This window comes from Brevundimonas sp. AVps4 (assembly GCF_058681525.1).
In genome coordinates this window covers 2,547,623-2,656,247 of sequence record NZ_CM178741.1, presented here as the reverse complement: position 1 = coordinate 2,656,247, position 108,625 = coordinate 2,547,623, and the positions used below count along the sequence as shown (strand labels likewise).

The following is a 108,625-nucleotide window of genomic DNA, read 5'->3' as shown; positions in this document are numbered from 1 at the left end:
CGTGGCGCACATAGACGGGGGCGCCGAACTTCTCGATGGCCCGCTCGACGATCTGGATCGCCCGGTCCACCCCGGCGCAGAAGCCCCGCGGCGTCGCCAGCCGCACGGCGATCGGGCGGCGTTCGGGCGCGGGGGAGGGGACGTGCATGTTCATGGCGGCCAACCTAATGGTTCGCGGCCCATATCGCCATGCGGGGCGAGCGAATCCGCACCTCCAGGCAGCGACGCATCGCCACGGTCGGCTGGTGTGCGACGAAAATTCATTCGGAACAAAGATTTAGACTAAGTTCACGACGCCTTGACCAACCGGCCGCTCACGATTAGTTTCCGCGCCGAATTCAGACCTGCCTCAACACATTGTTCGGGCGCTGAGCGCACAGGCCATGTCCCCAATGTCGGAATCGCGCGAAGAGGCGATCAAACGCCTCCAAGACAGCGCATCCGCGTTGGAGGACAAGACGGCTCAGAAGGCGTCGGAGCACCTCGCGGCTCAGGCGGTGACGAGCCAGGCCTACAAGATCGTCGCCGAACTGCTCGGCGGGGTCTTCCTGGGCTTGGGGCTAGGTTTTGGGGCGGACCGACTGTTCGGGACCAATCCCTGGGGTATCATCGGCGGAGTCCTTCTGGGCTTCGCCCTGTCGATTTACATGGCGCGCCGCACGGCCAACCGGCTGATGGCGCAGGCGAAGGCGAGCGGGATCGAACCGAAATCGGTCCCCTTCGACGACGAGGAAGACGAGGACCGATAGGCTGATGGCCGATCCGCTTCACCAGTTTAAGATCCAGCCGCTCGTCGATTTCGGCGCGGTGAACCTGCCTGTCTTCGGCCACACCCAGCTGGCGATCACCAATTCGCACGTCGCCATGACGGTCGCCTTCGTGGCCATCGTCCTGTTCCTGCAACTGGTCACCTCGAGCGCCAAGGTGGTGCCGGGACGGTTGCAGACGGCCGGCGAAAGCCTGTTCGACATGATCGACGGGGTGACCGATTCCATCATCGGTCACGAAGGCCGCAAATATTTCCCGTTCGTCTTCAGCCTGTTCCTTCTCGTGCTGGTGATGAACCTGTTGGGCATGTTCCTCAGCTTCACCGCGACTTCGCAGCTGGCCGTGACCGTCACCTTCGCCGCCTTGACCATCTTGCTGGTCATCGGCGTGGGCTTCCTCAAGAACGGCCTGGGCTTCTTCAAACTCTTCTGGCCGGCCAGCGCGCCTCTGGTGCTGCGCCCTGTCGTCGGCGCGATCGAGTTCCTGTCCTTCCTGCTGCGTCCCGTGACCCTGGCTCTTCGTCTGTTCGGCAACATGCTGGGCGGCCACGTCGCACTGAAGATCTTCGCCGGCTTCGTCGTGGCCCTGGGCGCCGGCGCCTTCGTCGGCGAGGGCCTGGGCCTCTGGGGCCTGCCGATCGCCGCCCTGTCGATGACCATGGTCGTCGCCCTGACCGCCCTCGAATTCCTCGTCGCCTTCCTTCAGGCGTTCGTGTTCGCCGTTCTGGCCAGCATCTATCTCAATGATGTGGTCAACCTGGGTGAAGGCCACTAAGGCCCGGCCCAGTTCGAGAACTCCCTTCTTCCAACCCACCTGACTGAAACAAGGATACTCACCATGGAAGCTGAAGCCGCCAAGTACATCGGCGCCGGCCTGGCCACCCTCGGCATGATCGGCTCGGCCATCGGCGTGGGCAACATCTTCGCCAACTTCCTGAACGGCGCCCTGCGCAATCCGTCGGCCGCCGCCTCGCAAGTCGGCAACCTGTTCGTGGGCGCGGCTCTGGCCGAAGCCCTGGGCATCCTGGCCTTCGTGCTGGGCATCCTGATCCTGAACTCCTGATCTATCCGGGGTTTAGGGCGGCGGCGGCTTCTCGCTGAGGCCGTCGCCGCCTTTCTGCTTTTCGGACGAACGGACACCATGGCCGCACCCAATTCTAACGACACGCACGCGACCACCGAGGCCGAAGGCCACGGCGGCGGCGGACTGCCCCAGTTCGAGACCCAGCACTGGGCCGGGCAGATGGGCTATCTGCTGGTCCTGTTCTTCCTGCTCTATTTCCTGATCGCCAAGGTCTTCGCGCCGCGCCTGCGCCGCGTGATGGATGAACGTCGCGAGACCATCTCCGGCGCCGTCGCCACCGCGCGTCAGGTCCAGGCCGAGGCCGCCGAACAGGCCGCCCAGGCCCAGGCCGATCTGGCCAAGGCCCGCGCCGACGCCCGCGCCACCGCCGCCGCCGCCAAGGCGCGCGTGACGGAAGAAGCCAACGCCCGCCAGGCTGCTGAAGAAGCCGTGGTCAATGCCCGCATCGCCGAAGCCGAGGCCGCCATCGCCAAGACCCGCGACGCCGCCATGGGCAATGTCTCGACCATCGCCTCCGACGCCGCCGGCGCCATGGTGGAGCGCCTGACCGGCCAGGCTGCGACCAAGGCCGAACTCGACCTCGCCAAGGGAGCCGTCTGATGAACCTGATCTTTGAACCGGGCATCTGGGACCTGTCGAATCCCGAGATCTGGGTCGGCGTCGGCCTGCTGATCTTCTTCGGTATTCTGATCGCCGTCGGCGTGCCCAAGATGGTCGCCGCCCAGCTGGACGCCAAGGGCGCCAAGATCCAGGCCGACCTGGACGAGGCCGCCCGTCTGCGCGCCGAGGCCGAAGCCCTGCTGGCCCAGATCCGCAAGGAGAAGGCCGAGGCCGAGGCCCAGGCCGCTGATATGATGGCCCAGGCGGAAGCCGACGCCCGTCGTCTGGAAGTCGAATCCAAGGCCAAGCTGGAAGAGACGCTGGAGCGTCGCCAGAAGATGGCCGAGGCCCGCATCGCCCAGGCCGAGGCCCAGGCGTCCGCCGAGGTCAAGGCCGCCGCCGCCGACCTGGCCGCCAAGGCCGCGGAACAGATCCTGGCCGCCCGCCTCGCCGGCGGCGCCAAGGATCCGCTGCTGGACGCCGCCATCGCCCAGATCGGCGACCGCCTGAACTGACGACCTCAAGTCTGACCGGGTCTCAACGCCCGTCCTTCGGCCGAAATCGCTCTGGCGGTTTCGGCCGAAGTCGTTTTGGGGCGGCCCCTCAGCGCCCGATGACGCCGCTGACCGTCAGAACCACAGCGATCATCACCAGGATGAAGACGATGACCCCGCCCATGATGCGGAAGGGCGGGCCGCTTTCACTGCGGCGGCTGAAGCCGTCCGGATCGCGGTCGGGTTCAGTCATCGGTCTGCATCGGCTGCGGGGGCGGCGTCGAGGTGGTGGAGCCGTTCAGGGGCGTGCCGTCGCCGCGCACGGCCGACTGGCCGCGCAGGGCCGGATTGTCGCCGGGCGCCACGGCGGGCGCGCTGGGCGGGACGGCGCCGCCGGGCGGCGGCACGACGGCCGGTTGGACCACGGCCGTCTCGCTGTCGCTGGCGGCCTGAGGATTTCGCCAGATCACCTCAGCGACGAGGTAATAGGCGATCAGGGCCAGGACCACGCCGCCGACCAGCAGAGGCTCCCAGCGGATGCGCCCTCGGCGCGTCGGATCTTCCTTGCGGTTCATCGCAGGGGAAGCCGTCGGCCCACCGTCCGGTTCGTCTGTGTAGGAAGCCGGACGCAGGGACGGCCTGGAGACCAGGCCGTCCGGCCCGCCGAGATCAGTGGGCCGTGGCGCCGCCGATCACATGGGGCGTCTGGCGCTTGTCGCGCGCGACCAGCCGGGCATAGACATTGCCCAGGACGATCCCGAACACGGCATGGGTGACCAGAAGCCAGGCGATGGTGCCGAAGCCCGAGCCGGCGTTGAAGGTACGGTAGTCGCCGACGATGAAGACGCCGGCCATCATCACCACCCAAGCGCCGACCGCAAAGACGATGCCCTTGGTCTCGGGCGTGTCGGTGGGCAGTCGCGGGCAGAGGTAGGCGAACAGGGGGCCCAGGATCAGCACCCCGGCCACCGCATGAAGAACCCAGCCCACGGCCAGGGCGTCGGGCATGCCGATCAGGGCGGCGATGACGCTCTGGAACGGGTCGAACCAGTTCAGGAACAGATTGGGTATTTCCAGCAGGGACACGGCGACCGTGGCGGCGAAACCGGCGATCAGACCTTTTTGTAAGCGTGACATCATGACCTTAGCGCCTCCCAACGCTTTTCTGGTTCTCTGATAACGCTGGGACAGAATACGCCTGACTCGGACGGTCGGCGTTCACGTTGCCGTGGTTAGCGAACGCAGCAACGCAAGCGCGAAATGATCGCTGATGCGCGCGCGGTCAGCGGAACAGTTTGCGGATGTAGCGGCGAAGGCCCTTGCGCAGACGGATCAGGCCGCGCCGACGCCGGGTCAGGATCACTTTTTCGGCGCGCAAGGCCTGTTGCCAGAAAACCGGCGCGAACTCCGGCTTTTTCCGCATCAGCCGCCGGAAGGGATAGACCCATTTGGGCCGGGCGTACTGGGCGCGGATGAACTGTCGCTTGGCCCAGAAGGAGCTCTTCAGGATCAGCATCAGGCCGACCGCGATCACCGGGACGCCGCCGGGGCCGGGCAGGGGGGCGATCAGAATGCCAAGCAGGACCACGAACAGCCCGCCCGCCATCAGGGCCCAACGCTTCAGCACCCGCAGCTTGCGGCTGCGAGGCGAGGCCGAGGACAGGACGAGAGCGGGTGCGGAGATCACGAGGGCGCCGGGAGGGAGGAGGACTGACTGAGGTGTGACAACGGTCGCCACGCCCACCCGATCCCAAGCCGGGAAGGGAAAGAGCGACCGTGGCGAGGTTGTCACATAACCCCTTAAGATCCGGTTCGATGGCCGATCCGTGGCTTTCCTATGAAGCTTTGGTCATGAAGCCGGATTGTCGCAGTCTGTGTCCCACAGGACGCGGCTGGGCCTTGGTCAGCCGTAGTGGACGCCGGTCAGGCGTTCGGACTCGGACCACAGGGCGCGGGCGGTTTCGACATCCAGCGCCTGGGGCTTGATGAGGGCGCGGCCGGGCGCACCCCGCATCTCCTGCCAGCCCTGAGGGCCGTAATAGGCGCCGGGTTCGGCCTGGGGCAGGGTCGCCGCCATCAGGATCGGCAAGGCGCCGTCGGCCGCCGAATGGCTGGCCACGCGCGCCAGAAGGCGGCTGACCAAGGCGAAAAGTCCGGGCGGGCTGCCGGCGTGGCCGTTGGCGATCAGATCCGTCCGGGCGAAACCGGGATGGGCGGCCACGCTGGTCAGGCCCCAATCTTCGCGATCGCTGCGGCGCTGAAGCTCCAGGGCGAACATCAACATCGCCAGTTTGGACTGCTGATAGATGGGCCAGGGCCGGTAACCGGAGCGATAGTTCAGATCGCTGAGCTGAATCCGACCGCCGCGATGGGCGACGCTGGACAACTGCACCACTCGCGCCTGAGCCGCCGTCAGCAGTGGCAGGAGCCGGCCGGTCAGGGCGAAGTGGGATAGATAGTTGGTTCCGAACTGCATCTCGAAACCATCGATGGTCGTTCGGCGACGGGGCACGGCCATGACGCCCGCATTGTTGATCAGAATGTCGACCGGCCGACCCGCCGCCAGGAGGGCCTCGGCGAAGGCGGCGACAGAGCTGAGGTCCGCCAGGTCCAGCCGTTCGAACCGCACGAGGGCCTCAGGGTGGCGACTGCGGATCAGCCTTTCCGCCTGATCGCCCTTGTCCGGATTGCGCGCGGCCAGAACGACCTCGGCGCCCTTTCCAGCCAGAACGAGCGCCGCCTCCAAGCCGATGCCGCCGGTCGCCCCGGTGATGATGACCAGCTTGCCGCTCTGGTCGGGAATATCGGCTGTCGTCCATTGGGTCATTGCGGCTATCCTGGGGTGAACTGAATTTCCGAAGGGCTCCGGCTTGCATATCTGCATCCGGTGCAAATATGCAAGAAGTGCAAGAAAAAGTTTTTCCTGACGAGCAGGGTCTGCGTGCGCGGAAGCGGCTGGAAACCCACGCCCGCATTCAGGCCGAAGGCCTGCGGCTGTTCATCGAAAAGGGATTTGACGGCGCCACCCTGGACGAGGTGGCGGCGGCGGCGGGCGTATCGCGCCGCACCCTGCTGAACTATTTCGGCTCCAAGGAAGAGATCGTCTTTTCCCTCAAGGCCCAGATCCCTGAGATGATCGCCCAGGCGGTGGCGGCCCGGCCGTGCGACGAACCGCTGCTCGATATGGTGGAGGGGGGGCTGGCCGATGTCGCCGCGCGCTTCCAGACGCCCGACATGCTGGACCTGACGCGGCTGATCCATCAGACGCCCGCCCTTCAGGCCGGTGATCACGCAAAGTATGAAGGGGTGGAGCGGCTGCTGGCCCAGACGCTGGCCGAGCGGAAGGGATTGGCCCCGGACGACGTCGCCTGTCGCGTCGCGGCGGCGATCGGCGTCAGCATCATGAAACTGGCCGGCGAGGCCTGGCTCGCCCATCCGGGCGAAGGGCCTGAACGGTTCGGCCGCGAAGCCTTCGCCGTCCTGAGACGCATGGCGGGCCAGCGTCCGCCGCCCTGATCCAGGACGGCGGACGCCAAGAGCGGCTTAGGCCGCCTGGTTCGAACCCGCAGGGGCGGTCCAGCGCAGCACCGGCGAGCGGGCGGCGCGGGTTTCGTCCAGACGACGCAGGGGGGCGTGGAAGGGGGCGCCCTTGAAGCGGTCGACGTCGCCGGCCTTGGCCGCCTGGGCCAGCAGGCGCATGGCCTCGATGAAGCGATCCAGCTCGGCCTTGGACTCGGTCTCGGTCGGCTCGATCAGCATGGCCCCGTGGACGACCAGGGGGAAATACATGGTCATCGGGTGGAAGCCCTCGTCGATCATCGCCTTGGCGAAGTCGAGCGTGGTGACGTCCGTGCCCTTCAGCCATTCGTCGTCGAACAGGGCCTCGTGCATGCAGGGGCCGTCGGGGAAGGCTGCGCTCATCAGGTCCGACAGGCGGGCCTTGATGTAGTTGGCGTTCAGCACCGCATCCTCGGCGACCTGACGCAGGCCGTCGGCGCCGTGGCTCATCATGTAGGACAGGGCGCGCACATACATGCCCATCTGCCCCTGGAAGGCGCACAGGCGGCCGAAGGCCTGGGCTGCGTCGCCTTCTTCCCGTTCGATCAGCGCGTAACCGCTATCGTCATGCACGACCCAGGGGGCGGGGGCGAAGGGCGCCAGGGCCTGTGACAGCACCACCGGACCCGCGCCCGGCCCGCCGCCGCCGTGCGGCGTCGAGAAGGTCTTGTGCAGGTTGATGTGCATGGCGTCCACGCCCAGATCGCCCGGACGCACCCGGCCGACGATGGCGTTGAAGTTGGCGCCGTCGCAGTAGAAATAGGCGCCCGCCTCGTGCGTCAGGCGGCTGATCTCCAGGATGTCGCGCTCGAACAGGCCGCAGGTGTTGGGGTTGGTCACCATGATGGCGGCGACGTCGTCGCCCAGCTTGGCGGCCAGGTCGGCGACGTCCACGCGGCCGTCCTCGGTCTGGGCCACCTCGACGACGGTGTAGCCGACGAAGGCGGCCGTCGCCGGATTGGTGCCGTGGGCGCTGGTGGGCACCAGCACCTTGCGGCGCTTCTCATGCTGGCCCGAGGCCTCGTGCGCGGCGCGGATGGCCATCAGGCCGCACAGTTCGCCGTGCGCTCCCGCTTTCGGAGATAGCGCGACGGCGGGCATGCCGGTCAGGGTCTTCAGCCAATGGGCCAGCGTATCCATCAGCTCCAGCGCGCCCTGAACCGTCGACATCGGCTGCAGGGGGTGGATGTCCGAAAAACCGGCCAGACGCGCCATCTTCTCGTTCAGGCGCGGGTTGTGCTTCATCGTGCACGAGCCCAGCGGATAGATGGCCAGGTCGATGGCGTGGTTCTTCTGCGACAGGCGCACATAGTGGCGCATGGCCTCGGGCTCCGACAGGCCGGGCAGGCCGATCGGATCCTTGCGGACCAGGTCGCCCAGGTCCGACGCATCGGTCTTCGGTTCGGGCAGGTCGACCCCGGTCTTGCCCCAGCCTTCGCCTTCGAAGATCAGCGGCTCGTTCTGCAACAGGCCGCGCCCGCCGGTCAGGGTGGCGGGCTTGGTCTGTACCTGGTTCGGGGCGGTCGGGCGGCCGACGGTGTTCATGGTGCTCATGGTCTTGTCTCCGCTCAGGCCGCCAGCACCTTGGCGAGGGCGGTCGCCAGGAGCTTGATGTCGGCGTCAAGGGTGGTTTCGGTCGCAGCGACCAGCAGGACGTCGTCCATGCCGGCGTCGGGGGCCAGGCGGCTGTAGGGCACGCCGGCCAGGACGTGATGGGCGGCCAACTGATCCACGACCTCGGCCGCGTTCTTGGGCAGGCGCACCGCGAACTCGTTGAAGAAGCGGTCGGTCAGGATTTCGACGCCCGGAACGGCGGCCAGGGCGTCGCGCGTGGCGAGGGCCTTCTCGTGGTTCAGCAGGGCCAGTTTGCGCAGGCCCGTCTCGCCCAGCAGGCTCATGTGGATGGTGAAGGCCAGGGTGCAGAGGCCGGAATTGGTGCAGATGTTCGACGTCGCCTTGTCGCGGCGGATGTGCTGTTCCCGCGTGGACAGGGTCAGGACGAAGCCGCGCTCGCCGTCGGCGTCCACGGTCTCGCCGGTCAGGCGGCCGGGCATCTGGCGGATCAGCTTCTCGCGCGTGGCGAACAGGCCGACATAGGGGCCGCCGAAGTTCAGTGCGTTGCCGATCGACTGGCCCTCGGCGGCGACGATGTCCGCGCCCATCTCGCCGGGCGACTTCAGCAGGCCCATAGACACGGCTTCCGTCACCACGACGATCAGCAGGGCGCCGGCTGCATGGGCGGCCTCGGCGATCTTCGTGACATCCGTTGCGGCGCCGAAGACGTTCGGGGTCTGAACCACGACGCAGGCGGTGTCGGGACCGATCTGGTCGATCACGGCGGCCTCGGCGTCGACGGCGGGAGCCAGGACTTGCGTCTCGACGCCGACGGCGTGGACCACGGTCTCGGTCGCCTTGACGTAGTGGGGGTGCACCCCGCCCGAGATCACCGCCTTGTTGCGGCGGGTCACGCGGGTCGCCATCAGCACGCCCTCGGCCATGGCGGTCGAACCGTCATAAAGCGAGGCGTTGGCCACCGGCATGCCGGTCAGGTTCGCGACCTGGGTCTGGAACTCGTACAGATACTGCAGAGTCCCCTGGGCGATTTCCGGTTGATAGGGGGTGTAGCTGGTCAGGAACTCCGACCGCTGGATGATATGATCCACCGTCGCCGGGACATGGTGCTTGTAGGCCCCTGCGCCGCAGAAGAAGGGGACGGCGCCGGCTGTGGCGTTCTTGGCGGCCATGGCGGACAGGGCGCGCTCGACCTCCAACTCGCCCGCCACCCGCGGCAGGTTCACCGGCCCGTCCAGCCGCGCCGCCTCGGGCACGTCCACGAACAGGTCGTCGATCGATTTGGCGCCGATGGCGGCGAGCATCGCCGTGCGGTCGTCGGGCGTCAGGGGGAGATAACGCATTGCCGGTTTCCTTCACCCGTCATCCTCGGGCTTGACCCGAGGATCGGATGTTGTGCGGCTCGTGCGTCTAAGGCTTCGCACGAGTGGTTGATCCTCCGGCCCTCGGGTCAAGCCCGAGGGTGACGGAGTTTGAGATTAGAGGGTGGCGAGGAAGGCGTCGTAGGCGGCCTGGTCCATCAGGGCGTCCAGCTCCGAGACGTCCGACACCTTGATCTTGGCGAACCAGCCGTCGCCTTCCGGAGCGGCGTTGACGGTTTCCGGGGCGGTCGACAGGGCGTCATTGGCCTCGACCACCTCGCCCGAGACGGGGGCGTAGACGTCGGAGGCGGCCTTGACGCTCTCCACCACGGCGAAGCTGGCGCCCTTGGCGACGGTCTTGCCGACTTCCGGCACTTCCACGAACACCACGTCGCCCAGGGCGTCGGCGGCGTGCTTGGAGATGCCCACGGTGGCGATGTCGCCGTCCAGGCTGACCCACTCGTGATCCTTGGTGAATTTCATGTCTCTTCTCCATCTCCCACCCCGTCATCCTCGGGCTTGACCCGAGGATCGGAGGCGGATCGTTCTCTGTGTTGATCCCGACGCAATGCGGCGGATAATCCGGCCCTCGGGTCAAGCCCGAGGGTGACGGGGTGAATGTTACGCCTTCGGCTTCCGGTAATAGCGTTGCGCCACGAAGGGCATGGCGACGACCTCGGCGGCGGCGGGCTTGCCGCGCACGATGACCTTCACCTCCGTGCCCAGTGCGGCGAAGGCTGGCGGCACGAAGCCCATGGCGATGTTCTTGCCCAGGGTGGGGGAGGGGCCGCCCGAGGTGACCTTGCCGATGATGTTCCCATCGGCGTCGGCGATCTCGGCGCCTTCGCGGGCCGGGGCGCCTTCCTTGACGATCAGGCCCACGCGGACGCGCGCGGGCGCATCGGCCAGTTCCTTCAAGATGCGGTCGGCGCCGTTGAAATCCGCCCGCTCCTTGCGCGACTTGGACAGGGCGAAGGTCAGAGCCCCTTCGACCGGCGAGGTCGTCGGGTCGATGTCGTGGCCGTGCAGCGGCAGGCCGGCCTCCAGGCGCAGGCTGTCGCGGGCGCCAAGGCCGATCGGCTTGACGCGGGCGTCTTCCAGCAGGGTGTTCCAGACGCGCTCGGCCTGGTCCGCCGGGACCGAAATCTCATAGCCGTCCTCGCCGGTATAGCCCGAACGCGAGACATAGCAGTCGACGCCGAACAGCATCAGCCGGGCGCATTCCATAAAGCCCATTTCCGCCAGGATCGGTTCGTGGGCGGCCATGACCTCGGCGGCCTCCGGCCCCTGGATGGCGATCAGGGCGCGGTCGTCCAGCACCGTCAGCTTGGCGTCGCCTTCGAGGTTCGCCTGCCAGAAGGCGAAGTCCTCGTCCTTGTTGCCGGCGTTGACGACGACGAACAGGCCGTCGTGATCCGGGCGGCCGGCCATCAGGTCGTCGATGATCCCGCCGTCCTTGTTCAGAAGCAGCGAATACTTCTGCTTGCCCGCCTTCAGGATTTCATAGTCGCCGGGCACGAACCGCTCGAACTGGGCGGTGGCGTCGGCGCCGGTGATCTTGCACTGGCCCATGTGCGACACGTCGAACAGGCCGGCGTGTTCGCGGGTCCAGCGGTGCTCGGCCAGGACGCCCTCATACTGGACCGGCATGTCATAGCCGCCGAAGCCCACCATCCGGGCCCCCAGGGCGCGGTGCGCGGCGTTCAGAGGCGTGGTCTTCAGGGCTTGGTCGGTCATGGTTCAGGCTTTCACGGTCGCGTTTGGTGGCGGAGCTCCGCCGTCGTCGCGCCCCCGCTGTCCTGAAGCCTGAGAGATTCCGGCGACCAAATCATGTCGCCTTGCTCCGTCGGCGCGCCCGTGAAGAGCGGCTTTCCAGCGTCCGTATGCTTCGCGGTCCGTTTGCCTGAGCGTTTCCGGGGCGGTTGCGCCTTCGGCGTCGACGCGCCGAGGCGCGCCGATCTCTCCCGCGAGAGCAATCGACCTAAGCCACCGACTCCGGTCCCAAGTCAAGCGCAGGCGTGTTTTGACGCCGCCTTGTCGCACTTCCTGACGTCCGGCGTCGGCTCGCCCTTGCTCTCCCTGCGTCCGCCCGCCAAGAACGGAGCGTCCCTCTCCGCCGCTCCGGACCGATCCCATGACCGCCGACCGCACCCGCCTCGACGCCCACATCGCCGCCCTTGAGGTTCCGGAAGGGCTGAAGACGGTCCTGACGGTCGCCGCCGCCACCTGCGCCGACATCAGCACTCTGGTCGCCGGCGGCGCCCTGGCCGGGGCCTTGGGCGCCTCGGGCCAGATCAATGTTCAGGACGAGGAGCAGAAGAAGCTCGACGTCATGACCAACGACATGCTGACCGACGCCCTCCTGGCCTGTCCCGCCGTCGCCGGCGTCGCCTCGGAGGAGATGGACGAGGTTCAGCCGGCGGCCAATTCCACCGGCCAATATCTGGTCCTGTTCGATCCGCTGGACGGCTCGTCCAACATCGACATCAACGCCATGGTGGGGACCATCGTCTCGGTGCTGAAGTCCGCGACGCCTTCGCCGACCGAGGCCGACTTCATGCAGCCGGGCCGCAATCAGGTCGCCGCCCTCTACGCCCTGTACGGCCCCCAGACCATGCTGGTCCTGACCACGGGCGCGGGGGTCAAGGGCTTCACCCTGTCGAACGACGGCGACTGGGTCCTGACCCACGACGACATCGCCATTTCGCCGGACACCAAGGAGTTCGCCATCAACATGTCGAACCTGCGCCACTGGGCCGAGCCGGTGCAGACCTATGTGGGCGATCTGCTGAAGGGCGACGAAGGCCCCCGGGGCAAGAATTTCAACATGCGCTGGGTCGCCGCCATGGTCGCCGACGTCCACCGCATCCTGATGCGCGGCGGCGTCTTCCTATACCCCTGGGACAAGCGCGAGCCGAATAAGCCCGGCAAGCTGCGCCTGATGTACGAGGGCAATCCGATGGCCTTCCTGGTCGAGCAGGCCGGAGGCAAGGCGACGACGGACGGGGTTCAATCCATCCTCGACGTCCAGCCCGAGCATCTGCACCAGCGCATCCCCGTCGCCCTGGGCTCGGCCAACGAGATCGACGCCTACGCAAGCGCATGATGAAGATCGGTCCGACTGACGCCCTTCTGGTCATCGACCCGCAGAACGACTTCTGCGAGGGCGGGTCTCTGGCGGTCGCGGGCGGGGCGGGGATCATGCCGCTGATCAACCGGCTGGCCGAACGGTTCGACTGGGTGGTCCTGACCCAGGACTGGCACACGCCGGACCAGATTTCGTTCGCCTCCAACCATCCCGGCGCGGCTCCCTTCACCGAGATCGAGGTCGCTTACGGCCGCCAGATGCTGTGGCCGGACCACTGTACCCAGGGCTCGCCCGGCGCCGACTTCCATCCCGACGCGGCGCCCACGGTGCAAAAGGCCCTGGCCGTGATCCGCAAGGGCTACAACCCGGCGGTCGATTCCTATTCCGGCTTCTTCGAGAACGACCATAGGACGCCGACGGGCCTGGCCGGCCTGCTGCGCGACCTGGGCGTGACCCGCGTCTTCCTGTGCGGGCTGGCCTTCGACTACTGCGTCCGCTTCACCGCCGAGGACGCGGTGCGCGAAGGCTTTGAGGCCGTGGTCATCTCCGACGCCAGCCGCGCCATCGCACCACAGACCGAGGCGACGGCGCGGGACAGTTTCCGGGCGATTGGGGTGGCGGAGGTGGGGGCGGCGGCCTTCCTCGGCTAAACCCCTTTTTCTTTCGTCATTCCGGGCGAAGCGCAGCGGAGACCCGGAACCCAGCGGCGCGCGAGAGCGCGAAACTGTCGCGGACGCGCTGTTCCAGCATAGTGCGGCGGACCCATTTCGCCTTCGGCGCCGCTGGGTTCCGGGTCTTCGGGCCAAGCAGGCCCTTCGCCCGGAATGACGAAAGGACGTCAGCCCGCCTTGGCGTAGGCCTCCACCTCCGCCAGATACGCCGCCTTCTCCGCCTCGCCCAGGAAAGACCCCTCGAAACTGTTTTTGGCCATCTGCGTCACCTGTTCGCGGGTCAGGCCCACCGCCGTCGCCAACCGGCTGTAGTTGTCGTTCACATAGCCCCCGAAATAGGACGGGTCGTCCGAGTTCAGGGTGACGTGCAGGCCCCGGCGCAGCATCTCCGGCACGGGGTGGTTCTTCAGATCGTCGACCACGCAGAGCTTCAGATTCGACAGGGGGCAGACGGTCAGGGTCATCTGCTCTCGGGCCAGCCGCTCCACCAGGGCCTCGTCCTCCATCGAGCGATTGCCGTGGTCCATCCGGTCGATGTGCAGCAGATCCAGGGCCTCGTGGACATAGGCCGGCGGGCCTTCCTCGCCCGCGTGGGCGCACAGTTTCAGACCCAGGTCGCGCGCGGCGGCGAAGACGCGCTGGAACTTGGACGGCGGATGTCCGACCTCCGACGAATCCAGCCCCACCCCGATGAAATGATGTAGATAGGGCTTGGCCGCCTCCAGGGTCGCGAACGCCTCGTCCTCCGTCAGATGCCGAAGGAAGCTGAGGATCAGACCCGAACTCACGCCCAGTTCCGCCTTGGCCCGGTCCATTCCCGCGATCAGCCCCTCCACCACCACGCCGAAGGGCACGCCCCGGTCGGTATGGGTCTGGGGATCGAAGAAGATCTCGGCGTGGCGCACGTTATCGGCGGCCGCCCGCTGGAAATAGGCGAAGGCCAGATCTTCGAAATCCTGGCGCGTCAGAAGGACCGCCGCCCCGGCGTAATAGATGTCCAGGAAGTCCTGCAGATTCGAGAAATCATAGGCCGCCCGTACCGCCTCGACGCTGTCATAGGGAATGGACACGCCATTGCGCTGCGCCAGTTCGAACATCAGCTCCGGCTCCAGCGAGCCCTCGATGTGAAGGTGCAACTCCGCCTTGGGCAGGCCGGCGATATAGGCGTCGAGGTCAGTCGGCATCGAGGACGGTCTTCCAGTTTGATAGATTGAGCACGCGGACAGATGTGCGCTCGAGCGTCGCTTTGGACATCAGTTTGGCGTCGGCGGTGATCAAAGGCAGGCTCAGGCGTTCAGCAAGGGCCAGATAGAAACAATCATAGACGGCATGGTCGAGCGCCCGACCGATATCGAACGCGCGCGAGGCCAATCCATAGGCGGGCGACAGGCTTATGTTCGCTTGCTCAATCGCCCCGAGGGCCAAGATCGCGTCATCGGCTTGGTATTCCTGACGTCGAACCTTCTTCCAGAACACATTGGCGCATTCCACGAGCAGAAGGTCCGGCGCAGCCAAAGGCTGAAAACGGAGGTCGAGCGATTCGTCCGCACCATCCTCCTTCACGAACCATTTGATCACGACGCTGGAGTCGATGATCGCCTTCATCTTTCGTCGCGGCTTTCCCGAACCAGAATTTCGGACGGCGTGTGGCTGAATCCGGCCGAACGCGCTCGCAGCTCATCCGACACCTGGATCCAGTCGGACCTGTCCGCCATCTCGACCGCCGCAGCCGCCGTCAGAATGGCTCGCACTTCCGCTTCGGCCGAACGGCCGTTGCGCGCGGCCCTCTGTTCCAGGGCGCGGACCGTTTCTTCATCAAGATTGCGGACATGGAGGTTCATGACGACGCGATCATATCATCTCGGCTAGGCGTTCGACACCACCAGCCGCAGATGTCCAGCCTTGGTCTTGCCGGCGTCGTTCGTCGGCGGCGGATCGGGGGGCGGGGGCAGGCTGGGGCGGGCGCTCCAGGCCTCGGGCCGTTCGATCCAGCCCTTGGCCGTCTTCAGCCGGTCGGGCAGCATGGACTGGGCCAGCAGATTGGGCCCGATCCCGACCAGTTCGTCGGTCCAGGCGGCGATCTGGCGGTTGTGGACCCGCCCGGGCGGGGCGACGCTGACGATCCGCTTTTCCGGATAGGCTTCGCGCACGTACCGCGCGGTGGCGGCGTGGTCGCCGTCGGTGGTCAGCAGATAGACGGAATCGACCCGGTTCGCCGCCACATCGTCCGCCACCGCCAGGGCCAGGTTGACGTCGCTCTGCTTCTCCGTGGACGCGCTCCAGACATTGCCGCAGGCGCGGCAGTGTTCGCCGTGGACGATGAAATGGCCCATCAGGCATCGCACCCTGCGGGCCCTCAGCGCCGCCTCATAGCGGAACAGGGCCTCCATCCGCGAGCGGGATTGGGGCTTGTGGGCGCTGACCCAGACCACGCCGGCGAGACGCTCCGTCGGATCGATCAGGCCCCGCCCCAGGGCCTGCAAGTCCAGCCACAGCCATTCGCGCCGCTTCTGGTTCAGCAGGGCGTGGAAAAGGTTGTAGCCGTCCACATAGAGGATCGCCCGGCGCTTCAGGAACGGCGGCGTCAGATCGCGGGGGCCGAACGGCCGCAGGGCGCCGTCCGCCACGCGGATGCGTCCCCTATGCTGACCCCAGCGACGCCCCTTAGACTGCTGACCGCCGGTCCCCATCCGTCGACCGCTCCCTGAACCCGGCGAAGGTTAATCAGAGCTGAAGAGCAGAGTCCGCGTCTTTCAGGTCACAGAACGGCGGTCACATCCGTTCGGGAGTCTCGATCCCCAGCAGGTTCAACGCCGTTTCCAGCTGCAGCAGCGCCGCCGCCGACAGGGCCAGGCGCGAAGCCCGTGTCGCCTCGTCCGGCGCGACCAGCACCGGGCAGGCGGCGTAGAATTTCGAGAAGGACTGGGCCACCCGATAGGCGTGCTCGGCTGCCAGATGCGGCATCCGCTTGTCATAGGCGTCCGACACGGCGGTCGAGAAGGCGTCCAGCGTCAGGGCCAGATCGCGCTCGGCCTGTTCGGCGATGACGATGGCGCCAGGCGCGGCGCCCTGTTCGGCGGCCTTCCTCAGCAGGGATTTGATCCGGACCGACTGATACAGCAGATAGGGGCCGGTCTTGCCCTCGAAGCTCATGAACCGGTCCAGGTCGAAGACGTAGCTGGTGGTGCGCGCGTTCGACAGGTCGGCGAACTTCAGGGCGGCGATGGCCACCTTGTGCGCGATGGCCTCGAACTCTTCCGGCGACAGGTCGTAGCCCAGCTTGGCCTCGTGCAGACGCTCGCGCGCCTTGTCCGTCGCCTGGTCGATCAGGTCGCGCAGCTTCAGCACCCCGCCCGCGCGGGTCTTGAACGGCTTGCCGTCGGCGCCGTTCATGGTGCCGAAGCCCAGATGCTCCAGCGACCCTTCGGCAGCGTAGCCGGCCAGATAGGCGGCGCGGAACACCTGTTCGAAATGCTCGGCCTGGCGTTCGTCGACGACGTACAGGGCCAGGTCCGGCGCCAGGGCCTTCTTGCGGTCCAGGATCGTCGCCAGGTCGGTCGTGCCGTACATGGCCGAGCCTTCCGAGCTGATCACCAGCAGGGGCGGGGGCGAGGGGGCCTCGATCACCGAGCCGTCGGCCAGCTTCTTCTTGCGGGTCTCGCCCGGCTTGGCGACATGGACCACCTGGGCGCCGTCGTCCTCGACCAGCAGGCCCTCAGCCTTGAGATGGGCGATCATCTCGTCCATCAGGGGATCGGCGTCGCTCTCGCCGTTCCACAGGTCGAAATCGACCGACAGGTCGCCGTATTCGCGCTTCAGGGCCTCACGGCTGACCGCCACGAAATGCGACCACAGGGCGCGATAGCCGGGCCGTCCGGCCTGCAACTCCGCCGTCGCCTTGCGGGCGCGGTCGCGGAAGGCCGGGTCTTCCTTGGCCTTGCCGGCGGCCTGCGGATACAGCCGGTCCAGATCGGCCAGGGTCACCGGGCTTTCGGCGGGGAAGGGGCCGTCGCCGTCGGCCATGAAGGCGTCGGCCAGACCCTCGTCGCCGCAGGCGGTGATCAGCAGCCCCATCTGGAAGCCCCAGTCGCCGAAATGGGCGTCGCCGGTCACATGATCACCGCGGAAACGGAAAAGCCGCTTCAGGCTCTCGCCGATGATGGCGCTGCGCAGATGGCCGACGTGCATCGGCTTGGCCACGTTCGGACCGCCGTAGTCGATCACCACCTTGCGCGGATCGGCCACGACGGCCGCGCCCGCGTGTTCGGCGTCGGCGGCGACTTCGGCGGCGCGTTCCGCCAGAACGGCGTCGGCGATCTTCAGATTGATGAAGCCCGGCCCCGCCACCTCGACCGAGGCGAAGCGGGCGTCGGCGCCCAGCCGCTCGGCGATCTTGCCGGCCAGTTCGCGCGGATTGGCCTTCAACGCCTTGGCGGCGGCCAGGGCGCCGTTCGACTGAAAGTCGGCCAGATCCGGCCGGTCGGACGGGGTGACGCGAGCGAGAGCCGGCTCCACGCCTTCGGCGGCGAAGGCGGCGGCGACCGCTTCGCTGAGGACGGTCTTCAGATCAGACATTACTGGCTCGGCGCAGAGGCTTGGGCGGCTCCGGCGTTGACGCGGAAGCGACTGCCGGACCGGTTGAACTCGGCCATTTCGGGCGTGACGTCGAACCCGATCAGAACTTCGAAATTGCCGCCGCTGGTGGTGGCCTCGGCGCGGGGAATGATGATGGTCCGCTGTTCGTGGACCGAGGCGGTGCGCGATCCGTCGAACTTCACCGGCAGGTCGAAATATTCCTTGGCCAGGACCGCGCTGTTCCGTTCCGTCACCGCGACCCAGTAACGATAGGTCTTCTGGTCCTCGGTCGCCTGGGCGCCGCGGCCCAGCTGGAACAGGATGTCCATGTCCAGTCGGATCGGATCGGCTTCGCGATATTCGCAATCGGCCGAGACGCCTTCGATCTCGCCGGTGTAGCCGACGTTGGCGATGGCGGCGCGACCGCCTTCCAGCTCCACATAGCGGGCGGCGTCGTACAGCACCTTGACGAAGGGGCAGGGGCCGGCGTTGGCGCGGCGGCGCAGGGGCGCGATCCGGGGCGCGCGGGTGGACGGCGCATTCTCCGACCCGTCCGCCTGCTGTCCGCTGGAACCGCGTTGACGCTGACGTTGCTGCGCCTCGGCGGCGACAGGCAGGACGGAGGCCGCGATGGAAACGGCGGCCAGGGCGGTGAGCAGGCGACGCATCAAATGATTTCCGACAGCGAAAGGACCAACGCCGCAGCCGGCGTCCGACAAGGGTTCGACCGGTTTACAGACCCGGCAGTTTGAAACCGCCGCTGCGACGCGGGGTGATGGTGATGGCCTCACGACCGCCCGTCAGGGCCTGAAGCCGGGCGGCCTCGGTCGAGGCGTCGATCGTCTGCTGGCCCTCGGCGGTCTGGCGGGTGGTGGCCGCCTGGGTCGAGGCGTCGTCCTTGCGCCAGAACATCACGCGGTTGGCGAAGCTTTCGTCCTTGTGGGCGATGTCGCCGAACTCGTCGTCGATCACATAGCGGGCCAGGGGGTCGGCCTGATCGGCGCCGGCCTGGGCCACCAGGACCTGTTCGCCGGGGGTGCGGGTGACGGCCTGACGCTGACCCAGCAGAATCTGACGGGCGGCGCTTTCGGGCGCCAGCTCCTGCGGGCGGGGCTGGCCGGGCGCAGGGGGACGCAGGCCGTATTCCGGCGGCACGCTGAGCGGCGCGGTGGAGACGGTCACGAACTCGTCCGGCACGACCTTGGTCAGGCCGATGCCTTGCTTGAGGCTGCCGCAGGCCGAGACGGCGAGGGCGGCTGAGGCGGCGAGGGTCAGGGCGGCGACGCTGCGGATACGCATGGGTTCAGGCTCGATCGGCTGATGCACGGAGCGCCTCTGCGGGCGCTGTTGGCATAGTGAAGACGGGGTGATTACGACTTTTCGGGGGCCGCGCCAACCTTGCAGCCGTTTTCAGGCCTTGGAGGCCCGGTCGGACAGGAAGCTGTCGATGATCAGAAGGACGACGCCGATGGTGATGGCGCTGTCGGCGACGTTGAACACCCAGGGAAAGACGCCTGTGCCCGACACGTCGATGAAGTCGACCACATAGCCGAACCGCACCCGGTCGATCACATTGCCCAGGGCGCCGCCGATCACCAGGCCGATGGCGGTGATCAGCAGACGACGATCGGCCCGCGTCGCCCACCAGGCCAGGGCGCCCGAGACCAGGACGGAGAAGATGGTCAGACCCCAGCGCGCTTCGCCCCCGCCGAACAGGCCGAAGCTGACGCCGGTGTTCTGGACGAAGGTGAATCGCAGGATCGGCGGGAACACCTCGGCGAAGACGTAGCCGACGGGGATTTGCTCGATCGAGGCCACGTCCGGAAGGCTCAGTATCCAGGCCTTGGTCAGCTGGTCCAAGACGATGATCAGAAGGGCGAAGCCATAGGCGGCGAAGGCGATGCGGGGGATCTTCATGCGGCGGCGGTTAGCAGGAAGCGGCTCAGGCGCGAAGCGGAAAAGCGGGAGCGCACGTCAGAAGAGGTCGCCCTGGTCCGGCGCCGGTGGCTTGGGCCGAGGCGTCGGTCGTGGGGTCGACTGAGGCTTCGACTGGGGCGTCGCAGAGGGCGGCGCCGGCGAAGGGGTCTGCGACGCGCCGTCGATGACGGCCTCGCGCGCGCCGTCGCCGAACACCAGTCTGACGGTCTGGCCCGACTCCAGCCCCGCCGCTGCGGTGATCCAGCCGCCGTCGGCGCGCTCGACCCGGGCGAAGCCGGGTTTGGGGCGGCTGGGATCAAGCGTCGCCAGGGCGCGGGACAGGGCGCTCAGCCGGGCTCGGTCGCCGTCCAGTCGGCGGGGGATGACGCCGTCCAGGCGCGCGGAGACCGCGTCCAGCCTGGCCTGGCGCTGGTCCAGGCGGCGGTGCAGCGGTTCGGGCGACAGGCGGCCGCCGATCTGCAACAGCCGTCGCTCGCCGCGCGCGACACCCGCCTGAAGCGCCGCCCCCAGCCGGTCCCCCGCGCCGCGCAGTCGATCCTGACCCCGCTCGATCCGGGTCCGCAGCAGCCCGGGGCTCAACTTTCCGCCGGTCACGGCCAGATGGCGTTCGTGAAGGGCGATGTTGCGTTGCAGGCCCGAACCCAGGCGGCTGGACACATGGTCCAGCCTCTGTTGCGCCAGGGCCGTCAGGTCCTCCGGCCGGGCGGGCAGTCCGCGCGCCACGGCGCGCAGCCGGGTCCGACGATCCTCGATCAGCCGCCCGCCCGCCAGAACCAGGCGTCGATCCAGGTCGGCGACGGCGTATCTCAGGTCGGCCAGCACCGGCGTGGCCATCTCGGCCGCCCCCGTGGGCGTCGGCGCGCGCCGATCCGAGACGAAGTCGATCAGGGTGGTGTCCGTCTCGTGTCCCACGGCCGAGATGATCGGAATGCGCGCCGCCGCCACCGTGCGGGCCAGCCCCTCGTCGTTGAAGCACCACAGGTCCTCCACCGACCCCCCGCCGCGCGCCACGATCAGCAGATCCGGCCGGGGGATGGGTCCGTCGGGCCTCATCGCATCAAAGCCGCGAATCGCGTTCGACACCTGGCCGCACGCCGCCTCGCCCTGGACGACCACGGGCCAGACGATCACCCTGCACGGCCAGCGTTCGGCGATTCGGTGCAGGACGTCGCGGATCACCGCCCCGGTCGGGCTGGTGATCACCCCTATGGTGCGGGGGAACGGGGGCAGGGGCGTCTTGCGCCCCGGCTCGAACAGGCCCTCATCGCGCAGGCGAACCTTCAGCCGCTCCAACTGGGCCAAGAGGGCGCCGGCCCCCGCCGCCTCCATGCTCTCGATCACGATCTGGTACGAGGACCGCGCCGGATAGGAGGTGATCTTGCCGGTGACGATGACCTCCAGCCCCGCCTCGGGCTGGACGCCCAGGCCGCGCACCGACCCCTTCCAAATCACGCCGTCGATGGCCGACTTGTCGTCCTTCAGCGTCAGATAGACATGGCCCGAGGCGTGGCGATTGACCTTGGACACCTCGCCCCTCAGCCGGACGTGGCCGAATCGCTCCTCCAGCGTCCGCTTCAGGGCAAAGGACAGTTCCGAGATCGACAGGGGCGGATTGTTGTCGCGCGGGGCGGCGGCCTCGGCTGGGCCTTCGAACACATAGGAGTCGTCGCTCATGACGCCACTCTAGCCCGAGGCGGATCGTTTTCGCACCCGTTTCCAAGGAAGAGGCGATATCGCGGACGCCCGCCGCTTGACCGCCTCGCGCGGTGCGGTCATTGCCCACCTTATGAACATTCTCCTCGTCGGATCGGGCGGGCGTGAACACGCCCTGGCCTGGAAGATCGCCCAGTCGCCGTTGGTCACCCGCCTTGTCGCCGCGCCCGGCAATCCCGGGATCGAGGCCGTGTGCGAGCTTCGTCCGGTCAAGGCCGACGACGCCGAGGGCCTGGCGGCCCTGGCGCGCGAGATCAAGGCGGACCTGGTGGTGGTCGGGCCGGAGGTCGCCCTGGCGGCCGGTCTGGCGGACCGGCTGGCCGCCGCCGGCATCCCCTGTTTCGGCCCCACCGCCAAGGCCGCGCAGCTGGAGACGTCCAAGGCCTTTTCCAAGGCCTTCCTGGAGCGTCATTCCATCCCCACCGCCGGCTACGGCGTCTATGAGACGGTTCAGGAGGCCAAGGCCGCGCTCGACGCCTTCCAGCCGCCCTATGTCATCAAGGCCGACGGCCTGGCCGCCGGCAAGGGCGTGGCCATCAGCCCGGATCGCGCCGACGCCGAGGCCGAGGTCGAGCGGATGCTGGGGGGCCGGTTCGGCGACGCCGGCGCCCGCGTCGTGATCGAGGAGTTCATGGACGGCGAGGAAGGCTCCCTTTTCGCCCTGTGCGACGGCAAACAGGCTGTCCTGTTCGGCGGCGCCCAGGACCACAAACGCGCCTTCGACGGCGACACCGGACCCAACACCGGCGGCATGGGCGCCTATTCACCGGCCCCGGTCTTCACCGCCGACCTGGTCCAGCAGGCTGACGAACGCATCGTTCAGCCCACCATCCGCAAGATGGCCGAGGAGGGCGCCCCCTATCGCGGTGTCCTCTACGCCGGGCTGATGGCCACGACCGACGGACCCAAGGTGGTCGAGTTCAACGCCCGCTTCGGCGACCCGGAATGCCAGGTGCTGATGATGCGCATGGCCGGGGACATCGTTCCCTATCTGCTCGCTTGCGCGCGGGGCGACGTCTCCGGCCTGCCGGCCCCGGCGTTCAAGCCCCAGACGGTCATCTGCGTGGTCATGGCGGCCAAGGGCTATCCCGACAGTCCGCTGGAAGGCTCGATCATCCGCGGCGCCGATCAGGACTTCGGTCCCCATGTCCAGGTCTTCCACGCCGGCACCAAGCGTCGCGACGACGGCCAGCTGTGCGCCGCCGGCGGCCGCGTCCTGAACGTCTGCGCCGAGGGCGACGACATCGCCCAGGCCCGCGAGCGCGCCTACGCCGCCATCCGCCAGATTGACTGGCCCGGCGGCTTCAACCGCTCCGACATCGGCTGGCGGGCGCTGGAGCGGGGCTGACCGTATCGGCGGGGTGTGGTAGGCTCGCGCCATGGCTGATCCCGCGTACCACGAAGATGACGACGAGCCGGGCGTCTTCGACATCGCCGACGACGCGGCGGACGAGGCGGCGACCCTGCGTGGTCTCGCCGACGCCGAGGCGGGACGGGTCGTGAGCCATGAAGCCGTAAAGCGGTGGCTTCTGTCTTGGGGAACGGACAATCCGCTCCCGCCGCCGAAATGCGGCGAGTAGTCTGGACCGAGCAAGCTCGGGAAGACCTGATCGCCATACAGTCCTATGTGCAAGGTTTCAGCCCGCCGGCGGCGATCCGCCTGGCGGTTCGCCTGATCGATCTGGCCGAAAGTCTGAGCGCCTTTCCGGATCGCGGCAGGCAAATACGCCATGGGCTTCGCGAGGCGGTCTCGATCCGCCCCTATGTGATCCGCTACGCCATCCTGCCCAGCGAGATTCGCATAATCACCATCCGCCACTCGGCCCGACGGCCCGAGGGATAAGCCTTACGCCCAGGCGAACAGCAGCCGGCCTTCGCCCATCCGCTCGCGCAGCTCCGGCAAGTCGGTATGGGCCACCGAGAAACAGCCGTAGCTGCGGCCCAGCTTGCCTTCGCGCGCCAGGAAGTCCGGGTCGGCGTAGTCGGCGCCGTGAACGATGATGGCGCGTTCGCGGGCCTTGTCATTGGTGTATTCCAGCCCGTCCAGCAGGACGTTCGGCCCCTGCTGCTTGCCCCAGCTGGCGCCGGCCGTGGCGTAGGCGCCGATCGAGGACATGTTGGAATCGGGCGTGTTGGAAAAGCGGCGCGCATAGCCGGAATGGTCGGGGTCGGAGCCCCGGCCGTGGCAGGTCCGCAGCACCTTGACCTCGCCTGCGATCAGATCGACCTCGTACAGCCGCTCGTCGCCCGAGAACTTCTTGAAATCGACCAGATACATCCGGTCACGCAGGGGGAGTTTGCGGTGGTGGATGTCCAGGGCCGCCATGGCCCGGTCCATCAGATCTTTCGGAACGGCGCCGCGAGGATCCAGCGGCGGCGGGGTCACGCTGACGGTCTGAACCGGGGGAACGACCACCGGGGCCGCGACGGGCTGGAGCGCCGCCGTCGTCACGGGGGCCGTGGCGCTGGCGCTGGCGCACCCCGCCAGCATGGCCGAGCCGCCCAGAATGAGTCCTCGTCTCGAAAGCCGCATGCGACGCCCTCGTTGCGGTTTGTCTTCGGAGGTGTTTGTTTCAAACCGTTACGACCGAGGCAACCTGAGCCTTGTGGGGCGATTTTGCGGCGAGGCGTCGCGGGAGGGCGATCAATGAAGCGTTTGATCCTGGCTTTGTCGGTGCTGCTGGCGTCCGCTTCGGCGGCGGCGGCTCAGCAAACCCCCGCAGGGGTTGGACTTTCCGGACCCCCTGTGGTCACCTTCGTCGAGGCGGGGCGGCTGCTGGCGGATCCGTCGAACGGCGTTGTGCAGCGCAGTAAAACTCTCGTGATCAGCGGGAACCAAGTCGTCGATATTCGCGACGGCTTCGTCGGCGATCCGGCGCAGGGCCGGGTCATCGACCTGCGGGACTCATTCGTTTTGCCGGGTCTGATCGACAGTCACGTCCACCTGACCGGCCAGCAAAACCCCAATTCGCGGCTGGAGGAGGTGACCCAGTCTGAGGCCGCCCAGGCCATGGTCGGCGCCCGCTATGCGCGCCGCACCCTGATGGCGGGCTTCACCACCGTCGCCGATCTCGGGGCCGACAACGAAGCGATCTTCGCCCTGCGCGAGGCGGTGAAGGCGGGCGACGTGCCGGGGCCGCGCATCATTGCGGCGGGTTCGGCCGTGTCGGTTCACGGCGGCCATGGCGACGCCAACGGCTTCCGCGCCGATGTCCTGCACCTGCTGTCGCCGGAAAGCGTCTGTTCGGGACCGGAAGACTGTATGCGCGCGGTCCGCACCCAGATCCGCGCCGGCGCCGACATCATCAAGATCACGGCCACCGGCGGGGTCCTGTCCAACACCGCCGCCGGTCTGAACCAGCAGTTCAGCGATCCCGAACTGACCGCCATCGTCGAAAGCGCCCACCGGATGGGCCGCCAGGTCACGGCTCACGCTCACGGCGTCGACGGCATCAACGCCTTCCTGCGCGCCGGCGGCGATTCCATCGAACACGGCACCTATCTGGACGACCAGTCGATCCGCCTGTTCAAGCAGAACGGCGCCTGGCTTGTGCCGACCCTGCTGGCGGGCGATTTCGTCGCGCGCGTCGCCTCCGGGCCAGACAATTTCTTCACTCCCGCCCAGACCGCCAAGGCGCTGGAGGCGGGGCCGAAGATGCTGGAGATGGCGCGCCGCGCCCACCAGGGCGGCGTCAAAATCGCCTTCGGCACCGACAGCGGCGTCTCCGCCCACGGCGACAACGCCAAGGAGTTCGCCCTCTTGGTCCGCGCCGGCCTGACTCCGCTGGAGGCCGTCCAGGCCGCCACCGTCGGCGCCGCCGAACATCTGCGCATCGCTGGCGAGGCCGGGCGGATCGCGCCGGGCATGCCGGCCGACATCGTCGCCGTCTCCGGCGATCCCCTGAGCGACGTCACCGAGCTGGAGCGGATGAGGTTCGTGATGAAGGGCGGCGTGGTCTACCGCGCCGACTGAACAGCCTGGGTCAGGAAGGCGGCGAAGCCGGCCTCATCCTCAAACCGGGCGACGACGGGCCAGGCGGTCACATGCGCGCGCTGATCGGGCGTCAGCCGCACCCAGTCCTTTTCTGTGGTGACAAGGCCGGCCCGAAAGACCGCCGCCCGATCTTTCAAGAACGCCATATCCTTGTCGCTGTAGGCCGCATGGTCGGGGAACGGGACGAAGTCGACCAGATCGCAGCCCGCCGCCTTCAGCGACCGCTCGACCTTCCACGGCTTGGCGATGCCGGCGAAGCCGACCTGTGGGCCGGTCGGGGGCGGACCCCGCGGCGTCAGTCTCGCGAGATAGATCGGCCGACCCTCGAAGACCGCCAGCAGTTCAGGATCGGCTGTTTCCAGATCGGTCGGCAGCATCACCACCACGGCGTCGGCGCGCGCCAGCCCCGCTTTCAACGGCTCGCGCATCGGGCCGGACGGAAAGACCGAGCCGTCCCCGAACGGCCATTCATCGCCGCGGGTCTCTCCATCCACGACGATCAGGCTGACGGTCTTCTTCAAGGCGGGGTTCTGGTGTCCGTCGTCCAGCACCAGGGCGTCGGCCCCGTCCGTAACGGCCGCCTCGGCGCCGGCGACCCGATCTCGTGAAATCCAGACCGGCGCGTCCCTGGTCAGCATCAGGGGTTCGTCGCCGACGTCCTCGGCCGTATGCAAGGCGGGATCGACGCGGACCGGCCCTTCCAGCCGCCCGCCATAGCCGCGCGACAGGCCCTGCGCCTCCACCCCCGCCGCGCGCAGCAGCCGCAGCGCCTCGCGCGCAACCGGCGTTTTGCCCGATCCGCCGACCGTCAGATTGCCGACCGAGATCACCGCACAGCCTGGGGCGTGGGGAACCGTCCGCGCGATGCGCCGCGCCGTGATCCCCGCCCAGATCCAGCCCAGCGGCTTTAACAGGGTGCGCGTCATCCGGGCGTGATCGCGGTCGCGCACATACCACCAGCGGGGCGTGTTCAGCTTCATCGCCGGGGCCTCTTCTGCGGCGTGAGCGGAGAGAGCCAGGACCACAGCCGCTCCAGATCCCCGCCCGCCTCGGCCGCCGCGCGGCGGGCGCGCTCACCCATGGCCTTGGCCGCCGCCGGATCGGCCAACAGGGGGCCGATCGCCTGGGGCAGGTCCCAGGGCGCCTGGACCGGGATCAGTCCGCCCGATTGGGCCAATGCCGCCGTCACGCTGGCCCAGTTGGAGGCGTCCGGTCCCGTCACGACGGGCCGGCCCAGCCGCGCGGGCTCCAGCGGATTGTGACCGCCGACCGCGGGCAGGCCCAGGGCGGGGGCGAAGGAGCCGCCCATCACCACCACATCGGCCAGACGCAGGAACAGGCCCATCTCGTTCAAGGTGTCGGCCAGATAGACGTCCGTGTCGCGCCCGATGGTCTCGCCCCGCGACCGCATGGCGAAGGCCGCGCCGTCCCGGTGCAGGGCCTCTGCGATCAAGGGGCCGCGCTCAGGGTGGCGCGGCAGCAGGATCAGGCAGACGCGCTCGCTCAGCTTGTCCAGGGCGCGGACGATGGCGATCTCTTCGCCCTCATGGGTGCTGGCGGCGACGATGACGGGCCGGTCGCCGATGGCGGCGCTCAGACGGCTGAAGGCGGCCGTATCATGGGGCAGGGGCTCGCCCGCCAGCTTCAGATTGACCAGGCCGTCGATACGGGCGCCCATCCGCTCCAGCCGCTCGGCGGAGGCGGCGTCCTGGGGCAGGACAAGGTCGAAGGCGCGCGTCACCGCCTGAGCCGAGGCCGGAAACCGGCGCCAGCCCTCGACCGTCTTGTCGGTGATGCGGGCGCTGACCAGGGCCAGCTTCACCCCGCGCCGGTGGGCCTCCAGCAGCAGATTGGGCCATAGTTCGCTCTCGACGAAGACCGCAAGCGCAGGCCGCCAGTGATCCAGGAAACGGCCGACCGCGCCCGGTCCGTCCACCGGCGCATATTGGTGGATCACCCCCTTCGGCAGCCGGTCCTCAAGAATCCGGGCGGACGTCACCGTGCCCGACGTCACCAGAACCGTCAGATCCGGCCGCGCCTTTACGCACCGTTCGACCAGGGGCAGCAGGGACAGGGTCTCGCCCACGCTGACGCCGTGCAGCCAGACCAGGTCGCCCTCGGGCCGTTCGATCCGGGTAAAGCCCATCCGTTCATCGACACGGGCGGGGTCCTCCTTGCCTCTTGCGGCGCGGGCGTCCAGCAGGCGCGGCGCCAGGGGCTCCAGGGCGCGGGTCAGCAGCCGATAGGCCAGCAGGGGCAGGGGCGTCACGGCTTCAAACCCGTGATCGCATCCGCCCGCGCCTCGACCGCATTCAGCCGCGCCGTCCAGTCGCGCGTCACCTGGGCCATGTCGGCGCCCTGGGGATAGTCGGCCCGATCCCAGACAATGGCGCCCTTGCCGAACGGCAGGGGCAGGACCGCTCGATCCCAGCTGTTCAGCCGGATCGCCGGATTGCAGGACAGGCCGATGAACAGGACAGGGGCGCCGGACAGTTTCGCCATCAGCGGCAGGCCCTCGGCCATGATGTTGACCGGGCCGCGCGGGCCGTCCGGGGTGATGGCCAGGCCCCCGACCTTGAGCTGCTTCAGACCGTCGCGCAGGGCCTGGGAGCCGCCCTTGGCCTTCTGCGCCTTGTCCTTATTGGCCGATGAGCCGCGCACGGCGGGAAAGCCCTGGCGCGCCACCGCCTTGGCGATGAACTCCCCGTCGGCCGACAGAGAGATCAGGGCCTTGGCCGGCTGGGCCCGGTCCAGCGGCCAGCAGGCGGGCGACAGGCCAATGCGCGAATGCCAGAAGACGCACAGAACCCCGCCGCCCTGCGCCCAGACAGCCTCGGCCGCCTGCTGGTTCTCATGGGTCCAGCGGATGGTGGCGAAACAGACCTGCATCCATCTGGCCAGGGTCCAGGCCAGGGCGGACTGGATGATCGGATTGCGCAGCGGCCTCACGCGACGGCCTCGACCGCCGGGGTTCCGTCCAGCGACTGTTGCCGGGCCAGGCGGGCGTAGAGTCCGCCACGGGCTGCCAGGGCGTCATGCGTCCCTTCCTCGACCACCCGCCCGGCCTCGATCACATAGATGCGGTCGGCGTTCCTGACGGTGGACAGGCGGTGGGCGATCATCAGGGTGGCGCGCCCCTCCATCAACCGCTCCAGCGCCGCCTGGACCAGGGCTTCGCTCTCGGTGTCCAGGGCGCTGGTCGCCTCGTCCAGCAACAGGACCGGCGCGTCCTTCAGGAAGGCGCGGGCGATGGCGATCCGCTGGCGCTGCCCTCCCGAAAGGCGCAGGCCCGCCTCGCCCGCACGGGTGGCGTAACCGTCCGGCAGGCTCGTGATGAAGTCATGGGCGGCGGCGGATCGCGCGGCGTCCTCGATCTGGGCTTGCGTCGCGCCCGGCCGGCCATAGGCGATGTTGGCGGCGATGGTGTCGTCGAACAGGAAGGGCTCCTGGGTCACCAGGGCGATGTGGTCGCGCAGGTCGCTGATCCGCACCTGACGGATATCCATCCCGTTCAGCCGAACCGCCCCGGCCGTGACGTCATAGAAGCGCGGCAACAGGCTGAGGATGGTGCTCTTGCCGCCGCCGGAGGGGCCGACCAGGGCGACCGTCTCGCCCGGAGCGACCCGCAGGGAGACGGCGTCCAGGGTCGGGGCGTCCGTCCCCGCATAGGCGAAGGACACCTGATCCAGCGCCACCTCGACCGGGCCGGACGGCAGGGCCTCGGCGTCGGCCGCCTCACGGATTTCCGGCTCGATGTCCAGGGCGGCGAACAGGCGACGCGCGGCGGTGAAGCCTTCGCTCATCACCGTGGCCAGGTTCGTGACCTGGCGCAGCGACTGGCCGGCCGCCAGCAACAGGCCGATGAAGGCGGCGAACCCGCCCACCGTCATCTCGCCCGACTGGGCCCGCCATCCGGCATAGGCCATGACGGCGGCGACGACGACATAGGCGACCAGGTCGCTGGACGGGCCGGCGAAGGCGCGGGCGTTGGCGCCCTTGATGACATGGCGCTGGCGACGGGCCACCACCTCGGCCACGCGATCCTGCTCGGCCGCCTCGCGGTTCTCGATCTTGATCAGGCGGACCCCGTCCAGATTCTCCATCAGGGCGGTGGACAGGTTCTCGGTCTCGGCCATGGCGCCGACGGCGGCCTTGCGCGTCCTTCGCCCGAACCGGCGCAGCACCAGGGCCACCAGGGGCACGCCCAGCAGGACCACCATGGTCAGCTGCCAGTCGATGACGCCCATATAGATCAGCACCGCGATCAGGGTCAGCAGGTTCTGGGTGTAGTTGACCACGCCCGAGGTGAAGGCCTCGCGCACCAGATTGGCGTCGAACAGGACCGAGGAGACGAAGCCGCCCGAATGCTGGCTGCGCAGCCGGGCCAGATCGGCGCGGATCATGGCGCCGAACAGACGGATCTGGATGTCGCCCACGATCGTGTGGCCCAGTCGATTGACCAGGGCCGCCTGCCCCAGGGCCGCCAGGGTCCGCACCACCGCCACCGTCAGAATGGCGGTGGGAATGACGATCAGGGCCTCGTCCGCCGGGAAGCGGAAACGGCCGAACAGGACGATCGGCTGGTCGCCGGCCAGGAACAGGCCGTTCACCGCCGGCTCCAGCAGCTTCAGCAGGGCCGCAGTCAGCAGACCTGTCGTGGCCGCGCACAGGATCGACAGGATCAAAGATCCCTTGCGGCTGCTCAGATAGTCTCGCCAGATCCGCGCCAGCAGGGCGCTCAGGGGCATGGAGGGGGCGGGCTCGCTCATCGGCCTTCGGTCGTCCGAGCCGCCCCTCAAGTCAAGGCTTGTCAGGCGAGGGTGGAAGAGGCCGCCCCTCTTCGTCGGCCCGGATCAGGGTTTCGCCCGGCGCGTCGTCGATCCTCGTCGCCGGGGGGACGGTGGGATTGGAGGCGTAGCGTCGCCCGTCGAACGGCACGGCGGCCTCATAGCCCTGGATGATCCCGCCGCCCGCCACCTGCACGCCCAGAGCGCGCCGGCCGTGATCCTCGCGTTCCAGAAGACGAATGGGCGCGCGGGCCACGCTGATCTCGCCGACCGAGCGATAGGCGGACCCGTCGCGGTCCAGAACCAGCAGGCGGCATCCGCCCGATCCGCACCAGGCCGGTCCAGTCAGATAGACCAAAGCCGTCTTGCCGTCGGGGGTGAGGGCGGCGGTGTAGCGGGTCGTGTCCGCCGCCTCGCCGACGCGCTGTTGCAGATAGGCGATCAGGGACGGGTCTTCAGGCGGCGTGCTCTGGGCGAGGGCGCCGCCGCCCGGCAAGGCGACGGCGATGACGGCGGCGAAGATCTTCATGGCGGCCTTTCGGGGTGACGGGCTTGGACGTCTGAACGCCTGAACGCCCAGGTGGTTGAAGATCAACCGCTCCCTTTCTAAGTAGGGCGGGCAGGTTCGCCTGCAGTGTTCTCAGGGCGGGGTGCGATTCCCCACCGGCGGTAAGGCGGCGACGCCAAGCCCGCGAGCGCTCCCCCGGCTTGGGGAGGTCAGCAGATCCGGTGCGATTCCGGGGCCGACGGTATAGTCCGGATGAAAGAGAACGGGACCCAACGCCTCGTGGCGTTCGTCGCTCGCGCCTGAGCGGCGGGCGCGGCGCGTCGTCGCCCGTAACCCTGGAAAACTGGTTACGGAAAGGACGACCAATTGAACCAGATTTCCTCACCCTCCGTCCGCGTCCCCGCCTGGGGCGCCTTGTTGATGCTGTCGGCCAGTCTCGTCTTCGCAGGCGGCAACATCCTGCAATCCGTCTTGCCGCAGCGGTTCGGCATGAGCTCTGCGGGCATGGCCTTCTGGCAGTATCTGATCGCCTCGGTCCTGATGCTGCCGATCGTTCTGCGGATCGGGCTGGGCAGGCTGAAGACGCGCCGGCCCCTGGCCCATCTGATCCGCGCCTTCGCCTCGGCCCTGGGGGTGCACGTCTTCGTCTACGGCTTCGCCTCGGGCGTGCCGATCTGGCAGATGGTGACCCTGCTGGCGACCGGCCCCCTGTTCGTCATCATCGGCTCGACCCTGTTTCTGGGGGAGCGGGTATCGGGCCCCCGGATCGTCGCGGCCATGGTCGGCTTCATCGGCGCGGTGATCGTTTCCGGCGTAGGAGCCGAGGGGCTGGGATGGGCCGCCCTGACCCCGGTCCTGGCCGCCGCCCTATGGGCCGTCACCGATGTGATGACCCGCTGGCTGGCGAGGGAGGAGACGCCGGAGACCCTGACCCTGTCCCTGCTGGTCCTGATCACGCCCAACCATCTGGCTCTGTTGCTCCTGGCGAACGCCTTCGCCTTCGCCCTGCCGACCGGGGTGGCGACGGGCCTGCCCTTCGCCCTGCCCGAGGGGGCGGGCCTGCTGCTGTTGCTGGCCCTGGGCGGCCTGACGGCGGCGGCGCAATATCTGCTGGCCTTCGCCTATCGGCTGGCCGACGCCGCCTATCTGCAGCCCTTCGCCGATCTGAAGGCGCCGCTGGCCGGGCTGGTCGGTTGGCTTCTGCTGGGACAGACGCCGTCGCCCTGGTTCTGGCCGGGCGCCGCCCTGATCGTCGGAGCCTCGATCTTCATCTTCTGGATCGAGGGTCGGGCGCCGCAAGACGGGGCGGCGACGGCCCCGGTTGCAAGCGGAGGATGACGCGGCGGCCCCGGATCGCTATCTGGCGACCATGGCGCGCTTTGACCTTTCGACCGCAATGGGCCGTTTCCGGGCCCATTGGCATTATTTCTGGGCGGATCACGCCTTTCTGCGCCTGGTCTTCTCCAACGCCCACTGGCTGGGGCCGGACCTTGTCCGCACCAACCAGCCGTCGCCGCGCCAACTGGCCTATTGGAAGTCCAAGGGCGTCAGGACCGTCATCAATCTGCGGGGCGAGCGGGACGAGGGCTATTACTGGCTGGAGAAGGAGGCCTGCCGGCGGCTGGGCCTGACCTTGATCGACGCCCCGCTGGACTCGCGCGACCCGCCGCAGAGAGATCGCATTCACCGGGCGCGCGACCTGTTCAAGACCATCGACTATCCGGTCCTGATCCACTGCAAGTCCGGCGCGGATCGGGCGGGCATGATGGCGGTCTTCTATCGCCACTTCCATCTGGGCGAGCCCATATCGGTCGCCATGAAGCAGTTGTCGAAGAAATATCTTCACTCGCGCGAAGGGCTGACCGGCGTCCTGGACTATACGCTGGAGAAGTACGTGAACGAGGTCGAGCCGCAGGGCGTCAGCTTCATCGACTGGGTCGACAGTCCCGACTACGACCCCAAGGCCATCCGCGCGGAGTTCAAGGCCGGGTGGTGGGGCACGCTGCTGACCGAAAAGCTGCTGAGGCGGGAGTAGGGGCCGATACTGTCAGCCCCAGGGGCCGGTCTTCGGTCTTTCGTCGTCCTCGCCGGCCTGGCGCGCCCTGGCGGCCAGTTCGGCGTCCCGTCGCGCCTTGCGTTCGGCCTCCCACCGCTTGAACCAGCGCGCATAGCCGATGTGGCCTCGCAGCGAAAAGCTGAACAGGGCCAGGACAGCCAGCAGGCTGACCAGCTGAAAAATCTGTTGGGGTTCCAGGTTGATCACGGTCGTTCAGCGTCCGTGTCAGGGAACGGGTTCCCGCTCCCTGACGTCGCACTCAGGCCGCGTCGCCGCGCGGGTCGATCAGCTTGTGGGCGTGCAGGATGAAATAGCGCATGTGGGCGTTGTCCACGGTCGCCTGGGCGCGCGCCTTCCAGGCCTGTTTGGCTTCGTCATAGCTGCCGTAGGCGCCGACGAACTCGACCTGCGACAGGTCGCGGAAGACGGGCTCCTTCGGGTGGCGCAGTTCGCCGCCGATGACCAGGTGCAGCAGTTGCGTGGGGACGGAGGATTGGTCGACCATCGGATGTCCTTGAAAGGCTCGGGTGGGGCTTTGGCCGGGGCATAGGCCGAGAACGCCTAAGGATCAATGTATGACGGGGTTTTCAGACCCTGCCTTACGTCGAAAGCGGCATGTTTTTACAGCCGCGCTCCCGTTTGCCCGTCATCGCAGCTTGGGGCATTATGCGGTCATGAGCAGTGATCCGGAAAATCTGACGCTGGTGTTCCTGCGGCGGATCGACGCCAAGATCGATACGCTGGCGCTTGATCTGCGTGAGTTGAAGGAACGGGTCTCCGGCGTCGAAATCGGGCTGACGTCCGTGCGGCGCGACATCGCCGGGTTGGCGGAGACTGACGCTCGCCTCCAGGTGTCTCTGGACCGAATGCGGGACGATGTGGGCCGTATTCAGCGTCGGCTCGACCTGCATGAAGAGCCGGCTGCCTAGGTTTCAGGTCGACAGCGGCACGTTTTTACAGCGCCGTATGATCAGCGGGTGCAGGGCCGGGGCGGCGCAGACCAGGCTGGCCTGACGCGGGTCGGGCCGGTTGAACCGCCAGGGGCGGCCGTGGTGGTCGGTGACGCGCGCCCCCGCCTCTTCGGCGATCAGACAGCCCGCGGCGACGTCCCAATCCCATTTCGGCGTCAGGGCCAGGGCCGCGTCGAAGGCGCCGGCGGCGACCAGGGCCATCCGATAGGCCAGGGCGTTGCGCTTTGAGAACCGCAGGGGCGGCCAGGGCTCGTCCCAGTGCGGCCCCTCGATCATCCGCGCGTCGCCCAGCACCGAGGCGTCGTCCAGCGTGTCCACATCCGAGGCCCGCACCAGGGCGCCGTTGCGCCAGGCTCCGCCGTTCCGAACCGCCGCATAGGTTTCCTGAACCTCCGGCGCATGGATGACGGCGGCGACGACCTGGCCGTCCTCGACCACGGCGATGGGGGTGCACCACCAGGGTTGGCGCTTCATATAGGCCACCGTGCCGTCCACCGGATCCACCACGAAAATCCGGCATTTGGACAGGCGCTCGGACGAATCCGCCGTCTCCTCCGACAGCCAGCCATAGTCGGGGCGGGCGGCCAGCAGACGGTCCTTCAGCATGGCGTCCACCGCCAGGTCGCCGCTGGTCACGGGCGAACCGCCGACCTTCGCCTCAACCTTCAGCCCCGCCTCACGTTCGGCGAGCGCCAAGGCGCCGGCGTCGAGCGCGGCCTGGCGGATCAGTTCGAGGTCGGCGTCCAGGTCCGTCATTTTCCGGCTATGGCCACCGCGTCGAACATCAGGCTCGGCACGTTGAAACTGCCTCGGAACTCCAGGTCCGAGCCCCGAACCAGCCGCAGATAAAGGTCGGGCAGCTTGCCCGCCACGGTCACCTCATTGACCGGATACGCGATCGCGCCGTTCTCGAACCAGAAGCCCGACACCCCGGCGGACCAGTCGCCGGTGTTTCCGTTCAGCGACGGCCCGAACATGGAGGTGACCAGAAGTCCGGTCCCTGCATCGGCCATCAGTCCCGCCAGATCCCGCTCGCCCGGCTCCATGTGCAGGTTGTGGGTCGAAACCCCCGCTGATCCCGCCAGGCCGCGCGAGGCGTGGCCGGTGGACTCCAGCCCCAACTGCCGGGCCGAGGCGCTGTTCAGCAGCCAGGTGGTCAGCACCCCGTCGTCGAACAGGGCGCGCCGTTCGACCGCGACGCCCTCATCGTCGAACGGGGTCGATCCCAGGCCGCGCGGCCGGAACGGATCGTCGATCAGGGTCACGCCTTGGGCGAACACCCTCTGGCCCATCCGGTCCTTCAGGAAGGAGGTGCCGCGCGCGATGGACGGCCCCGAAACGGCGCCGACCGCCGGCGAGACGATTTGGCCGGCCATGCGATTGTCGAAGATCACCGGGGCGGTGGTCGAGGCGATCTTGCGCGCCCCGGTTCGGGCTGCGGCGCGTTGGCCCGCCGTCCGCCCGATGATCTCGGCGCCCGGCAGGTCCGACAGATGCCGGGTCGAGCGGCTCTCGCCGCCGCGCTCCATCGCTCCGTCCTTCTCGGCGATCACTCCGACGCCCAGGGAGAAGGCCGAGCCCTGATAGTCCCCGTCGAATCCATGCGAGGTCACCAGTCGCCAGCGGCTGGACGACCAGGACGCATGCCCGCCCTCGGATCGGGCCACGCCCTTCACGGCAAGGGCCGCCGCCTCTGCCTCGGCGGCGGCCTGCTCCAGCGCTTCCGCACTGCGTTCGCTGGGATCGAACAGGCCCAGTTCGGCGAAGGGCGCCCGCGCCAGCCGATCCTGCGGCGCCAGACCGGCGTGGGGGTCTTCCGGCGCCAGCCGCGCCATGGCGACCGCGCGTTCGACCAAACGTGTGCGAGTCGCCGGCGACAGGTCCGAGGCGGAAACCGAGGCCTGCCGCTGTCCGACGAAGACCCGCAGGCCCAGATCGCGCGACTCTTCGCGTTCGACGTCCTCCAGCCTTCCGTTACGCACGCCGACCGACAGGGCGCTTCGGTCGGCGCTGACCGCCTCGGCGGCGTCCGCGCCGGCTTTCAGCGCGGCCTGGACGATGTCATGCAAAAGATCGGTGGAGGCGGAGGCGTCGCGGGCTTCAGTCATGCCCCGATATGGCGGACCCTTTGCTGCGTCGCAACCTCGCGCCTCAGACCACGGCGAAGGCGATCAATCCGACCGCCGCCGTCAGCAGGGCGACCCAGGTCAGCAGCATGCCGATCACCCGACCCAGCGACGGCCCCGTCTGGAACAGAAGGCCCAGGGCATGGGCCGACCGCCCCACGAACAGGGTCGCCCCCACGCCATGCACCATCCAGGCGGGCGCTCCCACGGCGGCCAGAAGCAGCATGGCGATCATGCCGGGCGCGGCGTATTCGGCGCAATTGCCGAAGGCGCGGGTGGCGGCCGCTAGGTCCGCGATACCGCCGTCCCCCAGCGACACCATATGTTTGCGGCGGCCGCTGACCACAATGCCCGACAGAACCAGGAGCAGCAGGATCAGCAGGCCGCTCCACAGGGCGGCGGCCTGGACGGCGTACATCATGGGGGTGGTCATGGATCAGTCCTCGCGCCCGACGGGATAGAGCAGATAGCGGTCGTCATAGAAGGGCGTCCGCTCATAGAACCAGGCCAGCCGCGCCTGCGGATCAGCCGCGAACGCCGGTTCGGCCGCCAGCTTGGCCTCGAACTCGGCCTTCAGCGCCGGATCGGCCGCCATCATCTTCTCGGCCAGGGGCGCGATGGCGTAGGCCTCGATATATTCGACCCGGCTCATGACTTCGGGGAACAGGCCCCAGGCGAAGAAGCTCTCGCTGGACTGGGGCTCCAGCAGCAGGACGACGACGTCGCCCAGCGGCTGATCGGTCGGCACACGAACCGAGCCGGTCGGGAAGGTCCAGTCGCGGCGCTCGACCTCGACCGTCTTCACCGAGGCCTGGACGTGGCCCTCGTTGGCCCGCGTCGCCAGCTTGGGCTCGACCAGGCGCAGCATCGACAGGTTCACCGTGCGCGGCGCCGCCAGCGTCTCCATCTCGACGCCGTGGATTTTCAGCCGCTCGATGATGTCGGTGCGATAGCTGGGCACCCAATAGGCGGTCGGGCGGTTCAGGGTCAGCGTCGGCTTGGACCCGTAGAAGGGCATCTGCCACAGCTCGGGATCGGGCCGGCCCAGCCAGCGCACCTCGTCGCGACCCGAGGCGGGGCTGTGATACATCTCGTACAGCATCCCCTTGAACGAACGGGTGGAGGAGGGGGTCTCTTCCGCCTCAAAGTTCGCCAGGATCTGCGCCGGTCGCAGGGCCCGGTCCTGATCGGTCGCCGCCTTCAGCGCCGCGCCCTGATCGGCCAGCAGCCGCATCGCCTCCTCGATGAAGACATAGGTCCCCAGCACCCGCTGCTCATGCGGTTTCAGACTGTGGTTCTCGATCAGAATGGTCGGCACATGGGCGGCCGCGCCCCAGCCGTTGGAGTAGCGTTCGCCCAGGCCGCCGTCCGACAGCCCCTTCTTCGGTTCGTCGTCGTCGATGCCGAACACCAGTTCGCCGGGGATATGGCCCTCGCGCTCCAGGGCCGCGTTCATCGCCGGCTTGAACACCGTATCCAGCCAGGCCGAGCTGTTGGGCGAGCGGCTGAAGGTCCCGTCCTCGCCGTTGAAGCCGTAGGTGACGTCGTACTGATAATCCATGCCGTCGGTGACGTGGACGTCGACATAGAGGTCGGGCCGGTACTTCAGGATCAGGCCCCGCACCGCCCGCATCTCGGCCTGGTCCAGTTTCAGATAGTCGCGGTTCAGGTTCTGGTTGGTCGCCGTATTGCGCCAGCCCTGGATGCGCGGCCCGCGCTGGTTCGGGCGGGAATAGGCGCTGGCGCGCTCATGCCCGTCCACGCTCAGGATCGGGATCAGGATCAGATTGACCCGGTCCAGCAGGGCGTCCTTGCCGTAGAAGGCGATGTCGCGCAGCAGCATCATGCCCGCGTCCTTGCCGTCGATCTCGCCGGGGTGGATGCCCGCCTGGATCATCAGCACCGGCTTGGCCGGATCGAAGGCCGCGCCGTCCTTCGAGGCGATCACCGCATAGATGGGGCGCCCCTCGGGCGAGACGCCGAACTGTTCTATGCGGATCAGGTCGCTGGCGGCGTCCAGTCGGTCGAACCAGGCGCGGGTGTCGACATAGTTCGGTGAAAAGTCATGGCCCCGATCGGCCTCGAACGGCGTCACCCAGGGATCGCTCGCGTCGCGCAGCAGGTCCTTCGACGCGCCGTTCCAGGCCGGAACGGGCGGCAGGAAGGGCTGGTCCCAGGGCGCGATATTGGAAAGAACGGGCGGACGGCCCGGCGACTGGGACATGGCGGGACTCGAGACTAGGGCCGCGACGGCGGCGAACAGAAGCGCGTGACGCATGGATGAAGTCCTCGACCGATCCGGTCCTTATGGCAAGCCCGCGGGCTCAGCCGGCGACGGCGGCGGGCGGGGATGGGGCGGGGGCGGCGAGCGTCGCCGGCAGGCAGGCCAGGATCAAATAGATGGCGACGTGCAGGCCCAGCAGGATGGCGAAGGTCCGCCTGCTGCGCGTCAGGGCCGCCGGGACGACCAGCACCAGATACAGCGGATAGGCGATCGCATAGTTGATCAGCAGCAGGGTCGCCCCCGGCTTGCCGAGTATTTGAGAGATCGAGACCGCCACCATCAGCGTATTGGCCACGGTGGTCAGGATGAGCACGATCTTCTTGTTGCCCCAGAAATGGTCGTCCAAGTCCATGCCGTCGACGATCTGGTGCGGGAAGACCAGGGAGGCTGCGATGAAATAGACCATGGCGATCGCCAGGCCGATCACCAGCATGCCGTAGCTGAACGGGGCGTCGCGGAAGGTGTGCCAGGCGGCGTCCCAGAAGGTGGCGATGTCCAGGCCGACGAACAGGGCCAACAGGGGCGTCAGCCAGCCGATGCGCAGGGTCTTGCGATGCTGGATCGCCGCAGCCAGGCCCGTGGCGATCACCGCCACCGACAAGCCGAGCGCCAAGCCATAGAAACTGAAATAGAATTCGAACGCGCTCACCTGTCCCCCGATCTGACGCCAAGGCCAGATATGGAGTTATCGCGCTTGTCTTGGCAAGCGCGCCTCGGCGGCCGATCCGGATCGACGGACTATTCCTTCGCCACCAGGGACCAGCCGCCCTTTTCAACCAGGGGCGCCGCGGCCCGGCTGATGTTCAGGCCGTAATAGGCCAAGAGCGCGATCAGCGCCGCCTTCACGATCCAGGGGCGGCGCGCCAGGGCGGCGATCAGGGTCAGACCGGTGAACAGGCTCACTCCAAACCAGAAGAACCAGCTCTTGGCCACCAGATGCAGTTCGCCCTGGGCGGCCGCGACGCCGACGATCAGGCTGGCGACAATGACGTTGGCGCTCAGCAGCAGAAGAAGGATGGTGCGCTTGTTGCGCCAGAAATGGGCGTCCAGATTTTCGACCTGATCCTCGTCACGCGGAAAGACCAGGGTGGCAGAGATGTAGAACAGGCCTGCGATCACCAGGCCCAGCATCAGAAGGGCCAGATTGAACGGGGCGGGGCGGAAGATGATCCAGGCCTGGAACCAGAAGGTGGTCACATCCAATGCGGCGAACACCACCAGCAGCGGCGTCAACAGGCCGAAGCGCGGCCTTGGATTACGGTTCAGCGTCCGCGCGAACCCGCCCAGCAGTTCCGCCACCGACAGGCCCAGGATCAGCCCATAGAAGCTGAAGAAAAATTCGAACGCGCTCACATCGCCCCCTCGGCGTGAATCAAGGCTTCCGCCCTATTTCCAGATCGACCTCTTGTCGCCGGGCAAGCCGAGCGTGTCCCAGATAGCGTCGATCCTTTCGACCACCGCCTGGTCCATCCGGATCTCCTCGCCCCATTCGCGCTTGGTCTCGGGCGGCCATTTGTCCGTCGCGTCCAGGCCGATCTTGGAGCCCAGGCCGCTCTCGGGGCTGGCGAAATCCAGATAGTCGATCGGGGTGTTCTCGATCACGGTGATGTCGCGCGCCGGGTCCATCTTGGTCGAGATGGCCCACATGACGTCCTTCCAGTCGCGGGCGTCGATGTCGTGGTCCACGACGATGACCCATTTGGTGTACATGAACTGGCGCAGATAGCTCCAGACGCCCAGCATCACTCGCTTGGCGTGGCCCGGATAGGCCTTCTTCATCGACACCACCGCGATCCGGTAGCTGCACCCCTCGGGCGGCAGCCAGAAGTCGACGATCTCGGGGAACTGCTGGCGCAGCAGGGGGATGAAGACCTCGTTCAGCGCCTCGCCCAACACGCTGGGCTCGTCCGGCGGCCGTCCGGTGAAGGTGGTCAGATAGATGGGGTCACGCCGCATGGTGACGGCGCTGACCTGGAAGACCGGGAACTTCTCGACCGAGTTGTAATAGCCGGTATGGTCGCCATAGGGGCCTTCGTCCTCGAACGCGTCCAGCAGGACGTGGCCCTCCAGCACGATTTCGGCCTGGGCCGGGACCATCAACGGCACGGTCTTGCAAGGTACCAGCTCGGCCTTGGCGCCGCGCATCAGGCCCGCGAACTGATATTCCGACAGGGTGTCCGGCACCGGCGTCACCGCCGCCAGGATGGTCCCCGGATCGGCGCCCAGGACGACGGCGCAGGGCAGGGGCTCCTTGGGCCGCGCCTTCTTGTGCCGGGCGTAGTGCTGGGCCCCGCCGCGATGGGCCAGCCAGCGCATGATCGCCCGGTCCTTGCCCAGGACCTGCATCCGATAGATGCCCAGGTTGAAGTCGTCCTCGCGATCCTCGCTGGGCCCCTTGGTCACGACCAGACCCCAGGTGATCAGGGGCGCCGGCTCGCCGGGCCAGCATGTCTGGACGGGCAGGGCGGCCAGATCGATCTGGTCGCCCTTCAGCACCACCTCCTGCACCGGCGCCTTCTTCACCGTCTTGGGCCGCATCGACATGACGGTCTGCGCCAGGGGCAGCATCTCCATGGCGTCGCTTAAGCCCCGCGGCGGCGTCGGATTTCTCAGGAAGGCCAGCAGTTCCCCGACCTCGCGCAGCTCGCCCGCCGTCGTGCGGTTCTTGCCCTCCAGCGTCACCCCCATGGCGACCCGTTTCACCGTGCCGAACAGATTGGCCAGGCAGGGGACGGGGCTGATGGTCCCGTCCGGCATGACCGGCTTTTCGAACAGCACCGCCGGGCCGCCGTTGCGCAGCAGCCGGGTCTGGATCTCGGTCATCTCCAGCACGGTGGAGACGGGTTCGGACACCCGCACCAGCTCGCCGTCGGCTTCCAGCTGGTCGATGAAGTCACGCAGAGATTTATAGGCCATGGCTCCGCCTAAAGCGCCGGGGCCGAACTGTCACGCCTCGTTCGGCTTAAGACCCGGTCCATCCCGACCAGCGCCGATCCGACCAGCAGGAAAAAGACCAGCAGCCCGCCGAAAGTCGCCAGCACCCGGCCCAGCCCCAGGGCGTCAACATTGACGAACCCATAGGGCCACCAGTGGGTGGCGAGCCCGTGACCCAGGGTCCATGCGCCGAAGATCAGCGGAAATCCGAGGGCCTTCACCGGGTCGATCCACCGCAACGCGCCCCTCGGCGTGAACCACAGCCAGTCCAGCAGGAAGGCGGCCGGCATGACGTAGTGCAGCACCAGATTGACGGCCAAGGTCAGCCCCTCCGGCCGCCAGTAGGGGGCGATCATGAAATGATACACCAGCCCGACGATCAGAATGTAGGTCGTCACGGCGGCGCGAAAGGTCGGCGACGCCGTCCAGCGGGCCAGGGGCCATGTCGGTTTCAGCAAAGGTCCGGTCAGGGCCAGGGCGACCAGTATATTGGTCAGAATCGTGAAGAAGCTGAAGTACTGGACGGTCCGCGTCGCCACCGCCCAGCCGTCCGCCGGCCCCGCCATCAGCAGATACTGCAACGCCAGCGCCGCCCAGCCGATGACGGCGAAGGCGGCGCGCCACAGACGCGGCCGATCTCTTTCCCGCAACATGCGCGCCTCCTCTGATCAGGCGGCGGACTTGTCCCAGTCGTAGGCGGGGTCCAGCCAGTCGCCCAGCCGTTCGCCCCGGTCCAGGGCGTCCATCCGCTGCATCTCCTCGCCCGACAGTTCAAAGTCGAAGATGTCGAAATTCTCGCGCGCCCGGCTTTCCTTCGTCGTGCGCGGAATGGCGATGATCCGGTTCTGGATCAGCCAGCGCAGGGTGGCCTGGCCATTGGTCTTGCCATGGGCCTGGGCGATCTCGGAAATCGTGGCGTCGTCTGCGATCTTGCCTTGGGCCAGGGGCGACCAGGCCGTGATCGACGACCCCAGCTCGGCCGCCGTCGCGACCAGGGCGTCAACGCCCAGATAGGGATGGTGTTCGACCTGATTGGTGATCAGCCGCGCCTTGGACAGGGCCTGGGCCTGCCGGAATTCCTTGGACGGGAAGTTGGACAGGCCGATGTTGCGCGTCAGTCCCCGGTCCTTGGCTTGGTTCAGCGCGCCAAGGGTCTCTTCGAAGGTCGGCGTCGGCTTGGGCCAATGCAGCAGCAGCAGGTCCGGCGTGGTCCCCAGGCTCTCGGCCGATTCCTCGGCCTGTTTCAGCAGGGCGTCATGGGTGAAATGCTCGACCCAGATCTTGGTGGTCAGGAAGATGTCCTCACGCGGCACGCCCGAATCCCGGATGCCTTCGCCCACCGCCTTCTCGTTCTTGTAGATCCAGGCCGTGTCGATGTGGCGATAACCGATCCGCAGGGCCTCGGCGACCATCCGGCGCGCGTCCGCCGGCTCCAGCTGCCAGGTGCCGAAGCCGAGCAGGGGAATCTCGACGCCGTCGACGCTGAGGGTGGGCTGATCGCCATAGGTCATGGGGGGAACACCTTCTCACTGGGGGAGCCGAACAGTTAGGCGCCGGGTCCAGCCTTCGAAACCCCTGCGTCGAACCAATCCAGAATTTCCTGCCACAGCGGCTCCAGTCCCTTGCGGAAGGCGCCCTCGTGGCCGATCCGTCGGGCGCCGTAGTCTTGGGAGCGTCGCACCACGATCTGGGACGAGGCGTTGGGATAGGCCTTCAGCAGGGCCGCGCCTGTGCCCGGTGTGGCGATGGGGTCGTCGGGAAAGATCCAGGACCGGATCGGCGCCCGAACCTTGTCGAACCCCTGGGGCTCAAGAGCGCCGGACCTCAGCTCGTCCAGGAAATAGGCGGGCTTCAGGCACCACCGCCTCCACGTCTCGAACACCCCGCGCGGCAGGTCGGTCCCCCGCCACAGCCGGCCCGCGCGGATATAGCCGTGGCGGCGCAGCTGGTGCGGCCCGAAACCGAACCAGAAGAACAGCTCCATCGGATTATAGGTTCGGTGGTGTCCGCCCCACCATCCGGTCCCGACCGAGACGAAGGCGTGGCGGGCGATCTCGCTCTGGTTGGGCATGAAGCCGACGAAATGACCCCCGACGCTGTGTCCGATATGGAAGATCGGCAGGCCCGGCGCCGCCTTCTTCAGAGCCTTCAGCGCCGCCGGCATGTCCAGCCGACCCCAGTCCGGATAGTCCATCTCCATGGCCGCCAGATCCTCGGGCCGCGACCCGCCGATGCCGCGATAGTCATAGGTCAGAACCACGCCGCCCCGTTCGGCCATCCACCGCGCGAACCGGGCGTAAAAGCCGCGCGGAAATCCCGTTCCGGCCGAGACCAGCACCGCCATTCTCGGCCTGTCGCCCCGAAACAGGGTCGCTTCCAGCGGCCAGCCGTCCTCGGCCTTGATCGACCGGTCTTCGACCGTCAGCCCCATGTCGTTTCCGTCCGTTGCTATTTTCAACGGACCCTGACTGATTTCCCCGACGTCAGGTCAAGCCGCGTCATGGGCCTTCACCAAGCGCTTCGGCGCGACCTTGCGCCACCGTTTCCACAGCGCCGCCTTCAGCCAGACGGGATCGACATGGGCGATGCGGGCCAACACGATCGGATAGTCGCGGTAGTGGTCCGTGAAATGAAAGGCGTCGGGGTCCATCTCGATCAGCAAATCCCGCTCGTCCAGATTATCCAGGTGCACCACGATACTGTCGTCCAGCTTCGGACGCAGCCAGGTGAAGAACTTCCCCGCCACCTTGAACGACGGTTCCCCATAGGAGACGCCGTCCTCGACGCCGGGAAAGGACAGCAGCAGAGCACGCACCTCTTCGTGGGTCATTTCCGAACGCCAATCTCAATAGGCCCAACCTCAATAGGCCAGGGCGATCCCGTCCTTGCGCATTTCGGTCGCCGCGCCATAGGTCCAGCGCCCGCCCGGGTTCATCTGCTTCATCACGTTCTGATAGCCGCCGAAGCCGCCGTCCGGCTCGCCCAAGGTCCAGCCCATGGCCCGCAGCTGCGCCTTGGTCGCCTCGGGCACGCCGCTCTCAAGGTGCAACACTCCGGTTCCTTCCTGCGGCTGGCCGGTCGGTTCCGACGAGCCATAGTGCTGCCAGCGCGGCGCATCACCCGCCGCCTGGGGCTCCAGCCCATAGTCGACCATGTTGATGATGATCTGGGCTTGGCCCTGAGGCTGCATGGCGCCGCCCATGACGCCGAACGCCATCCAGGGCTCTCCGTCCTTGACCGCGAAACCGGGAATGATGGTCTGGAACGGCCGCTTGCCCGGCGCATAGATGTTGGGGTGGCCGTCGGTCAGGGCGAACAGTTCGCCCCGGTCCTGGAACATGAAGCCCAGCGGTTCGGAGCCGTTGTCGGGCGCCAGGCCCGAACCCATGCCGCGATAGTTGGACTGAATCCAGCTGACCATCATCCCGTCAGCGTCGGCGACGCTGAAATAGGTGGTGTCGCCGTGGTGCGGGGCGTCGCCCGGCATGACGCGGTCCATGACCCGATCGGGCCGGATCAGCTTGGCCCGCTCGGCCGCATAGGCCTTGGAGTTCAGCCATTCGACCGGCGTCTTGGAGAATCGGTCGTCGGCGAACCAGCGCGCCCGGTCCTCGAACGCCAGCCGCTTGGCCTCGGCCTGGACGTGCAGAGAGGCGGCGGACTGGAAGCCCATGGATTTCAGGTCGAACTGTTCGCAGATGTTCAGGATCTGGTTGGTCGACAGGCCCTGGGTGTTCGGCCCCAGGCCGAAGACGTCCACCCCGCGATAGTTGGTCTGGATCGGCTCGACCCATTCGGTGTGGTGGGCCGCCATGTCGGCGCGGGTCATCCAGCCGCCGATCCGCTTGAAATAGGCCTCGATCTGGTCGGCGATGGGGCCGTCATAGAAGGCGTCGCGTCCGCCCTCGGCGATCATCCGCAGCGTCTTGCCCAGGAAGGGATTGGCGAAGACCTCGCCCACCTTGGGCGTCGCCCCGCCGGCGGCCCAGATGCGCTTCCTGTTGTCGTTTTCCTCGAGCGGGATCCGGCCCCGGTCGAAGGCGGCCATGTTGCGTTCCAGGTAATAGGCGATGACCTGGGGCACGGGCGCGCCTTGTTCGCACAGTTCGGCGACCGGCAGCAGCACCTCCTTCCACGGCAGTTTCCCATACCGCTGGTGCGCGCTCCACCAGGCGTCCACCGTGCCCGGCACGTTCACCGTCACCGCGCCGTAGCGGGGCAGATAGCCGTCGATGGCCCTGGACCGCGCGGTCTCCAGACTCAGGCCCTGCGGGCTGGGGCCGGACCCGTTCAGCCCGATCACCTTCTTCTGCTTCGGGTCCCACAGCATGCAATAGGCGTCGCCGCCGATGCCGTTGGCCACCGGCTCCAGAAAGCCCAGGGCCGCGTTGATGGCGATGGCGGCGTCTATGGCCGATCCGCCGCGTCTCAGGGTGTCGATCCCGATCAGGCTGGCGGTCGGATGGGCCGTCGCCGCGGCCCCGTTCATGCCCCAGACGGTCGAGCGGCCCGTGAACCTGGGGCCCGTAATTCGATCTCCGATGCCCACTCCCGCGTAGGGATCAGACGGACGGGCGGAGGAGGGCGTTACGGCCGCCGCCTGTCTCGCCTGGGCCCCGGTCGCGGCCAGGGCGCCGGCGGCCAGGGTTCCTGCGGGCAGGGCGGATAGGAAGGTGCGACGGCGCATGGGCGGACTCCTCGAACAGCCGGGGCTTATCAAGTCTGCCTCTGGCGCGTCCGACAAGCTTCACCGCAAAGAAAAAGGCCGCGCCCCTTTCGGAACGCGGCCCTGATCCTGGATAGACCCAGGTCCTATTCGATGTCTTCGTTCAGCAGGCCGACCTTGAAGAAGCCGTTCTCCTGCATCTTGTTCATGACTTCCATGAACTGCGAATATTTCACTTCCGGCTGGGCGCGGACGAAGACGCGCTCTTCCTGGCAGGCGCCGCCGCCCAGGGCGGTGCAGACGTCAGCCGCCAGGTTGTCGATCGAGGTCTGCTTGTCGGAGATGAACAGCTGACCGTTCTCCTGGATGGTGATGTACACCGGTTCCTTCTCGGGCTTGTCCGGTGACGGCGGCTGTGCGGGCGGCAGGTCCAGACGGATCGAGACGGTCGCCATCGGCGCGGCGACCATGAAGATGATCATCAGCACCAGCAGAATGTCGATGAACGGCGTGATGTTGATATCCGCCGTCTGTTCGATGGTGTGCTTGTCCCCGCCGGAACCACCGATCTTCGCAGCCATGCACCGTCTCCGTTACTCGCCGGCCGTCATATGCGCCGACATTCCCTATGGATCGCCCGAAAGCTTGATCGGTTCTTGGCGTTCCGATCGCCGCTTGTAAAGCGCTTCTAAACGATCGCGCCTTCCTGCACGTCAATTATATGCGACAGCCATATGCACAGGGCCGCCGGCTCAGCCCTTCGCCAGCTTCAGGAAACGCTCGGCCAGGGCGGGATCGGACTTGAAGGCGCCGGTGAAGCGGGTGGTGACGGTCGAGACGTGCCGGTGATGGACCCCGCGGGTGGTCATGCACTGATGGGCGGCGTCGATCATGACCGCGACGCCCTTCGGCTGAAGCTGCGATTCGATGGCTTCGATGATGTCGTTGGTCAGGGTTTCCTGATTCTGCAGCCGCCGGGCGAAGATCTCGACCACCCGCGCCAGCTTGGAGATTCCCACCACCTTCTCGCCGGGCAGATAGGCGACATAGGCCTTGCCCAGGAAGGGGGCCAGATGGTGCTCGCAATGGCTCTCCACCTCGATCTCGCGCAGGATGACCATGTCGTCATAGCCGGTCACGTCCTCGAACGTGCGGCTCAGCTCCTTGGCCGCGTCGGCCTCATAGCCGTCGAACCACTCTCCGTAGGCGTCGACCACCCGCTTGGGCGTGTCGATCAGGCCCGGCCGGTCGGGATTGTCGCCGGCCCAGGCGATCAGGGTCCGCACCGCCTCCAGCGCCTGTTCGCGGCTGGGGCGCTGCACAGCCGCATCGCTGACGAGGACGGGTTTGGCGGGGGTGACGCTCATGGACTGCATTTCCGGCCGGCGCGGGCGAGGGCGCCCGGTTGTATCTCAGGCCGCTATATGGGACGGACCCTCCGTCCTGCAAGAAAACCTGCCGAAGACCGCTCCATGCCGCTGCACATCCACGACACCCTGCACCGTGAAAAGCGCCTGTTCGAACCGCGCGATCCGAACCGGGTGACCCTCTATGTCTGCGGCCCGACGGTCTATGACTACGCCCATATCGGCAATGCGCGCCCGCCGGTGGTGTTCGACGTCCTGGCAAGGCTGCTGCGAAGGCAGTACGGGGCGGACAAGGTGCTCTACGCCCGCAACGTCACCGACGTGGACGACAAGATCAACCAGAAGGCCGCCCGTGAAGGCGTGCCGATCGGCGAGGTCACGGCCCGTTACGAGGCCGCCTATCTGGCTGACATGGCCCTGCTGAACGTTTCGCCGCCCGACCTGGCCCCCCATGTCACCGACTATATCCCGGCCATCGTCGATCAGATTCAGGCCATCATCGACGCCGGCTGCGCCTATGCGGCGGAAGGGCATGTCCTGTTCGACGTCTCGGCCTATCCGTCCTACGGCGCCCTGTCGGGCCGGAACCTGGACGACATGATCGCCGGCGCCCGGGTCGAGGTCGCGCCCTATAAGAAGAATCCGCACGACTTCGTCCTGTGGAAACCGTCCAAGCCGGACGAGCCGGCCTGGCCCTCCCCCTGGGGCGAGGGGCGCCCCGGCTGGCACATCGAATGCTCGGCCATGATCGAACAGACCCTGGGCCTGCCCATCGACATCCACGGCGGCGGCGTCGACCTGGCCTTCCCCCACCACGAGAACGAGATCGCCCAAGGCGTCTGCGCCCACGGCTGCGCCCACGCCGAGAACGCCCACGACCACTACGCCCGCTACTGGATGCACAACGGCTTCCTGACCGTGGACGCCGAGAAGATGTCCAAGTCGATCGGCAACGTCCTCTTGCTGCACGACCTGGTCCAGTCCATGCCGGGCGAGGTCGTCCGCTGGGCCCTTCTGTCAGCCCACTATCGCCAGCCGCTGGACTGGAACCAGGGACTGTTGGAACAGAGCCGCAAGAATCTGGACCGACTCTACGGCGTCCTGCGCGACGCCGACGCAGCCCTGGCCGACTTCGATCCGGCCACGCTGGACGAGGCCGAGCTGGAGCTGGCCGAGAACGCGCTCGATCCAGTGCTGGACGCGCTGGAGGACGATCTGAACACGCCGGGCGCCATAGCTCAGCTCTTCGGGCTGGCGAACGCCTTGCGCGATCTGCTCAATGACGGCGAGGCCGACATCAATGACGTCGCCATGGCTCGCTGGAGCCTGAAAGAAGCCGCCGGCCTGCTCGGCGTGCTGTCGCTGACGCCGGACGCCTGGTTCGAGGGCGGCGATCCCGCCCTGAAGGCCGAGGTCGAGGCCCTGCTCGAACAACGCGCCGCCGCCCGCGCCGCCAAGGACTGGCCTGAGGCCGACCGCATCCGCGACCGCCTGAACGCCCTCAACGTCGTCGTCATGGACGGCCCCGACGGCGCCACCTGGCGCGTGAAGGGCTGACGGTCAGGCTGCGGCCAACTGCCGGATCAGCGCCGTCTCGAACCCCTTGGCGTCCGGTCCCGGCAGGGCGGTCTTCAACGCGCCGCTCTCGAACAGGGCCATCACCTTCGGATGGACGTAGGAGGTCCGGCACACCGTCGGCGTATTGCCCAGGAGGCCCGCCACCGCCTTGACGCAGACGGTGATCTTGCGTTTCGCGTCGGTGGGCGAGGTCGGGGGCTCCATCTCGCGCAGGGCCCGCGCCGCCGAGACCGTGCCCGCCCAGGTGCGGAAGTCCTTGGCCGAGAACTGCTCACCCATGGCCGCGCGGATATAGGCGTTCACATCGTCCGAGGTGACGGGGCACAGATGGCCCTCGGCGTCGCGGTATTTGAACAACTGGCGCCCCGGCAGCTCCTCCAGGGTCCGGACCACCCGCGCCAGCCGCCGGTCGCGGACGCTGACGCGGTGGTCCTTGCCGCTCTTGCCGCGGAACTCGAACGTCAGGGCGGCGCCGTCGACCTCCAGATGCCGCTTGTTCAGGGTGGTCAGCCCATAGCTGCGGTTCTGACGGGCGTAGGTCGCATTCCCGACCCGGATCAGGGTGATCTCCAGCAGACGGACGGCGGTCGCCAGCACCTTGGCCTTCACCGGTCCCCTCAGGCCCAGATCATGCTCCACCTGGGCGCGCAGCCGGGGCAGGGCGCGTGAGAAGGCCGGCAGCTTGTCGAACTTGTTCTCCGACCGGGCCGTGCTCCAATCGTTGTGATAGCGGTACTGTTTGCGACCCTTCAGGTCCCGGCCCGTGGCCTGGATATGGCCGTTGGCCTTGGGGCAGATCCAGACGTCGGTCCAGGCGGGCGGAATGGCCAGGGCGCGGATCCGGTCCAGAACCTTGGGGTCCTTGACCGGCCGCCCCTCGGCGTCGCGATAGGACCAGCCCTTGCCGGCGCGGCGGCGGGTCAGGCCGGGGTTGTCGTCGCTGCACCAGCTCAGCCCCTGCGGAACCTCGACCACCGGGTCGAAGCCATGCGATCCGTCCGCCATCCCGGCGTTTCCTTTTCAGCGGTCTTTCAGCGGCTTGCCTCAGACCTGCGACGAACGCGGCGCCGCCTTGGCGAGTTCCCCTTGACCCTGCGCGCCCGGCGCGACACGAGGCGGCATGAACTATCGCCACAGCTTCCACGCTGGAAACTTCGCCGACCTGGTCAAACACGCCCTGGTGCTGTGGCTGGTGAAGGCCCGCGCGGCGGCGGGCCCGCTGACGGTGCTCGACACCCACGCCGGCGCCGGCCTCTATGACCTGTCCGGAGACGCCGCCCGGTCGAAGGAGGCCGAGGCCGGGGTCGCGCGCCTGATGACCGGCCCGGATCGTCCGCCGCTGATGCAGGCCCTGGCGGATCGGGTGGCGGCGCTGAATCCCGACGGCGGCGCCCGCTTCTATCCTGGCTCGCCGGTGCTGATCGCCGACGCCCTCGGGGCGGGCGGAACCTATGTCGGCTATGAGCTGAACCCGCCCGTCCGCGCCCTGCTGGATCAAGCCCTGGCGGAGCGCCCCAACGCCGAGGCGCGCGAGGGCGACGGCTACGCCCTGGCCACGGCCGAGGCGGCGCGGGCCAAGGCGCCCCTGATCCTGATCGACCCGCCGTTCGAGAAGCCCGACGACTATATCCGCTCGGCCGAAACCGCCCTGGCGGTGATTCGCCGCGATCCCGCAGCGACCATCGCCGTCTGGACCCCGCTGAAGGATCTGGAGACCTTCGACGCCTTCACCCGGCGGCTGGAAGGCCGGGCCGGCCCGACCCTGGTCGCCGAGGCCCGCCTGCGGCCCCTGACCAATCCGATGAAGATGAACGGCTGCGCCCTCGTGATCGTCAATCCGCCGCCGGGCGCCGAGGACGCGGCCCGCCAGGTGTGCGGCTGGGTGGCCGATTGTCTGGGCGATCCGGGCGGCCGGGCTGAAATCTGGTCCTTCTGATCGGCGCGCGGCCCGTCTATGGTCGGGTCATGACCCGTATCGCCATTCTGGAAACCGGCCATCCGCCCGAGGCCCTGAAGGACAGTTTCGACGACTATCCGGCCCGGTTCCGCGCCCTCCTGGGCGAAAACGTCCCGACCACCCGGTTCGACGTCCAATCCGGGCATCTGCCGTCCGACCCGTCCGCCTTTCAGGGGGTGATCGTCACCGGCTCGGCCGCCGGCGTCTATGACGACCTGCCGTGGATTCCCCAGTTGGTCGACTGGCTGCGCGCGGCCCGGGGCCGGACCCGGATCGTCGGCATCTGCTTCGGCCACCAGGTCCTGGCCCACGCCTTCGGCGGCGAGGTCGTGAAATCCGACAAGGGCTGGGGCGTCGGCCTGCACCGTTACGACGTCCTCAGCGACGAGCCCTGGATGCACCCCCGCGCCCGCACCATCGCCATTCCGGTCTCGCACCAGGATCAGGTCGTGGCCGTTTCGCCCGACGCCCGCGTCATCGCCTCCAGCGGCTTCACCCCCTACGCCGGCCTGGCCTGGGGGGAGGACGCCATTTCCTTCCAGTGCCACCCGGAGTTTCAGCCCGACTACGCCGCCGCCCTGGTGGAGAGCCGGCGCGGTTCGCGCATCCCCGAACCCCTGGCCGACGCCGCCCTCGAAAGCCTGAAACGCCCCAACGACCGCGCCGTTCTCACCGCCTGGATCCGCGCCTTCCTGCTGCTGACCCCGCCGCCGGTGGAGGACCAGGGCAGCGGGATCTGATCATTCCTTCGTCATCCTCCGGCGAGCGCAGCGAGACCGGGGGACCCAGCGGCGCGCGTGAGCGCGAACCTGTCGCGGACACTGGCTTCAAACAAGGAGCGGCGGATGGATTTCGCCTGCCGGCGCCGCTGGGTCCCCCGGTCTGCGCCGCGAAGGCGCGGCTTGCCGGAGGATGACGAAGGTAAGGGCGCTAAACTCCCAACACCGCAATCAACCCCAGGCTCAGCCCCACCAGCGCCGCCAGCGATAGCACAACGGCCGCCGCCACTCGCCCGCCGGCCCGCGCCACGGCCCGGATGTTGGTCTGCAGCCCCAGGGCCGCCATGGCCGCCACGGTCAGCAGGTCGGACGCCGCCGCCATCGGCTCAAGCACCGCCTGCGGGATCAGGTCCAGGTTCCGCAGCGCGATCATCGCCAGGAAACCGACGATGAACCACGGCAGCAGCCGGTGCAGACCCGGCCCCGTCTTGCCCGCCGCCCGGTCCCGGAAGATCAGCGACAGCACCAGGATCACCGGCCCCAGCATCAGCACCCGCGCCAGCTTGACCACCGTCCCCGTCTGGGTCGCGACCGCGCCGAACGGGGCGGCCGCCGCCAGCACCTGGGGCACGGCGTAGACGGTCAGCCCGGCCAGGGCGCCGTACTGCAGGCCGCTCATGGACATCAGCCCGCCCAGCAGCGGCAGGGTCAGAACCACAACCACCCCCAGCACGGCGGTAAAGGCGATGGAGGCGGCCACCTCTTCGCCGTCGGCGTCGATCACCGGGGCCACGGCGGCGATGGCCGAGTTGCCGCAGATGGCGTTGCCGCACGCCACCAGCAGGGCCATGCGCGGCGTCAGTCCCAGCAGACGGCCGATCCCGAACCCGACCAGGATGGCGGCGGCCACCAGGGCGAAGACCCCCGCCACAAACCCCAGGCCCAGCGAGGACAGGGTCGCCGCGCTGACCGAGGCGCCCAGCAGGACCACGGCGACCTCCAGCAGAATTTTGGCGCTGAAATCGATCCCGACCCTGAACCGCTCATCCGGCGTCCAGGCCGCCCGCACCCCGGCTCCCAGCAGAATGGCCAGGACCAGCGGCTCCAGCCAGACCTTGCCGACCGCCTCGCGTTCCAGGCCGCCCAGGCCCACCGCCGCCAGGGCGACCACCAGGCTCATCATCAGGCCGGGCCAGACCGAACGGGCAAACGCGCCCAGCCGCGCCGCCAGGCCGACGGGGCGGGGCAGGGGCGGGGTCGCGACGGCGGCAGAGGCGGCGGACTTCATGGTTCCGCTTGATGCGCGCCCGCTCGACCTCGGTCCAACGGATTGTTATGGTCGGTTCAATCCGAATTGGAGATTGATCGTGACTTTGGAGCGCCTGCGCATCTTCGTCGCCGTGGCCGAGCGTCAGCATGTGACGGCGGCGGCGCGGGCGCTGAACCTGACCCAGTCGGCCGTCTCCAACGCCATCGCGGCGCTCGAGGCCGAGCACGACGTCCATCTGTTCGATCGGGTGGGACGGGGCGTGGTTCTGAACCAGACCGGCCAGGCCTTCCTGCCTGAGGCCAAGGCCGTGCTGGCCCGCGCGGCGGCGGCCGAGGCGGCGCTGGCGGACCTCAGCGCCCTGCGGCGCGGCCGCCTGACCGTCTTCGCCAGCCAGACCATCGCCTCCTACTGGCTGCCCCGTCGTCTGGTGGCCTTCCACGCCACCCATCCGGGCATCGAGCTGGACGTCCAGATCGGCAATACGCGCCAGGCCGCCGCCGCCGTCCTGGGAGGCGAGGCCGAGATCGGCCTGGTCGAGGGCGCGGTCGACGAATCCGCGCTGGAACAGACCCGGATCGGCTCGGACCGGCTGGCCGTCGTGGTGGCGCCGGACCACCCCTGGGCGGGCCTGCGCCGTCTGTCGGCTCAGGATCTGACCACATCCCCCTGGGTTCTGCGCGAAGCGGGCTCGGGCACCCGTTCGACCCTGGAGGAGGCGGTGCGTCAGGCCGGGATCGATCCCGCAGACCTGCCCGTCGCCATGACCCTGCCGTCGAACGAAGCGGTTCTCGCCGCCGCCGAGGCCGGGGCCGGCGCCACCGCCCTGTCCGAAAGCGTCGCCTATGCCTCCGTCGCCGCCGGCCGCCTGGTGACCGCCGCCTTTTCGCTGCCGGAACGCCCCTTCCGCCTGCTGCGCCACGCCGAACGCTACCGCAGCCGCGCCGGCGACGCGTTTGTGGCGGCGATGGGGTAGGGCGCGCGGCGGCTTACAGCCCGAACCGGGGAAACACGAACCGCTCCAGCAGCAGCGAGGCCGCGAAGTAGAAGCCGATCACCACGAACAGGGTCAGCGGGATCTGCTGCTGCTTCGCCAGGACCAGATAGATCCCGTACAGCACCGCAAACAGGATCGAGGTGGCCAGGGGGCGCAGCAGGATCTTCGCAAGAGGGGATTTCACGGCCATTTCACCACCGGGGGCATGGAGCTGAGGATCGAATCGACGTTGCCGCCGGTCTTGAGGCCGAACATGGTGCCACGGTCGTACAACAGGTTGAACTCCACATAGCGCCCGCGCCGCACCAGCTGCTGCTCGCGCTCCTGGGCCGTCCAGGCCTCGGTCATCCGGCCCGCGACGATCTTCGGATAGACGTCCAGGAAGGCCAGGCCCACGTCGCGGGTGAAGGCGAAGTCCCGGTCATGGTCGCCGCTGTCGTGGTGGTCATAGAAGATGCCGCCCGTGCCGCGCGGCTCCTGCCGGTGCGGCAGGAAGAAATACTCGTCGCACCACGCCTTGTACTTGGCGTGCCAGTCGGGGTCATGGGCGTCGCAGGCCGCCTTCATCGCGGCGTGGAAGGCCAGGGTGTCGGGGTGGTCCTGGCGCCGGTCCGCCTCCAGCACCGGCGTCAGATCGCCCCCGCCGCCGAACCAGCTCTGGGTCGTGGCGATGAAGCGGGTGTTCATATGCACCGCCGGAACCCTGGGGCTGACCGGATGGCAGATCAGGCTGATCCCGGTGGCGAAGAACCGGGGGTCTTCCGCCGCCCCCGGAACCGTCTTGGCGTAGTCTGCAGGGAATGTTCCGTGCACGGTCGAAACATGGACCCCGACCTTCTCGAACAGCCGTCCGTGCATCATCCCCATCACGCCTCCGCCGCCCTCCTTGCGCGCCCAGGGGGTCCGCACGAACCGTCCCGGCTCCCCCGGAAACAGATCGTCGGGCGCCGCATCCTCCAGCGCCTCGAAGGCAGAATGGATGCGGTCGCGCAGATGCTCGAACCAGGCGCGGGTCTCGACCTTCTTCAGGTCGAGCGGATCGGAAAAGGCGGCGTCGCTCATGCCGTCTCTTAGACCTTCCCCCGCTCGCGGGGGAAGTGTCAGGTCGTGGCGCGTAGCGACACGCCTGACGATGGGGGAAGTCTTCTTACGGGGCGAGACTTCCCTCTCCGTCGCTGGATCGGCTTTGCCGATCGACGCGACACCTCTCCCGCAAGCGGGAGAGGGTTCTTTTCTCGAGGTCGGTCTGTCAGTGTGCGTCGCAACAAGGGAGTCGCATCATGATCCGTCGTCTTCTGGCCGGCGTCGCCGTCGCCGCCATCGCCACCGTCGCCCACGCTCATTCGGCCAATGAGGCCAGGGTGATGGAGATCCTGAAGACCACACCCCTGATCGACGGCCACAACGACCTGCCCTGGGCCCTGCGCCAGCAGTACGGCAATGACGTCTATGCCGTTGATCTGACGACCAATCTCGAAGCGACGACACGGCTCCACACCGACATCGCCCGCCTGCGCGCCGGCGGCGTCGGCGGCCAGTTCTGGTCCGTCTACGTCCCCGCCAGCCTGACCCCGCTGGAGGCGGTCGAGGAGACCTTCGAGCAGATCGACACGGCCAAGCGGATCATCGCCGCCCACCCCGACGTCTTCGGTCTGGCGACCACGGCGGACCAGGTGGACGCCGTCTTCGCCTCGGGTCGGATCGCCAGCCTGATCGGCATGGAGGGCGGCTATTCTATCGACGACTCCCTGGCCTTGCTACGCGAATTCTATCGCGCCGGCGCCCGCTACATGACCCTGACCCATTCCAAGACCACGACCTGGGCCGACAGCGCGACCGACGCCCCCAAATGGGGCGGCCTCAGCCCCTTCGGCGAGGATGTGGTGCGCGAGATGAACCGCCTGGGCATGATGGTGGACCTCAGCCACGTGTCCGAGGACACCATGCTGGACGCCATGCGGGTGTCCGACGCCCCGGTCATCTTCTCCCACTCTTCGGCCCGGGCGATCACGGCCCATCCCCGCAATGTGCCTGACCGGGTGCTGCGGATGATGCCTGAGGACGGCGGGATCGTGATGATCAACCTGGCCCCCGGCTTCGTCTCCGAACGGGTCCGCGCCTGGAGCGCCGACCGCGCGGGCGAGGAGGCGCGGCTGAAGACCCTTAACCCTGGCGATCCCACCGCCGTCGAGGCCGGCCTGACCGCCTGGACCGCCGCCCATCCGACGCCCCAGGCGACCCTGGCCGACGTCGTCGCCCATATCCAGCATGTGCGTCAGGTCGCGGGGATCGACCACGTCGGCCTGGGCGCCGACTTCGACGGCATCGGCAGCCTGCCCGAGGGCATGACCGGCGTAGACGCCTATCCCCGCATCCTGGCCGCCCTGATGGACGCCGGCTGGACCGAGGCCGACATCCGCAAGATCGCCGGCGAGAACCTGCTGCGCGTCATGCGCGCCGTCGAGGCGACCGCCGCCGCCAAGGCGAATGAAAGACCGTCCCTGGCGAAGCCGAGCGAGGGCTAGGTCGTCAGCCCCAGGCTTCGACCGCGCCGCGACGCCGGATCGGCGTCGGCGAGGACAACTGGGTGCGCGGCTCGGCCTCGGCGCGCCCGAACAGCCAGCCCTGGCCGTATTCGACCCCCAGGCTCTTCAACTGATCGGCGACCGGGTCCGTCTCGATCATCTCGGCGATGGTCTCCAGCTTCATCGACCGGCACAGTTCGACGAAGCCTCGGATCAAACCCTCGGTCAGGGGATCGCTTAGGCCGCGCACCAGATCCCCGTCGATCTTGACCGCATCCACAGGCAGTTTGCGGACATAGTCATAGGAGGTGGCGCCGGCGCCGAAGTCGTCGATGCAGACCTTGATGCCGGTCTCGCGCAGGGCGGTCAGCCGCCGGTTCGCGGCCTCCAGATCCGCCAGGGCCGAGGTTTCGGTCACTTCCACGATCAGACGTTTGCGCTCCTCGGGCGAGCCGGAGGTCATCTTCAGCAGGTTCTCGACATAGGTGTCGTCGCCAAGCGACGCGCCGGAGACATTGATCGCCATCTTAAGCAGGCCGGCGCCGGGCGCCCGCATCCGCTTCAGCACCTTTTCGGCGACGGCCAGGTCGAAGGCTTCGATCATTTTCAGTTCTTCGGCCATGCGGATGGCTTCGGCCGGGCCGTTGGCGGTGTTGAACCGCGCCAGGGCCTCGAAATGGTGGACCGCCCGCGAATCCAGCCGGACGATCGGTTGGTAGTGGACCTGGAAGTCTCGCGACTTCACCACGCCGCGGAAGGCTTCGGCGTCGCGGAAAGTCCGCTTCAGGGACTCTGCGAAGGCGATCTGAGGATTAGCCAGGCCGCCGTCCTTCAGACATCCCTCGATCGCGAAACGCATGGCGCGCAGCACGCACAGGCTGTCCGCTCCCTGGGGCACGGGTGCGGTGAAGCATTCGGCGGCCAGTTCGGCGCCTTCCGCCCGTCCGGCCTCGACTACTTCCGCAGCCAGATCGCGTTTGTCGGTTCCCGGCCGCAACAGGGCGAACCGCTCCGGCGTGATCTGGGCGGCGGCGGACCCGTGAACGGCGGCCGACTGAAGCGTGGCCTCGATCCGGCGTTGAACCCGGTCCGCCAGCGCCTCCGGCAGCTGTTCCAGGCCATGAACGTCCAGGAAGCCGAACGCAAGATCGCGCGAGTTGTCGATGATGCGGGGCGCGTCGATCAGGAACCGTTCGGCGTCGATCAGCGGCGGAACGTCCAACTCGCCCAGCGGGATGGCCGGACCCTCATAGGCGATGGCGCAGGATATGGCGGGCGCCAGCTGGGGCAGGACGAAGGCGCGGATCGAAGCGCGTCGCACTCGGTCGGCGCCGGCGGTTAGAAGGATCTGCAGGGGCGCGCTGCGGGCGCCCGTCTTGCTGTTCATCAGCGTCTGAAAGACATGATCGCCCTGATGAAGCAGTTCGGTCAGGGGTTTGCCGGTCCACAAGGCGCCGACGTCCTGTCCCGCAGCGGGGCCCGCGCCCAGGGCGAAGCCGACGCGCCCTTGGGCGTCGATTTCCACCAGGGCGTCGGCGGACGCAAAGGCAAGTCCCAAAAGGCGCGTGGTGATCGGCATGGGGCGACTATGACCCCCGTCGCTTAAAAAACCGGCAACACGGCGGGAACGAGGTCCGCAGAAATCAAAAAATGTCGCTCACGCCTTGCGGTTGAACGCTACCGCGCGTCCGTCGCCCATGGCCGCCCGCCCATCGGCGGCATAGACGGCGGCCGGCGTTCGGGCGGCTGCGACCTCATGGACGATGGCCCGCACCAGGCCTTCGGAAATACGGCGGGCGGCCTCAACAGCGCCGGCGTGACGGGCCAGGACGGCGTCGAAGGCGCGGGTGGCCTCGATCAGAGCGGACCGATCAGCCGAAGGCGCGTCGGCCAGAAGGGCGGGGTTGGCCTTCACATGGGCGGAGTCGCGGCGATAGAGGTTGGCCATCTCCTGGGTTTCGGCCAATCCCTTGGCGACCTCCTGGGGGCGCCCCTCTTGGAAGGCGCGCGTCTCGGCCGCCAAACGCTCGGTCAGGCGCCGCGTCAGATCCAGCAGTTGGCGCACGCGCGCCCCGGCCAGTTCAGCGTCGCTCATGGCCGCGCCTCCTGCATCTTCAGCATTTCGTTCATCACCGGCCCGGCTAGGCCGATCCCGCCGGCGGCTACGGTCTTCTTGGCCATTTCGTCCAGCAGAAAACTGCGCCAGGTCGCCTCGCCCTGACCGCCGCCGAACAGGCCGTCGGTCGACAGGCCTTCGAACATCGGTTTCAGCATCTGAGACAGGAAGCTGGCCTCGAAGGCTTCCGCCGTGGCCTTGATCTTCTCACGGCTCGCGCCGGCTGCGGCCGTCGCAGCGGCGGGTAGGGGGAGGATCAGTTCGGCGGGGGCGGACAGGTCCGTCATGTCACATCACCTCGATCTCGGCCTGCAAGGCGCCGGACGCCTTGATCGCCTGCAGGATGCTGATCATGTCCCGCGGGCTGACGCCCAGGGCGTTCAAACCGTTCACCAGGGTGGACAGGCTGGTTCCGCCGCCCACCAGCCGCATCTGGGTGCCCAGATCTTCTTCGACATTGACCTGGGTGCTGGGCACGACCGCCGTCTGTCCCTGGCTGAAGGGGGCGGGCTGGCTGACAAAGGGCTGTTCATCGACCGAGATGGTCAGATTGCCCTGGGCGATGGCCACCCGCGAGATCCGCACCGCATCGCCCATGACGATGACGCCGTTCACCTCGTCGATGATGACCTTGGCGGGTGAATCGACGGTGACGGGCAGGTTTTCCACGCGGCTGATGAAGCCGGCCATGCCCATCTGTCCGGGAGCCCGCAGGGCCACGACCGTTCCGTTCTCGGCCAGGGCGGTTCCGGGGAAGGCGGCGTTGACGGCGGCGGCGACGCGCTGGGCGGTGGTGAAATCCGGATTACGCAGATTCAGCCGGACCTCGTTCATATTGGCCATTTCGAAGCCTGTCTCGCGCTCGACAGAGGCGCCCGAGGCGATCCGGCCGGCCGTGGGCACCCCCCGCGTCACCGAAGAACCTGATCCTCCGGAGGCCGAGACGGCGCCCGTCTGAACGGACCCTTGCGCCACCGCATAGACCTGACCGTCCGCGCCCTGAAGGCTGGTCACGACCAGAGATCCGCCCAGCAGGCTCTTGGCGTCGCACATGGAGGAGACGTTGACGTCAATGCGCGAACCCGGCGTGGCGAAGGCCGGCAGTTCGGCCGTGACCATGACTGCGGCCATATTCTTGGTGTTGGCGTTTGCGCCGCGGATATTGACCCCGAGCCGCTCGGTCATGCCTTCCAGCGACTGCCGGGTGAAGGGACAGTTGCGCAGCGAATCGCCGGTGCCGTTCAAACCCATGACCATGCCGTAGCCGACCAGTTGGTTGCCGCGAACGCCTTCAACGGCGGCGATGTCCTTGATCCGCGACTGGGCTGCGGCCGCGGACGCGCTGACGCCCAGGGCCAGGACGGCCAAGGGCGTGACGAGGCGGGCGAGCAGATTCTGCATGGGTCGGACGTCTCTGAGGCTTCTTCTGATACCTTATGCCAGGATCGTGCCGTGATCTAAGCTGTTGAAAATATGGTGGTGTGGCGGCTTGCGGGTGGATGGTGAGGGCAGATTCTGCCCAGCTGTTAACCAAACGGTCACTCCGTTCCTCAAGGATGGGATCATGAGCCGGAGCATGCGCGGATGAAGGTCACAGGGACCACGGGCCCCCAAGCCCCGACCAGCGGCAAGTCCGCTCGCTCGGCCAGCGGCTTTTCGCTCGGTCAAGCCGGCGGGGCGTCGGCGCCCACCGCCGCTTCAGCCGCCGCCGCACCGACGAGCGTCGCCGACGTCTCGGCCCTGATGGCTCTCCAAGGCGTGGAGGGGCCGCTGGAAAAACGTCGGCGCGCCATCAAGCGGGGCGCAGGGCTTTTGGACCGGCTCGACGAGATGAAACTGGCTCTGTTGTCCGGCGAGGGCGATCCCGCCTTGTTGGAACGGCTGGCCCGCAATCTGCGCGAAGAGCGCCCCGATGGCGGGGATGCGGGGTTGAACGCCGTGCTGGATCAGATCGACCTGCGCGCCGCTGTGGAACTGGCCAAGGCCGAACTGCGTCGCGGCGAGGCTTGATCGTAAAAGCTTCGGCTTTTCAAGATCGAGGACGGGGCCTTAGCTGGGTTCCTATTTCATCAAGGCGCTCACGGAATCATGATCACGGAATCGCGAACGCCGTTGCCGCGACTCGTCGGGCTGACTATACGGCCCCTACGCCACAGGGGGGCGTGATTAGAGAGCGTGAGTGGGATGAGCGCCTTGGCGTCCGTTGTGTCCGACGAAACCGGTCCTTACCGCCCGTCGGACGACGAGCCGTTCATGAATGAGCGGCAACTGGCTTACTTCAAAAAGAAGCTGCTGGACTGGAAGGAAGAAATCCTTCGCGAGTCCAAAGGGACGGTCGTCAACCTGAAGGCGGAGACGGAAAACCATCCCGATCTGGTCGATCGCGCCTCTTCGGAGTCGGATCGCGCCCTGGAACTGCGGACCCGCGATCGGCAGCGCAAGCTGATCTCCAAGATCGACGACGCCCTGCGGCGGATCGAGGACGGCTCCTACGGCTATTGCGAAGACACCGGCGAACCCATTGGCTTGGGGCGTCTGGAGGCCCGCCCCACCGCGACCCTGTCGGTCGAGGCGCAGGAGCGCCACGAACGCCGCGAGCGGGTTCACCGGGACGACTGAAGTTCGAGGGACCCAAGCCTTGACTTCGCGGGGTTGCGGCGCGACCTAGCCGCCTCGCTTTTGAGGTCTAGGTCTTCATGTCCGTCAAGGTTCGTTTCGCCCCGTCGCCGACGGGTAAGCTGCACGTCGGCAATGTCCGCACCGCCCTGGTGAACTGGCTGTTCGCGAAGGGGCAGGGCGGATCCTTCGTGCTGCGGATCGACGACACCGACCTGGCGCGCTCCACGCCGGAGTTCGAGCAGGGGATCGAGGACGATCTGACCTGGCTGGGGCTGACCTGGGACGAGCGCTATAACCAATCCAAGCGCTTCGACCGCTATGAGGAGGCCGCCGCCAGGCTCAAGGCGTCGGGCCGGCTCTATCCCGCCTATGAGACGGCCGACGAACTCGACCGCCGTCGCAAGGTGCAGCTGTCGCGCGGCCTGCCGCCCATCTACGACCGCGCCGCGCTGGACCTTACGGACGCACAGAAGGCGGCCTATGAGGCCGAGGGGCGTCGTCCTCACTGGCGGTTCAAGCTGGAGGGCAAGCGGGTCGCCTGGGAAGACCTGGCGCGCGGCCACGCCGAGGTCGATACCTCCTCCATGTCCGACCCGGTTCTGATCCGCGAGGACGGCCTGTTCCTCTACACCCTGCCGTCTGTGGTGGACGACATCGACATGGCGATCACCCACGTCATTCGCGGCGAAGACCACGTCACCAACACCGGCGCACAGATCGAGATCTTCGAAGCCCTGGGGGCGACGGTTCCCGGCTTCGCCCACATGCCCCTGCTGGTCGGCGCCGACGGCGCCGCCCTGTCGAAACGGTTGGGCTCCCTGTCGATCAGCGACATGCGCGACCAGGGTTACGAGCCGATCGCCATCACCAGCCATCTGGGCCGGATCGGCACCTCCGACCCCTTGGAGGTCGCCGCATCGGTTCAGGCCCTGGGCGAGAGCTTCGCCTTTACCAAGATGGGCCGGTCGCCGGCGCGGTATGACACGGCCGATCTGGACCGGCTGAACGCCCAGGCGCTGCACATCATGGACTATGCTTCGGCTCAACCCCGGCTGCAGGCTCTGGACGCGGATCTAGGCGAGACCTTCTGGTCCGTGGTGCGGGGCAATCTGAACAAGTTCGCCGATGTGGTCGAAATGGCGAAGGTCGTGCGGGGGCCGATCCAGCCCGTCATCGAGGACGCCGCCTTCATCGAGGCCGCCGCCGGCCTGTTGCCCGAGGTCATTGATGAGACGGCCTGGTCCGCTTGGACGAACGCCGTCAAGGCCGAGACGGGCGCCAAGGGCAAGGCCCTGTTCATGCCCTTGCGGCTGGCGCTGACGGGCCAGGCCCATGGGCCGGATATGGCGGCCCTGGCGCCGCTGATCGGTCGCGAGACCATCCAGCGGCGCCTGAAAGGCGAGGCGGCCTAAGCCGCCTCACGCCTGGATCAGGCGTTGCAGGCGGCCAGTTCTTCGGCGCTGAGCGTCTTGCCCTTGTAGGAGAAGGCCGTCACCGGGCCGAACTTCTGCACCACGCGGCGGCAGGCGCGCGTCGCCGGCTGTTCCGTGCCGCCCGAGGCGGTGCAGGCCGAGCCGTCGCAGGACCAGCGCGCGCCGTCGATGATGGTCGGGCGGGCGGGGGCCTTGGCCGCATCCGCCAGGACCAGGCTGGTGGGGGCGGGCGTCTGGGCGACGGCGGGGGCGGCGGCGAAAACGGCGGCGGCGATCAGCAGGACGCGCATGAAAACTCTCCGAATTGAAGAACGGCGTCGTGCCGTCGGGCGTCAATGTCAGTTTTCGATAAAAACTGTCAAGATGCGCGGCGTCGATTGTGATCGGCGATCACCTATCGGCGATCATAGATACGCGCCCCGTCCATGGGATCCGTCTGAATCTGCTCCAGCGCAGCCTCCACCGTGTCCGCCACCGTCCAGGCGTTCAGGAAATCGGCCGGCGTCATTCCCTCGTCGACGCTGTGACGCATCAGATCGAAAAAGCCGTTCCAGAAGCCGTTTAGGTTCAGGAAGACAACGGGCTTCTGATGGAGATCCAGCCGCTTCCAGGACAGCAGTTCGACCACCTCTTCCAGGGTTCCGATGCCGCCCGGAGCGACCACGAAGGCGTCGGACTGGTCGTACATCAGTTGTTTGCGCTCATGCATGGAAGTCACGACGACCGTCTCGACCTCGTCGAACAGGCGCTCCCGGCTGCGAAGGAAGGCCGGCATGATGCCCAGCACGCGTCCGCCCGCCTCATGGGCCCCGCGCGCAGAGGCGCCCATCAGGCCCACGCCGCCACCGCCATAGACCAGACGCCACCCCGCCTCGGCCGTCGCCCTGCCGAAGTCTCGCGCGGCCTGGATATAGGCGGGATCGGCCCGATCGGACGAACCGCAGAACAGGCAGACGGAGGGGCCTTCGAAAGGCTGGATCGAAACAGGGGGCAGGGACATGAGGCCTCGAAATGAACGGATGCGCCGTCGGCCATGGCCAAACGGGCGGCGATCGAGCTAACAGACTCTCGGCCGCTGGGCGCCAGCCATATCGTGTCGGAACCAAGGATGAAACGCTGGATCGTCGCCAAGGCGGCCCTATCGACGGCTCTGGTCCTTGTGGCGCCGACCTTGAGCGCCTGTTCGGAAAAGAAGGACGCCGCCGTCGCGTCCGAGCCGGGCGCCCCGGTGGAATCGCCCTGGACGCAGCCGCCGACGGTTGACGCCGCTCGGCGCGAGGGGGGACAGGTGGTGGTTCGAGGCGCGGCGGCGCCCGACGCCCGAGTCGTGCTTCGCGCGGGGGACGGAGCGGCCGTGGCGGTCAGCGCAGACGCCGCCGGCCGGTTCGAACTGCGGGCGCCCTTGACCTCAGGCGACATGCGGTTGAGGCCGGAGGTGCAGATCGGAGAGGACGCCGCGCCCTCGCCCGAGACCTTGGTGCTTCTGCAAGGCGGCGCGGGGCCGATCATCCTGATCGCGGCCGGAGAACCCACGACCCGGCTGGACGGCCGGGGTCGGTTGGATGCGGTGGATTCCGACGGCGCGGTCCTGATCGTCTCCGGTCGCGCGAACGGACCGCCGCCGGAGGTGACGATCAACGGAAGGCGGGTGCCGGTCCTGAGCCGCACCGGCGGCAGTTGGCGTGCGACGGCCCCCGACGGGGGTGCAGCGTCGATCGTCGTGGACGGCGAACGGTTCGACTATCCCGGCGTCGGTTCTCAGGCGGACTTTCAGTCGCAACGGGCCGGCGACGGATGGCGGCTGACCTGGCCGACCGGACCGAGCGGTCGTCAGACCACATGGCTGCCGGATCGCGGCGGTTAGGACTTCGTTAACCGAAGCGGCGGACAGATGAATCTGTCCCGTTCTGGGACACACCATCACCGAACTTCCATTCAAAGCCCGGCGCCTGCGTCGGGCTCTTTTTTCAGATGGCCAGGTTGTCGATAAGCCGCGTCTTGCCCAGCCAGGCGGCGGCGAGAATGCGGGCGGGGGCGTCGACCACGCCGTCGCGAAAGACCGACAGGTCTTCGGCCCGCCGGACCGCCACATAGTCGATGCGCTCAAAGCCGGCCTTCAGCACGGCGGCATAGGCGTCTCGTTCGACGCCGGGCAGGGGACGCCCCGACGCGGCATCGGCCGCTGCCGCCGCCAGGATGCGGTTGAGCCGGCGGGCCACGGCCAATTCGTCTTGCGACAAATAGGCGTTTCGCGACGACAGGGCCAAGCCGGCCTCGTCCCTCTGGGTCGGAACGGCGACGATGTCGATCGGCAGATCCAGGTCGCGGACGAAGCGCCGGATCACCATCAGCTGCTGATAGTCCTTCTCGCCGAACACGGCCAAGTCCGGCTGAACCTGGTTGAACAGCTTGGTCACCACCAGGGCGACCCCGCCGAACATCTGAGGCCTGAAATCGCCTTCCAGGCCCATCGCCGGACCCGTCACGGCGATGCTGGTGGCGAAGCCTTCGGGGTACATGTCCTCTGGCGCGGGCGCGAACATCAGAGGGCAGCCGACGCCGGACAACAGCCGCGCATCCTCCGCCTGCTGGCGTGGATAGCGGGCCAGATCCTCGGTCGGGGCGAACTGGGTCGGATTGACGAAGTTGGAGACCACCACTCGATCGGCGCGCTGAACGGCTTCGCGCACCAGGGCCAGATGGCCGTCATGCAGGGCGCCCATGGTCGGAACCAGGCCCACCGTCAGGCCTTGTCTCTTCCAGTCGCGTACCGCGGCGCGCAGTTCCGCGACGGAACGAACGACGAGGAGCGAAGCGGGCTGGGTCATGGTGAACCGGTTAACCTTGTGCCTTAAGCGTGTCGATGCACCAGACCTCAAGCCCTGGCGACTAGGGTGGTGCTTATGACGCCGGCAGCAGCGACCCGTCCAGTTCTGATCGCCCTCACCCTCGGGCTTGCCGGGTGCGGGGCCGTCGAGGGCGACCGTCATTCCTTCCAGTCCGCCGCCGATCGGATCGCTGCGATCGAGATTCCGATGGACCCGGACGCCCCCAGGCCCGCAGCTGCGCAAAAAACTCGCGCCGAAACTCAGGGTTTGCGGCCTGCAAAATTCTCGCCCGTGAAAATCGCCCTGATGACGCCCTATGAGATGTGGGACGCCCGCGACGCCATGGCGGGGCGGCTGGGCGCGGACGAAAGGCGGACGGAACCCGAGCCTGACCGGGAGCCCGGTCTAAGGGGTGCGGTGACGCGGATGGTCCAACCGGCCGTCCAGCCCGCCATGCGTGCCGCCGCTCCTGCGCTTGTCGAGGCGGTCGATCGTGCCGACAGGCCGGTTCTGCGCCCCGCCGTCATCCGGTCGGAGCCGCGGCCGACCTCGTCGGCGGAGGGTCGACTGATCCAGCTGGGCGCCTTTTCCAGCGAAGCTGCGGCGCGGGCCGCCTGGGCGCGGCTGAGAACCCAGGCGGATCTGTCCGACTTTTCGCCGCGATTCGAGGACGTCGAGGTCGCCGGTCGTCGTCTGACCCGGCTGCGGGTTGGGCCTATTCCAACCGAGACCGCCAGCGCCCTGTGCGCGGCCGCCCAGGTGGCCGATCCCTGGTGCCGTCGCGCCGGCTGACCGGCGGGCGTCCCTTCCACCAGAGCAAAGTCCACAGATGGCCGTTAACGCCGCGTTGACGTTTGGCCTCTGTGCGCCGAGTCTAAGGCGTCCGAAGGCCGCGCTGCACTGAGTCGCGTCGGCCGCCACAGAGGGTTTCCTCCATGACGCAGCCACACGTGATCGTCCTCGGCAATGAGAAGGGCGGGGCGGGCAAGTCCACCCTGGCGATCCACATCGTCACCGGCCTGCTGCATGCGGGGCGGACGGTGGCGATCATCGATCTGGATCTGCGCCAGCGCTCCATGCAGCGCTTCTTCACCAACCGTCAGGCTTGGCTGGCCGCGAACGGCCAAACGCTGCCCCAGCCGTTCATGCCCGACATGGGCGACGGCAAGGCCTTGGCCAAGGGCGGGACAGATGAGCAGATCGCGGCCTTCGAAAAGGCCTTCGCCGAGGCTGCGGCCGCAGGCGTGGACGCCATATTGATCGACACCCCCGGCGGCGACACGGCGGTGTCCAGCGCCGCCCATGCGCGCGCCGATCAGATCGTGACCCCCATGAACGACAGTTTTGTCGACTTCGACCTGCTGGGCGAGGTGGACCCAGTCTCGCTGGAGCTGCTGAAGCCCTCCATCTATTCCGAAAGCGTCTGGGAGGCCCGCAAGGTCCGGGCGATCACCCAGGGCCGGCAAGCGACCATCGACTGGCTGGTCGTGACGAACCGTCTCGCCGTCGCCGAGGCGCGCAACCGCAAGCGACTGGAAGAGCGGATGAACAAGCTGGCCAAGCGGGTCGGCTTCCGCGTCGGGCCGGGCTTGCGTGATCGGGTCATCTATCGCGAGCTGTTCCCCTTCGGCCTGACGGTTGCAGACCTGTCCAATGAGGTGCGGCCGGTGGCGGTGTCCCTGGCCCATGTCGCGGCCCGCCAGGAGCTGCGCAATCTGATGAAGGCCATGGGTCTGGAACAGGCCCTGGCGCCGCTGGACGTGGCGGCCTGAAAGGCCGGATGACCGCGTGGCTCTGATTGGACTGGCCCTGGCGGCCGTCGCCGTCTGGGCCCTGGTGCGACTGGGACGACAGACGGAAAGACGTGGTCGGGCCCATTGGCGGGTGACGGCGACCCTGCTCGCGTCTGCGCTTCTGGCCGGCGGGGCTTTGGCGGCCTTCAGGGGCGCTTGGCTGTGGGGCGCAGGCCTCGCGGCGGCGGGCCTCTATCTGGTCTGGTCGTCGCGGATGCGGACGCCCGTACGTTCCGAGCCGATCACCGAGGCCGAGGCGCGCGCAGTGCTCGGCGTCCCTCCGGACGCGGACGAGGCGCAGATTCGCGCGGCTTGGAAACACGCCATGAGCCGCGTCCATCCCGACCAAGGCGGCACGGCCGGGTTGGCGATCCGAGTCAATGCGGCGCGGGACCGCCTCCTGAAGAAGAAAAGAGGCGCTTGAGACGCGCGATCAGCTGACCAGGCGAAGCGGCGGCGGCGCGTCCAGCAAGGCCTCCAGGCCTTCCCGCCAACTGGGATAGGCCGGTCGCCAGTCCAGTTCGGCCTTGGCCAGGGCGTTCGAGACCCGCTTGGAATCGAGATAGAAGCGGCGCATCGCCTCGCTGACGCTGTCATCGGTCCAATCGACTTCCGGCGGACGGGGCAGGCCCATCCGGTCGGCCGCCCATTCCACCACCATGTTGGCGGGCGAGGGCTCATCGTCGGTCAGATTATAGGCGGCGCCGGGCCTGGGCCGGTCCATGGAGGCGAACAAGGCCGACACCACGTCATCGACATGGATGCGGTTGAACACCTGGCCCGGCTTCCGAACGAGTCTCGCCGTGCCGTCTCTCAGCCGATCGATGACGCTGCGACCGGGGCCGTAAAAACCGGGCAGACGGAAAATCTGGACTGTCAGCCCCATGCCCTGCGCCCCGTCCAGCCAGTCGCGTTCGGCCCGCACTCGACGGGCGCCCTCCAGGCTGGCGGCGTTCAGCGGCCCGTCCTCGAACACCCAGCCGCCGGCTCGGTCGCCATAGACGCTGGTTGAGGAGACATAGCCGATCCAATCGGGCCAGGCCTGGGACGCGACGGGGGCCAAGGCGCGCAGGCCCGGACAGCCGTGGGCGTCCGGCGCCGCTGTGATCAGCACGGCCGTCGCCGACTCCAGCGCGGTCCTGAGGGCGTCGGCGTCCGCAGGGTCGATGGCCGAAACACCCTCAGCCGCGAGGGACCGTCGGCGTTCAGGATCGCGAGAGGTGGCTGTCGCCTGGCCGCCCCGCTTCAAGGCTTCGCGCGCTGCGGCCCGCCCCAGATAGCCGCCGCCGAAGACCAGCAGGGAGGGGGCGGTGACGGGGCGGTTCATCGGCAGGCTCAGGCGGTCAGAATGTTGGGCGAACCGGGCGAACTCGCGCACGGCCGCGCTTGGCTTTCCAGCGCCTTGGCGCGGCGTTGGTTCCAGGCCGAGACGCAAGGAATGCGGCTCAGATCGGCCCGCTCGGCGTAGCGCCGGGCGATCTCGGTGACGTCCTGCATCAGACCTTCAGCCAAGGTGATCGGCTTCAGCCCCAGTTCCCGGAACTGGTCGTTGGCGACGACCAGATCGTTTTCGTCGGCCTCTTGGCGGGGGTTGGGCACATTGTGGACTTCGGCGCCGGTCATGTCGGCGACCATCCGGGCCAGGTCGCGCACACGCCGACTCTCGGTCATCTGGTTCAGGATCTTGACCCGATCGCCGCGCTTGGGCGGATTGTTCAGCGCCAGTTCGACGCAGCGCACCGTGTCCTGAATATGGATGAAGGCCCGGGTCTGGCCGCCCGATCCGTGCACCGTCAGCGGATAGCCGACCGCCGCCTGCATCAGGAACCGGTTCAGCACCGTGCCGTAGTCGCCGTCGTAGTCGAAACGGTTGATCAGACGTTCGTCCAGCCTGGTCTCGGCCGTTTGGGCGCCCCAGACGATGCCCTGATGCAGGTCTGTGATCCGCAGGCCGTCGTTGCGGGCGTAGAACTGGAACAGCAGGGCGTCCTGAGTCTTGGTCATGTGATAGATGCTGCCGGGGTTCGGCGGGAACAGAATCTCCTGCTCGGCCGGGCCGTTGTCGGTCTCGACCGTCACCTTCAGATAGCCCTCGGGGATGCGCAGGCCCGCGGTGCCGTAGCCATAGACCCCCATGGTGCCCAGGTGGGCTAGATGCACGTCCAGCCCGCTTTCGACGATGGCGGCCAGCAGGTGGTTGGTCGCATTGATGTTGTTGTCGACCGTGTACAGCTTGTGCCGCGCCGACTTCATCGAATAGGGGGCGGCGCGCTGTTCGGCGAAATGGACCACGCTGTCGGGCGTCAGGTCGCGGATCAGGGCCACCAGACGGTCGAACTCCTTGCCTACGGTCATGTTGACGAAGCCGATGTCGCGGCCTGAGACCTCTTTCCAGGCCTTGATCCGCTCGCCCATGGTGCGGATCGGCGTCAGCGACTGGACCTCCAGCTCATTGTCGATATTCCGCCGACTGAGATTGTCGACGATGGTCACGTCCCAGCCCTGGGCCGAGAGATGCAGGGCCGTCGGCCAGCCGCAGAAGCCGTCGCCGCCTAGAACCAGAACCCGCATGGAAGAATGCCTCATCGTCGCCTTAAAGAACCTGCCTAGCCCACCCGACGCTCGTCGGCAAAGCGGAGCCGTGGCCCAAGGTGCGACGCTTTGTCGAAAACCCCTTGGAAAGGGACGGCGCACACGCTAAGTCTCTCTCGTCTCCCACTCAAACGCAGCTTTACGGGTTTTCGCCCGGCTGTTCGCGGCTTGAGCCGGCCATGACGGTCGGTCCCCACAGGGCCGGCGCACCATGCGGGCGACAAGGCATTCCGACAGATCGACAATCGGGGATCGGCCCCGAGCGAAACGGAACCACGAAACGGACGGACCCGGCCCGACGGCTTGGCTCCATCCCTGCACACGGTAGCGCGAATGAGAGATTTCAAGGGCATGAAGCGTCAGCGCGGACGCAATCGGAACAAGGCGGGCGCCAATAACGCCAACAACGCCAATCCGAATCGTTCGTGGGATTCGCAAGGCCCCGAAAACATCAAGGTCCGCGGCAACGCCCAGACCGTGTATGAGCGCTATCAGCAGCTGGCCCGCGACGCGGCGTCCAGCGGCGACCGGGTGTTGGCCGAGAACTACCAACAGCACGCCGAACACTATTACCGGGTTCTGCGCGCGCTTCAGCCCCAACGCTCCTTCTCCGACATCGCCGCGCGCGAACTGTCGAACCAGGGCTTTGACATCGATTTCGAAGACGAATCCGGCGCCCAGGCCGCAGCCTTCATGGCGGCGCAGCAGGCGGCGGATCGCCAGGCTCAGGAAGCGGCGGAGCGCGCGGAGCAGTCCCAAAACCGCGACCAGAACCGGGATCAAAACCGGGAGCGCGACTACAATCGCGACCGCGACCGCGACCGCGACCAGAACCGCGACCGCGACGGCCAGTCATCGCGTGACGACGGCGAGATGCGCGCTGAGGGCGAAGGCGGCGGTCGCCGCGAAACCCGCCGTGAGCGCTGGGAGCGGCGTCGCGAGGAGCGTCAGCGCCGATTCGACACCCAGGGCGAAGGCCAGTCGGGCGAAGGCCGCCCGATCGAAGCGGTCGCCGATGACGCCGCCGCCGCGACCCAGACCGAGTCGGTGGCTCCGGTCTCGGATCAGAGCGACGTCCCTCAGACGGACGAGCGGCCGGCGCGCCGGTCGCGCCGTCCCGCCGTTGCAGCCGAAACGGGCGATGATGAGACTCCGACGGCTCTGCCCGGCTTTCTGACCCGCTCGTCCGCCCCCGCTCCGACGGTCGAGGAGGGCGAGCCGGCCCCGCGCCGCCGCGCGCCCCGCCGCAAGGCCGAGGCTGCGGCCGAGAGCGAAGGCTGATCCCCCGCCAAGCCGTGATCTGCGGCTGCGGTCTTGACGCGGGCCGCCGACCAAGGGCCTAAAAGACCGACTTCGCCGCAAGGTCCCCTCGGACGCCTTTTCACAGGGAAGCGTTGATGCGCCAGATACGTCCGCCTTGTCCCTCGCTTAGACGCCTGGCCTCAGGGGCCGGGCCGAAGGGCGGTCTGGCTCTGGCGGGCCTTCTCGCTCTGGCGGCCTGCGCCTCCACCCCGCCGCCGCCTCCGCCCCCGCCGCCGCCCTCTTCCGTAACGGGCGGGGTTCTGATGGACTGGCGCGGCGTCATCACCTCGACCGATCGGGATCGCTATCAGCGTCGTGACGCCGCCTGGGATCTGGCCCTGCAACAGGCGCGACGCCAGCGCGGTTCGGGCGATTTGAACAGTCTGGGCGATCTGATCGACCCGTCCGCCGCACGCCCCGGCGTGACCCCGCCGACCGGCGACTACCGCTGCCGCACCGTGAAACTGGGCTCCCAGGGCGGCGAGGACGGACTGGGCTATGTGGTTTACGGCTGGTTCGCCTGTCGCATCGAACAGACGCCGCGCGGTCTGAAGTTCACCAAATTGACCGGCTCCCAGAGGCCTTCGGGCCTCCTGTTCCCCGAGAACGACCGGCACATGCTGTTGCTGGGGTCCATGGCCCTGGCCCAGGAACCGGCCGCCAACTCCTATGGCCGCAACAGTGATCGCGATCTGGTCGCCGTTCTGGAACGGATCGGCGAGGCGCGCTGGCGTCTGGTGCTGCCGTGGCCGCAGTATGAGTCGAACCTGGACCTGATCGAACTGGTTCCGGCCAAGACCGACTGAACCGCGCGGCGGCTTGACCGTTCGTCTCCTGAACCGATGGAGACGCCGATCATGCGCCGCACCCCGACCTTCTTTGCGCCCTTGCTTCTCGGCTTGGCGGTGTCCGCCTGCGGTGAGAACAGTCCGGGCAGCCGCGCCGAAACCTCGCCGGCCGTCAGCGCGCCCGCCAAAGGCGTCCCCCCGCGCGTCGCGCCGCCCGCGACAGCCGCCGCCGCAGCCGCACCTTCCGCAGCTCAAGGCGGGCTTCAAGGCGGAAGCGACGATTGGCGTCAGGTCGCCTCGGCGGCCGACGCCAGCCTGCTCGGTCGGTTGGACCAGGCCTGGCGTATGGCCCGCGCCGAGGCCGAGGCCGCCGGCTTCGCCTCTGAGGTCGAGGCCCTGGGGCCATTGGTCGACCCCAACGCCGCCTTGCCGGACCGCCTCCAACCGCCGCCTGGAACCTATCGGTGCCGCACGATCAAGCTGGGGCGGCGGGGGGACGGAGGCGGTCTGGCCTATGTCGACTATCCCTGGTTCGCCTGTTCGGTGGAGACGACCCCCGGCGGGGATCTGGTTCTGACCAAGACGACGGGGTCGCAGCGGACTCAGGGCCTTCTCTATCCCGACACGGATCGTCGCCTCGTCTATATCGGCGCCCAGGCCCTCAGCGACGCCGAGACCGGCTTTCCCGCCTATGGCGATCGTCCGGAACGCGATCAGGTGGGCGTTCTGGAGCGAATCGGCCAGAGCCGCTGGCGGCTTGTCCTCCCTTGGCCGAAGCAGGAAGCCAAGCTGGAGCTGCTGGAAATCAGGACCTGAAGTCCGCAGGCGGGGCTTCAGGTCTCTGGGGTCAACGATTACCGGTCGAGCGCGAAATAGCGGCCCGCATGCCCTCGGCGTGGAGTGCGCCCGAGGGGGCGATCTTGGTGTTTGGAGTTTCGCTCGGTCCTTGATCCGCCGTGCGGTCCTCGGGGCCGGTCCAAGTCGGGTTCTCAGCCTTGCGCCGGACTGCGTCGCGAAGATTGTCGGTCGCCCTCTTGGTCTCTCCGTCGCCCTCGCTCCGACGGGCGTCGATCGCTTCGGCGACGCGCGCGATCGCCTCCGTCAGCAGCGCCTTCTTCTCTCGCGCGCCGGTGTCGGCCCCGGCGGTTCCGCCTCGCGCTTGAGCCGAACGGGCGCGGGTGCGGATTTGGCGCTGCGCCTTGTCTCGGCGCGCCCGCAGCCGACCGATCAATTCCCGCAGTTCTGCCGGCGACCGCTCGTCCAGGGCCTGGCTTTGCCGGACCATGTCCGCTTCTTCGCGGTCTAGCGCGCGGGGCGTTTCTGAATTCGACATGGCTGTCCTCCTTTGGGTTGATGGAAGGACAGCGTTTGCTGGTTCTAGGCGTTCCGCCCTTGCGCGCCTAGGTCACAGGCCGAACGTTCAAATCCGCGTCAGTCTCAAATCCTGGTAATCGTAGGAGAAGTCGATGTCCGGCGAGACGCCCTTCATCGTCGCCGTGGCGGGCTTGGCGGTCTGGATGTCGAAAGTCACAAAGGCGTCTTCCTCCCGCTTGTCCGGGAAGCGGGTGCGGAAGGTCTCGCCGTCATAGGGCTCTAACCAGCCTTGCAGGGCCGGGGTGTGGGTGAAGGTCAGCCACAAGCCCGGCTTGCGGTCGCGCCCCCGCCCTCGGGTCTTGGGCGCGATGACGATGTCGCCATACCAGGGATCCCGCCAAGTTCCGGCATAGGCGTCCAGAGGCATGGAGGGCGGCGCGCCCGCCGCCTGTTTGGCGTCGATCTCGGCGGCGGCCGCGACGGACTTGGCGTTGCCCTCGGCCTCCAGTCGCTTGGAATCGGCGATCCAGTCCTTGTCGATCTTGCCCATGCAGATGTCGGCGATGCCTGAGCGAAGAGCCCGCAGCAGGAAGCTCTCTTCCGCGTTGGAGAAGATGCTGAACCCAACCTTGCGGCCGGGGATCAGAACGGTCGCGGAAATGCCGCCGGGCGAACCGCCGCCGTGGCTGATCAGTCGCTCGCCGCGATAGTCCTGAACCTGCAGGCCCATGGCGTAGGTCGAGGCGATGGAGCGGTTAGGCAATTCCGCCGTCGGGCCGGGCGAGCTGCCGACGATGATGTTGGGGCGATACATTTCCCTGGCGGACTCTTCGGAGAACAGGCGCGTCCCGTCGGGCAGCCGCCCGTCGTTCAGCCGCACCGCGATCCATTTGGCCCAGTCGGCCGGGGTGGTGCAGATCCCGCCGGCTGCGGCGGCCGAGTCCCAGTTCCAGACCTCCACGATCGAATCCGCGATCGGCGTCATGGCGCCCTGATAGCGCAGCGGCGGCCCGACCCGGCCGTGGGGCAGGGCGGACTTGGCCGGGTCGGCCAGGCGCGCCAGGGGCACGGTCTCGCTCATGCCGACGCGGTCCAGAATCCGCGTCTGGATGAAGTCTTCCCAGGTGTGGCCCGAGACGGCCTCGATCACCGCCCCCGCGACCACGAACATCAGATTGCAATAGTGGTAGCGAGCGCGGAATCCGTCCTCGATCGGCACGAAGGCGGCCTGAGCCAAGACCTCGGCGCGGGTCCGGTCGCTGTTGGGCCAGAACAGCAGATCGCCGGCGCCCAGGCCGAAACCGGCGCGGTGGCTCAAGGTATCGCGAACCGTGATGTGGTCGGCGATGTACGGATCGACCAGCCGGAAATCGGGCAGATAGGTCTTGATCGGCGCGTCCCATTTGACCTTGCCCTCATCGACCAGAATGGCCAGGGCGGCGGCGGTGACGTTCTTGGTGTTGGAGGCGATGGCGAACAGGGTGTGTTCATCGGCGACGGCCGGCTTGCCCTGAACCTTCACCCCATAGCCGCGGGTCAGCACGGCGGCGCCGTCCTTGACCACGGCGATTCCCAATGCGGGCTGGTCGGGCCAGGCGGCCATCGCCTTTTTCACATAGGCGTCGATCGCCTCGGCCAGGGCCGCATCGTCGTTGGCGGCGTTCCAGGCCAGGGCCGGGCGGGCCGCGAGGCTCAGCGGGAGGGCGCCGGCCAGGGCGCGACGACGGGTCAGGTTCAGGGGCAAGGCGCAGGCTCCAACTCTCGATGCGGCGACACGCTAACGCGCCGCTTCGCGCGCGTCACCCATCGCTTTCGGAGCAAGCATGACGAAGGTGTAATGGACCTGTCCAAGATGTAACTTTGCATTGCAAAGCAGGCTCGATACGCAACGATTATCGATAAGCGTCGGAAGCCGTCCGCCGCACCTTCAGGATCATCGGGGATGACGTCGTCCAAACTCGTTTTGCTGCTCGGCGCGGCCTGGGCCGTGCTGCCCGCCGCCGCCCTGGCCCAGGCGCAAACGCCGCAGCCGTCGCAGACGCCCGCGCCGGCTCAGCAGAGACCGACCCAGACGCCGGCTGGGCAGACGCCGGCCGGGCAGACGCCGCCCGCCTCCGGCCAGCCGGCCTCCGACCAGCCCGCCTCGGTCGGCGACGTCACCGTGACGGCGCGCGCCGACGACGTCCGCACCTCGATCGATTCCGTCAGCTACAGCCTGGCCAATGATCTGCAGGCGACCTCCGGCAGCCTGGCCGACGCCCTGCGCAACGTGCCCTCGGTCGATGTGGACTCGGAGGGCAATGTCTCCCTGCGCGGCGACGCCAATGTCACCATACTGGTCGACGGTCGCCCGTCCGGCATTCTGACCGGCCCCGGTCGCGGGCAGGCGCTGATCCAACTGCCCGCCAGCCAATATGCGCGGATCGAGGTGATGACCAATCCCTCGGCCGCCTACAGCCCCGAGGGGTCGGGCGGAGTCATCAATCTGATCACCAAGCCGACGGCGCCCAAGCCGGGCACGCAATCCACCGGCTCGGTGCGGGCGAACGTCGGCGACAACGGTCGCTGGAACGCCGGCCTCAGCGGATCCTGGCAGAAGGACCGGCTGACCCTGTCGGGCGACCTCAGTTACCGCTCCGATCCGACGGAGCTGAGCTTCAGCCGGACACGGGAGCAACTGGACCCGACGACCGGCGCCGTGGTCGCGACAACCACCGTCGATCAGCCGATCGAGTCCGAGCAGAACGGCGCCTTCGGCCGCTTCACCGCCGAATACAAGCTGGACGACAAGACCCAGATCACCGGCGAACTGCGCGGCGTCGCCTTCGACGGCACGGGCTCGGCCTCCAGCCTGTTCGAAACGCGCAACGCGGGCGGGGCGGTGACGAACGCCTATCGGCGCGAGGGATCGTCGGACTTTGACTTCGCCAACTGGGGCGCCACGGCCCGGGTGCTGCGCCGCTTCGACGGCGACGGCCATGAATGGTCCAACGAACTGCGCTACGATTCCAACAGCAATGAAAACACCAGCCAGGCCCTGACCACCTTCCTGACGCCGGCGGCGGCGGCCCTGTACGAGCGCACTCGGACTGACGTCGATCAGGTCACCTGGGGCTTCACCAGCGCCTATACCCGCCCGATGTCGGACGGCGGCAAGCTGCGCCTGGGCTATGAGCTGAACCTTCAGCGGCCCGAGCAGGACGCCGGCTTTCTGCGTGGCCCGTCCGAGGCCGCCCTGACGCCCGTCCCGGCCCTGAACAACCGGTTCGAGGCCGAGCAGACGGTGCACGCCCTCTACACCACCTACGAACGTCCTCTGGGCGAAAAGCTGTCGGCTCAGCTGGGCCTGCGCCTGGAGCAGGCGGACATCGAGATCAAGGACCTGACCGGCGGCGCCTCGGCGTCCCAGGACTATTTCCGCGCCTATCCGACGGCCCATCTGCAATATCAGCTGTCGGCCGAACAGACCCTGCGCGCCAGCTATTCGCGCCGCATCCAGCGGCCCCAGCCCAGCCAGCTGAATCCCTTCGTCGCCTATCAGGACCCGTTGAACGTCCGTTCCGGCAATCCGGACCTGGAGCCGCAGGAGACCGACAGCTTCGAGGCCATGTGGCAGATGCGCAAGGGCCAGAGCTTCTATCAGGCGACGGCCTATCTGCGGAACACTGACAAGGCCTTCACCGATGTGGCGACCGACATCGGCGGCGGCGTCTTCCTGACCCGACCCGAAAACCTGGGCTCGCGCCAGGATGTGGGCGTCGAGGCGACGGCGAACGGGCGCCTGCTGTCGACCCTGCGCTACAGCGCCGGAGTCAATGTCTTCCGTCAGGAGATCGACTCGGGCGCCGTGGTCGGCGGCGGAGACCGCGAGGCGACCCTGGCCAGCGGACGCCTGAGCCTGAACTGGCAGCCGACGGCCAAGGACTTCGTCCAACTGTCCAGCTTCTGGCAGGGCGACAGTCTTCTGGCCCAGGGGCGGCGCGAGGCCGGCGGCATGGTCAATCTGGGCTATCGTCGCAAGCTGAACGAGCAGCTGTCGTTCAACTTCACCGCGCGCGACCTGTTCAACAGCTTCAACACCACGACCGTCTATGAGACGCCGCAGTTCCGCGAACGCTCGGAGCAGGACATCAAGCTGCGGGCCTTCTACGTCGGCCTGACCTGGAACTTCGGCGGGCCGCGCCGCCAGCCGGAACAGTTCGACTTCTCGACCGGCCCGACCGGCGGCTGAGACATGACGGCGAAGCGCGGGCGGGGTGAAATCTCCCGCCCGCCACCCCTTGTGTGCCCGACGGGTCACACCATCTGGATTTCACAGACCCGTGTCGTCGCTTCCTGAAAGGGCGGCGCGGGCGAAATCCGCCTGATGAGGGGACACCTATGAATCTCGATCTCTATTCCGACCGCGCCAAACAGGCCGTCCAGTCGGCCCAGTCGCTGGCCCTGGCCCGCCGTCACCAGCAGTTCGCCCCCGAACACCTGCTCAAGGTCCTGCTTGAGGAGCGCGACGGTCTGGCCAGAAACCTGATCACCGCCGCCGGCGGCGACGCCCGCCGCGCCGAGGCCGATGTCGAAACCGCGCTGAAGAAGCGCGCCCAGGTCACCGGCGGCTCGGGCCAGCTGTATCTGGACGGCGACACCGCCCGCGTCTTCGCCGCCGCCGAAGAGTCCTCAAAATCCGCCGGCGACGCCTTCGTCACCACCGAACGCCTGCTGGCGGCCCTGGCCAAGGAGGGCGGAACCGCCGCCGAGGTGCTGAAATCCGCCGGTGTGACCGCCGACAAGCTGGAGGCCGCCATCGCTGACGTCCGCAAGGGCAAGACCGCCGACAGCGCCGCCGCCGAAGACGGCTACGACGCCCTGAAACGCTACGCCCGCGACCTGACCCTGGCCGCCCGCGACGGCAAGATCGACCCCGTCATCGGCCGCGACGAAGAGATCCGCCGCACCATCCAGGTCCTGGCCAGGCGCACCAAGAACAACCCCGTCCTGATCGGCGAGCCCGGCGTCGGCAAGACCGCCATCGTCGAGGGCCTGGCCCTGCGCATCGTCAACGGCGACGTGCCCGAATCCTTGCGCGACAAGACCGTCATGGCGCTGGACATGGGCTCCCTGATCGCCGGCGCCAAATACCGCGGCGAGTTCGAGGAGCGGCTGAAGGCCGTGCTTTCCGAGGTTTCGGCGGCCGAGGGCGGCATCGTCCTGTTCATCGACGAGATGCACACCCTGGTCGGCGCCGGCAAAGGCGACGGCGCCATGGACGCCTCCAATCTGCTGAAGCCGGCGCTTGCGCGCGGCGAACTGCACTGCGTCGGCGCCACCACCCTGGATGAATACAGGAAGCACGTCGAAAAGGACGCCGCCCTGGCCCGCCGCTTCCAGCCGGTCTTCGTCTCCGAACCGACGGTGGAGGACACGGTGTCGATCCTCCGTGGACTGAAGGAGAAGTACGAGGTCCACCACGGGGTCCGCATCTCCGACAGCGCCATCGTCGCCGCCGCCACCCTGTCGAACCGCTACATCACCGACCGCTTCCTGCCTGACAAGGCCATCGACCTGATCGACGAGGCCGCCAGCCGCGTGCGCATGGCCGTGGACTCCAAGCCCGAGGCCCTGGACGAGATCGACCGCCGCCTGGTCCAGCTGAAGATCGAGCGGGAGGCCCTGAAGAAGGAGACCGACCAGGCCTCTCAACACCGGCTGGAGAAGCTGGAGGACGAGATCGCCGATCTGGAAGGTCAGTCCGACGACCTGACCGCCCAGTGGAAGGCCGAGAAGGAAAAGGTCGGCCAGGGCGCCCAGTTGCGTGAAACCCTGGACCGCCTGCGTCTGGAGCTGACCAACGCCCAGCGCGCCGGCGACCTGGGGAGAGCGTCCGAGATCGCCTACGGCCAGATCCCCCAGATCGAGAAACAGCTGGCCGAGGCCGAGGCGAACGAGGCCGACAAATCCGGCCCCCTGACGCCCGAGGTGGTCGACGCCGAACAGATCGCCGCCGTCGTCAGCCGCTGGACCGGCGTGCCCGTCGACAAGATGCTGGAGGGCGAGCGCGAAAAACTGCTGAAGATGGAGGAGGCCCTGTCCGCCCGCGTGGTGGGCCAGGACGAGGCTTTGGCCGCCGTCTCCGACGCCGTGCGCCGCGCCCGGGCCGGGCTGAACGACCCCAACCGGCCGCTGGGCAGTTTCCTCTTCCTGGGCCCGACCGGCGTGGGCAAGACCGAACTGACCAAGGCCCTGGCCGACTTCCTGTTCGACGACGAGGCCGCCATCACCCGGCTGGACATGTCCGAATATATGGAGAAGCACAGCGTCAGCCGCCTGATCGGCGCCCCTCCCGGCTATGTCGGCTATGACGAGGGCGGCGCCCTGACCGAGGCTGTCCGTCGCCGCCCCTATCAGGTCGTTCTGTTCGACGAGGTCGAAAAGGCCCACCCCGACGTCTTCAACGTGCTGCTGCAAGTGCTGGACGACGGCCGCCTGACCGACGGCCAGGGGCGGACCATCGACTTCCGCAACACCCTGATCATCATGACCTCCAACCTGGGCAGCCAGTATCTGGCCGATCAGGGCGAGGGCGAGGATGTGGAGGCCGTCCGCCCCTTCGTCATGGAGGCCGTCCGCGCCCACTTCCGGCCCGAGTTCCTGAACCGGATCGACGAGATCATCCTGTTCCACCGCCTGGGCCGCGACCAGATGGGCGGGATCGTGCGGATCCAGCTGTCACGGTTCGAAAAGCTGCTGGCCGACCGCCGCATGACGCTGGACCTGGACGACGCCGCCCTGGCCTGGCTGGCCGACCGCGGCTACGACCCGGCCTATGGGGCGCGGCCGCTGAAACGGGTGATCCAGAAGGAGCTGGTGGACCCGATTGCGCGCAAACTGCTGGCCGGCGAGATCGAGGACGGCGGGGTGATTGCCGTCACCGCCGGCGAGGGCGGGTTGGAGATCGGGAAGGCGCGGGTGCATTAGCACCCGGCTATGCACCAGCTTTGGCGCGGGTTCGCTTGACCTGACGTGACCCCCGTTTCTCATCCAGCCATAACGAGAGTCCTTTGGTGATCTGAACTGGGGTTGGTGGGGTTGGCAAGAGGCCGGTCAGCGCAGCTTTCAACCAGCGCAGCGGACCGGCCGATCTGTCCGGTGAGCGCATCTGCATAAGCCTGCGGCGTCAGCCACCCGAGCTTCGAGTGCGGACGCCGCTCGTTGTAATCGCGCCGCCAGGCCTCCAGCACGGCGCGGGCGTGCGGCAGGGATCGGAACAGCGTCTCGTTCAGCAGCTCGTCACGCAGGCGGCCGTTGAAGCTCTCGTTGAAGCCGTTCTGCTGAGGCTTGCCCGGCGCGATGTAGTGCCAGCCCACACCGGCGTCGTCGGCCCAGGCCAGGATGGCGTTGGACGTATATTCCGTGCCGTTGTCGCTGATGATCGTCTCGGGTCGCCCGCGTCGCAGGATGATGGCGTCCAACTCGCGCGCCACCCGTCGCCCTGACAGCGAGGTATCGGCGACGAGCCCGAGGCACTCGCGGGTGCAGTTGTCGATCACCGTCAGTATGCGGAAGCGCCGCCCGTCGGTCATCTGATCGGACACGAAGTCCAGCGACCAGCGCTGGTTCGCGACCAGAGGGATCTCCAGCGGCCGCCTTGTGCCCATGGCGCGTTTTCGCCCGCCACGCCGGCGCACCGTCAGCTTCTCCTCGCGGTAGATCCGCTGGACCCGCTTCTTGTTGACCGCATGGCCCTCGCGCCGGAGCATCACGTGCAGACGTCGATAGCCGAACCGCCGACGCTCCTGGGCCAGGGCCTTCAGCCGATCCCGCAGGGCGCCATCGTCCGGTCGCGTCGCCTGATAGCGCACGCTCGTCCGATCCACACCCAGCACCCGACAAGCCCGCCGCTCGCTCATCGCGTAGGCCGACTGCAGGTGCGCCGCCGCCGCTCGATGAGCTGCGGGCGTCACCACTTTTTTCCCAGCAAATCCTTCAGCGCGACGTTGTCCAGCATCGAGTCCGCCAGCATCCGCTTCAGCTTGGCGTTCTCGTCTTCCAGAGCCTTCAGACGCCGGGCCTCCGACACGTCCATACCGCCATACTTGGCCTTCCACTTGTAGAAGGTCGGCGAGCTCAGCCCGTGCTTCCTGCACAGATCCGCCACCGGGACGCCGGCCTCCTGCTCACGCAGGATCCCGATGATCTGCTCTTCCGTGAACCTTGATCGCTTCATTCTGTCCGTCCTTTCGAGGGGCGGACTCTAGCTATTCCTGGAGGAGTTTCAGGGGGTCACGTCAGCATCTCTGCCCAAATGTTTTCTCTCCGAGTGACATCAAGGATTTGCTCTGCATCTTGGATTTGGTGGAGTGCGTTATACACAGCAGTAAATGCATCGTAGTTGGTGCAATCTAAACGCCAATTCGGACCTTCCTTTCGGGGGAGTTGGCGAACCGAAATTCGGTGATTGACCAAATCCTCGAGAATCCATTTGTATGCGAAGTAGCGATCACCAATTTTTGCGGCCGCAGCATCTGCAGGAGCCCGGATAAACTTCCTCGCAATGTCTGGCTCTCCACCTTGTAAGAGATCCACGGCCCAGATCATTTGGAGAAACGCTTCCTCATCCGATCGCTGGAGGAGTTGCTTTAACCGACCCTTTGACCGCTCCAGTCGGAAGCGGGTCATTTTCGCTACAATTTCTTCTTTCGGCTTTTGATCCAAGGCTCGTTCCCGCTTCGCAGAAAACGCCGAGAAAAAGCTAAGTCTGGGAACTAAGCAAGAACATTCGCTGTGCTCTTCCACATACCACAAGGCCACGGCATCTTCTTAGCCACCGGCTTCTTCCCAGTCTGGGCCGCGAAGGCGCGGCTCGCCGTAGGATGACGAAAGGAGGGTCGGCGCGCAGGCTGGTGATGCGGCTTAGAACCCCTCTCTCACGCCGCTGCGCTTCGCGCTGCGTCCCCATTTCATGGGGAGGAGACAGGCAAGGGCCGTCGCACCGTCTCCTCCCCGCCTGCGGGGAGGGGGACCGCCGCGCCGCTTACGCGGGGGTGGAGGGGTTCTGGACGCCGCACGAGGCGGACGCCCCCACGCCCGGCATAGGCGAAAGACCCTCTCCCGCTTGCGGGGGAGACCATCCCCGGCGTCCGCGTAGCGGACCAGGGTCGGAGGGGGAAGTGTCGCCAAAAAGGAAGACTTCCCCCATCGTCAGCCGTCTCGCTGCGCTCGACGAGCTGACACTTCCCCCGCAGGCGGGGGAAGGTCCGTGTCGCCCACGGGGCGCCTCAGGCGTAGTTGAAGCTGATCGAAATCCGGTCGGACTTGGCCTGGTTGGTCGGCACCTCGTGGCGCAGCCAGCTTTCCCACATCAGCACCGTCCCGGCCTGGGGCCGCAGATAGACGAAGGGGCGTTCGGCCTCGGGGGCGTCGTCGGTGAGGCCGGGGCGGGCCATCATGAAGGGCAGGCGGGGGTCTTCCAGCTTCAGCGCGGAGGCGCCGTCGGGCACGTCGATATAGACGGTGCCGGACAGATAGGCGTGGGGGTGGATATGGCTGGTGTGGCCGCCGCCGGGCTTCAATATATTGACCCACAGATTGTCCAGACGCGGCTTGCGGGCCAGGTCGAAGTTCAGGGCCTGGGCATAGGCCAGGGCGTGGCGGTCCAGATGGCGCTTCAGCTCTGCGAACTCGGGGAAGCGCTGGGGCAGGTCGTTCAGAGAGGCGTAGGAGGTGTAGCCGCGATAGGCGTTGTCGCGGCACCAGCGGCGGCCGGCGGCGTCTTCTTCGGCCATCATCCGGACCACCTCGATCAGCTGGGCGTTGAAGGCCGGCCAGCCGCTTCCCTCGGCGAGGGAGGCTTCATAGACCTGGGTGACGAAGAGGGGGCGCAGGGACATGGGGCCGGGATAGCCGGTCTGGCGCGGGGCGCAAGGCCTCGCCGTCGCAGCCGGGGAGAACCGCTGGGCAGGGGCGCACGATCCGGCTAAGACCGGGGCATGTTCAAGTCCGTCCTTGTCGCCAATCGCGGCGAAATCGCCTGTCGCGTCTTCCGCACCGCCCAGCGGATGGGGATTCGCACCATCGCCGTCTATTCGGAGGCCGACGCCCAGGCCCTGCATGTGCGGGCGGCGGACGAGGCGGTGCTGATCGGGCCGGCGCCGGCGCGTGAGAGCTATCTGGACGGGGCCAAGGTGCTGGCGGCGGCCAAGGCGACGGGGGCCGAGGCCATCCACCCCGGCTATGGCTTCCTGAGCGAAAACGCCGACTTCGCCGAGGCGGTGGCGGCGGCGGGGCTGATCTGGATCGGGCCGGACCCGGCTTCGATCCGGGCCATGGGGCTGAAGGACGCGGCCAAGGAACTGATGATCCAGGCCGGGGTGCCGGTGACGCCCGGCTATCAGGGCGCAGACCAGTCGCAAGAGACCCTGACGGCCGAGGCGGCGCGGATCGGCTATCCGGTGCTGATCAAGGCCGTGGCGGGCGGCGGCGGCAAGGGGATGAAACGGGTCGATGACCCGGCCGATTTCGCCGCCGGCCTGGCCAGCGCCCGGCGCGAGGCGGCGGCCGCCTTCGGCGACGACCGGGTGCTGATCGAACGCTACATCACCCGCCCGCGCCATATCGAGGTGCAGGTGTTCGGGGATCGGCACGGCGAGGTCGTGCATCTGTATGAGCGGGACTGCTCCCTGCAACGCCGCCACCAGAAGGTGATCGAAGAGGCGCCGGCTCCGGGCATGAGCGAGGCCGTGCGCGCCGCTGTAACGGACGCGGCGATCAAGGCGGCCAAGGCGGTCAACTATGTCGGGGCCGGGACGATCGAATTCATCGCCGACGCCTCGGACGGGCTGAAGGCGGACGGCGTCTGGTTCATGGAGATGAACACCCGGCTTCAGGTCGAACATCCGGTGACCGAGAGCGTGACCGGCGTCGACCTGGTCGAATGGCAGTTCCGGGTGGCGGCGGGCGAGCCCCTGCCGCTGAAGCAGGATCAGATCCGCCTGAACGGCTGGGCCATGGAGGCCCGCCTCTATGCCGAAGATCCGGCGACCGGCTTCCTGCCGTCGATTGGGCGGCTGGACCATTTCGTCATGCCCGAAGGAATTCGGGTCGACACCGGCGTGGAACAGGGCGGCGAGGTCAGCCAGTTCTACGACCCGATGATCGCCAAGCTGATCGTGCATGAGGACACCCGCGAGGCGGCGGCGGCGCGGCTGGCCGAGGCGGCGGGCGAGGTCGAGGTCTGGCCGGTCAAGACCAATGCGGGCTTTCTGAAACGTTGCCTGGACCATCCGCGCTTTGTGGCGGGGGATGTGGATACCGGGTTCATCGCGGCGGAGGAGGGGGCGTTGTCCCACCCGATGGTCTCCAAAGCTGTCATCAATGACGCCAGCGATTTGCTGTGGAGATCCAGATCTGTGAACCCGGCCGATACCTGGGACACTGAGTATGGCGCGGTCGGCTTTCGCCTCAATGCGTTGCCGGTGACGGAGCACGCTTTCTTCATCAACGGGACGGCGCATCAGGGAGGCTATCTGTGTGGCCAGCCTTTAGTCCGTTACGGCCCCGAAATTGATGGCGGCTTCGTCGTCTTCTATCAGGGTGACGCCTATGAGGTGTCGCGTCGCGCGCCGCGAACCGGGTCGGCAGGCGCCGTTTCCGACGGCTCCCTTCGCGCCCCCATGCCCGGCAAGGTCGTCGCCGCCCCGGTCAAGGCGGGCGACGCTGTAACCAAGGGTCAGCCGGTCGTGGTGCTGGAGGCGATGAAGATGGAGCACGCCCTGACGGCGCCCTTCGACGGGGTTGTCGAAAGCGTCGCGGCCGTCGGGGATCAGGTGGGGGAGGCGGCGGTTCTGGCGGTGGTCAAGGCGCCGGACTGATCGCGGATCAAAACCCGATCCCGCCCAGGGGGCGGGTCAGGATGGACTCATCCATCTTGGCCATCAGGCCGTAAACGGCTCGCCAGGCGCCGCTGGCGCGCAGGTCCCGGCTCCAGGACTGGTGGGTGGGCTGATCGACCCAGACCTCCGTCACCCACAGGGTTTCCGCGTCGGCCAGGTCGTGGGCGACGATGTAGGAATGGCATCCGTGTTTCTTCACGGCCGGATCGGTCAGCAGAAGCGCCAGTTCGTCGCGGCGGCCGGGATGCGCCGTCAGGCGCGTAATCAATCCGTACATGGTCGTTCCGTTGCGCCGTGAATGAGAAGAAGGCACGGACCGCACCCTAAGGTCCGACCGTAAAGAGAAACTGGCGAAGGCCCTTAAGGGAGATTACGTGGTCGCCATGCCGCTTCACATGATCAAGCTGGGCGTCGGGGTGCCCGACGTCGAATGGCTGGAACGCCGCGCCGCCAAGGGCGGACCTCTGGTGGTTCACACCCGAATGACGCCCAAACGCGCTTCGGAAATCGAGGACGGCGGGTCGCTGTACTGGGTGGTGAAGGGCGTGATCGTCTGTCGCCAGCCGGTTCTGGACATCACGACCCTGGGCGAGGGCAAGCAGAGCCGGTGCGAGATCATGCTGGAGCCTCGGGTGATCCGCACGGCGCCCCTGGCGCGGCGGCCCTTCCAGGGCTGGCGCTATTTCGAGCCCAAGGACGTCCCGCCTGATCTGGATACGCTGGACGCCGGCGAGGCGCCGGAGGAGCTGGTCCGTCAACTGCGTGAACTGGGCGCCTGGTAGCCAAGACCCCAGAGTTTTTGGGAGTTGACCCCGACGATCCCGCATGGCCTGTGCCGCGTCCGATGATCGCGCTCAGCTCCCAGACCCGCACCGCCTTCCACGACCTGCTGAACCTGGCCTGGCCGGTGATCCTGGCGCGGATCGGCATCATGACCATGGGTCTGACCGACGCCATTGTCGTCGGCAATTTCTCAAGCCGCGAACTGGCCTTCCACTCTCTGGCCTGGGCGCCGACGTCCATCGTGGTGACGACGGCGGTCGGTCTGATGCTGGGCGTTCAGGTGATGACCGCGCGGATGCTGGGCGAGGGACGGCGGCACTCGGTCGGCTCGGTGCTGCGCCGGGGCATGACCTATTCGTTGCAGATCGGCGTGGTCTCCATGATCGCCCTGATCGTGGTCGGACCCTGGGGACTCGGCAAGATGGGCCTGGAAGACGGTCTGGCCGAGGGGGCGAGCCCCGCCCTGATCGTCTTCGCCCTGTCCATGCCCTTTTATCTGATCTCGGTGACGGGCCAATTCTTCCTGGAAGCCCTGGGGCGGCCCAAGCCCGGCATGGTCGCCATGTGGGTCGCCAATGGGGTCAATCTGACGCTGAACCTGCTGTTGGTGCCGGATCTTTTGAGGATCGGCTTCAACGGCGCCTTCGCCTCGGCCTGGGCGACCTTCGGGGCGCGGGCGGCCCTGGCGCTCTTTCTGGTGGTTTATATTCTGCGCCTGCCCGAGGCGCGCGCCCTGGGTGTATTCGACAAGCCCGAACGCGATCCCCAGGCCGCGCGGGAACAGGTCAAGGTCGGCCTGGGCGCCGGCGCCTCCTATTTTATCGAGGTCGGAGCCTTTTCCGGTTTCACCTTCTTCGCCGGCCAGATCGGCGCGGCCGAGACGGCGGCCTGGGCCGTGGTGCTGAACGTCTCGGCCATCGTCTTCATGCTGCCCATGGGGCTGTCCTCGGCGACGGCGGTGCTGGTGGGCCGCAGCTATGGCGCCGGCGATGGCCGAGGGGTGTTGCGGGCCGGTCTGGTCGGCCTGGGCGTCGTCACGGCCCTGACCTTCGTCGTCGCCCTGGCGGTCTGGCCCAGCGCCCATCTGATCGTCGGCGCCTATAACCGCGACCCGGCGCTCTTGGCCATCGCCGCCCCGGCGCTGGTGCTGGCGACCCTGTTCTTCGTGGCGGACGGCATCCAGGTGGTGGCCGCCCAGGCGAACCGCGCGGCGGGCGACGTCTGGTGGCCGACTATCCTGCATTTCACCGCCTATGGGGCTGTCATGATGCCGCTGGGCTGGGTCCTCGCGCACCAAATGGGCGTGAACGGCTTGGTGTGGGCGGTGGTCATCGCCAGCCTTGCCTCCTCGACCCTGTTGACGGGGCGATTCATCCGTATTGCGCGCCGTCTGCCGCAAGGCGTTTGAGGAAACCGCGCCGCCGCTCTATATCCCTGCGCTTCCCCGAACTCCTGGACGATCATGGCCCGCATCCTCATCACCTCGGCGCTGCCCTACATCAACGGCATCAAGCACCTGGGGAATCTGGCGGGCTCGATGTTGCCGGCCGACGTCTGGGCGCGGTTCAAGCGGGCCCAGGGCCATCAGGTCCTCTATATCTGCGCCACTGACGAGCACGGCACCCCGGCTGAACTCGCCGCCGCCGCCGCCGGTCAGGACGTGCGGACCTATTGCGACGAGCAGCACGAGATCCAGAAGGCCGCCGGCCAGGCCTTCGGCCTCAGCTACGACTGGTTCGGCCGGTCCTCGAACCCGCAGAACCATCGCCTGACCCAGCATTTCGCCGAGGCGCTGGAGAAGAACGGCCTGATCGAGGAGCGGGTGGATCGGATGATCTATTCGATCGACGACGCCCGTTTCCTGCCCGACCGCTATGTCGAGGGGACCTGCCCCCACTGCGGCCATGTCGGCGCGCGCGGCGATCAGTGCGACAACTGCGGACGGCTGCTGGACCCGACCGACTTGATCGACCCCTATTCGTCAGTGTCGGGCTCCCGGAATCTGGAGGTACGTGACACCCGCCACCTGTATCTGCTTCAGACCCGGATCGAGCCCCAGATCCGCGCCTGGGTCGACGGCAAGACCGGCTGGCAGACCCTGGCCAAGTCCATCGCCTACAAGCATCTGGACGAGGGGCTGATCGATCGGGGCATCACCCGCGACCTGGTCTGGGGCGTGCCGGTGACCAAGGACGGCTTTCCCCGCCCGGGCATGGAGGACAAGGTCTTCTACGTCTGGTTCGACGCCCCCATCGAATATATAGCCGCGACCGAGGAGTGGGCCGAGGCTACGGGCCGGACCTGGCGCGACTGGTGGCGTCTGGACGAGGGGGCGGACGACGTCCGCTACGTCCAGTTCATGGGCAAGGACAATGTCGCCTTTCACACGGTCAGTTTCCCCGCGACCATCATCGGCTCGGGCGAGCCGTGGAAGACGGTGGACCAGCTGAAGGCCTTCAACTGGCTGAACTGGTATGGCGGCAAGTTCTCGACCAGCCAGAAGCGCGGCGTCTTCATGGACCAGGCGCTGGAGCTGCTGCCGGCCGACTACTGGCGATGGCGCCTGACGGCCTATGGGCCGGAGCACGCGGATTCGGCCTTCACCTGGGAGGATTTCCAGGCCTCGACCAACAAGGACCTGGCCGATGTGCTAGGGAATTTCGTCAATCGGATCGTCAAGTTCGCCGAGTCCAAGTTCGACGGCGTGGTGCCCGAGGGCGGCGAGGCGGGACCGGTCGAGATTAAGCTGGAGGCCGACATCCGGGCCACCGTGGCCGAGGCGACCGAACAGTTCGAGGCGATGGAGTTCCGCAAGGCCGCCGTCGCCGTCCGCGCCGCCTGGGTGCTGGGCAACGAATATCTGCAGGTCGCGGCCCCCTGGACGGCCCTGAAGACCGATCGCGACCGGGCGGCGGTGGGCGTGCGCACCGGCCTGAACCTGGTGGCCCTGTTCGCCCGGTTGGCGGCACCGATTCTGCCCTTCTCGGCTGAGAAGATCGCCGCCTCGGTCGGTTCGACCGATCTCAGCTGGCCCGCAGCGGACGAGGACTTGCTGAACCGTCTGCCGGTCAGCGGCAAGGTCGAGGCTCAGGGCGTGCTGTTCGCCAAGATCGAAGACGCCCAGGTGGCGGAATGGTCCGAACGCTTCGGCGGGGCGGAGTAGGGCGACCGCCTCAGTCCGCCTGCAGGCTGCCGCAGAAATGGGCGTGCAGCACGTCCATGACCTGAACCGCCGCCGGATGGACGATGAAATAGGTCAGGGTGCGGTGGTCGCGGCGAACGTCGATCACCCCCTCGTCCTTCAGCTTGGCCAGATGCTGGGACATGGATGTAGGGGCCATGCCGGTCTCGGCGATCAGGGTGGAGACGTTGCGCTCTCCCTGGGCCAGGGCGCACAGGATCAGCAGCCGGTGCGGACTGGCCAGCCCCTTCAGAAACGCCGCCGCCTGATCCGCTCGGGCCGGAAGGCCGTCGAAGACAGCGGTCATCGGTAGGTCTTTACATTTCATATTTCGATCATATCATAAATATCGAAATTGAAAAGGAGGCCGTTATGGCCAAGGACTATACGGCGCTGACGCGCGATATCTCGGCCTATATCGGTGAACTGCGCCGGGCGCAGCCGGGGCCGATGCAGGCCTTTTCGGAACTGGCCAAGACGGCGACCGCCGACGGCGCCCTGGACAAGAAGACCAAAGAGCTGATCGCCCTGGCGATCGGCGTGTCCCAGCGGTGCGACGGCTGTATCGGCTTTCATGCCAAGGCGCTGAAGGATTTGGGCGCGACGCGCGACGAGATCGCCGAAGTCATGGCCATGACGGTCTATATGGGCGGCGGCCCGGCCCTGATGTACGCCGCCGACGCCCTGCGCGCCTTCGACCAGTTCACCGAAGCGGCGAACTAGGGCCAATCGACATTGGGCCTGCCGCCGTCCTGCCGGGCGGCGCGCAGCCGCCGACCCAGGAGAGGCGCCTCGGGCGTTGAAGACTCTACTCCATTGAGTTTCGGTCTTCCTTCCCGCGTCAGCGGAAGGGAAAACGTCCGGCGGCGGAACGCCGATTGAGGGTGGGTTCATCACAACGGAGCACGACGAGTTCACGGCGAACACGGCGCGTTCCGACGGCGTCGTGACCGCTGTGAATCCGCCGTGCTCGCTGTGATGAACCCGGTCGCCGCATCAAGGCCTCTGACGCGGGAAGAGCGGCCTGACCGCAGTAAGCTGAATGTCGATTGAACCTAGTCCTCGACGATCGGCAGACCGGCGGCGGCCCAGGCCTGGATCCCGCCGGTCAGGTTGAACAGCGGCTGGCCCTCCGGCCCGGTCGGACCCACATAGGCGCAGACCTGATGGCTGCGACCGCCCTTCAGGCACATGACCACGATCTTGCGGTCGGCCGGCAGGTCCAGCGCCTGCCAGGCGGCGGGCATGGCGCTGAGCGGGGCCAGGACGGCGCCGTCGATGCGGGCGGCGGCGAACTCGTCCGCTTCGCGCACGTCGATCAGCACGGCTTCGCCCGACTGAAGCCAGGCCGCCGCCTCTTCGACGGTGACGGTCGCGACCGTCATGCGGCGGGAACGGGCTTGGGCTCAGCCGGCGCGGTCACCGCGCTGTCTTCGGCGCGCTTCTGGCCCAGATGTTTGGCGGCTTCCTTCGGGCTGATCTCGATGAAGGCCGGGGCCGAGGCGTTGAACTGCTCCATATTGCCGGTGCGGACCACCACCTGACGCGCGCCGTCCCAGATCATATGCAGGGCGACGTACAGAACCACGACCAGACCGACATAGCCGATCCAGCGGAAGCGGTGCAGCAGACGGGCGATATAGGTCGCCGCCACACCCATCAGGGCGATGGATAGGATCAGGCCGAAGACCATGATCCAAGGGTGTTCGTGGGCGGCGCCGGCGACGGCCAGCACATTGTCCAGCGACATGGTGATGTCGGCGATCATGATCTGGAGCAGGGCGGCGCCGAAGGACTTGCGCTTGACGCCCAGCTCTTCGGGCGAGGGGCCGGTGCCGTGCTCGATGCTAAGGGCGAGCTCCAGCTCCTTTTCCGCCTCGGCCTGATCGTGGGTGCGCTGCTCCTGCAGTTCTCGCCACATCTTCCAACAGACCCAAAGCAGCAGAAGACCGCCCGCCAGCAGCAGCCCGACCAGGGCCAGCAGCTGCACGGTGATCAGGGCGAAGCCGATGCGCATGACCACGGCGGCGGCCAGGCCGATCAGAATGGCCTTCTTGCGCTGTTCCTGGGGCAGGGCGGCGGCGGCCAGGCCGACGGCGACGGCGTTGTCGCCGGCCAGGACCAGATCCATCAGCAGAACCTGGCCCAGCGCGGTCGCTTGGCTGGCGAGTTCGGGAGAAGAGAGGAATTCCATGGCGGCTCCTTAACCTCGCCCGCGCCGTCTGTCAGCCGCGTTGCGCGCGCGCAGCCTCATAAAGCGCCACGGCCGCCGCATTGGAGACGTTCAGGCTCTCGAATCCGCCCGGCATGGGGATCTTGGCCAGGACGTCGCAATGTTCGGCCACCAGACGACGGATGCCGTCGCCTTCGGAACCCATGACCAGGACCGTCGGCTGGGCGTCCAGCGCCTCTTCCAGCGTCTGGTCGGCCGAACCGTCCAGGCCGACCGCGCGCCAGCCCAGATCCGCCAGTCTTTCCAGGGCGCGCGACAGATTGGTCACTCGCGCATGGGGCAGGCGTTCGGTGGCGCCGACCGCCGCCTTGGCCAGGGCGCCGGCCAGGGCGGGCGCATGGCGATCCTGAACGACGATCCCCCGAGCCCCAAAAGCCAGGGCGGAGCGGAAGACGGCGCCGACGTTCTGCGGATCGGTCAACTGGTCCAGCATGACGATGACCCCCTGGGCCGGATCGGCCAGATCGTCCAGCGACACTCCTTCCAGCGGCTGGACCTTGAAGGCCAGGCCCTGATGGACGGCGCCGGGCGGCAGCATGCGGGTCAGGATCTGGCCCTCGACCACTTCGATCTTGTGGCCGTGCGCCAATCGGCCCTCCTCGATTTCGGCGGCGCGCTCGGGCGTGGCCAGCAACCGGCCCATGCCGCGCCGCGCCGGATTCGCCAGGGCGGCGAGGACGGGGTGACGGCCCCACAGAAAATTATCGGCGTCCGCCTTGCCGCGATCGGGCGAACGCGGGGTTCGGCTCGCATCATCTCGGCCGGAAAAGCCTTTTGCGACAGGCTTTTGGCCCCTTTCCCGCGGGCCGGAAGATGGGTTTGCTGGGATTGGCTTTTTACCGCTTCTACGGTCGTTGCGTTCTGATTTCGACGACACTATAAGACGCCCTCCGATTTGGAGCCCCAAGGGCTTTCGGGTCTGGGCGCCCCCTCTATCGCAGAGGAGGCGACATGCCGAAGGCTTTTGTTTCGTCCCGCTTGATTATGGGCGGAACGAGGGGTCCGGCGGTTCGACAAGGCGCGTTGGGGGAATGTCCCGAGCGGCAAAGGGGGGGGACTGTAAATCCCCTGCGTAAGCTTCGAAGGTTCGAGTCCTTCTTCCCCCACCACGCGCCTTCGAACACGACGGATCAGGACGACGGAGAGGAATCGGCTGCGGCGTTCCCCGGAACTTCCGCAGTCTCCGCGCGGGTATAGCACAATGGTAGTGCAGCAGCCTTCCAAGCTGAGGATGTCGGTTCGATCCCGTCTACCCGCTCCAGGTTTTTAGATCAGCATCGCGCCCCTCAACCCGGGCCATCAGGAGTTTGGCCATGGCCAAGGAAAAGTTCGAACGCACGAAGCCGCACTGCAACATCGGCACGATTGGTCACGTTGACCACGGCAAGACGACGCTGACGGCGGCGATCACGATGACGCTGGCGAAGGCCGGCGGCGCCAAGGCGATGAACTACGCCGACATCGACGCCGCGCCGGAAGAGAAGGCGCGCGGCATCACGATCAACACGGCGCACGTGGAATATGAGACGGCGAACCGTCACTATGCGCACGTCGACTGCCCCGGCCACGCCGACTATGTGAAGAACATGATCACCGGCGCGGCGCAGATGGACGGCGCGATCCTGGTGGTTTCGGCCGCGGACGGCCCGATGCCGCAGACGCGCGAGCACATCCTGCTGGCCCGTCAGGTCGGCGTGCCGGCCCTGGTGGTCTTCATGAACAAGGTCGATCTGGTCGACGACGAAGAGCTGCTGGAGCTGGTCGAGATGGAGGTGCGCGAGCTCTTGAGCTCGTACCAGTTCCCGGGCGACGAGATCCCGATCACCAAGGGTTCGGCCAAGGCCGCGACCGACGGCGTGAACCCGGAGATCGGCGAGCAGCGCATCCTGGCCCTGATGGAAACCGTCGACAGCTACATCCCGCAGCCGGAACGTCCGGTGGACCTGCCGTTCCTGATGCCGGTGGAAGACGTCTTCTCGATCTCGGGCCGCGGCACCGTGGTGACCGGCCGCGTCGAAAAGGGCGTGATCAAGGTCGGTGAAGAAGTCGAGATCGTCGGCATCCGTCCGGTCCAGAAGACGACCTGCACGGGCGTCGAAATGTTCCGCAAGCTGCTGGACCAGGGCCAGGCGGGCGACAACGTCGGCGTTCTGCTGCGCGGCACCAAGCGTGAAGACGTCGAGCGCGGTCAGGTTCTGTGCAAGCCGGGTTCGATCACCCCGCACACCAAGTTCGTGGCCGAGGCCTACATCCTGACCAAGGAAGAGGGCGGCCGTCACACCCCGTTCTTCACCAACTATCGTCCGCAGTTCTACTTCCGCACGACCGACGTGACCGGCATCGTGAAGCTGAAGGAAGGCGTCGAGATGATCATGCCCGGCGACAACGCCGAGCTGAACGTCGAACTGATCACCCCGATCGCCATGGACCAGGGCCTGCGCTTCGCCATCCGTGAAGGCGGCCGCACCGTCGGCGCCGGCGTCGTGGCCAAGATCGTCGAGTAATCGACGGTCCAAACGACCCGAAGACCTCAGCGGCCCCCGGAGAAATCCGGGGGCCGTTTGCTTTGGGGGCGTCGGGGGTTAGCGTGAGTTCAGGCTGAAGACGGACGGCACGTCACAGCGCCAGGTCTTCAATCGCAAGGTGATGGCGGCGGCTTCTATTTGGGAGATCACGCCCAGGCCGAAGGCGGCCCACAGCAGGGCGGTGGGTTGACCCGTCACGAAAAGTTGGGCGAACAGGGCCCAGAGCGCGAGGCAGAATACCTTGGACATCCAGTGATGGGGCGAGGCTTCGCGTCTGAACTTCGCGATGCTCAAGGCGTGATTGGCGGTTTCAAGGGCGACCAGCGCCAGGGCGGGGGGGAGCAAGGTCGCCACCAGCGCAGGGTGCATCAGAAGCAGGGCGATCGCAGCGCCAAGCCAGAAGACGACATCGGCGCGGCTGTCCCAATGTCTCAAGTTCGGCGTGACGCAATCGAGACGGCGCGCGATCACGCCGTCTAAGATATCGGACAGGACGGCGAGCGAGAGCAGGACTGCGGCCGTAATGGCTGCCGACGGGCCGATAAGCGCCAGGCCAAGCAGGGCTGGGGCCGCCACCAGCCGAAAGATCACCAGAGCCCAGGGCAGCCGCCGCATTGTGCTTGGCCTTATCGCTTCGCCGCCTCGATCATGCGGGCGATTTCGGCCGGGTCGATGCTGGCGGCGGCCTTGCCGTTGACGAAGAAGGTCGGGGTGCCTTGAAGCTTCAGGGCGGCGGCCGTGGTGTGGATGTCGGCGATGTGGCGGGTGGTGTCAGGTGTGGCCAAGGTCGCCTTGGCGCGGGCCAGATCGACGCCGTGTTCGACCAGGATGCGGTCGATGGCCTCTGGCGTCAGGGCTCGCTCGGTCATCAGGGCGTCGTAGACCTCGAGATACTTGCCCTGCTGATGGGAGGCCAGGGCGGCGCGGGCGGCGTATTGCGAGGTGATGTCCTCGCCCCGATCCAGGATGGGCCAGTCCTTGAAGACGAAACGGACGTCCGGGTGGGCCGCCATCAGGGCGCGGTACTGGGGCGCCACCGCCTTGCAGCCGGGGCAGCGGAAGTCGAAGAATTCGATCACCGTCACCTTGGCGTCGGCGGGACCGAAGGCGGGGTCGCGGCGGTCGGGGGCCAACAGGGCGGCGTTGGCGGCGGCGGCCTGGTTGGTTTCATCGACCCGGGCCTGTCCCTCCTTGGCCTGCAAGGCGAGGCTGGCTTCCTGCAGGACTTCGGGATGTTCCAGGAGATAGGCGCGGACGTCGCTGGACCCGCCTCCGAGATAGGGCGCGGCGGCCAGGCCCAGGGCGACCACCGACACCCCCAGGGCGACATAGCCGGCGACCGCCCCGTTCATCCGGCGGGCCGGGGCGGGCGGAGCGGCGGGTGTCTCGGGCGCGGGGGCGTCGTGGGTCATGAGGTCTCGCAACAGGCGGAGAGGGGGATCAGTTCAGGGTGGCGGGGCGACGGCCGGCTTCGCGGCGATCGAGGTCCAAAAGATCATCGGGCGTCGCGCCGGACGCCAGGACGATATCGACCGCCCGGCGCCATTCGATGGAGTTCGGGTCCAGCATGCTGCGGGCGCGCAGGGCGAACTGGGTGGCCTGCTGTTCCTGGCCGGCGGCGAAATAGTATTCCGCGGTCGCCAGCCGGGCCTCGCCCTCCTTGCCCTGGGCGGCGTAGGCCTGTCCCAGCAAACGCCAGGCCATGGTGTTCTCGCGCTCGGCGACCGTGGCGTGTTTGAGCTGGTCGATGGCCTCGTCGAGGTTCTTGGGGTCCTCTGTGCCGATCAGGGCGTGGGCCAGGTTGATCCGCAGCAGGGGGGCGTCAGGCTTCAGCCGCACCGCCTCGCGGTGGGCGGTTACGGCCTCGGTCGGGCGGCCCTCTTCGAAATAGATCTGGCCCTTCAGTTCCGCGAAATAGGGGTTCTGAGGGTCTTCGGCGATCAGGGCGTCCACGGCCGTCAGCGCCTTGTCGGTCTGGCCGTCCCGATACCAGGCGATGGCGCGGGCGTAGCGGCCGGGCAGGCTGACATCGGAAGACGGATAGGCCCGCAGGGTGGTGTTCGGCGGGTCCATGAAGGCGTGGATCTTGGCCAGGATCAGGGCGTGCTGCGCCATCCGCTCGGGGCTGTCGCGATGCGCGTAGTGGGGCTGGTCCTGGACGAAACGGCGCACCGATTCGATCCGCTGCGACGACAGGGGGTGGCTGCGGAAATAGGGATAGCGGCGGGCGTCGGAGAAGACCTCCTGGGCGCGGAAATTTTCGAAGAAGGACACCAGGCCGGCGCCGGATTCACCGGCGCCTTCCAGGGCGCGCGCGCCGGTCAGATCGGCCTCGCCCTCCTGGCTCTGCATATACTGGAGCGCGCTGATCGTGCCGAAATACTGGCTGGAGCCCAGGAGGGCGACGCCGGCGTCCGGCGCGCCCGCAGCGATGGCCAGGGCGCCCAGGGCCATGGTCATGAACATGGGCTGTTTGGCGGCGTTCTGGGCCCCGTCGCGCAGGGTGTGGCGGTTCTTGATATGGCCCGCCTCGTGCGCCATCACGCCCAACAGCTCATTGGGGTTCTTGGTCCGCAGGATCAGGCCGGTGTTCACGCCCATGATCCGCCCGCGCGTGGCGAAGGCGTTCAGCTCATTGTCATTGACCAGAAGAACCTCGACGTCGGACGGGTTCAGACCCATGGAGACGAAGACCGGATCGACCCATTCGCGGATGATCCCCTCGATCTCGGTGTCGCGGATCAGGCTCTGGGCCGAGGCCTGACCGGCGGCGACGAGGGCTGCAAAGCCCACCGCCGCCGCGGTCAGAAGGCGGGATGCGGATCGGGGAAGCCACGTCATGGCGTACTCCAAAAACGACCGGCCCCCGCCTGCATCCTGACAGCTTAATCGTGACCGATCAGCGGCGCCACCACCCGCGCTTGGGCTTTTCAGGCGGGGCGACGATTTGATTGGGGTCTTCGGCGATGATGGCTTCGATATCGACCTCGGGCTTGGGCGCCTCGAAGGTTTCCAACTCCGCCGTCGCGGCCGTCAGCACCGGCTGGTCGGCCTCGACCGCCGTCGGCGTCGCTTCCGGCTGGACCGGTTCAGGCTCAGGCGTGACGGCGGCGGCTGGCGTTTCGCTTTCGACTTCGACCTCGACCTCCGCCTCGGCCGGCGTCGCGACGGCTGGGGCGGCGGCGGTCTTGCGGCGCACGCGACGGCGCTGCGGCTCGGGCTGCACGGCGGATTGCGGTTCGGCTTGCGCCTCCGGCTGAGCCTCGGCGGCGACGGTCTCGGTCAGGACCGCCGCCTCCGGGGTCTCGTCGGCGGTTTCGGCGACGGCGGCGTCCGCCTTGAGGTCCTGGGCGTCGCCGCCTCGGCCCCGACCGCGTCTGCGACGGCGCCGCGAACGTCCGCCCTCTTCGCCGCCGCTTGCCGCAGCGACGACGTTCAGACCTTCAACCTCGGCCTCGGCCGCCGCGGGGCGATCGCCGCGCTCAGCACGGTCGGAGCGGGGCTCTGGCCGTCCCGGATTCAGCGGATCGAACCAGACATAGGGATTGTCCAGCGACGGCGTGCGGCCGCGCACCCAGCTGTAGACGTCGCGCTCGCCGTCCTCGCGCACCCGGCGCCCGCCGCGGCGGCCACGGCGACGGCGGCGACCGTTCTCATCGTCCTCATCGTCCGAGGCGTCGGCGACATCCATCGTATCGGCGGTGTCCGTTTCCCCGCCTTCCTCGTCGCGACGCCCGCCGCGACGACGGCGACGGTTCCGTCCGCGACCGCCCCCGTCGTGACGTTCGGCCCGCTCGCGCGGCTCGTCGTCGTCGCTGTCCTCGCGGTCCAGGGCGTCCAGATCATCGTCCTCGTCGTCGGTGATGATCTCTTCGTCGTCGTCCTCATCCTCGTCTTCATAGAGGGAGGCGTCGAAATCGTCGTCGAGGTTGGGCAGTTCGACCTCGGGCGCGACGAAGTCCTCGTTCGTCTCGGTGCGCTCGATATTGTGTTCGCCCTGGCCCAGGCTGTCGTCGATCTGGACGATGACGTTCAGCCCGCGCCGCTCCAGCAGCGACTGCAGATAGGCGCGCTTGTGGTTCAGGATGTACAGGCCGACGGCGGTGCAGACCTTCAGGATCACCACGCCCGCGCCGTTCTTGCCGGCCTCGATATCGACGGCGCGCAGGGTCATCAAGGCGGCGGATTCGGCTGAGCGGATGCGGCCGGTGCCCTGGCAGTGCGGGCACGCCTCGGTTGCGCCCTCGATCACGCCCAGGCGACGACGCTGGCGGCTGATCTCCATCAGGCCGAAGGGCGAGATGCGGCCCATCTGGATACGGGCGCGGTCGGTCGACAGGGCCTCCTTCAGCACCCGCTCGACCGTGCGGTTGTTCTTGCCTTCATCCATGTCGATGAAGTCGATGACGACCAGGCCGGCGAGGTCGCGCAGGCGCAGCTGGCGGGCGGCTTCTTCCGCCGCTTCCAGGTTGGTCTTGAACGCCGTCTGTTCGACGTTGCGTTCCTTGGTGGCGCGGCCCGAGTTGACGTCGATAGCCACCAGGGCTTCGGTCTGGTTGATGACCAGATAGCCGCCCGACTTCAGCGGCACGACCGGCTGGTGGATTTGGGTCAGCAGTTCTTCGATGCCGTTGGCCGCGAACAGGGGGCGCGAGCCGCGGTACAGGTGAACCTTCTTGGCCTGAGCGGGCATCAGCACGCGCATGAAGTCGCGCGCTTCCTTGAAGCCCTCGACGCCCTCGACCTGAATGCCGTCGAAGTCCTTGTCGAACATGTCGCGCACGGCGCGCCGGACGAGGTTCTCTTCTTCGTAGATCAGAGAGGGGGCGTGGGAGGCGAGGGTTGTCTCGCGGATCGTCTCCCACAGACGCAGCAGATATTGATAGTCGCGCTTGATCTCGGCCTTGGTGCGCTTGGCGCCGGCGGTGCGGATGATCAGGCCCATGCCCTTGGGCACGTCGAGGGCCGCGACGGCGCTCTTCAGCCGGCGACGGTCCGAGGTGTTGGTGATCTTGCGGCTGATGCCGCCGCCCTTGCCGGTGTTGGGCATCAGGACGCAGTAGCGGCCGGCCAGCGACAGCCAGGTGGTCAGGGCTGCGCCCTTGGCGCCGCGCTCGTCCTTGACGACCTGCACCAGCAGGATCTGGCGACGCTTGATGACGTCCTGGATCTTGTAGCGGCGCATCAGCCGGCGCTTCAGCCGCTCTTCGTCGGCCAGGGCGGCCTCCGGATCGACGTCGTCGCCGGTGGATTCCCGATCCAGATCGTCCTCGTCCTCGTCGTCATGCGCCTCGGCCATGATGGCTTCGCGGTCGGCGACGGGGATCTGGTAGTAGTCCGGGTGGATTTCGTTGAAGGCCAGAAAGCCGTGACGGTTGCCGCCGTATTCGACAAAGGCGGCCTGTAGGCTGGGCTCTACGCGAGTGACCTTGGCAAGATAGATGTTGCCGCGAAGCTGGCGCTTCGCGCGGGATTCGAAATCGAATTCCTCAATCTGGCGTCCGTCTACGATCGCGACCCGGGTTTCTTCCGGGTGGGCCGCGTCGATCAGCATGGTCTTTGACATGGAAAGTCTCTCTCTGGCGCGCACAGGCCGACCGTCCCGGAACACCGGGCAGGGTCATGGCGGCTCGCCGAATGGGGGTAGGGGCCGGCGCGTGCGACTTCCCTTCGCCGAGGAGGGCGAAAGAGGCTTGGTCAAGCCGTAGGGGAAGGCAGGCGGAAAGGCCCATGGAGGTCGTCGGTCCTGAACCGGGCGCGCCAAACCTGGGGGGGAAGGCCGCGACCCTGGTCCGCTCTTCGAACCATCGGCGACGCCGGGGCGGTTCTCGGATTGGTGAAAGTCAGCGCCGCGAGGAGGGCGCGCCCCCATTCGCAAGGGCGAAAGGGCGCGATCGTTTCGCGGACGGACCACAGCATAGTCACGCTGCATGCGAATTAAAAGGTGTTCGGCCTTAACCCCCTGAATACGAGCCTCTGGCATGATGGATCCGAAGTCGCAGTAGGAGTGGTTTGCAGGCGTCATGGGTGGTCGCGCTGTCACAGGGATGAGCCGTTGGGGCGCGAAGGAATGGGCGATGACCGCCCTGGCCTTCGTGGTCATCTGCGCCTGCGTCCTGTTTGCGACGCGCGGTTTCGCCTGGGGCGCCCAGGGCGACGTGCTGGCCGTGCGGTTCGGCGCCGACCGGGATCGGACCCGTGTGGTCATTGATCTGGACAAGTCCACACAGGGGCGCGTGGTCAATGCGGGAGACGGCGGACGGATCACCCTGGCTCTGGCCGGAGTGGCGCCGGGACGCGGCCTGAACGGCGGCGGATCGGGCCTTGTCCGCGCCTATCAGGTGACGGCGGTCGGCGGCGCCTCTCGCGTCGAGTTGGAGCTGGCGCGCGACAGCCAGATCGAGCGACGCTTTCTTCTGCCGCCTGGCGACGGGGTGGCCCACTATCGCTATGTGGTCGATCTAAAGGCGAACGGCGGCGCCGTCGGCCCCGCTGCGCCGCGTGTCTCGCCGACCCCGGCTCCCCGACGCGCCGAAAAACCGCTGGTGGTCATCGACGCGGGCCACGGCGGCCGCGATCCGGGCGCAAGCGGCGCGAAGGTGAGTGAGAGTGAGGTGACTCTTGCCGCAGCCCTGGCCCTGAAGGCCGAGCTGGAGCGCACGGGCCGGTATCGCGTCCTGCTGACACGCGAAACCGACACCTATGTCGATCTGTATCGCCGTGTCGCCATTGCGCGTCGCGCTGACGCGGACCTGTTCATCTCGCTGCACGCGGATGCTGGGACGGACCCGGCCGTGCGGGGCGCCAGCGTCTACACCCTGTCCGAACAGGGCGCCGGGCGGGCGGTGCGCGAGTTCACGCGGAGCGACAACTGGCATCGCGAGCTGCATCTGCCCGGCCGTGACCCTTCGGTGGACCGCATCCTGCTGGACATGACCCAGCGTGCGACCCAGAACCGATCGGCCCAGTTCGCCCGTGTGCTGCTGACGCATCTGGAGGCCTCGGACCATCCGCTGCTGCGCCGCAGCCATCGCGATGCGGGCCTGGCCGTGCTTCTGGCGCCGGATGTGCCGGCGGTTCTGCTGGAGATGGGCTTCATCACCAATCCCGAGGACGAACGGCTGTTGACCGATGAACGGGCGCGTCGCCGCCTGATGAGGTCGGTCGCCGACGGCATCGACCGCTATTTTCGCGAGCCCGCCGCGGCCCTGATGACCGCCTCCAACGACGGACCCGCCGGTCAGCCCTGACCGGTCGGCAACCAAGCCGGGGCTTGGCGGTTGTCGGATCATGAAGAGAGCAATCGTCACAGGAGGCGCCGGCCTGATCGGCGCCGGCATATGTCAGGCCCTGGCCAGCGAAGGCTGGCAGGTCGTCTCGTTCGACAAGAAGGCCGCCGCGCCGGGCACGCGGCAGATCCTGTGTGACGTCAGCGACGAAGCCTCGGTCGCCGCCGCCTTCGAGGATCTGGGGTGGTCCGAGCTCGATCTTCTGGTCAACAACGCCGGCATCGCTGATCCCGCGAATGGTCCGTTGGCGGAATTGTCGCTGGAGGCATGGCGCCGCACCCTGGACAGTCACCTGACCGGCGCCTTTCTGATGAGCCGTGCGGTCATTCCCCGCCTGAAGGAAGGGGCAAGCGTCGTCAACATGGCTTCGACCCGCGCCTTCATGTCCGAGCCCGAGACGGAAGCCTACGCCGCGGCCAAGGGGGCCCTTGTCGCCCTGACCCACGCCATGGCGATCAGCCTGGGGCCAAAGGTGCGGGTCAATGCGATCGCGCCGGGGTGGATCGCTGATCCTGACGATGTGACCGCTGCCGACCATGAGCAGCATCCGGTCGGTCGGGTGGGGCGGGCGAAGGACGTCGCCCAGGCCGTGCTCTATCTAGCGGCGGCCGAGTTCGTCACAGGACAGGTGCTGACCCTGGACGGCGGGATGACGCGAAAGATGATCTACGCCGACTAGGGGCGAGCTGTCCTAGGCCAGGCCCGCTTTCTTCAGCGTCTTCCAGGCCTTGATCACCCGCTGTAGCTTGGCCTCGGCGCCGCGGTCCCCGCCGTTGGTGTCGGGATGAAAGCGCTTCAGCATCTCGTGGTAGCGGGCCTTGACCGCCGCCTTGTCCGCGCCGGGCTCCAGGTCCAGATCGGCCAAGGCGCCGCGCTCCAGCTTGCCGACGCGCCGATCCTCGGTCGGCGACTGGGGCGCCTGATCGCCGCGACGGCCGAAAAGGCCGAAACTGTCGCGCCATGAGCCGGCGCCTGTGGTGTTCGACGTACCCATCTTCGCCGAGAAGGCGGCGGCTTCGCGCGTGAATCGACCCGCCTTCATCTCCCAGGTCGGGCGTCCGCCCGTCATGGCCTCGTTTTCCTGAGCCGCGCGAATCTCGCCTTCGGTCATGCCGGCGTAGAAGTTCCAGCCCTTGTTGTACTCACCCGCATGGGCCTGGCAGAACTCATAAAAGTCGTTCAATCGTTCGCGCGACTTGGGCGCCTTGGCGGTTGCGGCGCGGCGGCAGTCCGGCCACTGGCACGGCTTTTCGCCGGGCTTGAGATGCAAAACATCCGCCTGGGCCGCTTCCTCCTCGGCCTTTGGCGGCTTCACGCGAATGTCGGTGAATCGCGGCTTGTATTGAAAGGAGGCGGACATCACACGAAGTGTAGTTCGGATTTGGACCTCTTCAAGGAAACGATCATGTCAGACGGGCCCGTGGCGACGATTATCCGTGAAAAACTGACCGCTGCGTTGTCGCCGCAACGTCTTGAGATCGAGGACGACAGCTGGCGGCACGCCGGCCACCATCACGAGGGCGGCATGGACGCCCAGCCGGGTGGGGAGAGTCATTTCAACCTTGTGATCGTGTCGTCCGCCTTCGAGGGCGTTTCGCGAGTGCTGCGCCAGCGCCGGATCAACGACCTGCTGCGCGCCGAACTGGCCGGGCCTGTACACGCCCTGTCCATAAAGGCCCTGACGCCGGCGGAGGCCGTTCACAGCGTCTGATTGCGGCGGAGACCAGCGTTCACTCCGTCTTAGAACCTTCGTACTAGCGTCGCGCCTTACAAAGAACGTGGGGGCGGGTTCATATGGTTGAATCGGACGGTGTTGCTAAGACATTTCCCGGTGATCGGCGCGCGGGCGACCCGGCCCAGGCCCTGACGGCCATCCTGCAAACCCAGTATCTGCGCTATGTCATCATCGCCTCCTGGGCCCTGGCGCTGTTGGGCACCGCCCCTTGGTGGCAAGCTCTGATCTGGTTCGTGATGACCCTGGGGGCCGGCACGATCCGGGGCGTGGTTGAGCACAAGCTGCGTGATCGGGTGGAGGCAGGCTGGGGCATGGTCTTCCCAGCGGTCGCGACCGTCACCACCGCCGCCTGGGCCGTCGCCCCCCTGATGGCCTGGTACTCCGGCGCGGTTTTCGGCCAGGCTTTGGCGGTCGGCTTCATCATTTGCGGCTATGTGCTGGTCTTCGCCCAGCTTCGTAATTCGCCGCTGCACGCGATCATCGTCTCGTCGCCCTATGGGGCGGCGGCGGCGATCATGTTGCTGAGCTGCTGGGGCGAGCCTCAGTTCTGGTCGATGATTGCGGTGCTGCCGTGCGTGGTCGCCGTGCTGTTCGTGCTGGTGACCATGACCATGTTGCGCGAGAGCCGGATCGAGGCCTTCCAAGCCCACCAGGCCCATCTCATCGAAGAGCTGGAGGCCGCCCGTGACAAGGCGGATGCGGCGAACCAAGCCAAGTCCAACTTCCTCGGCGTCATTTCGCACGAGCTGCGAACGCCGATGAACGGCGTCCTCGGCGCGGCGCAGCTGCTCAGCGCAACCCGGCTGGAGGCCGCCCAGCGCGAATATCTGTCGATCATCCGCAACTCCGGCGACAACCTTCTGTCGCTGCTGAACGACATTCTCGACATGACCAAGATCGAGGCCGGCAAGATGACCTTCGAGGTCGTCGATGTTGTGGTGGAGGACCTTCACCGTCGGATCACCGGACCCTTCGAGGCCCAGGCCGAGGCCAAGGGTCTGACGTTCGCGTCTGAACTGGAAGGCGAGATTCCGGCGGTCGTGCGCGGCGATCCGCTGCGCGTCTGCCAAGTCGTGCAGAACCTGTTGTCCAACGCCGTGAAATTCACCGACGGCGGCGAAATTCTCTATCGCGTGCGCGGCACGCGCATCTCCGATCGGCGCGTCGGCTTTGAATTCTCGGTGACGGACAGCGGATCGGGCATATCCGAAGCGGATCTGGCCCGGCTGTTCCAGCCCTTCACCCAGGTGGACGCCTCATCCACGCGGCGCTTCGGCGGAACGGGCCTGGGTCTGACCATCGCACGCCGGATGGCCAACATCATGGGCGGCGACATCACGGTGGACTCCGAGGTGGGGCGCGGATCGTGCTTCACCCTGACCGTAGAGGCCGAGGTCGTGGAATGGCTTCGCCCTGTCGCGACCGGCGCCGTAGAGGCCGAGGTCGAGGAAGGGGTTGCGCTGAGGGTGCTGGTGGTCGAGGACCACCCCGTCAACCGCATGATCCTGGAAGCCTGGATGAGCACGGCCTCCCACGCCGCCGTCACGGCGGAGAATGGACAGTTGGCCGTAGAGGCGGCGTCCGAACAGCCGTTCGATCTGATCATAATGGACGTCAACATGCCGGTCATGGATGGGCTGACGGCGACTCGGCGCATTCGGGACGGAGACGGGCCGAACGCCGACACGCCGATCGTCGTGCTGTCGGCCTCAGCCCGCAGCGAGGATCACGAAGCCGGGCTGGAGGCCGGCGCGGACGCCTATCTGACCAAGCCGATCGACTTCGCCGCCCTGGCGGAGATGATGGGCCGTGCCGCCGGCGGGCGCGCAGCCCTGAGCGCCGCCGAGGATTCGCCTAGCCAGTCGGCCGCAGCCTGACGCGACTGATTTAAGGGGGCGCGCAAGGCGCGGCGGCGGGAAACCTCCGTCACCTTCTTCGTTCTTGGCTGACGGCGCCGCTCGCCGCGGCCAGACTGGATCATCATGCGCGCCTTCGCCGAACTTCTGGATCGCCTGTCTTTGACGGCGTCGCGCAACGCCAAACTGGTGCTGGTCCGGGACTATCTGAAGGCGACCCCCGATCCGGATCGGGGCTGGGCCTTGGCGGCCCTGACGGGGGATCTGACCTTCGACGCCGCCAAGCCGGCCATGATCCGAAAGGCGGTCGAAGGGCGGGTCGATGCGACCCTGTTCGGCTGGTCCTACGACTATGTCGGCGACCTGGCCGAGACCGTCGCCCTGATCTGGCCCGGTCAATCGGATCATCGCCCCAACCGCGAACCCGAACTGGGCGAGGTGGTGGACGCGCTGCGCGCTGCGGGCCGCACCGAGGTTCGAGCCTTGCTGGAAACCTGGTTGGACGCTCTGGAGCCGAAGGGGCGATGGGCCTTGCTGAAGCTGATGACGGGCGGACTGCGGGTCGGTCTGTCGGCGCGCCTGGCCAAGACGGCGGCGGCCATGATGCGCCCCGCCGAAGCGGTTGCGCCTCCTAAGGCGGAAGGCGGGGAGGCGCGTGCGGTCCTGGAGCCGGTGGATGTATCGGCGGTGGAGGAGGTCTGGCATGCTGTGGACCCGCCTTACGCTGATCTGTTCGCCTGGCTGGAAGGTCGCGCCGAACGGCCGAGCCCCGATGCGCCTGGACGGTTCAGGCCGGTCATGCTGGCCGTGGCCGTCGATGAGACGGGCGATCTGCCGCGGCTCGATCCAGCCGACTACGCCGCCGAATGGAAGTGGGACGGCATCCGCGTTCAGGCGGTGGTCGAGGGCGGTGTGCGCAAACTGTGGTCGCGCACCGGCGACGAGATTTCAGCCGCTTTTCCTGACGTGATGGAGACCCTAGCCTTCGCGGGCGCCTTGGACGGCGAACTGGTGGTCTGGCGGGACGGGGCCGTGGCGCCCTTCGGCGATCTGCAGCAAAGGCTGAACCGCAAGACGGTCGACGCCAAGGCCATGGCCGCCTTTCCCGCCGCCGTCATCGCCTATGATCTGCTGGCCGATGAGACCGGCGATTTACGGGCGCTGCCCCTCAGAGACCGCCGCGCCCGGCTGGAGGCGCTGGTCGGCGCCCATCCCGAGGCGCGCCTGCATCTCTCGCCTCTGGTCGACTACGCAGACTGGACGGAGTTGGCGCGGCTGCGGGCCGATCCGCCGGTCGGGGCGGCGGCCGAGGGCTTGATGCTGAAACGGTGGGACAGTCCCTATGTGGCCGGCCGACCAAAGGGGCCGTGGTTCAAGTGGAAACGTGATCCCCACGTCATCGACGCCGTTCTGATGTACGCCCAGCGCGGTCACGGCAAACGGTCGAGCTTCTACTCAGACTACACCTTCGGCGTCTGGACCGAGGCCGGTGCGCTGACCCCCGTCGGCAAGGCCTATTTCGGCTTTACCGACGAAGAGCTGAAGCAGTTGGACAAGTTCGTGCGGGACCATACGGTCGAGCGGTTCGGACCGGTGCGGTCGGTTCGGGCAGAACGGGATTTCGGCCTGGTGCTGGAGATCGCATTCGAGGGCCTTCAACGATCGTCGCGGCACAAGTCCGGCGTCGCCATGCGCTTTCCCCGCATCAGCCGAATCCGCTGGGACAAGCCGGCGCGCGAAGCCGACACCCTGGACGGGGTGATGGATCTTCTGGACGCCCTGGAAAGCGGCGGCGGACGGGTGGCTCGGAGTTGACGACCCGCGCCGGTTGCGGCGTCAGTCCGGGCGCACGACCATGCAGGTGACGCGACGTTCCGACAGAGCCTCGCACGCCGCCTTGGCGGCGTCCTCGGTCAGTCCGGTGAAGCGCGACCGGTACCATTCGCCCGCCGTCTGAACATTGCGTTCGGCGTTGGCGAATTGGGTGCGGAAGCGGCGATTGACCTCCGTCAGCCAGTCGGAAGCGACCTTTTCATCCTTGAAGGCGCCGACCTGAACAGCCCACCGGCCTGAGGCGCGTGATGGGGCGGCCCTTGCGGCTTCGCGGGCGGGCGGCGGCGTGGTTCGGCGCGCAGGCGCCGCAGCGCCGGATCCACCGTTCAGAGAGGCGGTGAGGTTGGCGGGCGCCCGACCGGCTGTGTCGGCGGCGGCGCGTCGTTCCGAAGGGGCGGGCGTGATGCGTGTCGGCAAAGCCGCCGGGGCCGGGGCCGCCGTATAGGCGACGGCCGAGGTTTCGCCGCCGATAGCGTCTTCGTCATCCGACAAGGCGGCGTAGGCCACCGGGGCGCTGGGCGACAGGGCTTCGGAGCCGACGCCGAAGCCGCGTTGTTCGAAGAAGGACTGGGCGATCTGGATCGACTCGCCCTGCGCCCGCCGCCGTTCGACCTCGAAGCCGGTGTCCATCAGTTCGGCGACATGGGCGTTGCGGCTGGCGCTGGAGCGACCGCCCAGCACGACGGTGATCAGCCGACGTCCATCGCGCACCGCAGAGGCGGCGAGATTGTAGCCCGAGGCGTTGGTATAGCCGGTCTTCATCCCGTCATAGCCGTTCCCCGTGGGCAGGAGACCGTTGGTGTTGCGATAGCTGCGGCCGTTGTAGGCCCAGTCATGCAGGCCGAAATAGCTGTAGTACTGGGGAAAGTCTCTCATGATGGCGCGGGCTAGGATGGCCTGGTCGCGGGCTGAGGTCACCTGGCGCGCATCGGGCAGGCCGTTGGCGGTGAAATAGCGCGTCTGGGTCATGCCCAACTGTTGGGCCTTCTGCGTCATCAGGCTGGTGAACCGGCTTTCGGAACCGCCCACATGTTCGGCGATGGCGACGGCCATGTCGTTGGCCGACCGCACGGCGGTGGCGCGCATGGCGTCGTCCAGGGTGATGGTCTGGCCGGCCGCCAGGCCGAGTTTCGACGGCGGCTGGGAGGCGGCGTGGGGCGAAACCGTCAGGACGTCGTCAGCCTTGACCCGGCCCTGAGACAGGGCCTCGAAGGTCAAATAGAGCGTCATCATCTTGGTCAGGGAGGCCGGATAACGACGGGCGTCGGCATGGCGCGAAAACAGAACCTCGCCCGAGGCGGCGTCTATGACGATGGCGGCGTAGCGGCTGTTTTCCTGGCTTTGAGCCTGGGCTTCGATCGGCCGGACGTTCGCGCTGAACACCAGCGACAGGGCGAGAACGGCGAAGAGACCACGGCGGAACAGTGAAAGCATGGGCGGATACGACCCTCGGTGAGCAGGGTGCGACAGGCCCCCCGGCCGACGCGATTGGAGGTCTAGCATAGGAGAGGCGGGTTTCAGGGTGGTTAACCGATCATCAACGCGAATTTGAAGAGCGAGTCACGAAATGGTGCAATGCACAATGATCCTTGATTTTTGTTCGCTTGTGCAGCATAAAGGTGATGACCCTGGGTCAACTAGATTGCGCCGTCCCTCCAAACCAATCGGAAACATGACCATGGCCGACACCGCCGAAACCATTAAGAAGACCGCCGATTCCGCCGCCAAGGCCCAAAACCAGGCTCAGGCCCATGCCGCCGATTTCCAAGCCGCCGGCGCCAAGGCGCTGCGTGAAGGCATCGACAAGTCGGTCGCGTCGCTGACTGAACTGAACGCCCACGGCAAGAAGAACCTGGACGCCGTGGTCGAGTCGGCCACCGTCGCCCAGAAGGGCGCCGAGGCCCTGTCGCAACAGGCTCTGGGCTTCGCCAAGACCAGCTGGGAAGACGGCGTCGCCGCCGCCAAGGAACTGTCGACCGCCCGCTCGGTCCAGGAGTTCTTCGAACTTCAGACGACCTGGGCCAAGAAGTCCATGGAACGCTATATGTCCGAACTGGCCAAGACCAACGAGATCGTCACCACGACGGTCAAGGACAGCCTGAAGCCCATCAATGAGCGCGTCACCGCCTCGGTCGAGACCTTCCAGGCCGCCCGCTAAGTCTGGCGATCGAAGCATTCGAAGGCCCCGAGGTTCGCCTCGGGGCCTTTTCTTTGTCTTCAGGGCAGGGGCGTGTGGTCGTAGCTGAAGACGCGCGCCAGCTTCCAGGTCTCGCCCTCGCGCTTCCACATCTGGGTGAAGCGGGCGCGGCCGACGCGGGTTTCGGGGCCGTCCCCGCGCCTCTCATAAAAGACGTGTTCGCCGGTTT

At 67.5% G+C, this 108,625-nt stretch carries 115 protein-coding genes, 2 tRNA genes and 3 riboswitches (2 of these 120 cut by a window edge); of the genes, 46 read left to right on the top strand and 71 right to left on the bottom strand.

Translation table 11 applies throughout. The features are described from left to right. Window positions 1–154, bottom strand: the 5' portion of a protein-coding gene (gene ispH, locus ACW178_RS13190; protein WP_183214857.1) for a 4-hydroxy-3-methylbut-2-enyl diphosphate reductase. Its footprint begins 818 nt before the window's first position; only the first 154 of its 972 coding nucleotides appear in the window; its start codon is at window positions 152–154; its stop codon lies off the left edge, out of view. Window positions 155–392: 238 nt separating this feature from the next. Between ispH and ACW178_RS13185 the strand changes: the two genes are divergently transcribed. The 5 genes from ACW178_RS13185 to ACW178_RS13165 all read left to right on the top strand — a co-directional run bounded on the left by ACW178_RS13185 (window position 393) and on the right by ACW178_RS13165 (window position 2,966). Continuing rightward, window positions 393–749: an AtpZ/AtpI family protein gene (locus tag ACW178_RS13185; protein ID WP_152950729.1), complete on the top strand. Its 357-nt coding sequence runs from the start codon at window positions 393–395 to the stop codon at window positions 747–749. Between the two features lie 4 nt (window positions 750–753). Next, window positions 754–1,542: a F0F1 ATP synthase subunit A gene (locus ACW178_RS13180; protein WP_191554316.1), complete on the top strand. Its 789-nt coding sequence runs from the start codon at window positions 754–756 to the stop codon at window positions 1,540–1,542. A gap of 63 nt (window positions 1,543–1,605) precedes the next feature. Continuing rightward, window positions 1,606–1,830: a F0F1 ATP synthase subunit C gene (locus ACW178_RS13175; RefSeq protein ID WP_054766272.1), complete on the top strand. Its 225-nt coding sequence runs from the start codon at window positions 1,606–1,608 to the stop codon at window positions 1,828–1,830. A gap of 78 nt (window positions 1,831–1,908) precedes the next feature. After that, window positions 1,909–2,451: a F0F1 ATP synthase subunit B family protein gene (locus ACW178_RS13170; protein ID WP_287103832.1), complete on the top strand. Its 543-nt coding sequence runs from the start codon at window positions 1,909–1,911 to the stop codon at window positions 2,449–2,451. Further along, complete coding sequence (locus ACW178_RS13165) at window positions 2,451–2,966, top strand: F0F1 ATP synthase subunit B (protein WP_054766270.1); 516 nt, start codon at window positions 2,451–2,453, stop codon at window positions 2,964–2,966. Before ACW178_RS13170 ends, ACW178_RS13165 begins: the two co-directional genes overlap by 1 nt. Before the next feature lie 88 nt (window positions 2,967–3,054). On the opposite strand, the gene ACW178_RS13160 is transcribed toward ACW178_RS13165, so the two are convergent. The 5 genes from ACW178_RS13160 to ACW178_RS13140 form a co-directional block, all read right to left on the bottom strand. Further along, window positions 3,055–3,198 (bottom strand): hypothetical protein, encoded by a 144-nt coding sequence (locus ACW178_RS13160; protein ID WP_152950726.1) that lies wholly within the window; start codon window positions 3,196–3,198, stop codon window positions 3,055–3,057. Beyond that, entirely contained in the window at window positions 3,191–3,520 is a 330-nt protein-coding gene (locus ACW178_RS13155; protein ID WP_054766269.1) for a hypothetical protein, read from the bottom strand. The genes ACW178_RS13160 and ACW178_RS13155 overlap by 8 nt, the downstream gene beginning before the upstream one ends. Before the next feature lie 94 nt (window positions 3,521–3,614). Further along, window positions 3,615–4,085, bottom strand: coding sequence for a DUF6789 family protein (locus tag ACW178_RS13150; RefSeq protein WP_054766268.1), 471 nt, complete (start codon window positions 4,083–4,085; stop codon window positions 3,615–3,617). 142 nt (window positions 4,086–4,227) lie between these two features. Next, entirely contained in the window at window positions 4,228–4,632 is a 405-nt protein-coding gene (locus tag ACW178_RS13145; protein ID WP_224764434.1) for a hypothetical protein, read from the bottom strand. 216 nt (window positions 4,633–4,848) lie between these two features. Next, a complete protein-coding gene (locus tag ACW178_RS13140) occupies window positions 4,849–5,772 on the bottom strand; it encodes an SDR family oxidoreductase (protein ID WP_287104059.1) in 924 nt (307 codons plus the stop codon). A gap of 77 nt (window positions 5,773–5,849) precedes the next feature. On the opposite strand from ACW178_RS13140, the gene ACW178_RS13135 reads away from it, so the two are divergent. Further along, window positions 5,850–6,461: a TetR family transcriptional regulator gene (locus tag ACW178_RS13135; protein WP_464158970.1), complete on the top strand. Its 612-nt coding sequence runs from the start codon at window positions 5,850–5,852 to the stop codon at window positions 6,459–6,461. A 27-nt stretch (window positions 6,462–6,488) separates the two neighbouring features. On the opposite strand, the gene gcvPB is transcribed toward ACW178_RS13135, so the two are convergent. The 4 genes from gcvPB to gcvT all read right to left on the bottom strand — a co-directional run bounded on the left by gcvPB (window position 6,489) and on the right by gcvT (window position 11,173). After that, window positions 6,489–8,057, bottom strand: coding sequence for an aminomethyl-transferring glycine dehydrogenase subunit GcvPB (gene gcvPB / locus ACW178_RS13130; protein WP_416358891.1), 1,569 nt, complete (start codon window positions 8,055–8,057; stop codon window positions 6,489–6,491). A 14-nt stretch (window positions 8,058–8,071) separates the two neighbouring features. Then, a complete protein-coding gene (gcvPA, locus tag ACW178_RS13125; RefSeq protein ID WP_152950722.1) occupies window positions 8,072–9,418 on the bottom strand; it encodes an aminomethyl-transferring glycine dehydrogenase subunit GcvPA in 1,347 nt (448 codons plus the stop codon). Window positions 9,419–9,553: 135 nt separating this feature from the next. Further along, on the bottom strand, window positions 9,554–9,919 hold the full coding sequence (gene gcvH / locus ACW178_RS13120) for a glycine cleavage system protein GcvH (RefSeq protein WP_191554309.1): 366 nt from the start codon (window positions 9,917–9,919) through the stop codon (window positions 9,554–9,556). Between the two features lie 138 nt (window positions 9,920–10,057). Beyond that, window positions 10,058–11,173 (bottom strand): glycine cleavage system aminomethyltransferase GcvT, encoded by a 1,116-nt coding sequence (gene gcvT / locus ACW178_RS13115; protein WP_492024646.1) that lies wholly within the window; start codon window positions 11,171–11,173, stop codon window positions 10,058–10,060. A 55-nt stretch (window positions 11,174–11,228) separates the two neighbouring features. Then, a riboswitch (glycine riboswitch) is annotated at window positions 11,229–11,314 on the bottom strand. Window positions 11,315–11,317: 3 nt separating this feature from the next. Further along, window positions 11,318–11,413: riboswitch (glycine riboswitch) on the bottom strand. A gap of 157 nt (window positions 11,414–11,570) precedes the next feature. On the opposite strand from gcvT, the gene ACW178_RS13110 reads away from it, so the two are divergent. Together ACW178_RS13110 and ACW178_RS13105 are read left to right on the top strand one after the other, a co-directional pair. After that, window positions 11,571–12,542, top strand: coding sequence for a class 1 fructose-bisphosphatase (locus ACW178_RS13110; RefSeq protein ID WP_492024645.1), 972 nt, complete (start codon window positions 11,571–11,573; stop codon window positions 12,540–12,542). Next, window positions 12,539–13,174, top strand: coding sequence for a nicotinamidase (locus ACW178_RS13105; protein ID WP_492024644.1), 636 nt, complete (start codon window positions 12,539–12,541; stop codon window positions 13,172–13,174). The genes ACW178_RS13110 and ACW178_RS13105 overlap by 4 nt, the downstream gene beginning before the upstream one ends. A gap of 188 nt (window positions 13,175–13,362) precedes the next feature. Here ACW178_RS13105 and ACW178_RS13100 read toward each other — a convergent pair whose 3' ends face one another. From ACW178_RS13100 to xseA, 9 genes are all read right to left on the bottom strand, one after another. Continuing rightward, window positions 13,363–14,379: an adenosine deaminase gene (locus ACW178_RS13100; protein ID WP_287104053.1), complete on the bottom strand. Its 1,017-nt coding sequence runs from the start codon at window positions 14,377–14,379 to the stop codon at window positions 13,363–13,365. Continuing rightward, entirely contained in the window at window positions 14,369–14,800 is a 432-nt protein-coding gene (locus ACW178_RS13095) for a type II toxin-antitoxin system VapC family toxin (protein WP_191554306.1), read from the bottom strand. The genes ACW178_RS13100 and ACW178_RS13095 overlap by 11 nt, the downstream gene beginning before the upstream one ends. Continuing rightward, on the bottom strand, window positions 14,797–15,036 hold the full coding sequence (locus ACW178_RS13090; protein ID WP_054766258.1) for a FitA-like ribbon-helix-helix domain-containing protein: 240 nt from the start codon (window positions 15,034–15,036) through the stop codon (window positions 14,797–14,799). The genes ACW178_RS13095 and ACW178_RS13090 overlap by 4 nt, the downstream gene beginning before the upstream one ends. A gap of 24 nt (window positions 15,037–15,060) precedes the next feature. Beyond that, complete coding sequence (locus ACW178_RS13085; RefSeq protein WP_492024643.1) at window positions 15,061–15,885, bottom strand: PIN domain-containing protein; 825 nt, start codon at window positions 15,883–15,885, stop codon at window positions 15,061–15,063. A gap of 82 nt (window positions 15,886–15,967) precedes the next feature. Continuing rightward, window positions 15,968–17,770, bottom strand: coding sequence for an arginine--tRNA ligase (argS, locus tag ACW178_RS13080; protein WP_191558591.1), 1,803 nt, complete (start codon window positions 17,768–17,770; stop codon window positions 15,968–15,970). After that, window positions 17,770–18,438: a Tat pathway signal sequence domain protein gene (locus ACW178_RS13075; RefSeq protein ID WP_182714913.1), complete on the bottom strand. Its 669-nt coding sequence runs from the start codon at window positions 18,436–18,438 to the stop codon at window positions 17,770–17,772. Before ACW178_RS13075 ends, argS begins: the two co-directional genes overlap by 1 nt. Before the next feature lie 64 nt (window positions 18,439–18,502). Continuing rightward, window positions 18,503–19,069: a DUF3035 domain-containing protein gene (locus ACW178_RS13070; protein ID WP_183214844.1), complete on the bottom strand. Its 567-nt coding sequence runs from the start codon at window positions 19,067–19,069 to the stop codon at window positions 18,503–18,505. Between the two features lie 111 nt (window positions 19,070–19,180). Continuing rightward, a complete protein-coding gene (gene lspA, locus ACW178_RS13065; protein WP_152950713.1) occupies window positions 19,181–19,687 on the bottom strand; it encodes a signal peptidase II in 507 nt (168 codons plus the stop codon). Between the two features lie 57 nt (window positions 19,688–19,744). Further along, on the bottom strand, window positions 19,745–21,382 hold the full coding sequence (gene xseA / locus ACW178_RS13060; RefSeq protein ID WP_191558590.1) for an exodeoxyribonuclease VII large subunit: 1,638 nt from the start codon (window positions 21,380–21,382) through the stop codon (window positions 19,745–19,747). A 112-nt stretch (window positions 21,383–21,494) separates the two neighbouring features. Here xseA and purD point away from each other — a divergent pair, with 112 nt between their 5' ends. The 3 genes from purD to ACW178_RS13045 are packed head-to-tail and all read left to right on the top strand — an operon-like array spanning window position 21,495 to window position 23,264. Beyond that, the gene (gene purD, locus ACW178_RS13055; RefSeq protein WP_191558589.1) at window positions 21,495–22,769 is read left to right on the top strand and encodes a phosphoribosylamine--glycine ligase; all 1,275 of its coding nucleotides are present in this window, start codon (window positions 21,495–21,497) and stop codon (window positions 22,767–22,769) included. Between the two features lie 31 nt (window positions 22,770–22,800). Next, the gene (locus tag ACW178_RS13050) at window positions 22,801–23,001 is read left to right on the top strand and encodes a hypothetical protein (RefSeq protein ID WP_007442400.1); all 201 of its coding nucleotides are present in this window, start codon (window positions 22,801–22,803) and stop codon (window positions 22,999–23,001) included. Continuing rightward, entirely contained in the window at window positions 22,989–23,264 is a 276-nt protein-coding gene (locus ACW178_RS13045; protein WP_007442402.1) for a type II toxin-antitoxin system RelE/ParE family toxin, read from the top strand. Before ACW178_RS13050 ends, ACW178_RS13045 begins: the two co-directional genes overlap by 13 nt. A gap of 3 nt (window positions 23,265–23,267) precedes the next feature. On the opposite strand, the gene ACW178_RS13040 is transcribed toward ACW178_RS13045, so the two are convergent. Continuing rightward, a complete protein-coding gene (locus ACW178_RS13040; RefSeq protein WP_054766250.1) occupies window positions 23,268–23,954 on the bottom strand; it encodes a murein L,D-transpeptidase catalytic domain family protein in 687 nt (228 codons plus the stop codon). 114 nt (window positions 23,955–24,068) lie between these two features. Here ACW178_RS13040 and ACW178_RS13035 point away from each other — a divergent pair, with 114 nt between their 5' ends. Next, entirely contained in the window at window positions 24,069–25,394 is a 1,326-nt protein-coding gene (locus tag ACW178_RS13035; RefSeq protein WP_492024642.1) for a metal-dependent hydrolase family protein, read from the top strand. Here the strand turns inward: ACW178_RS13035 and lpxK are convergent. From lpxK to ACW178_RS13010, 5 genes are read right to left on the bottom strand one after another with little or no spacing between them, the layout of a single operon-like run. Further along, window positions 25,379–26,395, bottom strand: coding sequence for a tetraacyldisaccharide 4'-kinase (gene lpxK / locus ACW178_RS13030; RefSeq protein ID WP_492024641.1), 1,017 nt, complete (start codon window positions 26,393–26,395; stop codon window positions 25,379–25,381). The two genes, ACW178_RS13035 and lpxK, sit on opposite strands and share 16 nt — an antisense overlap. After that, window positions 26,392–27,684, bottom strand: coding sequence for a 3-deoxy-D-manno-octulosonic acid transferase (locus ACW178_RS13025; protein WP_492024640.1), 1,293 nt, complete (start codon window positions 27,682–27,684; stop codon window positions 26,392–26,394). Before ACW178_RS13025 ends, lpxK begins: the two co-directional genes overlap by 4 nt. Then, window positions 27,681–28,364, bottom strand: coding sequence for a lysophospholipid acyltransferase family protein (locus ACW178_RS13020; protein ID WP_191554301.1), 684 nt, complete (start codon window positions 28,362–28,364; stop codon window positions 27,681–27,683). Before ACW178_RS13020 ends, ACW178_RS13025 begins: the two co-directional genes overlap by 4 nt. After that, window positions 28,361–30,184, bottom strand: coding sequence for an ABC transporter ATP-binding protein (locus ACW178_RS13015; RefSeq protein ID WP_191554300.1), 1,824 nt, complete (start codon window positions 30,182–30,184; stop codon window positions 28,361–28,363). Before ACW178_RS13015 ends, ACW178_RS13020 begins: the two co-directional genes overlap by 4 nt. Window positions 30,185–30,215: 31 nt before the next feature. Continuing rightward, the gene (locus ACW178_RS13010; RefSeq protein WP_191554299.1) at window positions 30,216–30,731 is read right to left on the bottom strand and encodes a COG3650 family protein; all 516 of its coding nucleotides are present in this window, start codon (window positions 30,729–30,731) and stop codon (window positions 30,216–30,218) included. Between the two features lie 103 nt (window positions 30,732–30,834). Next, window positions 30,835–30,978: riboswitch (FMN riboswitch) on the top strand. A gap of 98 nt (window positions 30,979–31,076) precedes the next feature. Here ACW178_RS13010 and ACW178_RS13005 point away from each other — a divergent pair. Continuing rightward, window positions 31,077–32,048 (top strand): DMT family transporter, encoded by a 972-nt coding sequence (locus ACW178_RS13005; RefSeq protein ID WP_191554298.1) that lies wholly within the window; start codon window positions 31,077–31,079, stop codon window positions 32,046–32,048. Between the two features lie 31 nt (window positions 32,049–32,079). After that, window positions 32,080–32,745 (top strand): protein tyrosine phosphatase family protein, encoded by a 666-nt coding sequence (locus ACW178_RS13000; protein WP_183214834.1) that lies wholly within the window; start codon window positions 32,080–32,082, stop codon window positions 32,743–32,745. A 12-nt stretch (window positions 32,746–32,757) separates the two neighbouring features. On the opposite strand, the gene ACW178_RS12995 is transcribed toward ACW178_RS13000, so the two are convergent. Next, a complete protein-coding gene (locus ACW178_RS12995; RefSeq protein WP_191554297.1) occupies window positions 32,758–32,973 on the bottom strand; it encodes a hypothetical protein in 216 nt (71 codons plus the stop codon). Window positions 32,974–33,025: 52 nt separating this feature from the next. Beyond that, a complete protein-coding gene (locus ACW178_RS12990; RefSeq protein ID WP_054766241.1) occupies window positions 33,026–33,271 on the bottom strand; it encodes a DUF4170 domain-containing protein in 246 nt (81 codons plus the stop codon). 70 nt (window positions 33,272–33,341) lie between these two features. On the opposite strand from ACW178_RS12990, the gene ACW178_RS12985 reads away from it, so the two are divergent. Beyond that, window positions 33,342–33,695, top strand: a complete 354-nt coding sequence (locus ACW178_RS12985; protein ID WP_224760985.1) for a hypothetical protein — start codon at window positions 33,342–33,344, stop codon at window positions 33,693–33,695. 3 nt (window positions 33,696–33,698) lie between these two features. Here ACW178_RS12985 and ACW178_RS12980 read toward each other — a convergent pair whose 3' ends face one another. From ACW178_RS12980 to folE, 14 genes are all read right to left on the bottom strand, one after another. After that, the gene (locus ACW178_RS12980; protein WP_492024639.1) at window positions 33,699–34,493 is read right to left on the bottom strand and encodes a 3'(2'),5'-bisphosphate nucleotidase CysQ; all 795 of its coding nucleotides are present in this window, start codon (window positions 34,491–34,493) and stop codon (window positions 33,699–33,701) included. Further along, window positions 34,490–35,845 carry a TldD/PmbA family protein gene (locus tag ACW178_RS12975; protein ID WP_287104051.1) on the bottom strand — a complete coding sequence of 452 codons (1,356 nt, stop codon included), beginning with the start codon at window positions 35,843–35,845 and terminating at the stop codon, window positions 34,490–34,492. Before ACW178_RS12975 ends, ACW178_RS12980 begins: the two co-directional genes overlap by 4 nt. 43 nt (window positions 35,846–35,888) lie before the next feature. After that, window positions 35,889–36,296, bottom strand: a complete 408-nt coding sequence (locus tag ACW178_RS12970) for an MAPEG family protein (RefSeq protein WP_054766237.1) — start codon at window positions 36,294–36,296, stop codon at window positions 35,889–35,891. 3 nt (window positions 36,297–36,299) lie between these two features. Next, entirely contained in the window at window positions 36,300–38,141 is a 1,842-nt protein-coding gene (locus ACW178_RS12965; RefSeq protein WP_492024638.1) for a M14 family metallopeptidase, read from the bottom strand. Between the two features lie 46 nt (window positions 38,142–38,187). Next, a complete protein-coding gene (locus ACW178_RS12960; RefSeq protein ID WP_492024637.1) occupies window positions 38,188–38,796 on the bottom strand; it encodes a hypothetical protein in 609 nt (202 codons plus the stop codon). A gap of 89 nt (window positions 38,797–38,885) precedes the next feature. Beyond that, entirely contained in the window at window positions 38,886–39,500 is a 615-nt protein-coding gene (locus ACW178_RS12955) for a hypothetical protein (protein WP_287106397.1), read from the bottom strand. Between the two features lie 33 nt (window positions 39,501–39,533). Next, the gene (locus ACW178_RS12950) at window positions 39,534–41,063 is read right to left on the bottom strand and encodes a UbiD family decarboxylase (RefSeq protein ID WP_287106399.1); all 1,530 of its coding nucleotides are present in this window, start codon (window positions 41,061–41,063) and stop codon (window positions 39,534–39,536) included. An 8-nt stretch (window positions 41,064–41,071) separates the two neighbouring features. Beyond that, on the bottom strand, window positions 41,072–41,734 hold the full coding sequence (locus tag ACW178_RS12945) for a Pr6Pr family membrane protein (RefSeq protein ID WP_054766232.1): 663 nt from the start codon (window positions 41,732–41,734) through the stop codon (window positions 41,072–41,074). Window positions 41,735–41,749: 15 nt separating this feature from the next. Then, entirely contained in the window at window positions 41,750–42,592 is an 843-nt protein-coding gene (locus ACW178_RS12940; RefSeq protein ID WP_287106401.1) for an aldo/keto reductase, read from the bottom strand. A 35-nt stretch (window positions 42,593–42,627) separates the two neighbouring features. Continuing rightward, the gene (locus ACW178_RS12935) at window positions 42,628–43,512 is read right to left on the bottom strand and encodes an alpha/beta hydrolase family protein (protein WP_287106403.1); all 885 of its coding nucleotides are present in this window, start codon (window positions 43,510–43,512) and stop codon (window positions 42,628–42,630) included. Between the two features lie 57 nt (window positions 43,513–43,569). Continuing rightward, the gene (locus ACW178_RS12930) at window positions 43,570–43,911 is read right to left on the bottom strand and encodes an MmcQ/YjbR family DNA-binding protein (RefSeq protein ID WP_054766229.1); all 342 of its coding nucleotides are present in this window, start codon (window positions 43,909–43,911) and stop codon (window positions 43,570–43,572) included. Between the two features lie 30 nt (window positions 43,912–43,941). Then, window positions 43,942–45,768, bottom strand: a complete 1,827-nt coding sequence (locus ACW178_RS12925; protein ID WP_492024636.1) for a gamma-glutamyltransferase family protein — start codon at window positions 45,766–45,768, stop codon at window positions 43,942–43,944. A 125-nt stretch (window positions 45,769–45,893) separates the two neighbouring features. Then, on the bottom strand, window positions 45,894–46,328 hold the full coding sequence (locus tag ACW178_RS12920; protein WP_191558581.1) for a biopolymer transporter ExbD: 435 nt from the start codon (window positions 46,326–46,328) through the stop codon (window positions 45,894–45,896). Window positions 46,329–46,499: 171 nt separating this feature from the next. Next, window positions 46,500–47,114 (bottom strand): GTP cyclohydrolase I FolE, encoded by a 615-nt coding sequence (folE, locus tag ACW178_RS12915; protein WP_054766226.1) that lies wholly within the window; start codon window positions 47,112–47,114, stop codon window positions 46,500–46,502. Window positions 47,115–47,219: 105 nt separating this feature from the next. Between folE and cysS the strand changes: the two genes are divergently transcribed. Further along, a complete protein-coding gene (gene cysS / locus ACW178_RS12910) occupies window positions 47,220–48,671 on the top strand; it encodes a cysteine--tRNA ligase (protein ID WP_287106408.1) in 1,452 nt (483 codons plus the stop codon). Window positions 48,672–48,674: 3 nt separating this feature from the next. Here the strand turns inward: cysS and ACW178_RS12905 are convergent, their stop codons facing one another. Then, entirely contained in the window at window positions 48,675–49,697 is a 1,023-nt protein-coding gene (locus tag ACW178_RS12905) for a DNA topoisomerase IB (RefSeq protein WP_287106410.1), read from the bottom strand. 115 nt (window positions 49,698–49,812) lie between these two features. Between ACW178_RS12905 and rlmJ the strand changes: the two genes are divergently transcribed. Together rlmJ and ACW178_RS12895 are read left to right on the top strand one after the other, a co-directional pair. Next, entirely contained in the window at window positions 49,813–50,628 is an 816-nt protein-coding gene (gene rlmJ, locus ACW178_RS12900) for a 23S rRNA (adenine(2030)-N(6))-methyltransferase RlmJ (RefSeq protein ID WP_152950690.1), read from the top strand. A 29-nt stretch (window positions 50,629–50,657) separates the two neighbouring features. Next, the gene (locus ACW178_RS12895; RefSeq protein WP_287106412.1) at window positions 50,658–51,389 is read left to right on the top strand and encodes a type 1 glutamine amidotransferase; all 732 of its coding nucleotides are present in this window, start codon (window positions 50,658–50,660) and stop codon (window positions 51,387–51,389) included. A 190-nt stretch (window positions 51,390–51,579) separates the two neighbouring features. Here the strand turns inward: ACW178_RS12895 and ACW178_RS12890 are convergent, their stop codons facing one another. After that, window positions 51,580–52,656 (bottom strand): YeiH family protein, encoded by a 1,077-nt coding sequence (locus ACW178_RS12890; RefSeq protein WP_492024635.1) that lies wholly within the window; start codon window positions 52,654–52,656, stop codon window positions 51,580–51,582. Window positions 52,657–52,735: 79 nt separating this feature from the next. On the opposite strand from ACW178_RS12890, the gene ACW178_RS12885 reads away from it, so the two are divergent. After that, the gene (locus ACW178_RS12885) at window positions 52,736–53,611 is read left to right on the top strand and encodes a LysR family transcriptional regulator (RefSeq protein WP_191558576.1); all 876 of its coding nucleotides are present in this window, start codon (window positions 52,736–52,738) and stop codon (window positions 53,609–53,611) included. A 13-nt stretch (window positions 53,612–53,624) separates the two neighbouring features. On the opposite strand, the gene ACW178_RS12880 is transcribed toward ACW178_RS12885, so the two are convergent. Beyond that, window positions 53,625–53,816 carry a hypothetical protein gene (locus ACW178_RS12880; protein ID WP_191558575.1) on the bottom strand — a complete coding sequence of 64 codons (192 nt, stop codon included), beginning with the start codon at window positions 53,814–53,816 and terminating at the stop codon, window positions 53,625–53,627. Continuing rightward, window positions 53,813–54,694 (bottom strand): oxygen-dependent coproporphyrinogen oxidase, encoded by an 882-nt coding sequence (gene hemF / locus ACW178_RS12875; RefSeq protein WP_287106417.1) that lies wholly within the window; start codon window positions 54,692–54,694, stop codon window positions 53,813–53,815. Before hemF ends, ACW178_RS12880 begins: the two co-directional genes overlap by 4 nt. Before the next feature lie 218 nt (window positions 54,695–54,912). On the opposite strand from hemF, the gene ACW178_RS12870 reads away from it, so the two are divergent. Beyond that, window positions 54,913–56,157, top strand: a complete 1,245-nt coding sequence (locus tag ACW178_RS12870; protein WP_492024634.1) for a dipeptidase — start codon at window positions 54,913–54,915, stop codon at window positions 56,155–56,157. Between the two features lie 4 nt (window positions 56,158–56,161). Here ACW178_RS12870 and ACW178_RS12865 read toward each other — a convergent pair whose 3' ends face one another. From ACW178_RS12865 to ACW178_RS12850, 4 genes are all read right to left on the bottom strand, one after another. Continuing rightward, a complete protein-coding gene (locus ACW178_RS12865; protein WP_492024633.1) occupies window positions 56,162–57,736 on the bottom strand; it encodes an EAL domain-containing protein in 1,575 nt (524 codons plus the stop codon). A gap of 78 nt (window positions 57,737–57,814) precedes the next feature. Beyond that, a complete protein-coding gene (locus ACW178_RS12860; protein WP_492024632.1) occupies window positions 57,815–58,252 on the bottom strand; it encodes a flagellar basal-body protein FlbY in 438 nt (145 codons plus the stop codon). Next, the gene (locus ACW178_RS12855) at window positions 58,249–58,560 is read right to left on the bottom strand and encodes a rod-binding protein (protein ID WP_287106425.1); all 312 of its coding nucleotides are present in this window, start codon (window positions 58,558–58,560) and stop codon (window positions 58,249–58,251) included. Before ACW178_RS12855 ends, ACW178_RS12860 begins: the two co-directional genes overlap by 4 nt. Before the next feature lies 1 nt (window position 58,561). Continuing rightward, the gene (locus tag ACW178_RS12850; protein ID WP_054766215.1) at window positions 58,562–59,674 is read right to left on the bottom strand and encodes a flagellar basal body P-ring protein FlgI; all 1,113 of its coding nucleotides are present in this window, start codon (window positions 59,672–59,674) and stop codon (window positions 58,562–58,564) included. A gap of 183 nt (window positions 59,675–59,857) precedes the next feature. On the opposite strand from ACW178_RS12850, the gene ACW178_RS12845 reads away from it, so the two are divergent. The 3 genes from ACW178_RS12845 (at window position 59,858) to gltX (ending at window position 62,304) form a co-directional block, all read left to right on the top strand. Beyond that, a complete protein-coding gene (locus ACW178_RS12845) occupies window positions 59,858–60,283 on the top strand; it encodes a flagellar assembly protein FliX (RefSeq protein ID WP_054766214.1) in 426 nt (141 codons plus the stop codon). Window positions 60,284–60,457: 174 nt separating this feature from the next. Then, window positions 60,458–60,892: an RNA polymerase-binding protein DksA gene (dksA, locus tag ACW178_RS12840; protein WP_287106443.1), complete on the top strand. Its 435-nt coding sequence runs from the start codon at window positions 60,458–60,460 to the stop codon at window positions 60,890–60,892. 77 nt (window positions 60,893–60,969) lie between these two features. After that, window positions 60,970–62,304: a glutamate--tRNA ligase gene (gltX, locus tag ACW178_RS12835; protein WP_492024631.1), complete on the top strand. Its 1,335-nt coding sequence runs from the start codon at window positions 60,970–60,972 to the stop codon at window positions 62,302–62,304. Between the two features lie 17 nt (window positions 62,305–62,321). Here the strand turns inward: gltX and ACW178_RS12830 are convergent, their stop codons facing one another. Then, window positions 62,322–62,615: a DUF8200 family protein gene (locus tag ACW178_RS12830; RefSeq protein ID WP_492024630.1), complete on the bottom strand. Its 294-nt coding sequence runs from the start codon at window positions 62,613–62,615 to the stop codon at window positions 62,322–62,324. Window positions 62,616–62,719: 104 nt separating this feature from the next. Beyond that, window positions 62,720–63,325: an LOG family protein gene (locus ACW178_RS12825; protein WP_054766210.1), complete on the bottom strand. Its 606-nt coding sequence runs from the start codon at window positions 63,323–63,325 to the stop codon at window positions 62,720–62,722. Window positions 63,326–63,433: 108 nt separating this feature from the next. Between ACW178_RS12825 and ACW178_RS12820 the strand changes: the two genes are divergently transcribed. Further along, entirely contained in the window at window positions 63,434–64,189 is a 756-nt protein-coding gene (locus ACW178_RS12820) for a hypothetical protein (protein WP_287105018.1), read from the top strand. Window positions 64,190–64,292: 103 nt separating this feature from the next. Here the strand turns inward: ACW178_RS12820 and panC are convergent, their stop codons facing one another. Next, window positions 64,293–65,153 carry a pantoate--beta-alanine ligase gene (gene panC, locus ACW178_RS12815; RefSeq protein ID WP_287105020.1) on the bottom strand — a complete coding sequence of 287 codons (861 nt, stop codon included), beginning with the start codon at window positions 65,151–65,153 and terminating at the stop codon, window positions 64,293–64,295. A 291-nt stretch (window positions 65,154–65,444) separates the two neighbouring features. On the opposite strand from panC, the gene ACW178_RS12810 reads away from it, so the two are divergent. From ACW178_RS12810 to ACW178_RS12800, 3 genes are all read left to right on the top strand, one after another. Continuing rightward, on the top strand, window positions 65,445–65,945 hold the full coding sequence (locus ACW178_RS12810; protein WP_182714816.1) for an SPOR domain-containing protein: 501 nt from the start codon (window positions 65,445–65,447) through the stop codon (window positions 65,943–65,945). Window positions 65,946–66,088: 143 nt separating this feature from the next. Further along, a complete protein-coding gene (locus tag ACW178_RS12805; protein WP_054766206.1) occupies window positions 66,089–66,925 on the top strand; it encodes a division plane positioning ATPase MipZ in 837 nt (278 codons plus the stop codon). 16 nt (window positions 66,926–66,941) lie between these two features. Beyond that, on the top strand, window positions 66,942–67,370 hold the full coding sequence (locus tag ACW178_RS12800) for a J domain-containing protein (protein WP_287105021.1): 429 nt from the start codon (window positions 66,942–66,944) through the stop codon (window positions 67,368–67,370). Window positions 67,371–67,379: 9 nt separating this feature from the next. Here the strand turns inward: ACW178_RS12800 and ACW178_RS12795 are convergent, their stop codons facing one another. Next, window positions 67,380–68,273 carry an SDR family oxidoreductase gene (locus ACW178_RS12795; RefSeq protein ID WP_183214809.1) on the bottom strand — a complete coding sequence of 298 codons (894 nt, stop codon included), beginning with the start codon at window positions 68,271–68,273 and terminating at the stop codon, window positions 67,380–67,382. 8 nt (window positions 68,274–68,281) lie between these two features. Beyond that, complete coding sequence (locus ACW178_RS12790) at window positions 68,282–69,532, bottom strand: NAD-dependent epimerase/dehydratase family protein (protein WP_224762315.1); 1,251 nt, start codon at window positions 69,530–69,532, stop codon at window positions 68,282–68,284. Between the two features lie 339 nt (window positions 69,533–69,871). Here ACW178_RS12790 and ACW178_RS12785 point away from each other — a divergent pair, with 339 nt between their 5' ends. From ACW178_RS12785 to ACW178_RS12775, 3 genes are all read left to right on the top strand, one after another. Continuing rightward, complete coding sequence (locus ACW178_RS12785) at window positions 69,872–70,819, top strand: DUF4167 domain-containing protein (protein WP_492024629.1); 948 nt, start codon at window positions 69,872–69,874, stop codon at window positions 70,817–70,819. A gap of 116 nt (window positions 70,820–70,935) precedes the next feature. Then, a complete protein-coding gene (locus ACW178_RS12780; protein ID WP_152950675.1) occupies window positions 70,936–71,646 on the top strand; it encodes a DUF4893 domain-containing protein in 711 nt (236 codons plus the stop codon). A gap of 51 nt (window positions 71,647–71,697) precedes the next feature. Next, window positions 71,698–72,444, top strand: a complete 747-nt coding sequence (locus ACW178_RS12775; protein ID WP_492024628.1) for a DUF4893 domain-containing protein — start codon at window positions 71,698–71,700, stop codon at window positions 72,442–72,444. Between the two features lie 31 nt (window positions 72,445–72,475). On the opposite strand, the gene ACW178_RS12770 is transcribed toward ACW178_RS12775, so the two are convergent. Together ACW178_RS12770 and ACW178_RS12765 are read right to left on the bottom strand one after the other, a co-directional pair. After that, complete coding sequence (locus tag ACW178_RS12770; protein ID WP_492024627.1) at window positions 72,476–72,961, bottom strand: hypothetical protein; 486 nt, start codon at window positions 72,959–72,961, stop codon at window positions 72,476–72,478. Between the two features lie 87 nt (window positions 72,962–73,048). After that, a complete protein-coding gene (locus tag ACW178_RS12765) occupies window positions 73,049–74,686 on the bottom strand; it encodes a serine hydrolase (RefSeq protein ID WP_492024626.1) in 1,638 nt (545 codons plus the stop codon). Between the two features lie 198 nt (window positions 74,687–74,884). Between ACW178_RS12765 and ACW178_RS12760 the strand changes: the two genes are divergently transcribed. Both ACW178_RS12760 and clpB read left to right on the top strand, forming a co-directional pair. Next, window positions 74,885–77,173, top strand: coding sequence for a TonB-dependent receptor domain-containing protein (locus ACW178_RS12760; RefSeq protein WP_287104570.1), 2,289 nt, complete (start codon window positions 74,885–74,887; stop codon window positions 77,171–77,173). A gap of 149 nt (window positions 77,174–77,322) precedes the next feature. Further along, window positions 77,323–79,911, top strand: coding sequence for an ATP-dependent chaperone ClpB (gene clpB / locus ACW178_RS12755; RefSeq protein WP_191554270.1), 2,589 nt, complete (start codon window positions 77,323–77,325; stop codon window positions 79,909–79,911). A 59-nt stretch (window positions 79,912–79,970) separates the two neighbouring features. On the opposite strand, the gene ACW178_RS12750 is transcribed toward clpB, so the two are convergent. The 3 genes from ACW178_RS12750 to ACW178_RS12740 form a co-directional block, all read right to left on the bottom strand. Further along, window positions 79,971–81,160 (bottom strand): IS3 family transposase gene (locus ACW178_RS12750; RefSeq protein WP_183754377.1). Its coding sequence is split into 2 segments (ribosomal slippage): window positions 79,971–80,908 and window positions 80,908–81,160, totalling 1,191 coding nucleotides; the frame shifts between segments, so codons are not numbered across the junction. A gap of 56 nt (window positions 81,161–81,216) precedes the next feature. Beyond that, window positions 81,217–81,744, bottom strand: a complete 528-nt coding sequence (locus tag ACW178_RS12745) for a hypothetical protein (protein WP_492024625.1) — start codon at window positions 81,742–81,744, stop codon at window positions 81,217–81,219. A 467-nt stretch (window positions 81,745–82,211) separates the two neighbouring features. Further along, the gene (locus ACW178_RS12740; RefSeq protein WP_191554268.1) at window positions 82,212–82,823 is read right to left on the bottom strand and encodes a TIGR02466 family protein; all 612 of its coding nucleotides are present in this window, start codon (window positions 82,821–82,823) and stop codon (window positions 82,212–82,214) included. Window positions 82,824–82,922: 99 nt separating this feature from the next. Between ACW178_RS12740 and ACW178_RS12735 the strand changes: the two genes are divergently transcribed. After that, window positions 82,923–84,803, top strand: a complete 1,881-nt coding sequence (locus ACW178_RS12735; RefSeq protein WP_287105922.1) for an acetyl/propionyl/methylcrotonyl-CoA carboxylase subunit alpha — start codon at window positions 82,923–82,925, stop codon at window positions 84,801–84,803. Between the two features lie 7 nt (window positions 84,804–84,810). Here the strand turns inward: ACW178_RS12735 and ACW178_RS12730 are convergent, their stop codons facing one another. Next, window positions 84,811–85,101, bottom strand: a complete 291-nt coding sequence (locus tag ACW178_RS12730) for an antibiotic biosynthesis monooxygenase family protein (RefSeq protein WP_054766195.1) — start codon at window positions 85,099–85,101, stop codon at window positions 84,811–84,813. A 106-nt stretch (window positions 85,102–85,207) separates the two neighbouring features. Between ACW178_RS12730 and ACW178_RS12725 the strand changes: the two genes are divergently transcribed. The 3 genes from ACW178_RS12725 (at window position 85,208) to metG (ending at window position 88,770) form a co-directional block, all read left to right on the top strand. Next, window positions 85,208–85,606 carry a DUF1489 family protein gene (locus ACW178_RS12725; protein ID WP_183214799.1) on the top strand — a complete coding sequence of 133 codons (399 nt, stop codon included), beginning with the start codon at window positions 85,208–85,210 and terminating at the stop codon, window positions 85,604–85,606. A 62-nt stretch (window positions 85,607–85,668) separates the two neighbouring features. After that, on the top strand, window positions 85,669–87,015 hold the full coding sequence (locus tag ACW178_RS12720; protein WP_287105925.1) for an MATE family efflux transporter: 1,347 nt from the start codon (window positions 85,669–85,671) through the stop codon (window positions 87,013–87,015). A 54-nt stretch (window positions 87,016–87,069) separates the two neighbouring features. Further along, entirely contained in the window at window positions 87,070–88,770 is a 1,701-nt protein-coding gene (gene metG / locus ACW178_RS12715) for a methionine--tRNA ligase (protein ID WP_287105927.1), read from the top strand. 10 nt (window positions 88,771–88,780) lie between these two features. Here metG and ACW178_RS12710 read toward each other — a convergent pair whose 3' ends face one another. Next, a complete protein-coding gene (locus ACW178_RS12710; protein WP_152950662.1) occupies window positions 88,781–89,095 on the bottom strand; it encodes an ArsR/SmtB family transcription factor in 315 nt (104 codons plus the stop codon). A gap of 65 nt (window positions 89,096–89,160) precedes the next feature. Here ACW178_RS12710 and ACW178_RS12705 point away from each other — a divergent pair, with 65 nt between their 5' ends. Beyond that, window positions 89,161–89,511, top strand: a complete 351-nt coding sequence (locus ACW178_RS12705; protein ID WP_287105929.1) for a carboxymuconolactone decarboxylase family protein — start codon at window positions 89,161–89,163, stop codon at window positions 89,509–89,511. A gap of 332 nt (window positions 89,512–89,843) precedes the next feature. Here ACW178_RS12705 and ACW178_RS12700 read toward each other — a convergent pair whose 3' ends face one another. From ACW178_RS12700 to rlmB, 3 genes are read right to left on the bottom strand one after another with little or no spacing between them, the layout of a single operon-like run. Then, on the bottom strand, window positions 89,844–90,173 hold the full coding sequence (locus ACW178_RS12700; protein WP_287105550.1) for a rhodanese-like domain-containing protein: 330 nt from the start codon (window positions 90,171–90,173) through the stop codon (window positions 89,844–89,846). Then, window positions 90,170–90,982 (bottom strand): YjbE family putative metal transport protein, encoded by an 813-nt coding sequence (locus tag ACW178_RS12695; protein WP_191554261.1) that lies wholly within the window; start codon window positions 90,980–90,982, stop codon window positions 90,170–90,172. The genes ACW178_RS12700 and ACW178_RS12695 overlap by 4 nt, the downstream gene beginning before the upstream one ends. A 31-nt stretch (window positions 90,983–91,013) precedes the next feature. After that, entirely contained in the window at window positions 91,014–91,898 is an 885-nt protein-coding gene (rlmB, locus tag ACW178_RS12690) for a 23S rRNA (guanosine(2251)-2'-O)-methyltransferase RlmB (protein WP_152950659.1), read from the bottom strand. Between the two features lie 148 nt (window positions 91,899–92,046). On the opposite strand from rlmB, the gene ACW178_RS12685 reads away from it, so the two are divergent. From ACW178_RS12685 to tuf, 3 genes are all read left to right on the top strand, one after another. Beyond that, a tRNA-Tyr gene (locus ACW178_RS12685) sits at window positions 92,047–92,130 on the top strand. Between the two features lie 78 nt (window positions 92,131–92,208). Continuing rightward, window positions 92,209–92,282, top strand: a tRNA-Gly gene (locus tag ACW178_RS12680). A gap of 52 nt (window positions 92,283–92,334) precedes the next feature. After that, the gene (gene tuf / locus ACW178_RS12675; protein WP_183214793.1) at window positions 92,335–93,525 is read left to right on the top strand and encodes an elongation factor Tu; all 1,191 of its coding nucleotides are present in this window, start codon (window positions 92,335–92,337) and stop codon (window positions 93,523–93,525) included. Window positions 93,526–93,603: 78 nt separating this feature from the next. Here the strand turns inward: tuf and ACW178_RS12670 are convergent, their stop codons facing one another. The 4 genes from ACW178_RS12670 to ACW178_RS12655 are packed head-to-tail and all read right to left on the bottom strand — an operon-like array spanning window position 93,604 to window position 99,112. Beyond that, complete coding sequence (locus tag ACW178_RS12670) at window positions 93,604–94,161, bottom strand: CDP-alcohol phosphatidyltransferase family protein (protein WP_054766187.1); 558 nt, start codon at window positions 94,159–94,161, stop codon at window positions 93,604–93,606. Window positions 94,162–94,172: 11 nt separating this feature from the next. Next, entirely contained in the window at window positions 94,173–94,958 is a 786-nt protein-coding gene (locus ACW178_RS12665) for a DsbA family protein (protein WP_191558757.1), read from the bottom strand. Between the two features lie 28 nt (window positions 94,959–94,986). After that, window positions 94,987–96,387 carry a M48 family metalloprotease gene (locus ACW178_RS12660; RefSeq protein WP_191554258.1) on the bottom strand — a complete coding sequence of 467 codons (1,401 nt, stop codon included), beginning with the start codon at window positions 96,385–96,387 and terminating at the stop codon, window positions 94,987–94,989. A gap of 58 nt (window positions 96,388–96,445) precedes the next feature. Further along, window positions 96,446–99,112 carry an Rne/Rng family ribonuclease gene (locus ACW178_RS12655; protein WP_492024624.1) on the bottom strand — a complete coding sequence of 889 codons (2,667 nt, stop codon included), beginning with the start codon at window positions 99,110–99,112 and terminating at the stop codon, window positions 96,446–96,448. 511 nt (window positions 99,113–99,623) lie between these two features. Between ACW178_RS12655 and ACW178_RS12650 the strand changes: the two genes are divergently transcribed. Both ACW178_RS12650 and ACW178_RS12645 read left to right on the top strand, forming a co-directional pair. Continuing rightward, window positions 99,624–100,796, top strand: coding sequence for an N-acetylmuramoyl-L-alanine amidase family protein (locus tag ACW178_RS12650; RefSeq protein WP_287105417.1), 1,173 nt, complete (start codon window positions 99,624–99,626; stop codon window positions 100,794–100,796). 40 nt (window positions 100,797–100,836) lie between these two features. Further along, window positions 100,837–101,514 carry an SDR family oxidoreductase gene (locus tag ACW178_RS12645; RefSeq protein WP_182713558.1) on the top strand — a complete coding sequence of 226 codons (678 nt, stop codon included), beginning with the start codon at window positions 100,837–100,839 and terminating at the stop codon, window positions 101,512–101,514. Between the two features lie 12 nt (window positions 101,515–101,526). Here ACW178_RS12645 and ACW178_RS12640 read toward each other — a convergent pair whose 3' ends face one another. Beyond that, window positions 101,527–102,195, bottom strand: a complete 669-nt coding sequence (locus ACW178_RS12640) for a J domain-containing protein (protein ID WP_054766181.1) — start codon at window positions 102,193–102,195, stop codon at window positions 101,527–101,529. A gap of 45 nt (window positions 102,196–102,240) precedes the next feature. On the opposite strand from ACW178_RS12640, the gene ACW178_RS12635 reads away from it, so the two are divergent. The 3 genes from ACW178_RS12635 to ACW178_RS12625 all read left to right on the top strand — a co-directional run bounded on the left by ACW178_RS12635 (window position 102,241) and on the right by ACW178_RS12625 (window position 106,241). After that, a complete protein-coding gene (locus tag ACW178_RS12635) occupies window positions 102,241–102,546 on the top strand; it encodes a BolA family protein (protein WP_054766996.1) in 306 nt (101 codons plus the stop codon). A gap of 83 nt (window positions 102,547–102,629) precedes the next feature. Further along, a complete protein-coding gene (locus tag ACW178_RS12630) occupies window positions 102,630–104,447 on the top strand; it encodes an ATP-binding protein (RefSeq protein ID WP_182713557.1) in 1,818 nt (605 codons plus the stop codon). A 105-nt stretch (window positions 104,448–104,552) separates the two neighbouring features. Continuing rightward, on the top strand, window positions 104,553–106,241 hold the full coding sequence (locus ACW178_RS12625; RefSeq protein ID WP_492024623.1) for a cisplatin damage response ATP-dependent DNA ligase: 1,689 nt from the start codon (window positions 104,553–104,555) through the stop codon (window positions 106,239–106,241). 21 nt (window positions 106,242–106,262) lie between these two features. On the opposite strand, the gene ACW178_RS12620 is transcribed toward ACW178_RS12625, so the two are convergent. Continuing rightward, on the bottom strand, window positions 106,263–107,693 hold the full coding sequence (locus ACW178_RS12620; RefSeq protein ID WP_054766178.1) for a D-alanyl-D-alanine carboxypeptidase: 1,431 nt from the start codon (window positions 107,691–107,693) through the stop codon (window positions 106,263–106,265). Between the two features lie 244 nt (window positions 107,694–107,937). Between ACW178_RS12620 and ACW178_RS12615 the strand changes: the two genes are divergently transcribed. Further along, window positions 107,938–108,417 carry a phasin family protein gene (locus ACW178_RS12615; RefSeq protein WP_182713555.1) on the top strand — a complete coding sequence of 160 codons (480 nt, stop codon included), beginning with the start codon at window positions 107,938–107,940 and terminating at the stop codon, window positions 108,415–108,417. A gap of 59 nt (window positions 108,418–108,476) precedes the next feature. Here the strand turns inward: ACW178_RS12615 and ACW178_RS12610 are convergent, their stop codons facing one another. After that, on the bottom strand, window positions 108,477–108,625 hold the final stretch of the coding sequence (locus ACW178_RS12610; protein WP_054766177.1) for a nuclear transport factor 2 family protein. The gene runs 340 nt beyond the window's last position; only the last 149 of its 489 coding nucleotides appear in the window; its start codon lies beyond the right edge, outside the window — the gene reads right to left on this strand; the stop codon is at window positions 108,477–108,479.

What these genes read in the sequence shown, in the direction of transcription:
- ACW178_RS13185 (WP_152950729.1), top strand. Translation starts at nt 393, where the DNA reads ATGTCGGAATCGCGCGAAGAGGCGATCAAACGCCTCCAAGACAGCGCA.
- ACW178_RS13180 (WP_191554316.1), top strand. Translation starts at nt 754, where the DNA reads ATGGCCGATCCGCTTCACCAGTTTAAGATCCAGCCGCTCGTCGATTTC.
- ACW178_RS13175 (WP_054766272.1), top strand. Translation starts at nt 1,606, where the DNA reads ATGGAAGCTGAAGCCGCCAAGTACATCGGCGCCGGCCTGGCCACCCTC.
- ACW178_RS13170 (WP_287103832.1), top strand. Translation starts at nt 1,909, where the DNA reads ATGGCCGCACCCAATTCTAACGACACGCACGCGACCACCGAGGCCGAA.
- ACW178_RS13165 (WP_054766270.1), top strand. Translation starts at nt 2,451, where the DNA reads ATGAACCTGATCTTTGAACCGGGCATCTGGGACCTGTCGAATCCCGAG.
- ACW178_RS13160 (WP_152950726.1), bottom strand. Translation starts at nt 3,198, where the DNA reads ATGACTGAACCCGACCGCGATCCGGACGGCTTCAGCCGCCGCAGTGAA.
- ACW178_RS13155 (WP_054766269.1), bottom strand. Translation starts at nt 3,520, where the DNA reads ATGAACCGCAAGGAAGATCCGACGCGCCGAGGGCGCATCCGCTGGGAG.
- ACW178_RS13150 (WP_054766268.1), bottom strand. Translation starts at nt 4,085, where the DNA reads ATGATGTCACGCTTACAAAAAGGTCTGATCGCCGGTTTCGCCGCCACG.
- ACW178_RS13140 (WP_287104059.1), bottom strand. Translation starts at nt 5,772, where the DNA reads ATGACCCAATGGACGACAGCCGATATTCCCGACCAGAGCGGCAAGCTG.
- gcvPB (WP_416358891.1), bottom strand. Translation starts at nt 8,057, where the DNA reads ATGAGCACCATGAACACCGTCGGCCGCCCGACCGCCCCGAACCAGGTA.
- gcvPA (WP_152950722.1), bottom strand. Translation starts at nt 9,418, where the DNA reads ATGCGTTATCTCCCCCTGACGCCCGACGACCGCACGGCGATGCTCGCC.
- gcvH (WP_191554309.1), bottom strand. Translation starts at nt 9,919, where the DNA reads ATGAAATTCACCAAGGATCACGAGTGGGTCAGCCTGGACGGCGACATC.
- gcvT (WP_492024646.1), bottom strand. Translation starts at nt 11,173, where the DNA reads ATGACCGACCAAGCCCTGAAGACCACGCCTCTGAACGCCGCGCACCGC.
- ACW178_RS13110 (WP_492024645.1), top strand. Translation starts at nt 11,571, where the DNA reads ATGACCGCCGACCGCACCCGCCTCGACGCCCACATCGCCGCCCTTGAG.
- ACW178_RS13105 (WP_492024644.1), top strand. Translation starts at nt 12,539, where the DNA reads ATGATGAAGATCGGTCCGACTGACGCCCTTCTGGTCATCGACCCGCAG.
- ACW178_RS13100 (WP_287104053.1), bottom strand. Translation starts at nt 14,379, where the DNA reads ATGCCGACTGACCTCGACGCCTATATCGCCGGCCTGCCCAAGGCGGAG.
- ACW178_RS13095 (WP_191554306.1), bottom strand. Translation starts at nt 14,800, where the DNA reads ATGAAGGCGATCATCGACTCCAGCGTCGTGATCAAATGGTTCGTGAAG.
- ACW178_RS13090 (WP_054766258.1), bottom strand. Translation starts at nt 15,036, where the DNA reads ATGAACCTCCATGTCCGCAATCTTGATGAAGAAACGGTCCGCGCCCTG.
- ACW178_RS13085 (WP_492024643.1), bottom strand. Translation starts at nt 15,885, where the DNA reads ATGGGGACCGGCGGTCAGCAGTCTAAGGGGCGTCGCTGGGGTCAGCAT.
- argS (WP_191558591.1), bottom strand. Translation starts at nt 17,770, where the DNA reads ATGTCTGATCTGAAGACCGTCCTCAGCGAAGCGGTCGCCGCCGCCTTC.
- ACW178_RS13075 (WP_182714913.1), bottom strand. Translation starts at nt 18,438, where the DNA reads ATGCGTCGCCTGCTCACCGCCCTGGCCGCCGTTTCCATCGCGGCCTCC.
- ACW178_RS13070 (WP_183214844.1), bottom strand. Translation starts at nt 19,069, where the DNA reads ATGCGTATCCGCAGCGTCGCCGCCCTGACCCTCGCCGCCTCAGCCGCC.
- lspA (WP_152950713.1), bottom strand. Translation starts at nt 19,687, where the DNA reads ATGAAGATCCCCCGCATCGCCTTCGCCGCCTATGGCTTCGCCCTTCTG.
- xseA (WP_191558590.1), bottom strand. Translation starts at nt 21,382, where the DNA reads ATGAGCGACGACTCCTATGTGTTCGAAGGCCCAGCCGAGGCCGCCGCC.
- purD (WP_191558589.1), top strand. Translation starts at nt 21,495, where the DNA reads ATGAACATTCTCCTCGTCGGATCGGGCGGGCGTGAACACGCCCTGGCC.
- ACW178_RS13050 (WP_007442400.1), top strand. Translation starts at nt 22,801, where the DNA reads ATGGCTGATCCCGCGTACCACGAAGATGACGACGAGCCGGGCGTCTTC.
- ACW178_RS13045 (WP_007442402.1), top strand. Translation starts at nt 22,989, where the DNA reads ATGCGGCGAGTAGTCTGGACCGAGCAAGCTCGGGAAGACCTGATCGCC.
- ACW178_RS13040 (WP_054766250.1), bottom strand. Translation starts at nt 23,954, where the DNA reads ATGCGGCTTTCGAGACGAGGACTCATTCTGGGCGGCTCGGCCATGCTG.
- ACW178_RS13035 (WP_492024642.1), top strand. Translation starts at nt 24,069, where the DNA reads ATGAAGCGTTTGATCCTGGCTTTGTCGGTGCTGCTGGCGTCCGCTTCG.
- lpxK (WP_492024641.1), bottom strand. Translation starts at nt 26,395, where the DNA reads ATGAAGCTGAACACGCCCCGCTGGTGGTATGTGCGCGACCGCGATCAC.
- ACW178_RS13015 (WP_191554300.1), bottom strand. Translation starts at nt 30,184, where the DNA reads ATGAGCGAGCCCGCCCCCTCCATGCCCCTGAGCGCCCTGCTGGCGCGG.
- ACW178_RS13010 (WP_191554299.1), bottom strand. Translation starts at nt 30,731, where the DNA reads ATGAAGATCTTCGCCGCCGTCATCGCCGTCGCCTTGCCGGGCGGCGGC.
- ACW178_RS13000 (WP_183214834.1), top strand. Translation starts at nt 32,080, where the DNA reads ATGGCGCGCTTTGACCTTTCGACCGCAATGGGCCGTTTCCGGGCCCAT.
- ACW178_RS12990 (WP_054766241.1), bottom strand. Translation starts at nt 33,271, where the DNA reads ATGGTCGACCAATCCTCCGTCCCCACGCAACTGCTGCACCTGGTCATC.
- ACW178_RS12985 (WP_224760985.1), top strand. Translation starts at nt 33,342, where the DNA reads ATGACGGGGTTTTCAGACCCTGCCTTACGTCGAAAGCGGCATGTTTTT.
- ACW178_RS12980 (WP_492024639.1), bottom strand. Translation starts at nt 34,493, where the DNA reads ATGACGGACCTGGACGCCGACCTCGAACTGATCCGCCAGGCCGCGCTC.
- ACW178_RS12975 (WP_287104051.1), bottom strand. Translation starts at nt 35,845, where the DNA reads ATGACTGAAGCCCGCGACGCCTCCGCCTCCACCGATCTTTTGCATGAC.
- ACW178_RS12970 (WP_054766237.1), bottom strand. Translation starts at nt 36,296, where the DNA reads ATGACCACCCCCATGATGTACGCCGTCCAGGCCGCCGCCCTGTGGAGC.
- ACW178_RS12965 (WP_492024638.1), bottom strand. Translation starts at nt 38,141, where the DNA reads ATGCGTCACGCGCTTCTGTTCGCCGCCGTCGCGGCCCTAGTCTCGAGT.
- ACW178_RS12950 (WP_287106399.1), bottom strand. Translation starts at nt 41,063, where the DNA reads ATGGCCTATAAATCTCTGCGTGACTTCATCGACCAGCTGGAAGCCGAC.
- ACW178_RS12945 (WP_054766232.1), bottom strand. Translation starts at nt 41,734, where the DNA reads ATGTTGCGGGAAAGAGATCGGCCGCGTCTGTGGCGCGCCGCCTTCGCC.
- ACW178_RS12940 (WP_287106401.1), bottom strand. Translation starts at nt 42,592, where the DNA reads ATGACCTATGGCGATCAGCCCACCCTCAGCGTCGACGGCGTCGAGATT.
- ACW178_RS12935 (WP_287106403.1), bottom strand. Translation starts at nt 43,512, where the DNA reads ATGGGGCTGACGGTCGAAGACCGGTCGATCAAGGCCGAGGACGGCTGG.
- ACW178_RS12930 (WP_054766229.1), bottom strand. Translation starts at nt 43,911, where the DNA reads ATGACCCACGAAGAGGTGCGTGCTCTGCTGCTGTCCTTTCCCGGCGTC.
- ACW178_RS12925 (WP_492024636.1), bottom strand. Translation starts at nt 45,768, where the DNA reads ATGCGCCGTCGCACCTTCCTATCCGCCCTGCCCGCAGGAACCCTGGCC.
- ACW178_RS12920 (WP_191558581.1), bottom strand. Translation starts at nt 46,328, where the DNA reads ATGGCTGCGAAGATCGGTGGTTCCGGCGGGGACAAGCACACCATCGAA.
- folE (WP_054766226.1), bottom strand. Translation starts at nt 47,114, where the DNA reads ATGAGCGTCACCCCCGCCAAACCCGTCCTCGTCAGCGATGCGGCTGTG.
- cysS (WP_287106408.1), top strand. Translation starts at nt 47,220, where the DNA reads ATGCCGCTGCACATCCACGACACCCTGCACCGTGAAAAGCGCCTGTTC.
- ACW178_RS12905 (WP_287106410.1), bottom strand. Translation starts at nt 49,697, where the DNA reads ATGGCGGACGGATCGCATGGCTTCGACCCGGTGGTCGAGGTTCCGCAG.
- rlmJ (WP_152950690.1), top strand. Translation starts at nt 49,813, where the DNA reads ATGAACTATCGCCACAGCTTCCACGCTGGAAACTTCGCCGACCTGGTC.
- ACW178_RS12895 (WP_287106412.1), top strand. Translation starts at nt 50,658, where the DNA reads ATGACCCGTATCGCCATTCTGGAAACCGGCCATCCGCCCGAGGCCCTG.
- ACW178_RS12890 (WP_492024635.1), bottom strand. Translation starts at nt 52,656, where the DNA reads ATGAAGTCCGCCGCCTCTGCCGCCGTCGCGACCCCGCCCCTGCCCCGC.
- hemF (WP_287106417.1), bottom strand. Translation starts at nt 54,694, where the DNA reads ATGAGCGACGCCGCCTTTTCCGATCCGCTCGACCTGAAGAAGGTCGAG.
- ACW178_RS12870 (WP_492024634.1), top strand. Translation starts at nt 54,913, where the DNA reads ATGATCCGTCGTCTTCTGGCCGGCGTCGCCGTCGCCGCCATCGCCACC.
- ACW178_RS12865 (WP_492024633.1), bottom strand. Translation starts at nt 57,736, where the DNA reads ATGCCGATCACCACGCGCCTTTTGGGACTTGCCTTTGCGTCCGCCGAC.
- ACW178_RS12860 (WP_492024632.1), bottom strand. Translation starts at nt 58,252, where the DNA reads ATGAGCGACGCTGAACTGGCCGGGGCGCGCGTGCGCCAACTGCTGGAT.
- ACW178_RS12855 (WP_287106425.1), bottom strand. Translation starts at nt 58,560, where the DNA reads ATGACGGACCTGTCCGCCCCCGCCGAACTGATCCTCCCCCTACCCGCC.
- ACW178_RS12850 (WP_054766215.1), bottom strand. Translation starts at nt 59,674, where the DNA reads ATGCAGAATCTGCTCGCCCGCCTCGTCACGCCCTTGGCCGTCCTGGCC.
- ACW178_RS12845 (WP_054766214.1), top strand. Translation starts at nt 59,858, where the DNA reads ATGAAGGTCACAGGGACCACGGGCCCCCAAGCCCCGACCAGCGGCAAG.
- dksA (WP_287106443.1), top strand. Translation starts at nt 60,458, where the DNA reads ATGAGCGCCTTGGCGTCCGTTGTGTCCGACGAAACCGGTCCTTACCGC.
- gltX (WP_492024631.1), top strand. Translation starts at nt 60,970, where the DNA reads ATGTCCGTCAAGGTTCGTTTCGCCCCGTCGCCGACGGGTAAGCTGCAC.
- ACW178_RS12830 (WP_492024630.1), bottom strand. Translation starts at nt 62,615, where the DNA reads ATGCGCGTCCTGCTGATCGCCGCCGCCGTTTTCGCCGCCGCCCCCGCC.
- ACW178_RS12825 (WP_054766210.1), bottom strand. Translation starts at nt 63,325, where the DNA reads ATGTCCCTGCCCCCTGTTTCGATCCAGCCTTTCGAAGGCCCCTCCGTC.
- ACW178_RS12820 (WP_287105018.1), top strand. Translation starts at nt 63,434, where the DNA reads ATGAAACGCTGGATCGTCGCCAAGGCGGCCCTATCGACGGCTCTGGTC.
- panC (WP_287105020.1), bottom strand. Translation starts at nt 65,153, where the DNA reads ATGACCCAGCCCGCTTCGCTCCTCGTCGTTCGTTCCGTCGCGGAACTG.
- ACW178_RS12805 (WP_054766206.1), top strand. Translation starts at nt 66,089, where the DNA reads ATGACGCAGCCACACGTGATCGTCCTCGGCAATGAGAAGGGCGGGGCG.
- ACW178_RS12795 (WP_183214809.1), bottom strand. Translation starts at nt 68,273, where the DNA reads ATGAACCGCCCCGTCACCGCCCCCTCCCTGCTGGTCTTCGGCGGCGGC.
- ACW178_RS12790 (WP_224762315.1), bottom strand. Translation starts at nt 69,532, where the DNA reads ATGAGGCATTCTTCCATGCGGGTTCTGGTTCTAGGCGGCGACGGCTTC.
- ACW178_RS12785 (WP_492024629.1), top strand. Translation starts at nt 69,872, where the DNA reads ATGAGAGATTTCAAGGGCATGAAGCGTCAGCGCGGACGCAATCGGAAC.
- ACW178_RS12780 (WP_152950675.1), top strand. Translation starts at nt 70,936, where the DNA reads ATGCGCCAGATACGTCCGCCTTGTCCCTCGCTTAGACGCCTGGCCTCA.
- ACW178_RS12775 (WP_492024628.1), top strand. Translation starts at nt 71,698, where the DNA reads ATGCGCCGCACCCCGACCTTCTTTGCGCCCTTGCTTCTCGGCTTGGCG.
- ACW178_RS12770 (WP_492024627.1), bottom strand. Translation starts at nt 72,961, where the DNA reads ATGTCGAATTCAGAAACGCCCCGCGCGCTAGACCGCGAAGAAGCGGAC.
- ACW178_RS12760 (WP_287104570.1), top strand. Translation starts at nt 74,885, where the DNA reads ATGACGTCGTCCAAACTCGTTTTGCTGCTCGGCGCGGCCTGGGCCGTG.
- clpB (WP_191554270.1), top strand. Translation starts at nt 77,323, where the DNA reads ATGAATCTCGATCTCTATTCCGACCGCGCCAAACAGGCCGTCCAGTCG.
- ACW178_RS12740 (WP_191554268.1), bottom strand. Translation starts at nt 82,823, where the DNA reads ATGTCCCTGCGCCCCCTCTTCGTCACCCAGGTCTATGAAGCCTCCCTC.
- ACW178_RS12735 (WP_287105922.1), top strand. Translation starts at nt 82,923, where the DNA reads ATGTTCAAGTCCGTCCTTGTCGCCAATCGCGGCGAAATCGCCTGTCGC.
- ACW178_RS12730 (WP_054766195.1), bottom strand. Translation starts at nt 85,101, where the DNA reads ATGTACGGATTGATTACGCGCCTGACGGCGCATCCCGGCCGCCGCGAC.
- ACW178_RS12725 (WP_183214799.1), top strand. Translation starts at nt 85,208, where the DNA reads ATGCCGCTTCACATGATCAAGCTGGGCGTCGGGGTGCCCGACGTCGAA.
- ACW178_RS12720 (WP_287105925.1), top strand. Translation starts at nt 85,669, where the DNA reads ATGATCGCGCTCAGCTCCCAGACCCGCACCGCCTTCCACGACCTGCTG.
- metG (WP_287105927.1), top strand. Translation starts at nt 87,070, where the DNA reads ATGGCCCGCATCCTCATCACCTCGGCGCTGCCCTACATCAACGGCATC.
- ACW178_RS12710 (WP_152950662.1), bottom strand. Translation starts at nt 89,095, where the DNA reads ATGACCGCTGTCTTCGACGGCCTTCCGGCCCGAGCGGATCAGGCGGCG.
- ACW178_RS12705 (WP_287105929.1), top strand. Translation starts at nt 89,161, where the DNA reads ATGGCCAAGGACTATACGGCGCTGACGCGCGATATCTCGGCCTATATC.
- ACW178_RS12700 (WP_287105550.1), bottom strand. Translation starts at nt 90,173, where the DNA reads ATGACGGTCGCGACCGTCACCGTCGAAGAGGCGGCGGCCTGGCTTCAG.
- ACW178_RS12695 (WP_191554261.1), bottom strand. Translation starts at nt 90,982, where the DNA reads ATGGAATTCCTCTCTTCTCCCGAACTCGCCAGCCAAGCGACCGCGCTG.
- tuf (WP_183214793.1), top strand. Translation starts at nt 92,335, where the DNA reads ATGGCCAAGGAAAAGTTCGAACGCACGAAGCCGCACTGCAACATCGGC.
- ACW178_RS12670 (WP_054766187.1), bottom strand. Translation starts at nt 94,161, where the DNA reads ATGCGGCGGCTGCCCTGGGCTCTGGTGATCTTTCGGCTGGTGGCGGCC.
- ACW178_RS12665 (WP_191558757.1), bottom strand. Translation starts at nt 94,958, where the DNA reads ATGACCCACGACGCCCCCGCGCCCGAGACACCCGCCGCTCCGCCCGCC.
- ACW178_RS12660 (WP_191554258.1), bottom strand. Translation starts at nt 96,387, where the DNA reads ATGACGTGGCTTCCCCGATCCGCATCCCGCCTTCTGACCGCGGCGGCG.
- ACW178_RS12655 (WP_492024624.1), bottom strand. Translation starts at nt 99,112, where the DNA reads ATGTCAAAGACCATGCTGATCGACGCGGCCCACCCGGAAGAAACCCGG.
- ACW178_RS12650 (WP_287105417.1), top strand. Translation starts at nt 99,624, where the DNA reads ATGACCGCCCTGGCCTTCGTGGTCATCTGCGCCTGCGTCCTGTTTGCG.
- ACW178_RS12645 (WP_182713558.1), top strand. Translation starts at nt 100,837, where the DNA reads ATGAAGAGAGCAATCGTCACAGGAGGCGCCGGCCTGATCGGCGCCGGC.
- ACW178_RS12640 (WP_054766181.1), bottom strand. Translation starts at nt 102,195, where the DNA reads ATGTCCGCCTCCTTTCAATACAAGCCGCGATTCACCGACATTCGCGTG.
- ACW178_RS12635 (WP_054766996.1), top strand. Translation starts at nt 102,241, where the DNA reads ATGTCAGACGGGCCCGTGGCGACGATTATCCGTGAAAAACTGACCGCT.
- ACW178_RS12630 (WP_182713557.1), top strand. Translation starts at nt 102,630, where the DNA reads ATGGTTGAATCGGACGGTGTTGCTAAGACATTTCCCGGTGATCGGCGC.
- ACW178_RS12625 (WP_492024623.1), top strand. Translation starts at nt 104,553, where the DNA reads ATGCGCGCCTTCGCCGAACTTCTGGATCGCCTGTCTTTGACGGCGTCG.
- ACW178_RS12620 (WP_054766178.1), bottom strand. Translation starts at nt 107,693, where the DNA reads ATGCTTTCACTGTTCCGCCGTGGTCTCTTCGCCGTTCTCGCCCTGTCG.
- ACW178_RS12615 (WP_182713555.1), top strand. Translation starts at nt 107,938, where the DNA reads ATGGCCGACACCGCCGAAACCATTAAGAAGACCGCCGATTCCGCCGCC.